103 protein-coding genes and 2 tRNA genes (2 of these 105 only partly in view) are annotated in these 113,890 nt (G+C 70.9%); 54 read left to right on the top strand and 51 right to left on the bottom strand.

The features are described 5' to 3' along the window. Positions 1–541 carry the 5' portion of a formate dehydrogenase accessory sulfurtransferase FdhD gene (gene fdhD / locus AC1PME_RS07770; RefSeq protein ID WP_481097793.1) on the bottom strand. Its footprint begins 299 nt before the window's first position, so 541 of the gene's 840 nt are visible here — the first part of the coding sequence; the start codon lies at positions 539–541; the stop codon falls past the left edge of the window. 15 nt (positions 542–556) lie between these two features. Further along, the gene (locus AC1PME_RS07765) at positions 557–2,239 is read right to left on the bottom strand and encodes an OFA family MFS transporter (RefSeq protein WP_481097792.1); all 1,683 of its coding nucleotides are present in this window, start codon (positions 2,237–2,239) and stop codon (positions 557–559) included. A gap of 308 nt (positions 2,240–2,547) precedes the next feature. Here AC1PME_RS07765 and AC1PME_RS07760 point away from each other — a divergent pair, with 308 nt between their 5' ends. Continuing rightward, entirely contained in the window at positions 2,548–3,138 is a 591-nt protein-coding gene (locus AC1PME_RS07760; RefSeq protein ID WP_254461039.1) for a hypothetical protein, read from the top strand. A 63-nt stretch (positions 3,139–3,201) separates the two neighbouring features. Here the strand turns inward: AC1PME_RS07760 and AC1PME_RS07755 are convergent, their stop codons facing one another. Genes AC1PME_RS07755 through AC1PME_RS07745 form a run of 3 tightly spaced genes read right to left on the bottom strand, consistent with a single transcriptional unit; the run spans position 3,202 to position 4,734 of the window. Next, a complete protein-coding gene (locus tag AC1PME_RS07755) occupies positions 3,202–3,801 on the bottom strand; it encodes a DNA-3-methyladenine glycosylase I (protein WP_481097791.1) in 600 nt (199 codons plus the stop codon). 31 nt (positions 3,802–3,832) lie between these two features. Then, positions 3,833–4,120, bottom strand: a complete 288-nt coding sequence (locus AC1PME_RS07750; RefSeq protein ID WP_017915756.1) for a YciI family protein — start codon at positions 4,118–4,120, stop codon at positions 3,833–3,835. A gap of 41 nt (positions 4,121–4,161) precedes the next feature. Then, positions 4,162–4,734: a TetR/AcrR family transcriptional regulator gene (locus AC1PME_RS07745; RefSeq protein ID WP_481097790.1), complete on the bottom strand. Its 573-nt coding sequence runs from the start codon at positions 4,732–4,734 to the stop codon at positions 4,162–4,164. Between the two features lie 384 nt (positions 4,735–5,118). Here AC1PME_RS07745 and AC1PME_RS07740 point away from each other — a divergent pair, with 384 nt between their 5' ends. Then, positions 5,119–5,616, top strand: a complete 498-nt coding sequence (locus AC1PME_RS07740) for a DUF1203 domain-containing protein (RefSeq protein WP_481097789.1) — start codon at positions 5,119–5,121, stop codon at positions 5,614–5,616. A gap of 160 nt (positions 5,617–5,776) precedes the next feature. Here AC1PME_RS07740 and AC1PME_RS07735 read toward each other — a convergent pair whose 3' ends face one another. Both AC1PME_RS07735 and AC1PME_RS07730 read right to left on the bottom strand, forming a co-directional pair. Continuing rightward, positions 5,777–7,279: an aldehyde dehydrogenase gene (locus tag AC1PME_RS07735; RefSeq protein WP_481097788.1), complete on the bottom strand. Its 1,503-nt coding sequence runs from the start codon at positions 7,277–7,279 to the stop codon at positions 5,777–5,779. A gap of 72 nt (positions 7,280–7,351) precedes the next feature. Beyond that, complete coding sequence (locus AC1PME_RS07730) at positions 7,352–7,900, bottom strand: cupin domain-containing protein (RefSeq protein WP_481097787.1); 549 nt, start codon at positions 7,898–7,900, stop codon at positions 7,352–7,354. A gap of 186 nt (positions 7,901–8,086) precedes the next feature. On the opposite strand from AC1PME_RS07730, the gene aptA reads away from it, so the two are divergent. From aptA to AC1PME_RS07695, 7 genes are all read left to right on the top strand, one after another. Then, positions 8,087–9,475: an omega-aminotransferase AptA gene (gene aptA / locus AC1PME_RS07725; protein ID WP_481097786.1), complete on the top strand. Its 1,389-nt coding sequence runs from the start codon at positions 8,087–8,089 to the stop codon at positions 9,473–9,475. 63 nt (positions 9,476–9,538) lie between these two features. After that, complete coding sequence (gene ald / locus AC1PME_RS07720; protein ID WP_481097785.1) at positions 9,539–10,651, top strand: alanine dehydrogenase; 1,113 nt, start codon at positions 9,539–9,541, stop codon at positions 10,649–10,651. A 257-nt stretch (positions 10,652–10,908) separates the two neighbouring features. After that, positions 10,909–11,223, top strand: a complete 315-nt coding sequence (locus AC1PME_RS07715; RefSeq protein ID WP_010343950.1) for an EthD family reductase — start codon at positions 10,909–10,911, stop codon at positions 11,221–11,223. Between the two features lie 163 nt (positions 11,224–11,386). Further along, positions 11,387–12,238, top strand: a complete 852-nt coding sequence (locus tag AC1PME_RS07710) for a ParB N-terminal domain-containing protein (RefSeq protein ID WP_481097784.1) — start codon at positions 11,387–11,389, stop codon at positions 12,236–12,238. Positions 12,239–12,502: 264 nt separating this feature from the next. Further along, positions 12,503–13,744: a DUF445 domain-containing protein gene (locus AC1PME_RS07705; protein ID WP_254461380.1), complete on the top strand. Its 1,242-nt coding sequence runs from the start codon at positions 12,503–12,505 to the stop codon at positions 13,742–13,744. Positions 13,745–14,040: 296 nt separating this feature from the next. Next, positions 14,041–18,114: a CHASE domain-containing hybrid sensor histidine kinase/response regulator gene (locus AC1PME_RS07700; RefSeq protein ID WP_481097783.1), complete on the top strand. Its 4,074-nt coding sequence runs from the start codon at positions 14,041–14,043 to the stop codon at positions 18,112–18,114. 45 nt (positions 18,115–18,159) lie between these two features. Next, a complete protein-coding gene (locus AC1PME_RS07695; protein WP_254461029.1) occupies positions 18,160–19,191 on the top strand; it encodes an HD domain-containing phosphohydrolase in 1,032 nt (343 codons plus the stop codon). Between the two features lie 38 nt (positions 19,192–19,229). Here the strand turns inward: AC1PME_RS07695 and rlmKL are convergent, their stop codons facing one another. Further along, positions 19,230–21,404: a bifunctional 23S rRNA (guanine(2069)-N(7))-methyltransferase RlmK/23S rRNA (guanine(2445)-N(2))-methyltransferase RlmL gene (rlmKL, locus tag AC1PME_RS07690; RefSeq protein WP_481097782.1), complete on the bottom strand. Its 2,175-nt coding sequence runs from the start codon at positions 21,402–21,404 to the stop codon at positions 19,230–19,232. Between the two features lie 339 nt (positions 21,405–21,743). Next, on the bottom strand, positions 21,744–22,673 hold the full coding sequence (locus AC1PME_RS07685; RefSeq protein WP_307549665.1) for an AraC family transcriptional regulator: 930 nt from the start codon (positions 22,671–22,673) through the stop codon (positions 21,744–21,746). A gap of 89 nt (positions 22,674–22,762) precedes the next feature. Between AC1PME_RS07685 and AC1PME_RS07680 the strand changes: the two genes are divergently transcribed. Then, positions 22,763–23,593 (top strand): oxidoreductase, encoded by an 831-nt coding sequence (locus AC1PME_RS07680; RefSeq protein ID WP_481097781.1) that lies wholly within the window; start codon positions 22,763–22,765, stop codon positions 23,591–23,593. Between the two features lie 177 nt (positions 23,594–23,770). Here the strand turns inward: AC1PME_RS07680 and AC1PME_RS07675 are convergent, their stop codons facing one another. The 4 genes from AC1PME_RS07675 to AC1PME_RS07660 all read right to left on the bottom strand — a co-directional run bounded on the left by AC1PME_RS07675 (position 23,771) and on the right by AC1PME_RS07660 (position 27,085). Continuing rightward, positions 23,771–25,384 carry an ATP-binding cassette domain-containing protein gene (locus AC1PME_RS07675; RefSeq protein WP_481097780.1) on the bottom strand — a complete coding sequence of 538 codons (1,614 nt, stop codon included), beginning with the start codon at positions 25,382–25,384 and terminating at the stop codon, positions 23,771–23,773. Positions 25,385–25,551: 167 nt separating this feature from the next. After that, the gene (locus AC1PME_RS07670; RefSeq protein WP_254461024.1) at positions 25,552–26,073 is read right to left on the bottom strand and encodes a GNAT family N-acetyltransferase; all 522 of its coding nucleotides are present in this window, start codon (positions 26,071–26,073) and stop codon (positions 25,552–25,554) included. Beyond that, positions 26,070–26,597, bottom strand: coding sequence for an alpha/beta hydrolase (locus tag AC1PME_RS07665; RefSeq protein ID WP_254461023.1), 528 nt, complete (start codon positions 26,595–26,597; stop codon positions 26,070–26,072). Before AC1PME_RS07665 ends, AC1PME_RS07670 begins: the two co-directional genes overlap by 4 nt. Then, positions 26,594–27,085, bottom strand: coding sequence for an MOSC domain-containing protein (locus AC1PME_RS07660; RefSeq protein ID WP_254461022.1), 492 nt, complete (start codon positions 27,083–27,085; stop codon positions 26,594–26,596). The genes AC1PME_RS07665 and AC1PME_RS07660 overlap by 4 nt, the downstream gene beginning before the upstream one ends. Before the next feature lie 22 nt (positions 27,086–27,107). Between AC1PME_RS07660 and AC1PME_RS07655 the strand changes: the two genes are divergently transcribed. Then, positions 27,108–27,683 (top strand): N-acetylmuramoyl-L-alanine amidase, encoded by a 576-nt coding sequence (locus AC1PME_RS07655; RefSeq protein ID WP_481097779.1) that lies wholly within the window; start codon positions 27,108–27,110, stop codon positions 27,681–27,683. Between the two features lie 105 nt (positions 27,684–27,788). Here AC1PME_RS07655 and AC1PME_RS07650 read toward each other — a convergent pair whose 3' ends face one another. The 4 genes from AC1PME_RS07650 to AC1PME_RS07635 all read right to left on the bottom strand — a co-directional run bounded on the left by AC1PME_RS07650 (position 27,789) and on the right by AC1PME_RS07635 (position 31,274). Further along, entirely contained in the window at positions 27,789–28,724 is a 936-nt protein-coding gene (locus AC1PME_RS07650) for a DUF1684 domain-containing protein (protein WP_481097778.1), read from the bottom strand. A gap of 56 nt (positions 28,725–28,780) precedes the next feature. After that, positions 28,781–29,662, bottom strand: coding sequence for a sulfurtransferase (locus tag AC1PME_RS07645; protein WP_481097777.1), 882 nt, complete (start codon positions 29,660–29,662; stop codon positions 28,781–28,783). Then, positions 29,659–30,459 (bottom strand): NUDIX hydrolase, encoded by an 801-nt coding sequence (locus tag AC1PME_RS07640; protein WP_481097776.1) that lies wholly within the window; start codon positions 30,457–30,459, stop codon positions 29,659–29,661. Before AC1PME_RS07640 ends, AC1PME_RS07645 begins: the two co-directional genes overlap by 4 nt. A gap of 113 nt (positions 30,460–30,572) precedes the next feature. Then, positions 30,573–31,274 (bottom strand): FKBP-type peptidyl-prolyl cis-trans isomerase N-terminal domain-containing protein, encoded by a 702-nt coding sequence (locus tag AC1PME_RS07635; protein WP_254461017.1) that lies wholly within the window; start codon positions 31,272–31,274, stop codon positions 30,573–30,575. 160 nt (positions 31,275–31,434) lie between these two features. Here AC1PME_RS07635 and AC1PME_RS07630 point away from each other — a divergent pair, with 160 nt between their 5' ends. The 3 genes from AC1PME_RS07630 to nth are packed head-to-tail and all read left to right on the top strand — an operon-like array spanning position 31,435 to position 33,295. Beyond that, a complete protein-coding gene (locus AC1PME_RS07630) occupies positions 31,435–32,217 on the top strand; it encodes an enoyl-CoA hydratase/isomerase family protein (RefSeq protein WP_481097775.1) in 783 nt (260 codons plus the stop codon). Positions 32,218–32,228: 11 nt separating this feature from the next. Then, positions 32,229–32,615, top strand: a complete 387-nt coding sequence (locus tag AC1PME_RS07625) for a hypothetical protein (protein ID WP_307549647.1) — start codon at positions 32,229–32,231, stop codon at positions 32,613–32,615. After that, the gene (gene nth, locus AC1PME_RS07620) at positions 32,612–33,295 is read left to right on the top strand and encodes an endonuclease III (protein WP_307549645.1); all 684 of its coding nucleotides are present in this window, start codon (positions 32,612–32,614) and stop codon (positions 33,293–33,295) included. The genes AC1PME_RS07625 and nth overlap by 4 nt, the downstream gene beginning before the upstream one ends. Before the next feature lie 515 nt (positions 33,296–33,810). Here the strand turns inward: nth and AC1PME_RS07615 are convergent. The 4 genes from AC1PME_RS07615 to AC1PME_RS07600 form a co-directional block, all read right to left on the bottom strand. After that, positions 33,811–35,373 (bottom strand): SulP family inorganic anion transporter, encoded by a 1,563-nt coding sequence (locus AC1PME_RS07615; RefSeq protein WP_481097774.1) that lies wholly within the window; start codon positions 35,371–35,373, stop codon positions 33,811–33,813. 10 nt (positions 35,374–35,383) lie between these two features. Continuing rightward, positions 35,384–36,073 (bottom strand): carbonic anhydrase, encoded by a 690-nt coding sequence (locus tag AC1PME_RS07610; protein ID WP_254461013.1) that lies wholly within the window; start codon positions 36,071–36,073, stop codon positions 35,384–35,386. A gap of 107 nt (positions 36,074–36,180) precedes the next feature. Next, positions 36,181–36,498, bottom strand: coding sequence for a hypothetical protein (locus tag AC1PME_RS07605; protein ID WP_481097773.1), 318 nt, complete (start codon positions 36,496–36,498; stop codon positions 36,181–36,183). 196 nt (positions 36,499–36,694) lie between these two features. Further along, complete coding sequence (locus tag AC1PME_RS07600; RefSeq protein WP_254461011.1) at positions 36,695–37,945, bottom strand: porin; 1,251 nt, start codon at positions 37,943–37,945, stop codon at positions 36,695–36,697. Between the two features lie 258 nt (positions 37,946–38,203). Between AC1PME_RS07600 and pstS (AC1PME_RS07595) the strand changes: the two genes are divergently transcribed. The 13 genes from pstS (AC1PME_RS07595) to AC1PME_RS07535 all read left to right on the top strand — a co-directional run bounded on the left by pstS (AC1PME_RS07595) (position 38,204) and on the right by AC1PME_RS07535 (position 48,705). Then, positions 38,204–39,217, top strand: coding sequence for a phosphate ABC transporter substrate-binding protein PstS (gene pstS / locus AC1PME_RS07595; protein ID WP_254461010.1), 1,014 nt, complete (start codon positions 38,204–38,206; stop codon positions 39,215–39,217). 281 nt (positions 39,218–39,498) lie between these two features. After that, a complete protein-coding gene (gene pstS / locus AC1PME_RS07590; protein ID WP_254461009.1) occupies positions 39,499–40,596 on the top strand; it encodes a phosphate ABC transporter substrate-binding protein PstS in 1,098 nt (365 codons plus the stop codon). Positions 40,597–40,834: 238 nt separating this feature from the next. Continuing rightward, positions 40,835–41,809: a phosphate ABC transporter permease subunit PstC gene (pstC, locus tag AC1PME_RS07585; RefSeq protein ID WP_254461008.1), complete on the top strand. Its 975-nt coding sequence runs from the start codon at positions 40,835–40,837 to the stop codon at positions 41,807–41,809. A gap of 1 nt (position 41,810) precedes the next feature. Further along, complete coding sequence (gene pstA / locus AC1PME_RS07580; RefSeq protein WP_254461007.1) at positions 41,811–42,677, top strand: phosphate ABC transporter permease PstA; 867 nt, start codon at positions 41,811–41,813, stop codon at positions 42,675–42,677. A gap of 19 nt (positions 42,678–42,696) precedes the next feature. Beyond that, complete coding sequence (gene pstB, locus AC1PME_RS07575; protein WP_254461006.1) at positions 42,697–43,524, top strand: phosphate ABC transporter ATP-binding protein PstB; 828 nt, start codon at positions 42,697–42,699, stop codon at positions 43,522–43,524. A gap of 130 nt (positions 43,525–43,654) precedes the next feature. After that, entirely contained in the window at positions 43,655–44,365 is a 711-nt protein-coding gene (phoU, locus tag AC1PME_RS07570; protein ID WP_254461005.1) for a phosphate signaling complex protein PhoU, read from the top strand. Positions 44,366–44,525: 160 nt separating this feature from the next. After that, on the top strand, positions 44,526–44,933 hold the full coding sequence (locus tag AC1PME_RS07565; RefSeq protein ID WP_481097772.1) for an HvfA family oxazolone/thioamide-modified RiPP metallophore: 408 nt from the start codon (positions 44,526–44,528) through the stop codon (positions 44,931–44,933). Then, a complete protein-coding gene (locus AC1PME_RS07560; protein WP_481097771.1) occupies positions 44,920–45,765 on the top strand; it encodes an HvfB family MNIO-type RiPP peptide maturase in 846 nt (281 codons plus the stop codon). Before AC1PME_RS07565 ends, AC1PME_RS07560 begins: the two co-directional genes overlap by 14 nt. Next, positions 45,762–46,508 carry an HvfC family RiPP maturation protein gene (locus AC1PME_RS07555; RefSeq protein WP_481097770.1) on the top strand — a complete coding sequence of 249 codons (747 nt, stop codon included), beginning with the start codon at positions 45,762–45,764 and terminating at the stop codon, positions 46,506–46,508. Before AC1PME_RS07560 ends, AC1PME_RS07555 begins: the two co-directional genes overlap by 4 nt. Positions 46,509–46,549: 41 nt before the next feature. After that, positions 46,550–47,203 (top strand): ribonuclease T, encoded by a 654-nt coding sequence (gene rnt / locus AC1PME_RS07550; RefSeq protein ID WP_017911007.1) that lies wholly within the window; start codon positions 46,550–46,552, stop codon positions 47,201–47,203. A gap of 105 nt (positions 47,204–47,308) precedes the next feature. Continuing rightward, complete coding sequence (locus tag AC1PME_RS07545) at positions 47,309–47,641, top strand: low molecular weight protein tyrosine phosphatase family protein (RefSeq protein ID WP_481097769.1); 333 nt, start codon at positions 47,309–47,311, stop codon at positions 47,639–47,641. Positions 47,642–47,660: 19 nt separating this feature from the next. Then, complete coding sequence (locus AC1PME_RS07540; protein WP_481097768.1) at positions 47,661–48,260, top strand: hypothetical protein; 600 nt, start codon at positions 47,661–47,663, stop codon at positions 48,258–48,260. Then, positions 48,247–48,705, top strand: coding sequence for a hypothetical protein (locus AC1PME_RS07535; RefSeq protein WP_481097767.1), 459 nt, complete (start codon positions 48,247–48,249; stop codon positions 48,703–48,705). The genes AC1PME_RS07540 and AC1PME_RS07535 overlap by 14 nt, the downstream gene beginning before the upstream one ends. Before the next feature lie 69 nt (positions 48,706–48,774). Here AC1PME_RS07535 and AC1PME_RS07530 read toward each other — a convergent pair whose 3' ends face one another. The 5 genes from AC1PME_RS07530 to AC1PME_RS07510 all read right to left on the bottom strand — a co-directional run bounded on the left by AC1PME_RS07530 (position 48,775) and on the right by AC1PME_RS07510 (position 56,388). Beyond that, positions 48,775–51,714 carry a diguanylate cyclase gene (locus AC1PME_RS07530; protein ID WP_481098086.1) on the bottom strand — a complete coding sequence of 980 codons (2,940 nt, stop codon included), beginning with the start codon at positions 51,712–51,714 and terminating at the stop codon, positions 48,775–48,777. Between the two features lie 406 nt (positions 51,715–52,120). Further along, complete coding sequence (rlmB, locus tag AC1PME_RS07525) at positions 52,121–52,867, bottom strand: 23S rRNA (guanosine(2251)-2'-O)-methyltransferase RlmB (protein WP_254460998.1); 747 nt, start codon at positions 52,865–52,867, stop codon at positions 52,121–52,123. Positions 52,868–53,160: 293 nt separating this feature from the next. Continuing rightward, positions 53,161–53,628, bottom strand: coding sequence for a GFA family protein (locus AC1PME_RS07520; protein WP_254460997.1), 468 nt, complete (start codon positions 53,626–53,628; stop codon positions 53,161–53,163). A gap of 108 nt (positions 53,629–53,736) precedes the next feature. Then, a complete protein-coding gene (rnr, locus tag AC1PME_RS07515; RefSeq protein WP_481097766.1) occupies positions 53,737–56,163 on the bottom strand; it encodes a ribonuclease R in 2,427 nt (808 codons plus the stop codon). Between the two features lie 140 nt (positions 56,164–56,303). After that, positions 56,304–56,388, bottom strand: a tRNA-Leu gene (locus AC1PME_RS07510). Between the two features lie 352 nt (positions 56,389–56,740). Here AC1PME_RS07510 and AC1PME_RS07505 point away from each other — a divergent pair. Continuing rightward, positions 56,741–57,196 (top strand): VirK family protein, encoded by a 456-nt coding sequence (locus AC1PME_RS07505; protein WP_481097765.1) that lies wholly within the window; start codon positions 56,741–56,743, stop codon positions 57,194–57,196. 96 nt (positions 57,197–57,292) lie between these two features. Continuing rightward, positions 57,293–57,377: transfer RNA gene (locus AC1PME_RS07500), tRNA-Leu, on the top strand. A 74-nt stretch (positions 57,378–57,451) separates the two neighbouring features. Here AC1PME_RS07500 and AC1PME_RS07495 read toward each other — a convergent pair. Then, positions 57,452–57,649 carry a hypothetical protein gene (locus tag AC1PME_RS07495; protein ID WP_254460993.1) on the bottom strand — a complete coding sequence of 66 codons (198 nt, stop codon included), beginning with the start codon at positions 57,647–57,649 and terminating at the stop codon, positions 57,452–57,454. A gap of 251 nt (positions 57,650–57,900) precedes the next feature. On the opposite strand from AC1PME_RS07495, the gene AC1PME_RS07490 reads away from it, so the two are divergent. Beyond that, the gene (locus AC1PME_RS07490; protein ID WP_254460992.1) at positions 57,901–58,248 is read left to right on the top strand and encodes a helix-turn-helix domain-containing protein; all 348 of its coding nucleotides are present in this window, start codon (positions 57,901–57,903) and stop codon (positions 58,246–58,248) included. A gap of 185 nt (positions 58,249–58,433) precedes the next feature. Here the strand turns inward: AC1PME_RS07490 and AC1PME_RS07485 are convergent, their stop codons facing one another. The 5 genes from AC1PME_RS07485 to AC1PME_RS07465 form a co-directional block, all read right to left on the bottom strand. After that, positions 58,434–59,966, bottom strand: coding sequence for a GDSL-type esterase/lipase family protein (locus tag AC1PME_RS07485; RefSeq protein WP_481097764.1), 1,533 nt, complete (start codon positions 59,964–59,966; stop codon positions 58,434–58,436). A gap of 240 nt (positions 59,967–60,206) precedes the next feature. Then, entirely contained in the window at positions 60,207–61,784 is a 1,578-nt protein-coding gene (locus AC1PME_RS07480; protein ID WP_254460990.1) for a DHA2 family efflux MFS transporter permease subunit, read from the bottom strand. 8 nt (positions 61,785–61,792) lie between these two features. Beyond that, positions 61,793–62,974: a multidrug transporter gene (locus AC1PME_RS07475; protein WP_481097763.1), complete on the bottom strand. Its 1,182-nt coding sequence runs from the start codon at positions 62,972–62,974 to the stop codon at positions 61,793–61,795. Positions 62,975–62,984: 10 nt separating this feature from the next. Next, complete coding sequence (locus AC1PME_RS07470; RefSeq protein WP_254460988.1) at positions 62,985–64,469, bottom strand: efflux transporter outer membrane subunit; 1,485 nt, start codon at positions 64,467–64,469, stop codon at positions 62,985–62,987. An 11-nt stretch (positions 64,470–64,480) separates the two neighbouring features. Next, on the bottom strand, positions 64,481–64,930 hold the full coding sequence (locus tag AC1PME_RS07465; protein WP_254460987.1) for a MarR family winged helix-turn-helix transcriptional regulator: 450 nt from the start codon (positions 64,928–64,930) through the stop codon (positions 64,481–64,483). A 142-nt stretch (positions 64,931–65,072) separates the two neighbouring features. On the opposite strand from AC1PME_RS07465, the gene AC1PME_RS07460 reads away from it, so the two are divergent. Both AC1PME_RS07460 and parC read left to right on the top strand, forming a co-directional pair. Beyond that, a complete protein-coding gene (locus tag AC1PME_RS07460; RefSeq protein WP_481097762.1) occupies positions 65,073–65,957 on the top strand; it encodes a helix-turn-helix domain-containing protein in 885 nt (294 codons plus the stop codon). 57 nt (positions 65,958–66,014) lie between these two features. Further along, entirely contained in the window at positions 66,015–68,258 is a 2,244-nt protein-coding gene (gene parC / locus AC1PME_RS07455) for a DNA topoisomerase IV subunit A (protein ID WP_481097761.1), read from the top strand. 312 nt (positions 68,259–68,570) lie between these two features. Here the strand turns inward: parC and AC1PME_RS07450 are convergent, their stop codons facing one another. The 10 genes from AC1PME_RS07450 to bfr form a co-directional block, all read right to left on the bottom strand. Further along, positions 68,571–69,242, bottom strand: a complete 672-nt coding sequence (locus tag AC1PME_RS07450) for a TetR/AcrR family transcriptional regulator (protein WP_307549601.1) — start codon at positions 69,240–69,242, stop codon at positions 68,571–68,573. Positions 69,243–69,416: 174 nt separating this feature from the next. After that, the gene (locus AC1PME_RS07445; protein WP_481097760.1) at positions 69,417–70,859 is read right to left on the bottom strand and encodes an aldehyde dehydrogenase family protein; all 1,443 of its coding nucleotides are present in this window, start codon (positions 70,857–70,859) and stop codon (positions 69,417–69,419) included. Positions 70,860–70,981: 122 nt separating this feature from the next. Beyond that, on the bottom strand, positions 70,982–72,133 hold the full coding sequence (locus AC1PME_RS07440) for an MFS transporter (RefSeq protein ID WP_481098085.1): 1,152 nt from the start codon (positions 72,131–72,133) through the stop codon (positions 70,982–70,984). A gap of 84 nt (positions 72,134–72,217) precedes the next feature. Then, positions 72,218–72,856, bottom strand: a complete 639-nt coding sequence (locus tag AC1PME_RS07435) for a hypothetical protein (protein ID WP_481097759.1) — start codon at positions 72,854–72,856, stop codon at positions 72,218–72,220. A 3-nt stretch (positions 72,857–72,859) separates the two neighbouring features. After that, positions 72,860–74,308, bottom strand: coding sequence for an aspartate aminotransferase family protein (locus AC1PME_RS07430; protein ID WP_481097758.1), 1,449 nt, complete (start codon positions 74,306–74,308; stop codon positions 72,860–72,862). A gap of 49 nt (positions 74,309–74,357) precedes the next feature. Further along, positions 74,358–74,999, bottom strand: a complete 642-nt coding sequence (locus tag AC1PME_RS07425; protein WP_481097757.1) for a class II aldolase/adducin family protein — start codon at positions 74,997–74,999, stop codon at positions 74,358–74,360. Continuing rightward, positions 74,986–76,629, bottom strand: a complete 1,644-nt coding sequence (locus AC1PME_RS07420) for a xylulokinase (RefSeq protein WP_481097756.1) — start codon at positions 76,627–76,629, stop codon at positions 74,986–74,988. Before AC1PME_RS07420 ends, AC1PME_RS07425 begins: the two co-directional genes overlap by 14 nt. 3 nt (positions 76,630–76,632) lie before the next feature. Continuing rightward, on the bottom strand, positions 76,633–77,526 hold the full coding sequence (locus AC1PME_RS07415; RefSeq protein WP_481097755.1) for a TorF family putative porin: 894 nt from the start codon (positions 77,524–77,526) through the stop codon (positions 76,633–76,635). 115 nt (positions 77,527–77,641) lie between these two features. Next, positions 77,642–78,085, bottom strand: coding sequence for a DUF2147 domain-containing protein (locus AC1PME_RS07410; protein WP_481097754.1), 444 nt, complete (start codon positions 78,083–78,085; stop codon positions 77,642–77,644). A gap of 543 nt (positions 78,086–78,628) precedes the next feature. Beyond that, on the bottom strand, positions 78,629–79,120 hold the full coding sequence (bfr, locus tag AC1PME_RS07405; RefSeq protein ID WP_026143459.1) for a bacterioferritin: 492 nt from the start codon (positions 79,118–79,120) through the stop codon (positions 78,629–78,631). A gap of 191 nt (positions 79,121–79,311) precedes the next feature. Here bfr and AC1PME_RS07400 point away from each other — a divergent pair, with 191 nt between their 5' ends. The 3 genes from AC1PME_RS07400 (at position 79,312) to AC1PME_RS07390 (ending at position 84,181) form a co-directional block, all read left to right on the top strand. Beyond that, positions 79,312–81,696, top strand: coding sequence for a penicillin acylase family protein (locus AC1PME_RS07400; RefSeq protein WP_481097753.1), 2,385 nt, complete (start codon positions 79,312–79,314; stop codon positions 81,694–81,696). Positions 81,697–81,785: 89 nt separating this feature from the next. Beyond that, positions 81,786–82,832 (top strand): right-handed parallel beta-helix repeat-containing protein, encoded by a 1,047-nt coding sequence (locus tag AC1PME_RS07395; protein ID WP_254460974.1) that lies wholly within the window; start codon positions 81,786–81,788, stop codon positions 82,830–82,832. A gap of 287 nt (positions 82,833–83,119) precedes the next feature. Then, positions 83,120–84,181: a GGDEF domain-containing protein gene (locus AC1PME_RS07390; RefSeq protein ID WP_481097752.1), complete on the top strand. Its 1,062-nt coding sequence runs from the start codon at positions 83,120–83,122 to the stop codon at positions 84,179–84,181. A gap of 134 nt (positions 84,182–84,315) precedes the next feature. Here AC1PME_RS07390 and AC1PME_RS07385 read toward each other — a convergent pair whose 3' ends face one another. The 6 genes from AC1PME_RS07385 to AC1PME_RS07360 form a co-directional block, all read right to left on the bottom strand. Then, on the bottom strand, positions 84,316–84,570 hold the full coding sequence (locus AC1PME_RS07385; RefSeq protein ID WP_481097751.1) for a LysE family transporter: 255 nt from the start codon (positions 84,568–84,570) through the stop codon (positions 84,316–84,318). A gap of 193 nt (positions 84,571–84,763) precedes the next feature. Beyond that, entirely contained in the window at positions 84,764–86,455 is a 1,692-nt protein-coding gene (asnB, locus tag AC1PME_RS07380; protein WP_254460972.1) for an asparagine synthase B, read from the bottom strand. 252 nt (positions 86,456–86,707) lie between these two features. Continuing rightward, complete coding sequence (gene dapE / locus AC1PME_RS07375; RefSeq protein WP_254460971.1) at positions 86,708–87,838, bottom strand: succinyl-diaminopimelate desuccinylase; 1,131 nt, start codon at positions 87,836–87,838, stop codon at positions 86,708–86,710. 189 nt (positions 87,839–88,027) lie between these two features. Next, positions 88,028–88,486 carry an N-acetyltransferase family protein gene (locus tag AC1PME_RS07370; RefSeq protein WP_481097750.1) on the bottom strand — a complete coding sequence of 153 codons (459 nt, stop codon included), beginning with the start codon at positions 88,484–88,486 and terminating at the stop codon, positions 88,028–88,030. Beyond that, on the bottom strand, positions 88,483–88,839 hold the full coding sequence (locus AC1PME_RS07365; RefSeq protein WP_242159347.1) for an arsenate reductase: 357 nt from the start codon (positions 88,837–88,839) through the stop codon (positions 88,483–88,485). The genes AC1PME_RS07370 and AC1PME_RS07365 overlap by 4 nt, the downstream gene beginning before the upstream one ends. Before the next feature lie 183 nt (positions 88,840–89,022). Then, positions 89,023–89,478: a hypothetical protein gene (locus AC1PME_RS07360; protein ID WP_481097749.1), complete on the bottom strand. Its 456-nt coding sequence runs from the start codon at positions 89,476–89,478 to the stop codon at positions 89,023–89,025. On the opposite strand from AC1PME_RS07360, the gene AC1PME_RS07355 reads away from it, so the two are divergent. Further along, positions 89,477–89,893: a hypothetical protein gene (locus AC1PME_RS07355; protein WP_307549573.1), complete on the top strand. Its 417-nt coding sequence runs from the start codon at positions 89,477–89,479 to the stop codon at positions 89,891–89,893. The genes AC1PME_RS07360 and AC1PME_RS07355 overlap by 2 nt on opposite strands. A 287-nt stretch (positions 89,894–90,180) precedes the next feature. Here the strand turns inward: AC1PME_RS07355 and dapD are convergent, their stop codons facing one another. From dapD to map, 3 genes are read right to left on the bottom strand one after another with little or no spacing between them, the layout of a single operon-like run. Beyond that, positions 90,181–91,164 carry a 2,3,4,5-tetrahydropyridine-2,6-dicarboxylate N-succinyltransferase gene (gene dapD / locus AC1PME_RS07350; RefSeq protein WP_481097748.1) on the bottom strand — a complete coding sequence of 328 codons (984 nt, stop codon included), beginning with the start codon at positions 91,162–91,164 and terminating at the stop codon, positions 90,181–90,183. Further along, a complete protein-coding gene (locus tag AC1PME_RS07345; protein WP_254461376.1) occupies positions 91,164–93,764 on the bottom strand; it encodes a [protein-PII] uridylyltransferase in 2,601 nt (866 codons plus the stop codon). Before AC1PME_RS07345 ends, dapD begins: the two co-directional genes overlap by 1 nt. Before the next feature lie 29 nt (positions 93,765–93,793). Then, positions 93,794–94,570, bottom strand: coding sequence for a type I methionyl aminopeptidase (map, locus tag AC1PME_RS07340; protein ID WP_429002528.1), 777 nt, complete (start codon positions 94,568–94,570; stop codon positions 93,794–93,796). A gap of 227 nt (positions 94,571–94,797) precedes the next feature. Between map and AC1PME_RS07335 the strand changes: the two genes are divergently transcribed. From AC1PME_RS07335 to fabZ, 18 genes are all read left to right on the top strand, one after another. Then, positions 94,798–95,301: a Csu type fimbrial protein gene (locus AC1PME_RS07335; protein WP_254460965.1), complete on the top strand. Its 504-nt coding sequence runs from the start codon at positions 94,798–94,800 to the stop codon at positions 95,299–95,301. Between the two features lie 14 nt (positions 95,302–95,315). Beyond that, a complete protein-coding gene (locus AC1PME_RS07330) occupies positions 95,316–96,056 on the top strand; it encodes a fimbrial biogenesis chaperone (protein ID WP_481097747.1) in 741 nt (246 codons plus the stop codon). Further along, positions 96,019–98,388 carry a fimbria/pilus outer membrane usher protein gene (locus AC1PME_RS07325; RefSeq protein ID WP_481097746.1) on the top strand — a complete coding sequence of 790 codons (2,370 nt, stop codon included), beginning with the start codon at positions 96,019–96,021 and terminating at the stop codon, positions 98,386–98,388. Before AC1PME_RS07330 ends, AC1PME_RS07325 begins: the two co-directional genes overlap by 38 nt. Continuing rightward, on the top strand, positions 98,385–99,407 hold the full coding sequence (locus AC1PME_RS07320) for a Csu type fimbrial protein (protein WP_481097745.1): 1,023 nt from the start codon (positions 98,385–98,387) through the stop codon (positions 99,405–99,407). Before AC1PME_RS07325 ends, AC1PME_RS07320 begins: the two co-directional genes overlap by 4 nt. Positions 99,408–99,488: 81 nt before the next feature. Continuing rightward, positions 99,489–99,809 carry a hypothetical protein gene (locus tag AC1PME_RS07315; RefSeq protein ID WP_307549564.1) on the top strand — a complete coding sequence of 107 codons (321 nt, stop codon included), beginning with the start codon at positions 99,489–99,491 and terminating at the stop codon, positions 99,807–99,809. A 17-nt stretch (positions 99,810–99,826) separates the two neighbouring features. Beyond that, positions 99,827–100,540, top strand: coding sequence for a fimbrial biogenesis chaperone (locus AC1PME_RS07310; protein ID WP_481097744.1), 714 nt, complete (start codon positions 99,827–99,829; stop codon positions 100,538–100,540). Positions 100,541–100,818: 278 nt separating this feature from the next. Next, complete coding sequence (gene rpsB / locus AC1PME_RS07305) at positions 100,819–101,616, top strand: 30S ribosomal protein S2 (protein ID WP_017908839.1); 798 nt, start codon at positions 100,819–100,821, stop codon at positions 101,614–101,616. Positions 101,617–101,767: 151 nt separating this feature from the next. Next, positions 101,768–102,646, top strand: coding sequence for a translation elongation factor Ts (gene tsf, locus AC1PME_RS07300; protein ID WP_307549559.1), 879 nt, complete (start codon positions 101,768–101,770; stop codon positions 102,644–102,646). Positions 102,647–102,761: 115 nt separating this feature from the next. After that, complete coding sequence (locus AC1PME_RS07295) at positions 102,762–104,258, top strand: GGDEF domain-containing protein (protein WP_254460958.1); 1,497 nt, start codon at positions 102,762–102,764, stop codon at positions 104,256–104,258. 82 nt (positions 104,259–104,340) lie between these two features. After that, positions 104,341–105,063, top strand: a complete 723-nt coding sequence (pyrH, locus tag AC1PME_RS07290) for a UMP kinase (RefSeq protein ID WP_160970848.1) — start codon at positions 104,341–104,343, stop codon at positions 105,061–105,063. A gap of 195 nt (positions 105,064–105,258) precedes the next feature. Next, a complete protein-coding gene (frr, locus tag AC1PME_RS07285; protein WP_254460957.1) occupies positions 105,259–105,816 on the top strand; it encodes a ribosome recycling factor in 558 nt (185 codons plus the stop codon). A gap of 38 nt (positions 105,817–105,854) precedes the next feature. After that, entirely contained in the window at positions 105,855–106,595 is a 741-nt protein-coding gene (gene uppS, locus AC1PME_RS07280; RefSeq protein ID WP_254460956.1) for a polyprenyl diphosphate synthase, read from the top strand. Next, positions 106,592–107,416 carry a phosphatidate cytidylyltransferase gene (locus tag AC1PME_RS07275; protein ID WP_254460955.1) on the top strand — a complete coding sequence of 275 codons (825 nt, stop codon included), beginning with the start codon at positions 106,592–106,594 and terminating at the stop codon, positions 107,414–107,416. The genes uppS and AC1PME_RS07275 overlap by 4 nt, the downstream gene beginning before the upstream one ends. A gap of 5 nt (positions 107,417–107,421) precedes the next feature. Beyond that, entirely contained in the window at positions 107,422–108,627 is a 1,206-nt protein-coding gene (locus tag AC1PME_RS07270; RefSeq protein WP_254460954.1) for a 1-deoxy-D-xylulose-5-phosphate reductoisomerase, read from the top strand. Between the two features lie 26 nt (positions 108,628–108,653). Then, positions 108,654–110,012 carry an RIP metalloprotease RseP gene (rseP, locus tag AC1PME_RS07265; RefSeq protein ID WP_481097743.1) on the top strand — a complete coding sequence of 453 codons (1,359 nt, stop codon included), beginning with the start codon at positions 108,654–108,656 and terminating at the stop codon, positions 110,010–110,012. Positions 110,013–110,092: 80 nt separating this feature from the next. Beyond that, positions 110,093–112,513: an outer membrane protein assembly factor BamA gene (bamA, locus tag AC1PME_RS07260; RefSeq protein ID WP_254460952.1), complete on the top strand. Its 2,421-nt coding sequence runs from the start codon at positions 110,093–110,095 to the stop codon at positions 112,511–112,513. A gap of 238 nt (positions 112,514–112,751) precedes the next feature. After that, positions 112,752–113,774 carry a UDP-3-O-(3-hydroxymyristoyl)glucosamine N-acyltransferase gene (lpxD, locus tag AC1PME_RS07255; RefSeq protein WP_481097742.1) on the top strand — a complete coding sequence of 341 codons (1,023 nt, stop codon included), beginning with the start codon at positions 112,752–112,754 and terminating at the stop codon, positions 113,772–113,774. Next, positions 113,771–113,890, top strand: the 5' end (the start) of a protein-coding gene (fabZ, locus tag AC1PME_RS07250) for a 3-hydroxyacyl-ACP dehydratase FabZ (protein WP_254460950.1). 336 nt of this gene lie beyond the right edge of the window; only the first 120 of its 456 coding nucleotides appear in the window; it begins with the start codon at positions 113,771–113,773; its stop codon lies off the right edge, out of view. Before lpxD ends, fabZ begins: the two co-directional genes overlap by 4 nt.

Below are 113,890 nucleotides of genomic sequence, written 5' to 3'. Positions count from 1 at the left end.
CGCGGATCAGTTGCAGATCGCCCTGCGCGTCGGCCCAGGCCGCGGCATGGGTGGCGCCGGTCAGCGCGTTGAGGGCCTGCTGCGCGCGCAAGGCGCGCAGGGCCCGGGCCAGCGCCGCCGGCGTGATCGGGGTGCCGGCCGGCACCGGCCGCGGTGCGCGCAGCACCGCCTCCAGCGACTCGCTGCCGCACACGCCACAACCGCTGCGCCCATCCAGGTTGCGGCGCCGCGCCTGTAGCGCGGCGGCCTGCGCCAGCGGGATCCGCAAGCGCAGCGAGATGCCTTCCAGGTAGGTCTCCACGGCCTCGATGCGCAACTGCGCCGGCGCCGCAACGATGCCCTCGCTGAGCGAGAAGCCCAGCGCGAAATCCTCCAGGTCCTCCGGCGTGGCCATCATCACCACGAACGGCGTGTCGTTGTAGGCGAACGCCACCGGCACCTCGGCCGCCACCAGGTCCTGCGCGACGGTCGTGCGCCCGTAGCGGTGGCGACGCACGCCGCGCGCGACCGCGCCTGGCCGGGATGACGCACCCGAATACATCGCAACCCTCCGGACTCAGTGGAACAGCACGAACGCTTTCTGCAGGGTGACCCAGATGCCCCACAGCATCGGCACGCCGACCGCCAGCCAGGCCAGCGCCAGCAGCAGCGGGTTGCCGCCGCGGCCCACCAGCGCCAACTGCGCCGCATCCGGCGCCGCCTGGCCGCCGCCGCCGACCTTCTCGTGGGCCAGTTGCTTCTCCGCGGCCAGCTCCTGCTCGGTCATGAAGTGCCTGGCCGCCACCGGCCGTACCAACAGGTTGCAGATCAGGCCCAGCACCAGCATCCCCGCCAGGATGTACATGGTCGTGTTGTACACCTGTGATGGCGGCACGCCCATGCCCAGCTGGTACTCGCGCATGTAGCCGACCACCACCGGACCGAGGATGCCGGCGGTAGCCCAGGCGGTGAGCAGGCGGCCGTGGATGGCGCCGACCATCTGCGTGCCGAACAGGTCGGCCAGGTAGGCCGGGATGGTGGCGAAGCCGCCGCCGTACATCGACACGATCACGCAGAAGATGCCGACGAACAGCGCGCTGCCGCCGACCTTGCCGGCCCACGGCGCGGCCGCGTACAGGGCGATGCCGAGCACGAAGAACAGCGAGTAGGTGTGCTTGCGGCCGAGCTTGTCGGACATGCTGGCCCAGAAGAAGCGGCCGCCGATGTTGAACAGGCTGAGCAGGCCGGTGAAGCCGGCGGCGATGGCGGCGATGGCGGCCAGTTGCGTGGGATCGAGGCTGCCGAAGTCGGCGTTCACCCCGATCAGGCGGCCGCCGAAGACCTCCTGCAACATCGGCGAGGCCATGCCGATCACGCCGATGCCGGCCGACACGTTCAGGCACAGCACGCCCCACAGCAGCCAGAACTGCGGGATGCCCCAGACCTTGCGCACGTGCACGTGGTGGGCGGTGATCATCGCGTTGGCGCTGCCCGCCGGCGCGGTCCAACCGGCCGGGGTCCAGCCGCTCGGCGGCACCCGGTAGCCGAACGCGCCGGCCATCATGAACACGAAGTACAGCGCGGCCATGACCAGGAAGGTTTCCTTCACCCCGACCGAGTGCGGGCCGGCGAAATGCCGCATCAGCATGTCGGCCAGCGGGCTGCCGATCATCGCGCCGCCACCGAAGCCCATGATCGCCATGCCGGTGGCCATGCCGCGGCGGTCCGGGAACCACTTGATCAGCGTCGATACCGGCGAGATGTAGCCCAACCCCAGGCCGATGCCGCCGATCACGCCCGAGCCCAGCCACAGCAGCCAGATCTGGTGCAGGTGGATGCCCAGCGCCGAGATCACCAGGCCGCCGCACCAGCACAGCGCCGCGACCACGCCGGCCTTGCGCGGGCCGGCGCGTTCCAGCCACCCGCCCCACAGCGCCGCCGAACAGCCCAGCAGGACGAAGAACAGCGTGTACATCCACTGCAGCTCGCTGATCTTCCAGTCGCAACTGGCCGAGACGATGCGCGCCAGGAACCCCATGTCGGCCGGACAGGCCACCGCCTCGGTGATGCCCAGCGCCTTGGACAGCGGCAGCCAGAACACGCTGAAGCCGTAGGCCATGCCGATGCACAGATGGATCGCCAGCGCCGCCGGCGGCACCAGCCAGCGGTTGAAGCCCGGCCGGGCGACGATGCGTTCCTTCGAGAGCAGGCCGGCGTGATCGGTCGGCACGGAGCCGGCAGCGCGGTGCGAGTCGTTCATATGGTGTCCCCCTGGGATGCGTCGGCACCGTAGGTGCGGATGACGCGCCTGCGGCGTCTCCACGATGCCGCCTGGCGAACGGCCTGCCGACGCGCGACCGCACGCGCCGAGCGTAGTACAAAACGCGCGGTGGCGCCGCGCGGTACGCCGGAACTGTGCGGCACGCCAACCCTTGTGCCGTGCACGAGGGCCGGGCGCGTCCCTGCCCGCCAGCGCACGCGACGCCTGGGCACCTCCAGGCCATGTGTGATTCCTCCGTTGCGCAACCGTCGGTTAGGCTTGCGCCCCCTCGCCTGCGAACGCGTTCCATGCCTGTCCCCTACCGCTTCGGCCTCGCCGCCACCCTCCTGCTCGGCAGCCAGCTCGCCCATGCCGCCGATCTTCCGGCGGACCTGCTGCGCCAGGTGCCGGCCGGCTACCAGCCGCTGGCGCAGTTGCAGGCCGACCTGGATGGCGACGGCCGCGCCGACTACCTGCTCGCACTGCAGCAACGCGGCGAGCAAGGGCGCACGCCGGCACCGGCACGGCCGCTGCTGATCTTCGTGCAGCAGGCCGACGGCCACTACCGGCTGGCAGCACGTAACGATCGGGTGATCCTCAAGCGCGACCAGGGCGGCCAGTGCGATCCGTTCACCGACGGCGACGACCCGTTCGCCGCCAAGGGCCGCTATTTCACCGTGCAGAACGGGGTGTCCTGCGGCCAGCACTGGACCGACTTCACCACCTTCCGCTACGACCCGCAGCGCAAGCAGTGGCTGTTCCACAAGCGCATCCAGCAGCGCTGGGAGATGAACCCGGATCCTGCGCCCGACGCCGAAGCGCTGGTCAAGGACGGCGAGCAGGTGCAATCGGCCGATCCGCGGCACCCGGTCGCCTTCGCCGATTACCTGCCGCGCTGAGGCGCGGACGCGCCGCCATCGCGGCCCGCCCGCCGCGATCGGCCGGGCCCGCGCATCCGCCGCTCACGGGCGGCGGAAACGCGCCCGCGCCCGTTCCACCTGCGCACGCACCACGCAGTCCTCGGCGTGATCGTTGACCAGGCCCATGGCCTGCATGAAGGCATACACCGTGGTCGGCCCGACGAACTTCCAGCCGCGCGCCTTCAGTTCCTTCGACAACGCCACCGATTCGGGCGAGGTCGCGCGCGTTTGCGCCGTGTCCGCCGCCGGCGCCTCGTAGCGCCAGACGAACGCCGCCAGCGAACCTTCCTGCCGCACCAGCGCCTGGGCCATGCGCGCATTGTGGATGGCCGCCTCGATCTTGCCGCGGTGGCGGACGATCCCGGGATCCTGCAGCAGCCGCGCCACGTCGCCGTCGTCGAATAAGGCAAGGCGGTGGTAATCGAAGTCGAGGAAGGCCGCGCGGAAGTTCTCGCGCTTGGCCAGGATGGTGCGCCAGCTCAACCCGGACTGGAATCCTTCCAGGCACAGCTTCTCGAACAGGCGGCGGTCGTCGTCGACCGGAAAGCCCCACTCGCTGTCGTGGTAGTGGAAGAACTCCGGCGCCGCCGCGCACCAGCGGCAACGCGGGCGACCGTCGGGGCCGGGAATGGTGGCGTTCATGCGCAGGTCCTGTCGATGCCGCGACGCCGGCTCATGCCAGCAGGAACTCGAGGCCAGGCGCGGCCTTGGCCGGCGCCACCTCGACGATCTCGCTGCGCACCACGCCGGCCGCGACGAACGGGTCCGCCTGCAGCCGGCGCTCGAGGTCGGCGCGGCTCAGGCCATGCGCCAGGATCGCGCCGCCGGCCTGCGGCGGCAGGCTGCCGGCCAGCGCGAACACGCCATCGTCGAAGCCCTGCTGCAACCACTGCACATGCGCCTGCAGCAACGGCCCGGCCTGGCTGCGATCGGCGGCAAAACGCAACAACACGATGAACATGAGCACGCTCCTGCGCGTGGGAAAGAGGAAACCAACGCCGATCACGTGGCTGCCGGCGCGGCGGCAACCGCGTCGAGCCAGGCCTGCATGCGCGCGACCTCGCGCTGGACGAAATCCGCATCGCCGAACGCCTGCGCCAGCACCGCCACGCCCTGGCTGAAGGCCAGCACGTGCATGGCCAGCGCATCGGCCTCGGCGCTGCGCCCAAGGCGTTCGAACTGCCGGCGCAGCCACTGGCGGAACAGGCCGAACAGCTGCGTGGCCTGCGCCTGCGCAGGATGCTCGAGCTTGGACAGCTCGCCGCACAAGCTTCCCACCGGGCAGCCATGGCGCATGATCGACGCCTGGTTGCGCACCACGATCTGGATGAATTGGCGAATGCCGTCGGCGGGCGCCGCCGCTGCGTCTTCCCAGCCCTGCAGCATCGCCCGGGTCCGTTCCAGGCGCAGCGCGATCACCGCATCCAGGATCGCGTCCTTGCTCTTGAAGTGGTGGTAGAAGTTGCCGCGGGAGATGCCGACCGCGTCGGCGACATCGGCGAACGAAGTCGCCCCATAGCCCTGCGCGTAGAACAGGCGGTCGGCCTCGGCGACGATGCGTGCGCGCGTGTCCATCCTCATTCCCCCGATCAGGCCGAGCCCCTTTAGGACAACCATCCTAATCCCGGCAATGCGACTAGGTCAATCGACCTAGAACGGCTGCCGGCCGCCAGTTGCCGTAACGCTGCCACCGATCCGCTTGGCACCGACGCGGACCGCCACGCACGCAAGGCCTGCGTGCTCGTGCGCGTAGCGTCGCTTCGGGCCGACGCGTAGGGCGACCCTCGCACGTACGTCGCGCCCGTCACACGCCACTTGCTGCGAACGCCGCCACCGCGACGCCAGGCGCCACCGCCCCCATGCCGGACGGCACGCATGACCAATACCGTGTCCGAATGCGGCCGGCACGACGGCACGACGACCGGCACGCTGCGCGCTCCATTCGTTCCCGGAGCGCCCATGTCCAGCTTCCGTTGCGTCGGCCTGCCGGCCGCCGCGTTCGCCCCGCTGTTCGATCTCGACGATGCGCAACTGCAGGCGCGCCACGCGCAGCGCCTGCGTGCCGACAGCGCGCTCGGCTATCCATGCCGGATCAGCCTGGAGGACGCGCAGCCCGGCGAGGAACTGCTGTTGCTGCACTACCTGCACCAGCCCGCGCAGACGCCGTACCGCGCCGCCGGGCCGATCTACGTGCGCCGCCATGTCGCCACCGCCGCGCCGGCGCCGGGCGCCGTGCCCGATGCCATCGTCCGCCGCCTGATCTCGCTGCGCGGCTACGACGCCCGCGACCTGCTGATCGCCGCCAACGTGCAGCCGGGCGAGCGCATCGCCACCGCGATCGCCTGCGCCTTCGCCGACCCGCAGGTGCGCTACCTGCATCTGCATCATGCGCGGCAGGGCTGTTTTGCGTGCCGGGTGGAGAGGGAGCCGCGAGTGGGGAGTCGGGATTGGCGATGAGTGGCTGCGCCGCGACCTGGAGCACCGTCTGCTGTGCAGGAGCGGCTTCAGCCGCGACAGGGTTTCCCGGGAACGCCCGTCGCGGCCGAAGCCGCGCCTACGACATGCCAACCGCGGTCGCGCGCTTGCCCCATCCCCGATCCCGACTCCCCACTCCCCGCTACTCAGCCAAATTGATCCAGGTCGCCTTCATCTCCGTGTACTTGTCGAAGGCGTGCAGCGACTTGTCGCGGCCGTTGCCCGATTGCTTGTAGCCGCCGAACGGCGCGGTCATGTCGCCGCCGTCCCAGTAGTTCACCCACACGCTGCCGGCGCGCAGCTTGCGCGCCACGCGGTGGGCGCGGCCGATGTCGCGGGTCCACACGCCGGCGGCCAGGCCGTAGTCGCTGTCGTTGGCCATGCGCAGGGCATGCGCCTCGTCGTCGAAGGCGATCACCGACAGCACCGGGCCGAAGATCTCCTCGCGGGCGATGGTGTGTTCGTGGCCGACCTCGTCGAAGACGGTCGGCTCCACGTAGCAACCGCCGGGCACCACCTCCACGCGCTTGCCGCCAAGCAGCAGGCGCGCGCCTTCGGCGTTGCCGCGGGCGATGTAGTCGAGCACGCGGTGGGTCTGGCGCTCGTCCACCAGCGCGCCCATCGCCGCGTCCTCGTCGAACGGATGCCGCGGCTGCAGCGCGCGGCCGGCGGCGACCACGCGCGCGACGAAGCTGTCCTTGATCGAACGCTCCACCAGCAGGCGCGAGGCCGCGGTGCAGACCTCGCCCTGGTTGTAGAAGATCGCCGCGGCCGCCGCCTGCGCCGCCTGCTCCAGGTCCGGCGCATCGGCGAACACCAGGTTCGGGCTCTTGCCGCCGCATTCCATGTACGCGCGTTTCATGTTCGACAGCCCGGCGCACTGCAGCAGGCGCCGGCCGACCGCGGTGGAGCCGGTGAACACCAGCCCGTCCACGTCCATGTGCAGCGCCAGCGGCTCGCCGGCGCCCTTGCCGAAGCCCGGCACCACGTTGAACACGCCATCGGGAATGCCCGCCTCGGCGACCAGCTCGGCCAGGCGCAGCGCGCTCAGTGGCGACTTTTCCGAGGGCTTGAGCACCACCGAATTGCCCGCGGCTAGCGCCGGGGCGATCTTCCACGCCGCCATCAGCAGCGGGAAGTTCCACGGCACGATCGCGCCGACCACGCCCAGCGGCTCGCGGGTGATCAGGCCCAGCTCGTCCTGCCCGGTCGGCGCCACTTCGCCGTACAGCTTGTCCACCGCCTCGGCCGTCCAGGACAGGCAGCGCACCGTCGCCGCCAGGTCGACCTGGCGCGCATCGCGCACCGGCTTGCCCATGTCCAGCGACTCCAGCAGCGCCAGTTCGTCGGCATGGCGTTCGACCAGGTGCGCCAGCGCCAGCAAGGTCTTCTTGCGCTGCGCCGGCTTGGCCTGCGACCAGTGGCCGGCCTCGAAGCTGCGCCGCGCCGCGGCCACCGCGCGGTCGATGTCCGCGGCCTCGCCCTCGGCGACATGGCCCAGCAGGCGGCCGTCGATCGGACTGATGCACTCGAAGGTCTTGCCGCTGGCGGCGTCGACGTAGCGGCCGTCGATGAACGCCTGGGTGCGCGGCTGCAGCGTGTCGGCCAGCGCCTGCCAGGCGTCGCGGGTGCGGGGTGCGGTCATCGGGAACTCCTGCTGCGGGAGGATGGATCGGAACGGCGCGGCGGCCAGCGCCAGCGCCGCGGCATGCGGCGCTCAGAAGGTGGCCGGGGTATTGGCGCTGACCAGCACCGCGGTCTCGCGGCCGACGTTGCGGAACCGGTGCGGCACCCGGCTCTCGAAATAGTAGCCCTCGCCGGCGCGCAGCACCCGCACCTGGCTGCCGACGGTGATCTCCACTTCGCCGGCCACCACCACCCCGCCCTCCTCGCCGTCGTGCACCAGCATCGCGCTGCCGGTGTCGCTGCCGGGCGGCATCACCTCGCGCAGGATGCACATCTGCCGCTGCGGGCGATGCTGGCCGACCAGGTAGTAGTGGATGCCGTCGCTGCCGACGTCGGGCAGTTCGTCGGCGCGGTAGAACGGCGCGTCGGCCGCGCCCATGTCCAGGTCCTGGGTGAAGAACTCGGCCAGCGAGATCGGGATGCCGTCCAGCACCTTCTTCAGCGAACTGACCGACGGGCTGACCTTGTTCTGCTCGATCAGCGAGATGGTGCTGTTGGTCACCCCGACCCGCTTGGCCAGCTCGCGCTGGCTCAGGCCATGGGCGGTGCGAACCCGGTGCAGGCGAGCGCCGATATCCATCGCGGGAGGAACGCCGGTGGCGGTGTTGCCGGATACTTTACACCCCCACCCCCGACGGTCAATGTCGCGCGCCGCGCCACTGCGGCAACGCGACCAGCAAATGCCTGTGCCATTCGCGCGGACGGCGCCGCGCCGCGTCATGCCCGGCGCGCCGGCTTGGTGTAAAGTTTTTTCAACATCCCTCGCGTGGAGCCTGCGATGCGCCCTCAGCCGCCCCTCTCGCCCCAGGCGCTGTCCGACCACTACGCCGCCCAGGCCACCCGGGCCCCGGAGACGCTGGACGCGTTCTGGATGCCGTTCACCGCCAACCGCCAGTTCAAGGCGCGGCCGCGGCTGCTGGCCTCGGCCGAGGGCATGTACTACCGCAGCGTGGACGGGCGCCGGATCCTCGACGGCACCGCCGGCCTGTGGTGCTGCAACGCCGGCCACGCGCGGCCGCGCATCGTCGAGGCGGTGGCGCGGCAGATCGCCACGCTGGATTTCGCGCCGACCTTCCAGATGGGCTCGCCGCTGCCGTTCGTGCTCGCAGAGCGGCTGGTGGAACTGGCGCCGCCGGGACTGGACCACGTGTTCTACACCAACTCCGGCTCCGAGTCGGTGGACACCGCGCTGAAGATCGCCCTGGCCTACCACCACGCCCGCGGCGAGGGCCAGCGTACCCGCTTCATCGGCCGCGAGAAGGGCTACCACGGCGTCGGCTTCGGCGGCATCTCGGTGGGCGGACTGCCGAACAACCGCAAGCGCTTCGGCCCGCTGTTGCCCGGCGTGGACCATCTGCGGCACACCCTGGACCTGGAGCGCAACGCGTTCTCGCGCGGCCTGCCCACGCATGGCGCGGAACTGGCCGAGGACCTGGAGCGGCTGGTGGCGCTGCACGACGCCTCCACCATCGCCGCGGTGATCATCGAACCGATCTCCGGCTCGGCCGGGGTGGTGCTGCCGCCGCACGGCTACCTGCAACGCATCCGCGAGCTGTGCGACAGGCACGGCATCCTGCTGATCTTCGACGAGGTGATCACCGGCTACGGCCGCGTCGGCCACGCCTTCGCCGCGCAGCGCTTCGGGGTGACCCCGGACATGATCACCACCGCCAAGGGGCTCACCAACGGCTGCGTGCCGATGGGCGCGGTGTTCGTGTCCCACGCCATCCACGAGGCGTTCGCGCACGGTCCGGCCGGCGCCATCGACCTGTTCCACGGCTATACCTACTCCGGCCATCCGCTGGCCTGCGCCGCCGCGCTGGCGACGCTGGACACCTACGCCGAAGAGCAGTTGTTCGACAAGGCGATCGAACTGGGGCCGGTGTGGGAGACGGCGATCCATGCGCTGCGCGATCTGCCGCACGTCATCGACATCCGCAACTTCGGCCTGATCGGCGCGATCGAGCTGGCGCCGCGCAAGGGCGCGCCCGGCGCGCGCGCCTACGAGATCTTCGAGCGCTGCTTCCACGAGGGCGACCTGCTGATCCGCGTCACCGGCGACACCATCGCGCTGTCGCCGCCGCTGATCGTGGAACCGGCGCACATCGAGCGCCTGTTCGCGGTGCTGGCGGACATGATCCGCAGCACGCCCTGATCCCGTCCTTACACACCCACCGCCCGCGCTCCCCACGCGCCGCGTCTGCCTGGAGATCCGCTCATGCTGGTCGGCGTTCCGAAAGAGATCAAGAACCATGAGTACCGGATCGGGCTGACCCCGTCCGGGGTGCGCGAACTGGTGCTGCACGGCCACGAGGTGCTGGTGCAGCGCGGCGGTGGCCAGGCCATCGGCCTGACCGATGCCGAGTACGAACGCGCCGGCGCGCGCATCGCCGAGGATGCGGCCAGCGTGTTCGCGCAGGCCGAGATGATCGTCAAGGTCAAGGAACCGCAGCCGGAGGAATGCGCGATGTTGCGCCCCGGGCAACTGCTGTTCACCTATCTGCATCTGGCGCCGGATCCGCAGCAGGCCGCGGCGCTGCAGCGCTCCGGCTGCACCGCCATCGCCTACGAGACCGTCACCGACGGCCATGGCGGCCTGCCGCTGCTGGCGCCGATGAGCGAGGTCGCCGGACGCATGGCGATCCAGGCCGGCGCGCATGCGCTGGAGAAGGCGCAAGGCGGCTCCGGCGTGCTGCTCGGCGGCGTGCCCGGGGTCACCCCGGCGCAGGTGCTGGTGATCGGCGGCGGCGTGGTCGGCATCAACGCCGCGCGCATGGCGATGGGCCTGCACGCGCGGGTGACGGTGCTGGACCGCTCGCTGGAGCGGCTCAAGTACCTGGACGAACTGTACGGCCAGCAGCTGACCACGCTGTACTCCACCCGCGACGCGATCGAGCGGTGCCTGCCGCAGACCGACCTGGTGATCGGCGCGGTGCTGATCCCCGGCGCCGCCGCGCCCAAGCTGGTGTCGCGCGCGCAGTTGGCGCTGCTGCGGCCCGGCTCGGTGCTGGTCGACGTGGCGATCGACCAGGGCGGCTGTTTCGAGACCAGCCATGCCACCACGCATCAGCAGCCGACCTACGAGGTCGACGGCATCGTCCATTACTGCGTGGCCAACATGCCCGGCGGCGTGGCCCGCACCTCCACCTTCGCCCTGACCAACGCCACCCTGCCGTTCGTGCTGCTGCTGGCCGAACACGGCCTGCAGGCGCTGCGCGACGACCAGGACCTGCGCAACGGCCTCAACGTGCACGCCGGCCGGCTCACCCACCGCGCGGTGGCGCAGGCACTGGGCCAGGATTTCGTGCGACCGCTGGACGCGCTGGGCTGACGGTTGCCTGTGAGGCCGGGAAGCCGGGAATGGAGAATCGGGAATAGGGAATCGAAAAGGCACTGCAGCGCGCGCATGGGGCAATCCGTCAGCCGCATCGCTTGCTCTTGCTCTTGCCATTCCCGATTCCCCACTCCCGATTCCCGGCGCACGCCCCACGACCCGCCGCAACGCAGCACGCGCCAGCGGAGGCCGGGTGTAGCCTTGCGCCACCCCGGCACCCGGCCGGGGTCCACCGCCGCCACAGGAGCCGCTCCATGATCAAGGTCAGCGTGATGTATCCGTACACGCCAGGCGCCCGTTTCGACCATGCCTACTACCGCGACACGCACATGCCGCTGCTGCAGGCACGCATGGGCGCCGCCTGCCTCCGCTACACCGTGGACAGGGGCCTGTCCGGCGGCACCCCCGGCAGCGATCCGACCTACGTCGGCATGTGCCACATCTTCAGCGACTCGGTAGAGGCCTTCCAGGCCGGCTTCGGCCCGCACGCGGAGGAAATCCTCGGCGACATCAAGAACTACACCGACCTGACGCCGGTGATGCAGATCAGCGAGGTGGTGGTGGGGTGATGCCGGGAATGGGGAAACGGGAAGAGGGAATCGGAAAGCGCTGCATGCGCGGACCACCCGCGCGATGCCTCCGCGGCACATGCTGTTGCCATTCCCGATTCCCCGCTCCCGATTCCCGGCCTCTACAATGCCGCCCCCCGAGCCACGCCGTGCCGCCCCATTGATGAACATCGTCGTCAAAGAAGACCTCAAGGCCTACATCGATCCGCTGACCCCCGACGAATACGCCGCCCTGGAACGCAGCCTGCTGGCCGAGGGCTGCCGCGACGCGCTGGTGCTGTGGGGCGACATCCTGGTCGACGGGCACAACCGCTACGGCATCTGTCAGAAGCACGGCCTGCCGTTCCAGACCGTGCAGAACACCCGCTTCCAGTCGCTGCAGGACGTGCACCTGTGGATGATCGACCAGCACCTGGGCCGGCGCAGCGTCTCCGATTTCCAGCGCGGCGTGCTGGCGCTGCGCAAGCGCGAGATCCTGGCCGAGCGGCGCGCCAGCGCGGCCGCCGCGGAAGCACCCGCGGCCGACGTCGCCGCCGCGGATGCCGCCGCCGAGGCCGCCCACGACACCGAGACGCCGCCGTGGGCCGACGCGCCGGCGCCGCTGAGCCGCGCCGAACTGGCGCGCGTGGCGCGGCTCAGCAACAGCCAGGTGGTGCAGATCGAGAAGATCCAGAAGCAGGCCGCCGCCGAGGTGGTGGAAGCGGTCAAGTCCGGCGCGATCTCGATCAATGCCGCCGCCGCGGTGGCCAGCCTGCCCGAGGAGGAACAGCGCGCCGCGGCCATGGCCGGCAAGGACGAACTGAAGCAGGCCGCCAAGCGCGCCCGCGAATCCAAGCGCAAGCCCAAGCCCGCGCCGGCGGACGCCGCCGACAGCGACGTCTCGGCACCGGCCCCCGCGCCGGACGCGGACGCCGACGCAACCGCCGCGCTCCACCGGCGCGTGGCCGAACTCGAAGCCGAGAACCAGGCGCTGCGCGAGGAAGTGGCGGCGCTGCGCGCGCAGTTGCCGGACTGATCCACGCCCGTGGCGCGGCCGATGCCGCGCACCGCCCTCAGACGTGCTGGGCCAGCGACAACACGTTCGGACGAAGACCACGGGCGGCCGTAGCACCGTGCCCGGCGCCGGCGCGCACGCCGGCGCGACGCCACGGACGGCCCGCCGCCGGGGCTGCCGTGTCCATGCAACCGCGCTCACCGCGCACTGCGTAGACTCGGCCGCATGAGCGTGCCCTCCTCCCCTACCCTGGCGCCGGATCCGCGCCGCGCGCAGCTGCGGCGGATGAAGCTGCTGGCGGTCCTGTTGCTGCTGGCGATGCTGTGCGGCTTCCTGCTCAGTCATGCGATGGGCCTGCACGGCGTGTGGGCCTGGGTCGGCGCCTTCTGCGAAGCGGCCACGGTCGGTGCGCTGGCCGACTGGTTCGCGGTGGTGGCGCTATTCCGGCATCCGCTGGGCCTGCCGATTCCGCACACGGCGATCATCCCCCACGGCAAGGCGCGCATCGCCGACAGCCTGGCGGTGTTCGTGCGCGATCAGTTCCTGGAACCGGGCGCGCTGCTGGCCAAGCTCAGCGCCTTCGATCCCGCGGCGCGGCTGGGCCAGTGGCTGGCCGAACCGGCGCAGTCGGCGCGGCTGGCCGACCTCGCCCGCGGCTGGGCGCTGCAGGCGCTGGACCTGCTGGACGAGGCGGCGGTACGGCGCCGCATCCATGGCTTCGTGGTGGCGCGGCTGCGCGACTGGGACGCCGCCGCCACCGCCGGCGAACTCCTCGGCCTGCTCACCGCCGACGGCCGCCACCAGGCGCTGCTCGACGAAGCGCTGACCCGGCTCGGCCGGCACCTGGACGATGCCGCGGTCAAGCAGCGGGTGTCGGCGATGATCGTCAAGTACGCGCGGCGCGAATGGCCCAAGCTGGTCGGCACCGTGGAATGGGTGAAGCCGGTCGAAGGCATCGCCGACACCCTCGCCGAGCGGTTGGCGCACGCGCTGCTGGAGGAACTGCAGGACGTGCTGTCGCAGCCGCAGCACCCCCTGCGCCAGGACTACGAGCGCTGGCTCGGCGGCTACGTGCAGCGGCTGCGCGCCGACCCGGCCACCGCGGCCAAGGTGCAGGCGCTGAAGCAACGGCTGATCGAGCACCCCGGCGTGCAGGAGTACGTGCAGGGCCTGTGGGACCAGATCCATGCTGCACTGCGCGAAGACCTGTCGCGGCAGGACGGCGCGCTGGTGCAGCACCTGCAGCGCGCCCTCGGCGCGCTCGGCCAGTCGCTGTCGCAGGATCCGGCCCTGCGCGAGGCGCTCAACCAGCACCTGCTCGGCGGTGCCGAGCGGCTGACCCAGCGCCTGCGCAGCGGCGTCACCGAACACATCGCGCAGACCGTGAAGGGCTGGGACGAACGCCACCTGGTCGAGCAACTGGAACTGAGCGTGGGCCGCGACCTGCAGTACATCCGCTTCAACGGCACCCTGGTCGGCGGACTGATCGGATTGGCGCTGCACGCTGCCGTCACGCTGCTTGGCTGAGCGTGCCTGGCAAGGATGCACTGCGCTGCGCGATGGCCGCTCAGGCGCCGACGCACGACGCGACGCGGACAGCCGGTGTCGCGCATCGCGCGCCACGGCGCACCGTGCCACCCACGCTGCAAGGTGTAGATGCGCCTCGGCGGTCCGGCCTGCAGGGCTGGCGCGGCCGTGCCGCCCGCGCTAGCGTTGCGGAACGACCCGCGGGACCTGCGCCACCGCTGTGAACGCCATCCCGCAACCGGTCAGGGGAAAGCCGATGCGCGTGCCGAACGCGCGGTGCCAGAGGAAGGGGGAGCATGTCGAAACATCGCCGGACACCCGCCGCCGGCCCTGTGCGGTTGGCGCGGCTCGCCGCCCTGGCCGTGCTGGCCATCGGCCTGATCGCCGCGCTGCTGATCGCGCGCGGCGTGCAGCAACGCAACCGCGCGCAGGCGCAGGTGCGCTTCGACCAACTGGCCTCGCACGTGGCCAGCGATCTGCGGCAACGCCTGGACATGTACGAGCACGGCCTGCGCGGCACGCGCGGCGCGGTGATCGCCGCCGGCGGCGAGCGCATCTCGCGCGAGCGCTTCGCCCGCTACAGCGCCTCGCGCGAGTACCTGCGCGAATTCCCCGGCGTACGCGGCTTCGGCTACATCCAGCGGGTACCGCGCGCCGACGAGGCAGCGTTCCTGCAGCAGGCCCGCGCCGATGGCGCGCCGTCGCTGCGGATCGGCGAGCTGGCCCCGCACGAGGGCGACCGCTTCGTCATCGTCTACATCCAGCCGGCACGGTCCAACGCGTCCGCAGAAGGCTTCGACATCGCCTCCGAGCCGGCGCGACGGACGGCGGCGATCGCCGCGGCGCGCTCGAGCGTGCCCACCATCACCGCGCCGATCCGCCTGGTACAGGCACCGGGACTGGGCCAGGGCGGTTTCCTGCTGCTGTTGCCGGTGTACCGCGAAGGCCTGCCGCTGCAGACCGCGGAACAACGCTGGCAGGCCACCAGCGGCTGGGCCTACGCACCGCTGAACATCGCCGAGGTGCTGGCCTCCTCCGACGACCACAGCAACGCGCTGCGCCTGCGCCTGGCCGACAGCCAGAACCCGGCACAGCCGTTCTACCGCGACGACGCCACGCCGATCCTGGCCGGCGGGCCGACCGCCGAACGCACCCTGCAGGTCTACGGCCGCCAGTGGCGGCTCGACGCGCAAGCCACGCCGGGCTTCGTGCGCTCGCTCGACCAGGTCTCGCCGCTGCTGGCCGGCGGGCTGTCCGCCGGCATCGCGTTGCTGCTCGCCGCGCTGCTGTACGTGTTCCTGACCAGCCGGCGCCGCCGCGACGCGATCCTGCGCGAACAGAGCCAACTGGCCGCCCTGGTCGCCAGCACCAGCGAGGCGATCGTCGCCGAAGACCTGCACGGCCGGGTGACCCACTGGAACCCCGCGGCCATGCGCATCTTCGGCTATACGCCAGAGCAGGCCATCGGCCAGCCGCTGCAGCAACTGCTGGGCGCGCAGATCCACGCTCCCGTCGACAGCGGCGACGGCGTGCGCGAGTTGCGCCACCGCGACGGCCACACGGTCAGCGTGCTCGCCAGCGTTTCGCCGATCGTCGGAATGGGCGGCGCCCCCCTCGGCCATTCGCACCTGCTGCACGACGTCACCGAACGGGTGCGCGCGCAGGCGCGGGTGCTGGAACTCAACGCCACGCTCGAACAGCAGGTGGCCGAGCGCACCAACGAACTGGTGACCTATTCGGCGCTGCAGCGCGCGATCCTGGCCAATGCCGGCTACGCGATCGTCGCCACCGACCCGGACGGCGTCATCACCCTGTTCAATCCCGCCGCCGAGACCCTGCTCGGCTACGCCGCGCACGAGTTGATCGGACGCAAGGCCACCGGGCTGTTCCTGGACCCGGAACAACTGAGCGCGCGCGCCGAGCGCATGGCCGCGCAGTCGGGCATGGCGGTGCAACCGGCGTTCGAATCGGTGGCGGCGCTGTCCACGCTGGGGCGCAGCGACACCCGCGAATGGACCTACCTGAGCAAGGACGGCCACGCCTTTCCGGTACTGCTCACGCTGAGCACGCTGCGCGACGACGACGAGCGGGTGATCGGCTATCTCGGCATCGCCGTCGACCTGACCGAGCAGAAGCGCCACGAGCGCGAGCTGCGCCTGGCGATCGACGCGGCCGAAACCGCCAACCAGTCCAAGAGCGATTTCCTGGCCAACATGAGCCACGAGATCCGCACGCCGATGAACGCGATCCTGGGCATGCTGTACCTGCTGCGGCACAGCGAGCTGTCGCAGGCGGCGCAGGACATGATCCAGAAGATCGAAGTGTCGGCGCGCGCGCTGCTGGAGATCATCAACGACATCCTCGACTTCTCCAAGATCGAGTCCGGGCGCATCGACCTGGAATCGGCGCCGTTCGACCTCAACCAGCTGCTGGAGAACATCGCCGCGCTGATGACCTCGGCGACCAGCGCCAAGCCGGTGGAGATGATCGTCGAGCCGCTGCCGCCGGGCTGCCGCTGGCTGCGCGGCGATGCGCTGCGCCTGAACCAGGTGCTGATCAACCTGGTCGGCAACGCCATCAAGTTCACCGAACAGGGCGAGGTGGCGCTGTCGGTGCGCGCCTTCCCCGGCGCCGACCCGGGCACGCTCAAGCTGCTGTTCTCGGTGCGCGACACCGGCATCGGCATCCCGCGCGAAAAGCAGAGCCTGATCTTCTCGCCGTTCCTGCAGGCCGACACCTCCACCAGCCGTCGCTACGGCGGCAGCGGTCTGGGCCTGACCATCAGCCGGCGCCTGGTGGAACTGATGGGCGGGCAACTGGAGGTGCAGAGCGCGCCCGGTCAGGGCAGCGATTTCTACTTCGTCATCGCCTTCGCGGTGGCGCCCGCGCCGGATGCCGACGCCGCGCCGGCGGAGGCGCGGCGGGTGCTGATCGCCGACGACCACGACCTGGTGCGGCGCAGCCTGGCCGACATCGCCAACGGCTTCGGCTGGCAGGTGGAAGCGGTCTCCGGCGGCAACGCGGCGCTGGCCGCGGCCGCGCCCGAGCGCGCCGAGTTCGACGTGATCCTGCTGGACTGGCGCATGCCCGACCTGGACGGGCTGAGCGTGGCCCAGCGCATCCGCGCGCAATCGGCGCCGGACCGGCAGCCGATCATCGTCATGGTCACCGCCTACGAGCGGCGCCTGCTCGAGGAACAGCAGGGCGGCGTGGCCGACGTGGACGCGGTGATGACCAAGCCGGTCACCGCCTCGGCGCTGCAGCGCACCATCGCGGCGCTGCTGGCACGGCGCCGCGGCGAGGCACCCGCGCTGCCGCTGGCCGGCGACGGCGGCGCGCGCCTGGCCGGGGCGCGGCTGCTGGTGGTGGACGACAGCGACATCAACCGCGAAGTCGCGCAACGCATCCTGGAAAGCGAAGGCGCGGTGGTCGAGCTCGCGCAGAACGGCGTGCAGGCGCTGCAGCGGCTGCGTCGCGACCCCGGTCGCTTCCACGTGGTGCTGATGGACGTGCAGATGCCGACCATGGACGGCTACGAGGCCACCCGCCAGCTGCGCGCCGACCCGGAACTGACCGCGGTGCCGGTGATCGCGCTCACCGCCGGCGCCTATCGCCAGCAGCAGGAGCTGGCCTTGACCAGCGGCATGAACGGCTTCATTGCCAAGCCGTTCCAGGTCGAGGAACTGATCGCGATCATCCGCCAGTTCCTGCCGCCCGGCCTGGCCGCGCTGCCGCTCGCCGCGCAGGTACCGGCGCTGCCGCCGGGCGACTGGCCGGCCACCGACCCCGCCCTGCTCGACACCGTGCAGGCGCTGCGCCTGTGGGGCGAGCGCGATCCGTACCGGCGCTATCTGCTCAAGCTGCTGCAGGAGCATCCCGATCCGGCCGCAAACGTGCGCCTGCTGCTCGAGCAGCAGCGGCCCGCCGAGGCCATCTCGCTGGTGCACAAGCTGCGCGGGTCGGCCGGATCGCTGGCGCTGCCGGCGCTGAGCGGCGCCAGCGCGGCGCTGGAGGAGCGCCTGAGCAGCACACCGGCGCAGGCCGAGGCGGAGATCGTCGCGCTGGCGGCGGCGATGGCCGCCACCGCCGCCGAGGTGCGGCACTTCGCCGAGGCCACCGCGTCGCTGGCGGCCCCCGTGGCCTCCGCCAGCGACGCGGCCCCCGACCCGACGGCGCTGCAGGCGTCCTGGCAGCAGGTGCTGCAGGTGCTGGACAGCGACGATGCGGACCGCATCGACCAGACGATGCGGCAACTGGCCCGGGCCCTGCCGGCAGCGCAGGCCACCGAACTGCAGCGGTTGCTGGAGAATTTTTCCTTTCGCGAGGCCGAGGCTAAAGTCAGGCGCTGGCTGGCCGATGCAGGCGTTTGAAAGTGCGCCGCCCGCGCGGCGGCGCGTGTCCGACGGAAACCCACCATGCCCCAGCCGTGCATCCTCTGCGTCGACGACGAACCCAGCAACCTGGCCCTGATCCGGCAGCTCCTGCGTGACGACTACACGCTGGTGTTCGCCAAGAACGGCGCCGAAGCCCTGCGTGGGGTGGCCAAGCACCGCCCGTCGCTGATCCTGCTCGATGTCGACCTGCCCGACGTCGACGGCTACACCCTCGCCCGCACCCTGAAGGACGATCAGCGCAGCGCGGCGATCCCGATCATCTTCGTCACCGCCAAGGACAAGGATACCGACGAGAGCATCGGCTTCGACGCCGGCGGCGTGGACTACATCACCAAGCCGTACTCGCCGAGCATCCTGCGCGCACGGGTGCGCACCCACCTGTCGCTGGTCAGCGCCACCAGCCTGGCCGACAGCCACCGCGACGCGATCGAGATGCTGGGCATGGCCGGCCACTACAGCGACTCGGACACCGGCACGCATATCTGGCGCATGGCCGCCTACGCCCGCACGCTGGCGCTGGCCGCCGGCTGGTCGCGCGAGGACGCCGACCTGCTGGAGCAGGCCGCGCCGATGCACGACACCGGCAAGATCGGCATCCCCGACGCGGTGCTGAAGAAGCCCGGTCCGCTGGACGCGGACGAATGGCAGGTGATGAAGCAGCACCCTCGGATCGGTTACGACATCCTCAGCCGCAGCGGCGCGCCGCTGTTCCGCCTCGCCGCCGAGGTCGCGCTGTACCACCACGAGCACTGGGACGGCGGCGGCTACCCGGCCGGACTGTCCGGCACGCAGATTCCCGAATCGGCACGGATCGTGGCGCTGGCCGACGTGTTCGACGCCCTCACCTCGCCGCGCCCGTACAAGGACCCGTGGCCGCTGGAACAGGCCTTGGCGCTGTTCCGCGACAAGTCCGGCAGCCAGTTCGAACCGCGCCTGGTGCAGTTGTTCGAGGCGATCCTGCCGCAGATCCTGCAGATCCAGGCGTACTGGAACGAACGCGAGGCGGACCAGGACCCGCCGCAACGCGGCAAGGCGCAGCACCGCGACGGCTGAGCCACGCTGTTCCTACGAGGCAACCGGCGCGACGCGCCTCAGCGCCGCTGCAACCGCCAGGCGCGGTGGATGCGCGGGTTGCGCTCGAAATCCGGATCGATGGTCTGCGCGCTGATCTCCTCGCATACGGCGAACTCGGCCAGCGCGTTCTCGTCGAGCTTGAAGCGGCGGAAGTTGTTGGAGAAGTACAGCACGCCTTCGGGCATCAGCCGCGCCACCGCCACGCGCAACAGCCGCACGTGCTCGCGCTGGATGTCGAAATCCTCGGCGCGCGCGGAGTTGGAGAAGGTCGGCGGGTCGCAGAAGATCACGTCGTAACGGTTCTTCTCCGCCTCCAGCCAGCTCAGCGCATCGGCCTGCACCAGCCGGTGCTGGGCGCCGCCCTTGCCGTTGAACGCCAGGTTGTCGGCGCACCACTGCAGGTAGGTGCCGGACAGGTCCACGCTGGTGGTGGAATCGGCGCCGGCCACCGCCGCCTGCACGCTGGCCACCCCGGTGTAGCAGAACAGGTTGAGGAAGCGCTTGCCGCGCGCCTGCCGCGCCATCGTCCCGCGCAGCGGACGGTGGTCGAGGAACAGCCCGGTGTCCAGGTAGTCGAACAGGTTCACCCGCAGCAGCGCCTCGTGCTCGCGCACCACCAGGAACTCGCCGCGCTGCTCGAAGCGGCCGTACTTGCTGCCGCCCTTGCCGCGTTCGCGGGTCTTCAGCGCCACCTGTTCGGCCGGCACCGCGAACACCTCGCGCGCGGCCGCCAGCAGTTCGTTGCGGCGGCGGCGCACGTCCGCATCGGGAATGCTGTCCGGTGCCGCGTACTCCTGCACGTGCAGGAAGGTGCGCGCCTGGCCGCCGTCTTCCTGGTACACGTCGATCGCCGCCGCGTACTCCGGCAGGTCGGCGTCGTAGGCGCGGTAGCAGCTGATCCGCTCGCGCGTGCGCCAGGTCTTGAACTTGCGCAGGTTCTTGCGCAGGCGGTTGGCGACCATCTGCGCGCCGTCGCTGAGCGCGCGCGGCGCCTCGGCGGCGCCCGCGCGCAGCGCGACCGCGATCGGGTCGCAGACGATCAACGGGCATTCCAGCGCGCCGTTGAACATCTGGTACTTCTTGGCCGCGCGCAGGCCGGTGGCATAGGCCAGTTCGTCGCTGCCGCACAGCAGGCTGGCGCGCCACTGCGGCACCGCGCGCTTGAGCGCATCGCCCAGGCGCCGGTACAGCGCCGCGTCGGCGGCCAGGCGCTCGTCGTAGGGGGGATTGCACACCACCGTGCCCAGCGCCTGCGCCGGCGCGCGCAGGTCGGCGACGTCGTGCACGGCGAAGGCGATCGCCTCGGCCACGCCGGCGGCCTGCGCGTTCTCGCGCGCCGCGCGCAGCGCGTGCGGGTCGATGTCGCTGCCGTACAGCACCGGCCGCAACGCCGCGCGACCGGCCTGGGCACGCGCCCGCGCCTCGGCCAGCAGCGTGCGCCAGGCCGCCAGGTCAAACCCCAGCCAGCGGCTCGGCGCGGCGTCGGCATCGGTGTCGCCGCGCTGCTGCGCCGCCAGCTCGCCGCGCAGCAGGCCCGGCGCGACATCGGCGGCCATCAGCGCGCCTTCGATCAGCAGCGTGCCGCTGCCGCACATCGGATCCAGCAGCCCGCCGCCCTGCGCGTACAGCGCCGGCCACTGCCCGCGCAGCAGCACCGCCGCGGCCAGGTTCTCCTTCAGCGGCGCCTCGTTCTGCGCCTGGCGCCAGCCGCGCCGGTGCAGCGAGCCGCCGCCCAGGTCCACCGACAGGGTGGCGCGGCCCTTGCGCAGCGACAGGTTCAGGCGCAGGTCCGGGTGCTCCACGTCCACCGACGGCCGCTCCAGGCCCTCGCCGCGCAGCGTGTCCACCACCGCGTCCTTGACCCGCTGCGCGGCGAAGCGCGCATGGGTGATGCCGGTGCCGGACACATGCGCGTCCACCGCCAGGGTGTGCTGCGGCGCCAGATGGTTGCGCCACGGCAGCGCCGCCACGCCTGCGTACAGCGCCGCCTCGTCGGGGCAGTCGAAGGACTGCAACGGCCACAGCACGCGGCTGGCCAGGCGCGACCACAGCACAGCGCGCTGCGCGTCCTGCAGGGTGCCTTCGGCATTGACCCCGGCGACGGTGGCGGTGGCCTGCGCCACGCCGAGCGCGAGCAGTTCATCGACAAGCAGGTATTCCAGGCCCTTGGCGCAGGAGACGAAGAATTTCACGGAAGGCGGACCAGGACGGACGGGAGGGAGGCACGGCGGACGCCGCGCGCGTGGCGCATCGCAGCGCCGGATCCGGCGTTGCCGCGGCCGCGGCCGCGGATCGGCGGTGAGCGCGCGAACGCACGGCACCGCAACGGCGCGCAGAATACCACAGGGTCCGTGCGCCCCTGCTTGCTGCGCGGTGCCATAGCGCAGTGTGCGCCGCGGCCGTCAGCGGCCTCGTGCACCTGGCGCAGCGCCCTCGCCCGCCGTCGCTCGCCTCGCGACCGATCCCGCGCCGCGATGGGACAGCTGACGCTGCAGACGCGCACTCCGTAGCCGTGGTGCGCACCGCATCGCTCAATGCGAGGCGACGAATGCCGCGCCGGCCATGGCCGGCGGCACCGCGAAGTCGGCGCGCATGCGCCGTGCCTCCGCCATCGGCGGCCGGCCGAACAGACGTTTGAACTCGCGGGTGAACTGCGACGCGCTCTCGTAGCCGACCGCGTGACCGGCGGCCGCGGCGGTCATGCCCTCGCGCGCCATCAGCAGCCGCGCCTGGTGCAGGCGGATCGATTTCAGGTACTGCATCGGCGCGACCTGGGTCACCGCCTTAAAATGCGCATGGAACGAGGGCGTGCTCATCCCCGCCTCGCGCGCCAGCTGCGCGACGTCTAGCCGCCGGGCATGATCGCGGTGGATGCGCTGCAGGGCACGACCGATGCGGCCGAAGTGGCCTTGCTGCGCCAAGGCCGCGCGCAGCCCGTGGCCTTGCGGCCCGGTCAGCACGCGGAAGTACAGCTCGCGCACGAGTGCGCGGCCGAGGATCGCCGCGTCCAGCGGGTGGCTCAGCGCCTGCAGCAGGCGCTGCACGGTCTGTCGCATGCTGTCGTCCATCGGGCTGGACAGCATGCTCGCCGGCGCCTGCGCCAGCGGCACAGGACCGGCCTGGTCGAGCTCGACCAGCAGCCCGGCCGCGAGCTGGAAGTCCAGGTGCAGGTACAGCGCCAGCAACGGACGCTCCGCGCTGCCGTCGGATTGCATGGTGAAGGGCACCGGGACGGCGACGGACAGATAGTGCTGCTCGTCGTAGACGAACACCGACTCTCCGAAATGGCCGCGCTTGGCGCCCTGGCAGACGATGACGATGCCCGGGTCGTACAGCACCGGCGTATCGGTCAGCGGCCGGTCCGAACGCAGCACCCGGACATCCGGCAATGCGGTCAGGTTGTAGCCCTCCTGCGGTGCCAGGGCACGCAGCAAGTCGACGGAACTGGCGACGGCAGTCATAGAAACAGGCAAGGATTGCAGAGATCGCGGCATCGGAGCGGCGCGTTGATCATCGCATCATTCGCCGCTCATCCCCTCAGGAGCGGGCCATGGCACCGCAAAAAACCTTGCTCATCACCGGCGTCAGCAGCGGCCTCGGCCGCGCGCTGGCTCAAGCGGCGCTGACGGCCGGACATCGCGTCGTCGGCACCGTGCGCAGCGCGCAGGCGCGGCAGGAGTTCGAGGCGCTCGGCGCCGGGGCGGTCGCCCGTGTGCTGGACGTCACCGACGTCGAGGCCATTCCCGGCATCGTCGCCGAGATCGAAGCCACGGTCGGGCCGCTGGACGTGCTGGTCAACAATGCCGGCTACGGCCACGAAGGGATCCTGGAGGAATCCCCGCTGGAGGCCCTGCGTCACCAACTCGACGTCAACGTGGTCGGCGCGGTGGCGATGATGAAGGCGGTGCTGCCCGCCATGCGTCAACGACGCCGCGGGCACATCGTCAACATCACCTCGATGGGCGGCTTCATCACCATGCCCGGCATCGCCTACTACTGCGGCAGCAAGTTCGCGCTGGAGGGCATTTCCGAAGCGTTGGGACAGGAGGTCGCCGCGCTGGGCATCCACGTGACGGCGGTGGCGCCGGGGTCGTTCCGCACCGACTGGGCGGGCCGTTCGATGGTCAGGACGCCGCGCAGCATCGCCGACTACGATCCGCTGTTCGATCCGATCCGCGACGCCCGCCAGGCCAAGAGCGGCCGCCAGCTCGGTGACCCGGCCAAGGCCGCCCAGGCCATGCTAGCGTTGATCGACGCGCCTGCACCGCCTGCACATCTGTTGTTGGGTAGCGACGCCCTGGGCCTGGTGCGTGACAAGCTCGACCGCCTGAAGGCGGACATCGCGGCTTGGGAGGCCGTGAGCCGTTCCACCGATGCCTGAGCGGCGGCCGTCGCGCCGCCCTGCGACGCACAACGTCGACCGCGGCACGGACCGATGCAGGCTGCAGGCTGCAGGCTGCGCAGATCATCGCGGCGAGGGCGCTGACGCTGTCAGTGCCCTCCCCAGCTCGCCGCGCAATGCCCGGCGGCCGACCCCGTCGACGGCAGCGCACGCCACTCACCATGGCGTCAGCCGCCACGCCTCGGGATCGGCCTGCAAGCGCTGCTGCAGGCCCAGCGTGTCGAGGAATGCCGCATCGTGCGACACCACCAGCAGCGCGCCGGGATACTGCAGCAACACCGCACGCAGCGCGTCGCGGGCCTCGCGGTCCAGGTGGTTGTCCGGCTCGTCCAGCAACAGCAGCTCCGCCGGCGGCGTGCGGTAGAGCGCGCAGGCCAGCGCGGTCTTCAGCCGTTCGCCGCCGCTGAGTCGGGCGCAGGGCACGCCGATGCGTTGCGCGTCCAGGCCGAGCAAGGCCAGCCGCGTGCGCAGGTCGGCCAGCGCGATGCCGGGCGCTGCGGCCTGCACCTGTGCCAGCGCGGTGGCGGCCGGATCGAGCAGCGTCAGCGACTGGTCCAGATAGGCGCTGGCCGCGCGCACCCGGCAACTGCCGGACAGTGCCTGCACGTGCCCGGCCAACGCGCGCAGCAGGGTCGACTTGCCGCTGCCGTTGGCCCCGACCACGCCGATCCGTGCGCCGCCCTGCACCACCAGATCCAGCGGCTGCCGCGTCGCCGGCGCGAACGGCAACCGCAGCGCCTGCAACTCGACCAGGCGCCGGGTCGCCGCATCGGCCGGCGGCGGCGCGAACAGCGCCACCGGCACGTCGGGCTGCACCTGGCGCGCCGCCGCGGCGATGCGCGCCAGGGTGCGCGCCTGCGTCGCCTGGTGGTCGCGCACGCGCTTGCCGGCACTCTCCTGGCTGCGCTGCTTCTGCCGGCCGAGCAGGACCGGCGCCTGGTTGGCCACGCCGGCCTGCTGCCGGCCGCGCGCGCTGCGCCGCTGCTGTCGCTCGTGCTGCGCCTGCCAGGCGGGGTTGTCGCGCGCATGCTGCAGCTTGTGCCGGGCCAGTTCGGCCTGCGCGACGTCGCGCTCGCGTGCCCGGCACTGCAGGTAGAACGCGTAGTCGCCGCCGTAGTCGCGCAGCCCGCCGGGCGACAGCTCCAGCGTGCGCTGCATGTCCTGCAGCAGCAACGGATCGTGACTGATCACCAGCAGGCCGCCCGGCCAGCGCTGCAGCGCTTCGCGCAGGCGCTGCCGCTGCGCCGCGTCCAGGTGCAGGGTCGGTTCGTCGAGGATCAGCGCATCGGCATCGGCCAGCCAGGCGCCGATCAACGCCACCCGCATCGCTTCGCCGCCGCTGAGCGTGGCGGCCAGGCGTTGCGGCGGCAACCCGCCCAGGCCGTGCGCGTGCAGCTGCGCCTGCAAGCGCTGGGCGAGGTCCCAACGCTCGCCGAGCGCATCGAAGTCGGCCGCGTCGCCGCTGCCCGCCTCGATCCGCGCCAGCGCCCGCAGCGCCGCGCCCACCCCGGCCAGGTCGGCGACGGTGGCATGCGCTGGCGGCGCGATCTGCTGCGGCACGTAGTGGAGGCGGCCGTGGCGCACGCAGCGCCCGGCGCTGGGCGTCAACTCGCCGGCCAGCAAGCGCGCGAACACGCTCTTGCCGACGCTATTGCACCCCACCAGGCCGGTGCGGCGCGCGTCGAGCGCGAAGTGCAGATCGGAAAACAGGATCCTGCCATCGGGCAGGACATGCGTCGCGCTGTCCAGCAAAAGCAGCGGATGCGTCATGGGAACCTCCATGGATGCCGGTCGTGCCCACCGATCGCTCGGCAGGTGGGACGAAGGCCGTCGCGAAGACGGCGGCATCAATGGCGCATCGGCGTGGATCCTCGAGGGGGGCGCGCGGCGATGCTAGCGCACCCCGCCCCTGACGGGCGACGTCGCGCCGCGATGGCTCAGGAAGCGGACAGGAACGCCGGGTGGTAGGTCACCTCGGCCATCGGCGGCAGGCGCTCGCCGAAGGCCAGCGCCTGGAACGCCTCGACCGGCACGCCCGGCAGGGTCAGCCCCGGCTCCGGACGGAAGCCGAAGCGCGCGTAGTACGCCGGCTCGCCCAGCACCACGCAGCCGGCCGCGCCCAGCGCCTGCAACTGCGCCAATGCCTCGCGCACCAGCCGCGCGCCCAGGCCCTGGCGCTGGTGGCCCGGCCCCACCGACAGCGGCCCCAGGCCGTACCAGCCGCGGCTGCCGTCGGACAGGCTCACCGGCGACACCGCGACATGGCCGACGACATAGCCCTCGTGCTCGATCACCAGCGACAGGGTCAGCGCGCCATCGGCGCGCAACCGTTCGATGATGTCCTGCTCGTCGTGGCGGCTGTGCGCGACGCGGAAGAACGCGACCAGGGTCAGCGCCTCGATCGCCGCCGCGTCGGCCGGCCGCGCGGCGCGCACCGACAACGCGTCGGACGCGCTCACAGGCGCTCCAGCAGCTCGGCGAAGGCCTGCGCCGAGGTCGCCACGTGCTCGCCCAGGCGATGCGTGTCGTCGACCAGCAGCAGCCGCGCGGCGCGCGCCTGCGCCCAGGCGATCACCTCGCCGGCGGGAATCAGTTCGTCGCGCCAGGCGTGCACCACCGAGGTCGGCACCGGTGCCGCGTCCAGCGCCGGTAGGTGGCCCATCCGCGTCGGCGGCACCATCAGGAACAGGCCGCGCACCGGCACGTGCAGCGACACCTGCGCGGCGATGTAGGCGCCGAGGCTGGAACCGGCCAGCACCAGCGGCCCGCGCTGCGCCGCGGCCTGCGCCAGCTCCAGCAAGCGCTGCAGGCGGGTCGGCACGTCGCCGAGCGGGCTGATGTCGCGGCGCGCGTCCAGGTCGGTGTAGTCCGGGCGCGAATGGCTCCAGCCCAGGCGCTGCGCGACCTCGGCCAGCGCGGTCACCTTGATCGCGTCCGGCCCGCTCTCGAAGCCGTGCGAGAGGATGCAGTGGCCGCGGCTCACAGCGCCACCACCGCATCGCCCAACCGCAGCGTGCCGCCCTGCACGATGCGTGCGCACAGGCCGCCGTGGCCGCGCATGGCGTTGTAGCCGCCCGGTCCCAGCGCCTGTTCCATGCGCGAGCACGGATCGCACGGCGCGACGCCTTCCAGCTCGACCTCGCCGATGCGGAAGCGGCGCCCCTTCAGGGCGATCAGCGGAATGCCCGAGACCACCACGTTGCGCCGCAGGGTCGCCGGCGCCACCGCCGCGTGACCGGCCAGCGCGGCGATCGCCGGCAGGTGCTCGGCCTGGATCAGGGTCACCCCGCGCTTGCCGTTGCGGCCGGCGTAGCGGTCGCCGTGCAGGCCGCCCCCGGTCTGCGCCGCGGCGGCGTCGACTGCGTGCATCGGCACGTCGCGCGCCGGGCGCAGGCCGATCCATTCCACGCGTCCGGCGCGCGGCAGTGTGGCCAGCAGGGTCGCCAGCGGGCTTTCGGAATTCAGGGTCATCGGCGAATGCTAGCATCCGCGCATGCCGCCCACCTCGCCGTTGCCGATCCACGATGCGCCCCTGCCCTACGTCGGACTGCTGGAGGAGCGCGCGCCGGAGAGCATCACCCTGGCGGTGATCCACTGCACCGAGCTGCCGGACCTGGCCAGCGCGCGCCTGTACGGCGAGCGCGTGCTGTATCCGTCAGGCACCGGCAACAGCGGCCATTTCTACATCGACCGCGACGGCAGCGTGCACCGCTACGTGCCGCTGCAGCGCGTCGCGCACCACGTGCGCGGCTACAACCGGCAGTCGCTGGGTATCGAACTGGTCAATCGCGGCCGTTATCCGCTGTGGCTGGATTCGCGCCACCAGGCGATGGCCGAGCCCTACCCGCCGGCGCAACTGCAGGCGCTGATCCGGCTGCTGCAGCAGCTGCGCGCGGAGTTGCCGCAACTGCGCCACATCGCCGGGCACGATGCGCTGGACCGCAGCCTGGAACCGGCCAGCGACGATCCGACGCGGCAGGTACAGCGCAAGCTGGATCCGGGGCCGCGCTTCCCGTGGCCGCAGGTGCTGGCGGCGGTGGCGCTGGCGCCGTATGCGCCACCGGCGTGATCGCGACCCGTCGCAGGAGCGGCTTCAGCCGCGACCGGGCGTCACCGATCGAATCGGGTCGCGGCTGATCCCGCAAAAGGGGACAAGAGCCGCTCCTACGAAATATCAGCGCGCGCCGACGTAGTTCTTCTCGCCGGCCGTCACCGCCACGTCCAGGCGATTGCCCACCGGCGCCAGCGCACACACCACGTGCGGGGTGAACGCGCACGGCGGGTTCTGCGCCAGGTTGAAATCCAGCACGATGCGGTCGCCCTGCGGCGGCGGCACGAACAGATAGCGGGCGCCGCCATAGCTCTCGCGGCCGCTGGTGCGGTCGGAGAACGGCAGGAACAGGCGCTGGCCGGCGCCGTCGCGCAGGACCTGCAGGCGATGGCGCCGCCCGTGCAGCACGAATTCGGCGCTGCCGACCAAGGCCAGCGGCTGCGGCGTGCCGATCGAGGTCAGCAGCACCATCGCCCGCGGCGCCGGCAGCGGATGCCAGTCGGCCACCACCCGCCACTGCGGATCGATCGGGAAATAGTCGATGCCGCGGAAGCGCGCGCGCGCCGGCGCCTGCGGATCGCGGAACCGCCAGCCGAACAGGTTGCCGGTGCGCACCACGTAGAACTCCTGCGCGCCCAGCATCAGGCGGGTCTGGGTGCCATGCGCCGTGTCGGTCTCCAGCCGGCCGCCGCGGAACGGCTGGCCGTTCACCTGCACCGTCGCGTCCGCCGCGGCCTGGAAATGCACGCCCTGCTGCGGATCCACCTGCAGCACGCCCAGATGCGCCGGGCCGGCCGGCAACTGCACGTCGTTGCCGGCGGCGCTGCCGACCTGGTGCACGCCGCCGTGCAGGCGGCCGGAGCCGGTGTAGCTCAACCAGCCCGACGGCGCGCGCAGCGTCGCCACGCGCTGCGCACGGCTGTGCAGCACCGCCTCACGATAGTGCGTGGCCGATTGCGCACGCGGCGAGGCATCGGCGCCATCGGTCGCCGCACGCCGGTCGCCGCAGGCAGCCAGGCCCAGCAGCATCGCCAGCCCGCAAGTCTCACGCCACCGCATGCGTCCGCCCCCTGTCGCCCACCATCGTGCCTGTCCGCCGTGTCGATGCCGCGCGCCTAGCCGGTGGCGCGCGGCCGCGCCGGATCGGCGATCCAGCCGCTCCAGGAGCCGGCATACACGCGCGCGCCGTGCAGGCCGGCATGCTCCAGCGCCAGCAGCAGATGGCAGGCGGTGACGCCGGAGCCGCACATCAGCACCACTTCGCGCGGATCGCGCCCCTGCAGCAGCGGTTGCAGCTCCGCGCGCAGTTCCTGCGCCGGGCGCAGGCGGCCGTCGCGCAGGTTCTGCGCCAGCGGCCGGTTGAGCGCGCCGGGGACGTGGCCGGGCAGCGGGTCGATCGGCTCCACTTCACCGCGAAAGCGTTCGCCGGCGCGCGCATCGAGCAGCCAGCCCGGCGCCTCGTGCAGGCGCGCGGCGACCTCCTCGGCCGAGACGATGCGCGCCGCGTCGAAGGTCTGCGGATACGGCGGCAACGGCGACGGCGCAGTGGCCGTGTCGGTTTCCGGCAGGCCGAGCCGGCGCCACTCGGCCAGGCCGCCGTCGAGCACGGCGACACGGCGATGGCCGAGCAGGCCCAGCATCCACCACAACCGCGCCGCGGCCATGCTGCCGTCGCCGGCGTCGTAGACCACCACCTGGTGCTGCGGGCCGATGCCCCACTGGCCCAGGGTGCGCGCGAACGCCGCGGCGTCCGGCAACGGATGCCGGCCCAGGCCGGGACGGCCGAGATCGGACAGATCGGTGTTCAGATCGGCGTAGACCGCGCCGGGCAGGTGCGACTGCAGATAGGCCTGGCGCGCCGCCGCCGCGGCGGCGGGGTCGAGCAGCGCCGCCGGCGCGAAGCGCGCATCCACCAGCCGCAGCGCGGGATCGCCGAGCGCGGCGGCCAACGCCGACGCCTCGACCAGGGTGTGCCATTCGAGAGACGCGGTGGTCATGCGGTTTGCTCCAGTCGGCGGCGCAGGTTGAGCAGGATCGCCGCGGTCGCGCCCCAGATCCGCTGGCCGGGCCAGCCGTACTCCAGCACGACCCGCGGGCGTCCGCGGTAATCGGTCTCGATGCTGCGCAGGTTGTCCGGCGCCATCAGGTAGGCCAGCGGCACCTCGAACACCTCCGCCACCTCGCCCGGATGCGGCTGCGGCACGAAGCGCGGATCGATCGCCGCGACCACCGGCATCACCCGGAAGCCGCTGATGGTGACGAACGGATCCAGGTAGCCCAGCGGCTCGGCCTGCGTCGCCGGCAACGCGATCTCTTCCTCGCTCTCGCGCAGCGCCGCAGCCACCGCGTCGGCGTCGCTGGCCTCGATGCGGCCGCCGGGAAAACTGACCTGGCCGCCGTGGTGGCGCAGGCTGTCGGTGCGCCGGGTCAGCAGCACGTGGGTGCCGTCGGCGCGCGGCACCAGGCCGGCCAGCACCGCGGCTTCCACCGGCGCGCCGTCCGGCAGCAGGTCCTGCAGTTCGTGGTGGTTCCAGCCCGGCCCCGCCGGCGGCCGCTGCAACGGGTACAGCGCGCGCAGCAGATGCGCGCGTTCGGCCAGACGCTGCGCCGGCGACGGCGACCAGCCGCGGCCCGGCAGCACCTCGTCCATGTAGCGGCGGCGTTCGGCGTCGCTCATGCCGCGCCAGCGTGCGATCTCGTCGCCGCTGCGCAGGCAGCCCACGCAATGGCCCTGCGCATCGAGACGGCAGACACCGATGCAGGGCGTGAGCGGGGCATGCGGAACGGGATCCATCGGATTCGACACCTTGCCAGCCTAGCGCGATTCGTCGGCGCCGTCGTGGCCCGCCCAAAAAAATTGCGCCGGCATCGCTGCCGGCGCAATCGTCGTGCACTGGAGCAGCGCGCTTACTTGACGCTGACCAGCTTGATCTCGAACTGCACCGCCACGTTCGGCGGGAACGGCGTACGCGGGTCGGCGCCGTAGGCCTTGTCCGGCGGCAGGGTCACTTCCCACTTGGAGCCGGCCGGCATCTGCAGCAGCGTGTCGCGCATGGCCTGCATCTCGACTTCGCTGACCTTGATCGCCGGGATCTGCTGCGCCGGGCGCGCCTGCGCCGGGCGCTGGCCGAACGGATACGGACCGGCCACTTCCAACTGCACCGTGCTGGCCTGGGTCGGCTTGGGGCCGGTACCGGCCTCGATCACGCGGTACTGCACGCCGCTGGGCAGCGTCTGCACGCCGGGCTTGGCCTTGTTCTGGGCCATGAACTGGTCGCTCTTGGTCTTGTTCTCGGCAGCGGCCTTCTCGTAGTCGGCCTTGGCCTGCTGGGCGCGGGCCTGCTCGCGCTTCTGGAACGCTTCCACCGCCGGCTTCAGCTGGTCGGCGCTGACCGCCGGCTGCTTCTTGGCGTAGGCGTCCTGCAAGCCCTTCACCACCGCATTGATATCGAGCTGCTCGCCGCGGCCGGTGAGTTCGGCAAGGTTGTTGCCGTAGTCGTAGCCGAAGTAATAGCTCAGCTTGCCCTTCTCGGACGAGGTGTCCTGGGCGAACGCATTGCCGCTCAGGGCGAGGGCCGCGACAGCGACCGCAATAGAACGCAACTTCATCAAACAATTCTCCAGGGTGGTGGCACAGGGCGGCCCGTGCCGCCTGAGATGACGCGTTAGGATAGCCGCCGCGACGCATAACCGCTACCGACGACGCTGCTCTGACTGCTGCGGCCCGCCCAGAGTTCCCATTACTTTTTTTTAACAACCAGGAATGCACATGTCCGGCACGCCGGTCCTCGCCGATACCCAGGGTGCGATCCGCATCCTCACCGTGAATCGAGCCGACAAGCTCAACGCCTTGAATCGCCAGGTATTGCAGGCGCTGGATGCGGCCTTCGCCACCGCCGCCGACGACCCGCAGATCCGCGTGGTGGTGCTGACCGGCGCCGGCGAGAAGGCCTTCGTGGCCGGCGCCGACATCGCCGAAATGAACGAACTGACACCGGTGCAGGGCCGCGACTTCTCGCAACTGGGCCAGCGCCTGATGCGCCGGATCGAGCGCATGCCCAAGCCGGTGCTGGCGATGGTCAACGGCTTCGCCCTCGGCGGCGGCCTGGAACTGGCGATGGCCTGCCACCTGCGCGTGGCCGCCGACGGCGCCCGCCTGGGCCAGCCGGAGATCAACCTCGGGCTGATCCCCGGCTTCGGCGGCACCCAGCGCCTGCTGCGGCTGGCCGGCCGCGCCGCGGCGCTGGAACTGTGCCTGCTCGGCGCGCCGATCGACGCGGCGCGCGCGTTGCAACTGGGCCTGGTCAACCGGGTGGTGGCCGCCGCCGAACTGCGCGCGACCACGCTGCAGCTGGCGCAGCAACTGGCCGAGGCCGCGCCGCTGGCGCTGCGCGGCATCCTCGACGCGATCCAGATCGGCGGCGAGAGCGCGATCGAACAGGGGCTGGAGTACGAGACCGCGCAGTTCGGCCTGCTGTTCTCCAGCGAGGACATGCGCGAAGGCACCCGCGCCTTCCTGGAGCGGCGCCGGCCGCACTTCCGCAACCGCTGAGCCCGCGCACGATGTCGCACGCCCCTACGCCCGCCACGCCGCTGCAGTTGCTGCGCTGGATCCTGGACGACGATCTGGACGCCGCGATCGACGGCGGCCTGATGGACTACCGCGGCGACGATCCCGGCGACGATCGCCTGGATCCGGCGCATCCGCAGCTGCGCGCGCAGTTGCGCGCCGCGCAGCAGCGCCTGCGCGAGGCCTGGGCCGCGCGGGCGCGCTACCGGGCGCGCGCCGCACGGCTGGAACGCCGCGCCGCGGCACGCCAGGCGCGCCGCGCCGGACCGGTGCCGGCCGCGGCGACAGCAACCGCGCCGAGCGCGCCGGCCCTGCCGGCGGCGGCCGCGGCGATCCTGGCCCGGGCCAAGGCCAAGGCCGCGCAGCGGGGTGGCCGATGAGCGCCACCGCCACCGCGCCAGCGCCAGCGCGGCGCGGACGCCTGCTGAGCAGGGACGAGATCCAGGAGCTGTTCTCGCGCCTGTCCGAACTCAATCCCAGCCCGACCACCGAGCTGGAGTACACCACCCCGTTCGAACTGCTGATCGCGGTGATCCTCTCGGCGCAGGCCACCGACGTCGGCGTCAACAAGGCCACCCGCCGCCTGTACCCGGTGGCGAACACCCCGGCCGCGATCCTGGCACTGGGCGAGGACGGGCTGAAGCGCTACATCTCCACCATCGGCCTGTTCAACGCCAAGGCCAAGAACGTCATCGCCACTTGCCGGATCCTGGTCGAGCAGCACGGCGGCGAGGTGCCGCATTCGCGCGCCGCGCTGGAGGCGCTGCCCGGGGTCGGCCGCAAGACCGCCAACGTGGTGCTCAACACCGCCTTCGGCGAACCGACCATGGCGGTGGACACGCACATCTTCCGCGTCGCCAACCGCACCGGGCTGGCGCCGGGCAAGGACGTGCGCGCGGTCGAGGATTCCCTGCTCAAGCGGGTGCCGGCGCAGTTCCTGCACGATGCCCACCACTGGCTGATCCTGCACGGCCGCTACGTGTGCAAGGCACGCAAGCCCGACTGTCCGCAGTGCGCGATCCGCGACCTGTGCCGGTACAAGGACAAGACGCCGGGCTGAGCGGCGCAGTCGCAGGCAGGCGCGCGCGTCATTGCCTGCACCACAGCCTTGAGCGCCGGTTGGTGCGGGACTGGGGACATCGGCTCCGGCAACCAGCGCGGCACGCGAGGTCCGCCGCTCCGCTCGTCGCGACTGAAGTCGCTCCCACAATGGCGTTCCGCAAGCCGGAACCTGCTGTTGTGGGAGGGGGGCTTCAGCCCCGACAGCAGCTAACACCCGGAGCCTATCGCTGCGCTCGTCGCGGTTGAAACCGCTCCTACAGTGCTTCCCAAGCCGTCGCCTGCGGCATTGCAGGAGCGGCTTCAGCCACGACAATCTCCGTCGCCGACATCGCCTGCCGCGCTCGCCACGGTCGAAACCGCTAGCGGAACGCCGCCTGATTGCACTGTAGGAGCGGCTTCAGCCGCGACAGTTTCCGTCGCTAGACGGCCTCGCCTGCCCGCATCGCGGTTGAAACCGCTCCTACAGGATGTTGTCGACTGGCCAGGCGGAAGCACTGCCGGCCACACCACAGACTACGCCGCACGTTGCCCTTCCACGCGCCGGTCCAGTTCCTTCCAGTCCACCACCAGAGCGCAGCCGCGGGCCGCGGCGTTGCGGCTCCAGTCGCGCAGCAGCTCCAGGCACGCGTGGTCGACGTGGCGCAGCCGCGCCACGTCCAGGTGCAGCTCGGTGTTGGGCGGCAGCCGCTCCAGGGTTCGCGCCATCGTCGGCACGCGCAGGAACGTGGCCGAGCCCTCCAGCGACAGGCGCAGCTTGCCGGCACCGGCGCCGGCACCGTCTTCGTGCGCATGCACCCCGACCGTCAGCCGCGACTGCTGCAGCGCCAGCCGCAGCAGCGACAACGCAAAGCCGATCAGCACGCCGGTCAGCAGGTCGGTGGCGACGATGGCGAAGGTGGTCGCCAGGTAGATCGCGGCGGTGCCGCGGCCGTAGGCGGCCAGTTCGCGCACCTGCCCGAACTTGACCATCTTCAGCCCGGTATAGACCAGGATGCCGGCCAGGCACGCCACCGGCGTCATCCGCAGCAGCCACGGCAGCAGCAACGCGAACACCAGCAGCCACGCCGCGTGCAGCATGGTGGACACGCGCGTCGCCGCGCCGGCCTGCACGTTGGCCGCACTGCGCACGATCACCCCGGTCATCGGCAACGCGCCGAGCAAACCGCACAGCATGTTGCCCACGCCCTGCGCGGCCAGTTCGCGGTCGTACTGGGTGCGCGGGCCCTGGTGCATGCGGTCCACCGCCGCCGCCGACAGCAAGGTCTCGGCGCTGGCGATGAAGGCGAAGGTGAACGCCGACAGCAGCAGCGTGGCGTCGAACACGCCGAGCATGTCGTCCAGGCTCGGCACCCGGACCGCCGAGAGCAGGTTGGCCGGCACGTCGACCTTGCGCACGTCCAATGCCTGCACCTGCACCAGCGCGGTCATCGCCACCACCGCCAGCAGCGCGCCGGGCACGAAACGCAAGCGCTGCGGACGCAGCCGCTCCCACGCCAGCATGATCGCGATGGTGCCCAGGCCGACCAGCAAGGCGGCGCGGCCCACGCCGGCGTCCAGCGCGCGCCACAGCGCCGCCGGCAACGCGGCGAAGTTCTCCAGGCCGCGGGCCTTCGGCGCCGCATCCAGCAACACGTGCGACTGCGAGGCGACGATCAGGATGCCGATGCCCGAGAGCATGCCGGCGACCACCGCCGGCGAGGTCATGCGGAACCACACGCCGGCCCGGCACACTCCGGCCACCAGTTGGATCACGCCGGCCAGCAGGATCACCGGCCCCAGCGCCGCCACGCCATGCGCGCGGACCAGTTCGAACACCAGCACCGCCAATCCCGCGGCCGGGCCGCTGACCTGCAGCGGCGAGCCGGCGATCAGCCCGACCACCAGGCCGCCGACGATGCCGGTGATCAACCCGGCGGCCGGCGGCATGCCCGAGGCGATCGCGATCCCCATGCACAGCGGCAACGCGACCAGGAAGACCACCACCGAGGCCAGCAGGTCGCGGCCGAAGGCGCCGCCGCGCAGGTAACGGGCCAGCGCGGAGGCGCCGGCCGGAGCGTGCTCTGTCATGGTGTGCATGGGCGGCTCCTCAGACGGCGACGTTGCGCAGGGCCGGGGCCAGGCGCGGCCGCGGCGTGGCATCGGGCGGACGCCGCCCGGCTTCCGGCAGCAGCGGCAGGAAACGCCCCTGCTCGACATCGAAGGCGCGGATCTCGCCATGGCCGATGTCGTAGATCCAGCCGTGCAGACGCAGCGTGCCGCGCGCCAGCCGCGCCGCCACCACCGGCTGCGTGCGCAGGTGGTCCAGCTGCGCCACCACGTTCTCCTCGGTCAGGCAGTGCAACGCGTCCTCGCCATGCGCGGCATGGCCGTGCTGCGCGGCGACGTGGCGTGCGCTGTCGGTGTGCTTGAGCCAGGCGGCCACGGTCGGCACGTCCTGCAGCGCGGCGGGATTGAGCACCGCCTTCATCGCGCCGCAATCGGTATGGCCGCAGATCACGATGTGCTCGACCTGCAGCACCGCCACCGCGTACTCGATCGCCGCGACCACGCCGCTGACGTGCTGCGAGTACGGCGGGACCACGTTGCCGATGTTGCGGTAGACGAACAGCTCGCCGGGCTGGGCGGCGAACATCAGTTCCGGCATCACCCGCGAATCGGCGCAGGTGATGAACAGCGTGTGCGGGGTCTGGCCGGCGGCGAGTTGCCGGAACAGTCCACGCTGGCGCGGATAGACCTCGTTGCGGAAGTGGCGGAAACCGTCGAGCAGACGTTGCATGGGGGGATCTCCAGGCACGGGGGGACAGAGGCCGCACCGCATTCGGTACGACGCAGACGCAAGCAGCAGCACAGCAGGATCGGCATCGCCAGCGGCGATGCGGGGCGTCAGGCGACGGCGGGAGGACGCAGCGCGGGGCGCCGATAGCCGCGGCAAGGCGCGGCCGCCGGCACCGGCAAGACAGGCCGGATCAGGGGCAGCGGCGGAAACAGCGCGGGCGCGACCGCGAGCGGCACGTCGTGCGGGTCTGCATCGGCGGCTGGCGCTTCCAGCTCGGGCGGGTCGAGGTCGATGTCAGCGTCGACTTCGCTGGCGCAGGCGCTCGCGCACAGCGCCACCGGTGCCGCCGCCGCGACCGATCCTGCACGGATCGTGGACAGCGCCAGCAACGCGGACAACACCAGCATGGACAGGCGAGCGAGCATGCCTCGACAGTAGGAAGGCGCCTCGGCGATGACAAGTGCTGCGCCGCACAATTTGCCGCATCGTCCACCGCTGTCGACGCGAACCGTGAAGGCCACCCCGAGCACTGTCGCGTCGCGTGTGCCTGCGTGATCGCGACGCAAAAAAGAAGGCGACGCAGTGCGTCGCCTTCGGGTACAGCGTGCGCGGTGGCGCCGATCAGAACGACAGGTCGCCCCAGACGCCGAATTCCTTGGTCTCCACGTCGGTCTTGGCGCTGGCGTTCTCCTGGTGCGTGTACTTGTACACGGTGGCCAGCTTCAGGTTCTTCAACACCGGGAACTCGACGCCGACGTTCCAGTACTTGTCGTTGAGGGTCGGGTCGATGGTCTTGCTCAGGTCGGTCTTGTCGTAGCGGGCGAAGGCGTTGATGCCGCCGTCGGTCAGCGCCACGCTGCCCCACACCGACCAGCCGCTGGACTTGTCGCTCGCCGCGGTCAGCACGTTGTTGAGGTTCTTGGCCTGGAAGTACTCGCCGCCCAGGCGGAAGTTGGAGTCGGCGTAGGCGACCATCGCGTCGGCGCGGGTGTAGTCGTGCTGCGCGTCGAGGATGTCGGTTTCCTTGCCCAGCTTGCCCGAGTAGGCGCCGACGGCGATGGCCAGGTTCTGCATCGGCATGTAGGCGACGCGGCCTTCCACGTCCATGCCCTTGCCGCGGGTCGGGTTCTTGTAGCCGGCGCCGTTGACCACCGACATCGCGTAGTTGACCTGCGAACCCAGGTCGCCGAAGGCATGCAGGCCCCAGTCGGAGGAGTTGGCGTACTTCAGGCGGTCGGTCAGGGTGTTCTCGACGTAGCGGTAGCCGTAGAACTTCTCGACGAACGGCACCCACGGCATGTCGGCGGCACCGATGCGCAGCGCGAAGGCGTCGTCGAACTTGCCCTGCACGTAGGCCTTCTTGACGAACAGCTGGGTGTTGGACAGCGCCGAGCTGTACTGGAAGTCGGTGGTCAGGTTGGCCGACCAGATCTCGTTGAAGCTGTGGTCGACGGTCAGGTAGAAACGCTTGACGTCCAGGCCGGTGCCGCTGGCGGCGGTCTTGGCGCCGCCGCTGGTGCGGTCGATGTTGGTCAGGTCGAAGAACATGCGGCCGCCGATCTTGTTGTCGTTGACCAGCTTGGCGAGCTTGTCGACCTTGGCGGCGCTGGCCTGCGCCGATTCGGTCGCCTGGGCCTGCACGACATTCACTTCCGACTGCGCGTCGGACTGCGCCTGCAAGGCCTCCGACTGCGCCTGCAGCTGCTGGACCTGGGTCTGCAGCGCTTCGATCTGCGCCTGCAGCTGTTGCAGCTGGGCAGCGCTGACGGCGGGCGGGTTGCTGCTGGCCTTGGCCTTCGCCGCGAACGCCTGCGGCGCCGACGCCAGGCCGAGGCTGGCGAGGATCGCCGTGGCGAGAAGATGAGAACGCATTGGGATGTCTCCGATGGGTGGTGGCAGGGTGGTATGGGTGCGGTGCGGCCCCAGTGCGATGGCCCGACCATTTGTAAAGATTCCGTCAAAGACATGACGTTTTTGAGTCAGCTTCGTGTCGGAACGAAGGCATCCCCGCCCGGCCTGGTTGTCACCGGACTGACATCCGGTTTTCTTCAGACGTTCATGAAAAAGTCTTGGAATGCAGCCGATGCCGGCAGGGGTGCCGACATCCCACCTATTTCAGGAGTTCTCCCGATGCGTTCCCTCAAGCTCCGACTGCTGGCAGCCGCCGCGGTCGCTTCGTTTTCGCTCGCGGCGCAAGCCACCGATGTCACTGGCGCAGGCTCCAGCTTCGTCTATCCGGTGCTGTCGAAGTGGTCGGCTGCCTATGCCGAGAAAAGCGGCAACCGCGTCAACTACCAGTCGATCGGTTCCGGCGGCGGCATCGCGCAGATCCAGGCGGCCACGGTCGATTTCGGCGCCTCCGACAAGCCGCTGAGCGGCGCGGAGCTGGACAAGTTCGGCCTGGGCCAGTTCCCGGTCGTGATCGGCGGCATCGTGCCGGTGTTCAACGTGGCGGGCGTGGCCCCGGGCGCGATGAAGCTCGACGGCACCACGCTGGCCAACATCTTCCTCGGCAAGATCAGCAAGTGGAACGACCCGGCGATCGCCGCGCTGAACCCGGGCCTGGCCCTGCCCGACCTGAAGATCACCATCGTGCACCGCTCCGACGGCTCGGGCACCAGCTTCAACTTCACCAACTACCTGTCCAAGGTCAGCCCGGAGTGGAAGAGCAAGGTCGGCGAAGGCACCGCCGTGCAGTGGCCGGCCGGCATCGGCGGCAAGGGCAACGAAGGCGTGGCCGCCTACGTCAAGCAGATCCGCGGTGGCATCGGCTACGTCGAGTACGCCTACGCGCTGCAGAACAAGCTCAGCTACGCCGGCATGAAGAACGCCGCCGGCCGTTTCGTGATGCCCGACGACAAGACCTTCTCCGCCGCCGCCGCCACCGCGGACTGGAAGTCGGCCAAGGACTTCAACCTGATCATGACCAACGCCCCGGGCCAGGACGCGTGGCCGATCACCGCCACCACCTGGGCCATCATGTACAAGAAGGCCAAGAAGCCGGTGTCGTCGAAGGCCGCGCTGGACTTCTTCAAGTGGTCGTTCGAGCAGGGCCAGGCGCAGGCCAAGGCGCTGGACTATGTGCCGCTGCCGGAGCCGCTGGTCAAGCAGATCGAAGCCTACTGGGCGCAGAACATGAAGTAAGCCGGCGTCCCGCCCGTGCCGGCGCACTCGCCCGGCACAGCGCGACACCCGCAGGCGCGGACCGCAGGGTCCGCGTCTTTTTTGTCCCCGATCGCGGGGCCTTGCCGGTCCGCCATCGGCACCCCCCAGCCGCATGGCATACGCCTGCGGAATGGCGCGCCCAGCGCATCCCGTGATGGCGTCCGCCAACCACCTCGCAAGTCATCTGGCTGTAACAAAAATATCATTTCATAGCGAGCATCCGCCGGATGTCCCGGCGCTCTTCGCTACGGAGTGACCCCATGAAACTGCAGCCGGCACGCATTGCCGTCCTGTCCCTCGCCCTGGCCTTCGCCGTCACCGCCTGCCAGCCCGGCAACGGCGACAAGCAGGGCGCCGCCGACGCGGCAGGCGGGACGCCCGCTGCTGCCCCGGCCGCTGGCGCCAAGACCACGGCGGAGATTTCCGGCGCCGGTGCCTCCTTCATCTATCCGCTGATCTCCAAGTGGTCGGCCGACTACAACGCGGCCACCGGCAACAAGATCAACTACCAGTCGATCGGCTCCGGCGGCGGCATCGCCCAGATCAAGGCCGGCACGGTCGATTTCGGCTCCTCCGACAAGCCGCTGGACAGCGCCGAACTGGCCGCGGCCGGCCTGGGCCAGTTCCCCTCGGCGATTGGGGGGGTGGTGCCGGTGGTCAACCTCGACGGCATGGACGCGGGCAAGCTGCGGCTGACCGGCCCGGTGCTGGCCGACATCTTCCTGGGCAAGATCAGCAAGTGGAACGACCCGGCGCTGACCGCGCTGAACCCGGGCGTGACCCTGCCCGACACCAAGATCAACCTGGTGCACCGCTCCGACGGCTCGGGCACCAGCTTCAACTTCACCAACTACCTGTCCAAGGTCAGCCCGGAGTGGAAGGGCAAGGTCGGCGAAGGCACCTCGGTGCAGTGGCCGGGCGGCGTCGGCGGCAAGGGCAACGAAGGCGTGGCCTCGTACGTGCAGCAGATCAAGGGCGCGATCGGCTACGTCGAACTGGCCTACGCGCTGCAGAACAAGATGCCGTACGCGTCGATGCAGAACGCCGCCGGCAACTGGGTGCAGCCCAACGCCGAGAGCTTCGCCGCGGCCGCCCAGTCGGCCGACTGGGCCAACGCCAAGGACTTCAACCTGGTCATCACCAACGCCACGGGCGCGCAGGCGTGGCCGATCACCGCCACCAACTTCATGCTGATGCACAAGCAGGCCAAGGACCCGGCGCGCAGCAAGGCGACCCTGGACTTCTTCAAGTGGGCCTTCGAGAAGGGCCAGCCGCAGGCCGACGCCCTGCACTACGTACCGCTGCCGCCGGCGCTGGTGCAGCAGATCGAAGCGTACTGGGCCAAGGAGTTCAAGTAAGCGCGACACCGCTTCCGCCCTTGTCGGCGGAAGCACGCGCGCGGACGCGTGAGGCGTCGCGCGCGCGCCGGCACCGGCGCTGCACCGTGCAGCGCCGGTCGCCGTCACGGCATCACGTACTTCGGACTTTCGGGTTCCCGCCTGTGCGGGAGCGACGCAGCCACCCACCGCGCGCGGCCACCCCCGCCGCGGCCACGATCGGATCGCGCCGCCGCGCGCTCCGACACATACCGAGCCCATGAACGCCACCGTCATTCCCGAAGCGATCACCGCGCCCCGCGGACGCGACCTGCGCGACGCCCGTGCCGACCGTCTGTTCCGCTGGATCCTCACCGCCACCGTCGTGTTCGTCCTCGTCGCCCTGGCCAGCGCGGCGCTGTCGATGCTGTGGGGCGGCCGCCACGCCCTGCAGCTGCAGGGCCTGAGCTTCTTCTATTCCAGCGAATGGAATCCGGTCGAGAACAAGTACGGCGCGCTGGCGCCGATCTACGGCACCCTGGTCACCGCGCTGATCGCGATGCTGATCGCGGTGCCGGTGAGCTACGGCATCGCATTCTTCCTCACCGAGGTATCGCCACGCTGGCTGCGCGGCCCGATCGGGACCGCGATCGAACTGCTGGCCGGCATTCCCTCGATCATCTACGGCATGTGGGGCCTGTTCGTGCTGGTACCGGTGATGACCGAGTACGGCACGCCGTGGCTCAACGACCACCTCGGCACGCTGCCGCTGATCGGCCCGATGTTCCAGGGCCCGCCACTGGGGATCGGCCTGCTCACCGCCGGTTTCGTGCTGGCGATCATGGTGATTCCGTTCATCTCCTCGGTGATGCGCGAAGTGTTCCTGACCGTGCCGACGCGGCTGAAGGAATCGGCCTACGCGCTGGGCTCGACCAGATGGGAAGTGAGTTGGGACATCGTGCTGCCCTACACCCGCTCGGCGGTGATCGGCGGCATCTTCCTGGGCCTGGGCCGCGCGCTCGGCGAGACCATGGCGGTGGCGTTCGTGGTCGGCAACACGGTGCGGCTGTCGCCGTCGCTGCTGGAGCCGGGCACCACCATCGCCGCGCTGATCGCCAACGACTTCGGCGAAGCCACCGAGACCTACCGCTCGGCGCTGCTGCTGCTCGGCTTCGTGCTGTTCATCGTGACCTTCATCGTGCTGGCGATCGCCCGCCTGATGCTGGCGCAACTGTCGCGCAAGGAGGGCAACTGAGATGGCCGCCGACGTCGCCCACCGCCTGTACAACCGCCGCCGCGTGGTCAACGTGTTCGCGCTGCTGCTGTCCTGCCTCACCGCACTGTTCGGGCTGGTGTTCCTGGGCTGGATCCTGTGGACGCTGCTGGCCAAGGGCATCGCCGGCATCAACCTCGACCTGTTCACCCGCATGACCCCGCCGCCGGGCGAAGAAGGCGGCCTGGCCAATGCGTTCTTCGGCAGCGCGGTGATGTGCGGCCTGGCGCTGCTGATCGGCACCCCGCTGGGCGTGGCCGCCGGTACCTGGCTGGCCGAATACGGCAACGCGCGCAAGACCGGCCAGGTGGTGCGCTTCGTCAACGACATCCTGCTGTCGGCGCCGTCGATCGTGCTCGGCCTGTTCGTGTACACGTTGTACGTGATGCAGACCGGCGGGCGCTTCTCGGCGCTGGCCGGTGCGCTGTCGCTGGCCTTCATCGTGCTGCCGGTGGTGGTGCGCACCACCGACGAGATGCTGCGCCTGGTACCGGCGCAGATGCGCGAAGCGGCGCTGTCCTTGGGCATTCCGCAATGGAAGGTGACCATCCAGGTGCTGTATCGCAGCGCCTCGGCCGGCATCGTCACCGGCGTGCTGCTGGCGCTGGCGCGGATCAGCGGCGAGACCGCGCCGCTGCTGTTCACCGCGTTCGGCAACCAGTACTGGAACAACAACATCATGCAGCCGATGGCGAGCGTCCCGGTGGTGATGAACTCCTTCGCCGGCAGCCCCTACCCCACCTGGCAGCAACTGGCCTGGTCGGGCGCCCTGGTGCTGACCGTGTTCGTGCTGCTGGTCAGCCTCGGCGCGCGCGGCATTCTGCGGCGCTACAAGACATCCAACGATTGAGCCCCCTATGGACCCGGCCATGAACGATCACCACAACGCCGCACCGATGCACCGCATCGCCATGCCCCATGGGCACACCGCACTGGCGCCGTCGCCGGTCAAGATCGCCGCGCGCGGCCTGGACTTCTACTACGACAAGTACCACGCGCTGAAGGGCATCAACCTGGAAGTGCCGGAGAAGCGCGTCACCGCGCTGATCGGCCCATCCGGCTGCGGCAAGTCCACCCTGCTGCGCATCTTCAACCGCATCTACGCGCTGTACCCGAAGCTGGAGGCGCGCGGCGAAGTGATGCTGGACGGCGAGAACATCCTGTCGCCGAAGTACCCGATGAACCGCCTGCGCAGCAAGGTCGGCATGGTGTTCCAGAAGCCGGTGCCGTTCCCGATGACCATCTTCGAGAACGTGGCCTACGGCATCCGCCACCACGAGAAGCTGTCCAAGGCGGACATGGCCGACCGGGTCGAGCACGCGCTGCGCCAGGGCGCGCTGTGGGACGAGGTCAAGGACAAGCTCGGGCAGAGCGCGCTGGGCCTGTCCGGCGGCCAGCAGCAGCGCCTGTGCATCGCCCGCGCGGTGGCGCTGCGCCCGGACGTGCTGCTGCTCGACGAGCCGACCTCGGCGCTGGACCCGATCTCGACCAGCCGCATCGAGCAATTGGTGGAAGAGCTGAAGAACGACTACACCATCGTCATCGTCACCCACAACATGCAGCAGGCCGCGCGCGTGTCCGACTACACCGCCTTCATGTACCTGGGCGACCTGATCGAGCACGACCGCACCGAAATCATCTTCTCGCAGCCGAACAAGCAGCAGACCGAAGACTACATCACCGGCCGTTTCGGCTGAGCCGCTGCGGCCGCCGCTGCCTCGCCGCAGCGGTCGCGCCCTTCCCGCGCGGGACGGGCGCACGGCGACGCCAGCACCGCACCGCCAGGCATGGCCGCGGCGACACCAACGCACTTATTGGACCTACCACATGAACACTCAGCCCAACGAGCACATCGTGAAGAGCTACGACGAAGAACAGCATCGCCTCGCCGCCGAGATCGTGCGCATGGGCGAGACCGCGGTGGCGCAGTTGGAAGCGGCACTGGACGTGGTCGAACGCCGCGACGACAACGCCGCGCTGCGTATCGTCGTCAACGACGAAGCGATCGACGCGCTCGAGCATTCCATCAGCCATGACGTGATGCGCCTGGCGCTGCGCGGGCCGATGGCGCGCGACCTGCGCGAGATCCTCGCCGGCCTGCGCATTCCCGCCGACGTCGAACGCATCGGCGACTACGCCGCCAACGTGGCCAAGCGCTCGATCGCGCTGAACATGTCGCCGCCGATGCCGCAGACCCTGGGCCTGCGCCAGCTCGGCAAGCTCGCCGCCGAACAGGTACGCGCGGCGCTGGCCGCCTACCAGCACAACGACGCCGACGCCGCGCTGCGGGTACGCCAGGGCGACGCGCAGCTCGATGCGCAGTACACCGCGCTGTTCCGCGAGCTGCTGACCTACATGATGGAAGACCCGCGCAACATCACCCCGTGCACGCACCTGCTGTTCATGGCCAAGAACCTGGAGCGGATCGGCGACCACGCCACCAACATCGCCGAGAACGTGTGGTTCCTGGTCCACGGCGACCAGCCGCTGCCGCCGCGCGACAAGCGCGACGAGACCAGTTCCACCAGCGGCATCTGATCCCGCCGCGCGGACCAGCCAGGCGCCGCTCCACCGTCGGGCGTCTCCGGCGCGCCGTGCGCGACGGGGCCTGTCGCGTCGTCGCGCACCGCCGCATGCAGCGCGCGGCGGCAACGGGTAGGCTTGGCGGACTCACCCGTCCATGGCCAGGAGCCCGCGCATGTCCACCACCTCTCGTCCGTCCTCCGTGCTCGCCGGTGCGGTCCTGCTGGGCGGGATCGGCCTGTCCGCTTCCGCCCTGGCCATGACCGACCTGGCCCAGGGCTATGCGCTGGGCGCGCAGGCCGCCGCCACGCCGCCGCAGGGCGCGCAGGCCAGCGCGCAGGCCGCGCCGACACCGGCGTCGCCGGCGCAGACCACCCAGGCCGCCGATCCGGCCAAGGCCAGCGAAGGCGGCTGCGGCGCCAAGGCCGGCGACGGCAGTTGCGGCGCGCACGCGCCGGCGGCGACACCGGCCAAGCCCGCGGCGGCGGCGGCCGCTGCCGCGGCCACGCCCCAGGCCAAGCACGACGACAAAGGCATGGCCGAAGGCAAGTGCGGCGAGGGCAAATGCGGTGGCAGCCTCTGAACCAAGGCCGCTGGCCGCGTCCAGTGCCGGCCTCGGGCTGCGTCGCGGCTTGCTGCAGGACTTGCTGCAGGCCCCAGCCGACGCGTTCGATTTCCTCGAATGCGCGCCGGACAACTGGATCGGCGTCGGCGGCCGTCCCGGGGAACTGCTGCAGACGCTGAGCGCGCGCCATCCGCTCAGTTGCCACGGCCTGTCGCTGTCGCTGGGCGGCGTGGCCGCGCTGGACACCACCCTGCTGCAGCAGACCCGGCAGTTCCTCGACCGGCATCGGGTCGCGCTGTACAGCGAACACCTCAGCTACAGCGCCGACGACGGCCAACTCTACGAACTGCTGCCGCTGCCGTTCACCGACGAGGCGGTGCGCCACGTCGGCGCACGCATCGCCCAGGTGCAGGACGCGCTGGGCCGCCGCATCGCGGTGGAAAACGTGTCCTATTACGCGGCGCCGGGACAGGCGATGAGCGAAGCCGCCTTCGTGACCGCAGTGCTCGCCGAGGCCGACTGCGACCTGCTGCTGGACGTCAACAACGTGCACGTCAACGCCTGCAACCACGGCGACGACGCGCTGGCCTTCCTCGCCGCCATGCCCAGCGCGCGCATCGCCTCGTACCACGTCGCCGGCCACCGCGACGACGCCGCCAGCGGGCTGAAGATCGACACCCATGCCGCGCCGGTGGCCGACCCGGTGTGGGCGCTGCTTGCCGCCGCCTACCGCCTGCACGGGGTGCGCCCGACCGTGCTGGAGCGCGACGGCCAGTTCCCGCCGCTGGGCGAGCTGCTGGACGAAGTGCAGCGCATCCGCGCCGCGCAGGCGCAGTCGCCTCACGCATGAGCGAGACCCTGCGCGCACAGCAGTTCGCACTGACCCTGCATTTGCGCGATCCGCAGCGGTACCCGCCGCCGGCGGACATCCCGCCGCGGCGGCTGGCGGTGTACCGCGCCCTGTTCTTCGACAACCTGGCGCAGCTGCTGGGCGGGCAGTTCCCGGTCCTGCGCGCCACCCTCGGGCAGGCCGACTGGACGGCGCTGCTGCGCGCGTTCTGCGCCGAGCACCGCGCTCGCACGCCGCTGTTCCCGCGCCTGGGCGAGGAACTGGTGGCGTTCCTGGAGCAGCGCCCGCCCGATCCGCAGCGTCCCTGGCTGGCCGAGCTGGCGCACTACGAAACCGTGGAACTGCAGGTGCAGATCGACGATGCCGCGCTGCCGCCGCACGATCCGCAGGGCGACCTGCTCGAGGGCATCCCGCAACTGTCGCCCTGGCTGCGCCTGCTGCGCTATCGCTGGCCGGTGCAGCGCATTGGCCCGTCCTGGCAGCCGGACACGGCGCCGGCGCAGCCGACCTGCCTGCTGGCGCGGCGCGAGGCCGACGGCCAGGTGCGCTTCGCCGAACTGGCGCCGCTGGCCTACGCCGTGCTGGCGGCGCTGCAGCCCGGCACGCGCAGCGGGCGGGCGCTGCTGCTGGACCTCGCCGCCGCGCACGGCCTCGCACCGGACGCCCTGCTGCACGAGGGCGCGGCCCTGCTGGAGCGGCTGCGCGCGCAGGGCAGCGTGCTCGGCACGCGTCTGCCGGGGTGACGCGGCGGCGGCCGCCCGCCGCGCTCTGCTAACCTTGGCGGATGAACGATTCGGTCGACAGCCCCTCGCAACCTTTGGTCATCACCCCGATGTCGCGGCGTTTCCGCGGCTATCTGCCGGTGGTGGTGGACGTGGAAACCGGCGGTTTCGACTGGAACAAGCATGCGCTGCTGGAGATCGCGGTGGTGCCGATCGAGATGGACGATTTCGGCCAGCTGTATCCGGGCGTCACCGCCAGCGCGCACGTGGTGCCGGCGCCCGGCACCCTGATCGACCCCAAGTCGCTGGAGGTCACCGGCATCGTCCTGGACCACCCGTTCCGCTTCGCCAAGCCCGAACGCGAGGCGCTGGACCACGTGTTCGCGCCGGTGCGCGCGGCGGTGAAGAAGTACGGCTGCCAGCGCGCCATCCTGGTCGGCCACAACGCCCATTTCGACCTCAACTTCCTCAACGCCACGGTCGCCCGCTGCGGCCACAAGCGCAATCCGTTCCATCCCTTCAGCGTGTTCGACACTGTCACCCTGGCCGGCATCGCCTACGGCCAGACCGTGCTGGCGCGCGCGGTGCAGGCCGCCGGCTTCGACTGGAACGCCGCCGACGCGCACAGCGCGGTCTACGACACCGAGCAGACCGCACGCCTGTTCTGCAAGATCGCCAACGCCTGGCCGGCGCCGCCGGTCGGTGCGGCGCCATAGCCGCGGCGTGTATTGCACGACGCGCGCGCCGCCGTCGCATTGGCCCGGGGGCATTGCGGCCGAACGACCCGTGGTAGCGCCGCGCGCTCGCGGGCAGCGGCTCGCATGACCCGCCACCTGCTGTTCGTCTGCAGCCGCAACCGGCTGCGCAGCCCCACCGCCGAACAGGTGTTCGCGACCTGGCCCGGCGTGGAAACCGCCTCGGCCGGCGTCCACCACGACGCGGACACCCCAATCACCCCGGAATTGCTGGCCTGGGCGGACATCGTCTTCGTCATGGAACCGGCACACCGCGCCAAGCTGTCGCGCCGTTTCAAGCGCCACCTCGGCCGCGCACGCATCGTCTGCCTCGACATCCCCGACGACTACGGCTACATGGATCCGGCGCTGGTGCAGGTGCTGACCGCGACGGTGTCGCGGCACCTGCCGGCGCGCTGATCCGGCGCTCGCCCGCTGCATGCAGCGCCGCGCAACCGGCATCGGCGCTCTGCGCGCGTGCTACGCTCGCCGCCGCGCCGGCATGGGCGCTTACAAGGACAACGGCATCATGCAAGCATGGAAGCGCCGCAGCATCGGCATTCTCGACATTGGCGGATCCGGCATCGGCATCCTTGCCATCCTCAGCCAGGTGCCGCACCTGCGGCAACCGGCCGACTGGATCATCTGTGCCGCATTCGCCGCGCTCTATGGCTGGGGTATCTACTGTGGCACACAGCTGCTGGAAGGCCGGCCGAACGCGGCCCGCGCCAATCGGGCGTTCTGGCTGGCGCAGGTGCCGGCCTTCAACAGTCCGTGGGCCAGCTACGTGTTCACCTGCGGCTTTCATCTCACCGCCGGCGTGGAGTTCGCCCCGCTCAAGTTTGGCGCGAACTTCATGCTCGGCAGCCGCTTCATGTTCACCCTGTTCCGGCCGGAGGGCGCGAGCTTCTTGGGGCTGAACCTGTTCGCGCTGGCGATCGCCCTGGTCCTGGCGCAGCAACTGCGCCGCCGCACAGATACCGGGACCGAAGCAGTCACTGCACCACCGCACGACAACGCGCCTCATGGCGAGCCGTGACACCGAACGTACCCCAGTGAACAAAACCAACGCCCTGACCTTGCTGCGCGCGCAGCAACCGCTGCCCGACGACGACAAGCTCACCCAGCACCTGATCGACGCCTATGAGGCGGCCAGACGGCTGTTTGTCGCCGATCCCGATCGCGCCGCGCTGCCGCTGTTCCTGCGCTCCTTCGGCACCGGCGATGGCTGGGGCGTCTATCCGTTGGTCGAGGACGTGTTCCATGCCTGCGACCGCAGCGACACCGTCGCCGCGATCCGGGAGGCGCTGGAAGATCCCACGCTGCCCGACGGCAGCCGCTACTGGGTCACGCAGTTGTCGGCGGCCTTTGCGGCTCCGGCTATGCGCGGAGGCCTGGCCCTGTCGTTGCGGTCGGACCATGCGGACACCCGCGAGGCCGCGCAGATGGCGCTAGAACTGCTGGACGACCCCGGCCCGCACTGAATAACGGTTTGTGGTGCCCAGGACGTGCAGCGCCTAACGACAGCGCCCGATCCGCAGCCGTCCGCGTTCTCAGCCCACGCACACCCGATCGCGCCCCATTCCCTTGGCCCGGTACAGGGCGCCGTCGGCGCGCTGCAGCCACTGGCTCGGCGTCTCGTCCGCGCGCAGCGCGACCAGGCCGCCGCTGAAGGTGACGCGCAGCGCCGGCGCCTCGGGCGCCCACTGCAGCCGCGCATGGAACAGGTCGCGCAGGCGCGCGGCCATGCGCTCGGCGTCGGCCAGCGTGGTGTCGCCGAGCAGCACCACGAACTCCTCGCCGCCCAGGCGCGCCGGCAGGTCGGAGGCGCGGCAGGCGTTCAGCAGCAGTTGCCCGACCTCGCGCAGCACCGCATCGCCGGTGGCATGCGAGTAGCCGTCGTTGATCTGCTTGAAGCGGTCGATGTCCATCACCAGCAGGCACAGCGGCGTGCCGCTGCGCTGCGCGCGCTGCATGCTGCGCACCAGCACCTCGTCGAAGTGACGCCGGTTCGGCAACGCGGTCAGCGCATCCTCGTGCGCCAGGCGCTCGAACGCGGCGGCCTGCCGCTGCAGTTCCGCCAGCAACTGGCTCTTTTCGGCATCGGCCTGCAACAGGCGCTCGGTCTGCAGGCGCAGCGCGCTGGTGCGCCGCTCCACCAGCCGTTCCAGGCGCAGGGCGCGACGCTTGTAGCGCGCGATCAGGTAGCGGTACAGCAGCACCAGCGCCAGCAGCAGCGCCGCCAAGGCTGCCGCCTGCACGCTGTGCCGCTGCCACCATAGCGGCGCGACGCTGAAGTGCCACACCGCCTCGCGGGTGCTCCAGACGCCGTCCGGATGCGCCGCGGCCACGTGCAGGGTGTAGTCGCCCGGCGGCAGGCCGACGAACTCCACGCTGCGCTGGTTGCCGCGCTCGACCCAATCGCTGTCCAGACCGTCGAGCCGGGTGCGGTAGCGGATGCGCTCGGGCAGCAGATAGCTCAGGCCGACATAGGACACGCTGATGCGCTTGGCGCCAGGCAGCTGCGACCTGCCCCGCCAGGGAAACGGCTGACCGTCCAGCAGCACGTTCTCGATCGCCGCCGGCGGCGGCAACCGATCGCGGAAGCGTGCCAGGCGCCGCGGATCGACCATGCTGACGCCGCCGGCGGTGACCAGCCACACGCTGCCGTCGTGGCGCACGATCATCGACGGCCCGGAGCTGCCGTTGCCCTGGGCGTTGGACATGCCGTCGATCTCGTCGTAGCGGCTCACCTGCAACCGCGCCTGGCGGCCGTCGGCGACCGCATCCAGCGCCGCCGCGGTGGTGCGCAGCACGCCGCGGTTGCTGCTGATCCAGACGTTGCCGAGGCGGTCGCGGACGAGCTGGAATACCGTATCCACCGGCATGCCCTGCTCCAGCCCGACCCGTGCCAGGCGGCCGTCGCGGTCGCGGTACAGGCCGCGGTCGGTGGAGATCCACATGTCCCGGCCCAGCGCCTGGAAGCCGAACACGGTGCGCGCGCCGCCCAGCGGTTCCAGCGCCAACTTCCGCACCTGCCCGTCGCGCAGCACCGCCGCGCCTTCGACCGAGCCGATCCACAGCGCACCGTCGACGCTGGCCAGGGCGGTGATCAGGCCGCGCGGCAGGCCGGGCACGTCCGGCACCGACAGCCGGTCGCCGTCGATGCGCCTCACTCCGCTGCGCGTGCCGATCCAGACCGTGCCGGCGGCATCGACGCTGAGCGCGCGCACCTGGCCGCTGGGCAGGCCGTCGCCCGGCCCGTAGTGGCGCACCACGCGGCCATCGCGCAAGCGGGATACGCCGTCGGCGTAGGTGCCCATCCACAGGTCGCCGTCGCTGCCGCGCGCCAGGCTCAGCACCGATGGCGCGTCGCGCAGCGCGACCGGGCTGATGCGGCCGTCCGGCGCCATCCGGTCCAGGCCGGCGGCGCTGCCGATCCACAGCGCGCCGTCCGGGGTCTCCAGCAGCGCGCGCACGTAGTCGCCACTGAGCCCGTCGCGGCGGGTGTAGCCGGCGAACAGGGTCTCGCGCAGGCGGAACAGGCCGCCGTTGGCGCCGATCCAGATGCTGCCCTCGGCATCCTGCAGCAGGCTGACGATGCGCCCGTTGGGCAGCACGTCGCCCGGCAGCATGCGCTCGATGCCGTGCGCACTGATCCGCAGCAGCCCCTGGTTCTCCGTACCCAGCCAGGTCGCGCCGTCGCGGTCGCGCAGCATCGAGGTGAAATGGCCATAGCCCGGCAGGTGCTGCACCAGCACCGCGCGCTCGCCCTGCAACCGGTACAGGTTCTCCCCGGCCACCAGCCACAGCGAGCCGTCCGGCGCCCGGTACGGCCAGGCCAGTCCCGGCGGCAGACCGAACGCGGCCGGCGCGCGCCGCAGCACGCCCTGCCGGTCGCGGTACAGCAGGCCATCGAGACTGCCGATCCAGACCCGCCCCTGGTCGTCGGCGGCCAGATGCGGGAAGCTCGCCGCCAACGGCAGGTCGCGCGGCGCCGGCTGGTAATCGAAGCGTCCGTCCGGCCACAGGCAGCCCAGGCCGTTGCCCTCGAACAGCAGCCACATGCGGCCGTCGCGGTCCTGGGTCATGGCGTGGATCAGCGCGCGCGGCCAGCCCGGCGGCTGCAGCCAGAAGCGCCAGCGGCCGGCCGCATCGTGGCGGCCGAGATTGCCGCGCGAGTCGCTGAGCCACAGCGCGCCGGCGCGATCCACGTACAGCGAACCGACGCCGTTGTCGGGCAGGCCCGGCCGGGTGCTGCGGTCGATGACGGTGAAGTCCAGGCCGTTGTAGCGCACCAGCCCTTCCCAGGTGGCGAACCACAGGCGACCGTCCGGGGTCTGCGCCAGATCGCGCAGGGAGTTGTGCGGCAGGCCGTTGCGCGAGGTCCAGGAATCGATCGCGTAGTCGCGCAGCGGCGGCACGCCGTCGGCGGTGCCTTCGGCGGCGGCGCGCCAGGCCACGCCCAGCGCCAGCAGCAGGATCAGCAGCAACGGCCAGGCGAACGGCCACGTGCGCCCGCGGTCACACGCGAGCACCGCCTCCCCCCTCCCCCTGGCAACGGTCACTGTCCCGACCCGATCCGGCGCAGGCGGGGCGCGACAGGACCCTGGCGCGGGGGGCCAGAGTCGAGGGGACGGGGGCGACGCAGACTCATTACAGGAACGGAACACGGGACGAGCGCCCATGGTAGGCAAAAAAGCGGCGCCGCGTGTGTAGGCGGTAGCAGAGCCCCGGCAAAGGGCATGTGAAGATTGCGCGGCGGTTAAGCCCGGGGCGGCTTGGTGTCCGCGAGGGGCTTCGCCCCCGTCCCCTCACCCCAACCCCTCTCTCGGGGGGAGAGGGGCTTTGTTTGCGCCCGGCAATGAGGGGCGCCGCCGACATCGCATGCCGCCGCGCTCAGCCCATGCGCTGGCGCACCGCCTCGAACAGGGTCACGCCGGCGGCGACCGAGACGTTGAGGCTCTCGATCTCGCCCGGCATCGGGATCCGCACCAGGCCGTCGCAATGCTCGCGGGTCAGCCGGCGCAGGCCGTCGGACTCGCCGCCCAGCACCAGCGCCACGTTGCCGCGCAGGTCCTGCGCGTACAGCGAGGTCTCGGCCTCGCCGGCCAGGCCGTAGATCCACACGCCCTGCTTCTGCAGGTCGCGCAGGCAGCGCGCCAGGTTGGTCACCGCCACGATCGGCAGGCGGTCGGCGGCGCCGGCCGAGGTCTTGCGCACGGTGGCGTTGACCGGGGCCGACTTGTCCTTGGGAATCACCACCGCGGTGACCCCGGCCGCGGCGGCGCTGCGCAGGCAGGCGCCGAGGTTGTGCGGGTCCTGCACGCCGTCCAGCACCAGCAGCAGGGCACGGCCCTCGGCGGCGCTGACCAGGCCTTCCAGTTCGCTCTCGGCCCAGGTGCGCGCCGCGGCGTAGCGCGCGGCCACGCCCTGGTGCCGCACCGCGCCGCCGACGCCGTCCAGCGCCTGGGTGTTCACCCGTCGCACGTCGATGCCCTTGCGCCGCGCGTTCTCCTCGATCTCCTGCAGGCGCGGATTCTTGCTGCCCGCCTCCACCAGCACCTCGCGCACGTTGTCCGCGTCGTTCTCGATCGACGAGGCCACGGCATTGACGCCGACGATCCACTGGTTCTGCTTGCTCATGAGGCGGGACTACGCGAAAGGAAAGCGGGCATGGTAGGGGTTGTGGCCGCTGGCGTCATGCCTGGGGGCCGGGATTGGGGATTGGCAAAAGCGGGGGGCTGCCGCCTCGATGCTTCGCGGTTGCTGTCTGGCGCCTACACGACAGCAGACATCCAACTGAGCAAATGTTGTGGGAGGGACTTCAGTCCCGACGACGGGCGGCCTGAATGCCTGCCCGCTTGCCGGCCGCCACCTGTCGCCTGCGACAGCATCGCCGCGGGCCGCGGCGGTGGCGGCAGACGCGCGCCTTCCTATCAGGCCGGCCAATGCTCGGTATCGTGGTCCGGATGCTGGCGCGAGACGATATCGGCCAGGAACGGCGCGGCGGCCAGATCGCCTTCGGTGCGGGTCGCCGACAGGCGATGCAGGGTGTCCACGAACGGCAGCTTCGCTTCGACGCCGTACTGGATGGTCGGCGGCAAGGCCTCCGGATGGTCGAAGGCGCCGGCCGCGATGGCGACGCCGTCCGGGGCCTCATAGGTCAGCGGCGTGCCGCAGTCGGCGCAGAAGCCGCGCTGCACCAGGTTGGACGAGGCGAAGCGCCTGGGCGCGCCGCGGGTCCAGGTCAGTTCCGCGCCGCGGGTGGAGACCAGCGGTGCGTAGTAGGCGCCGAACGCCTTCTGGCACATCCGGCAATGGCAGATCGAGGCGTCGTGCAGCCGTCCGCGCACCCGGAAACGCACCGCGCCGCATTGGCAACCGCCGCTGTACTCCTGCTCCATGTCTGCTCTCCGTTGCGAACCGCATCGCGCAGTCGGCGCCTCCCGCACCAGGGGCGGGGAGGCGCGAGCGCGGCGGCCCGCCAGGCGGTCCGCCGCGACGCTGCGCCGTCAGTACTTCTTTTTCTTGCGCTTGGCCGGCTGCCCGCGCGGCGGCGGCGGCGGCAACGCCTCGTGAGCCGACGAGCCCTCCTCGACCAGCCGGAAGTCGATCTTGCGTTCCTCCATGCTCGCCTTCAGCACCAGGATGCGCACGCGGTCGCCCAGGCGGAACTCGCGCCCGCGGCGCTCGCCGGTCAGGGTCTTGCGGGTGGCGTCGAACTGGTAATAGTCCTGCGGCAACTGGGTCACGTGGATCAGGCCGTTGACCTTGGACTGGTCCAGCTCGACGAACAGGCCGAAGCTGGTGACGCCGCTGACCACGCCGTCGAACTGCCCGCCGACGTGCTTCTCCATCCACGCCGCGCGGTAGCGCTCGTCGACCTCGCGCTCGGCCTCGTCGGCGCGGCGCTCGCGCTCGGAGCACTGCAACGCCAGCGCCGCCATCTCGCGCGGTGCATACAGGTACTTGTCCGGCGCGCCGCGGGTCAGCGCGTACTTGATCGCACGGTGCACCAGCAGATCCGGATAGCGGCGGATCGGCGAGGTGAAGTGCGCGTAAGCCTCCAGCGCCAGGCCGAAGTGGCCGGCGTTGTCGGGCGAGTACACCGCCATGCTCTGGCTGCGCAGCAGCACCGATTCCAGCAGCGCCGCGTCCGGGCGCTCGCGCACCTTCTTCAGCAGCTTGGTGTAGTCGCCCGGCACCACCTTGCTCCACGCCGGCAGGCTCAGCTTGAATTCCTTGAGGAACTCCAGCAGGTCGGCGTACTTGGATTCCGGCGGCCGCTCGTGCACGCGGAACGGCGCCGGCACGCGCGTCTCCAGCAGGTAGCGCGCCGCGGCCACGTTGGCGGCGATCATGCATTCCTCGATCAGCTTGTGCGCGTCGTTGCGCACCAGCATGCCGGCCTGGGTCACTTCGCCGGTGTTGTCCAGCACGAAGCGCACTTCCGAGGACTCGAACTCGATCGCGCCGCGGCGCGCACGCGCCTTGGCCAGGATCTGGTAGAGCTGATGCAGGCGCTCCAGCTGCGGCAGCACCGCCGCCACGTCCTTGCGCACCTGCTCGTCCTTCTCGCCTACCGCCTGCCACACCTGTTCGTAGGTGAGCCGCGCGTGCGAGTTCATCACCGCCTCGTAGAAGCGCGCGCCGCTCACCTCGCCCTGGCGGTCGATCTGCATGTCGCAGACGAAGCACATGCGGTCGACCTTGGGGTTGAGCGAGCAGATGCCGTTGGACAGCGTCTCCGGCAGCATCGGCACCACGAAGCCGGGGAAGTACACCGACGTCGCGCGCCTCGCCGCCTCGGTATCCAGCGGCGTGCCCGGACGCACGTAGTGCGACACGTCGGCGATCGCCACCACCAGGCGGAAACCGTCGGCGTTGGACTCGCAGAACACCGCGTCGTCGAAGTCCTTGGCGTCGGCGCCGTCGATAGTCACCAGCGGCGTCTGCCGCAGGTCCACGCGGCCCTTGATCGCCGCCGGCTCCACCGTCAGCGGCACCGCCGCGGCTTCGTCCAGCACCGCCTGCGGGAATTCATAGGGCAATTCGTGGCCGTGGATCGCCGCCTCCACCAACAGCGACGGGGTCAGCTTGTCGCCCAGCACCGCGATGATCTTGCCGATCGGCGGGCGCCGCGCATCCGGCGCGGAAGTGAGTTCGCACACCACCAGCTGCCCGTCGCGGGCCTCGCCGACGGCGTCGGCGGGGATCTGCACGTTGCGCTGGATGCGCTTGTCGTCCGGCACCACGAACGCGATGCCGGCTTCCAGGCTGAAACGGCCGATCAGCCGGGTCAGGCCACGCTCGAGCACGCGCGCGATGCTGCCCTCGCGACGGCCGCGGCGGTCGATGCCGGTGACGTTGGCCAGCGCACGGTCGCCATGCAGCACCTTGCGCATCTCGTAGGGCGGCAGGAACAGGTCGTCGCCGCCCTCGTCCGGGCGCAGGAAGCCGAAGCCGTCCGGGTTGGCGATCACCACGCCGGCGATCAGGTTGGTCTGCTGCAGCGGCGCGTAGCCGCCGCGACGGTTCTGCACCAGTTGCGCCTCGCGCAGCATCGCGCCCAGGCGCTTGCTCAGCGCTTCCTTGCGCGCCGGCTCGGTCAGGCCGAGCTGTTCGGCCAGTTCGTCCAGGGTCTGCGGGCCATCGCAGCGTTCGAGCAGTTGCAGGATCGCCTCGCGGCTGGCGATCGGTTCGGCGTAGCGCTCGGCCTCGCGCGCGGCATAGGGATCATGGATCGGCGCGGGCGTGCCGGCCGGTGCGGCGGGCGGCGGCGAGGTGGGGTGCAGGGGCTGCAGCGGCGGCTTGGGGCCGCGGCGCAGGAAACTGGGCATCCAGGCGGGCAGACGCGATTTCTTCGGCGTCTCGGCGGCGGGGGTGTCGTTGGACGGGGAGTTGCCGGGCTTGCCGGACTTGCTTTTGCGAGTTGTCATCCGGGCATGGTACTCCCATGCAGGTGGCCGCCACCGGAACCGGGCCGTGCCGCCGCCGCGAACGCGCACCCCAGAAACGACGAAGCCCGCGTCAGCGGGCCGGTCGGTGCGAGAGTTCAGCGCTCTCGCGATGTTGCCTGTGGTGCCCAGGAGAGGACTCGAACCTCCACGGTTTTACCCGCTAGTACCTGAAACTAGTGCGTCTACCAATTCCGCCACCTGGGCGCTGAAGGCCGCGAATTCTGCGGTGCCTGCGCGACCTTGTCAACGCCTATTTTGCGTGCGGCCGCGATCGCCTGCGTCGACGAAGGGATCCGCGCACGCCATGCGGCGGCGCCAAGCACGCACCGGCGCCGCGCGGCGGTGCACCCGCGTACGTTTGAGCGGCGCGCGGATTCGGCGGAAAACCGCATGCGCAGTGCCGATTCCGACACGGCGCTGTCACAAACGGACCTGCTTCGAAGATGCGCCGTGACGGCAACGGGAGTTCGCGATTTTGTCGGTTGACCCGGCGCGGCACCCCGCTAGTTTGCATCCGGCAATCCGTCGCCCTCCCCCACGCTCCGGAGCATCCCCCATGCACAGCCCGTCCGCCTCCCTGCTTGCCGCTGCCCTGTTCGCCAGCGCCACCAGCGCCTCCGCCGCCACGGCCGGCGCCGACGACGCCACGCTCGGCTCGCTCACCCAGATCCAACGCGCCCTGGACAGCGGCGCCTCGGTCGCCGTGGCGATCGACCTGAGCCAATGCACGCCCACCTCCGGCGGCGCCACGCCCAGCCAGACCCGCGGCGGCCTGCGCATCGGCGCCTACCGCGTCACCGCCGACGGCACCCTGTCCTTCGCCGACGAACACGTGACCGTCGGCCGCGACGGCAAGCCGATCCAGCAGTTCCTGCGCTACCAGGTGCATCCGGACAACACGGTGGACTTCACCATGTTCGTGTTCGCCCTGCCCAGCTACCAGCAGACCGGCAATACCCTGGGCTATCGCTGCGCGATCAACCAGGGCCTGCGCTTCAACGTCGGCTACTGAGGACGCGCGCGATGCGCACGCGACGGCGGTGCAACGCCGCTGTCGCAAAACGCTTGACAGCACTCGCCGCGGCGCGCAGAATTCTCGTTCTGAGTTGCCCAGGTGGCGGAATTGGTAGACGCACTAGTTTCAGGTACTAGCGGGTAAAACCGTGGAGGTTCGAGTCCTCTCCTGGGCACCACGACCGACAGGTCGAGAAAGATCTCAAAACCCGCTTCGGCGGGTTTTTTGTTGGCTGCGTGCAGGCCGCGGCGTTCAACGCTGCGGCGGACGCAATGGACCGATGTCCACGCGCACGCCCTTCACCCACACCTCCACCTTGTAGGCACGGTAGCCCGGGTTGTGGCGTTCGGCCGCCCGCGCGGCCAGGTAGGCATTGGCCGCATGCACCAGCACCTGCAAGGTCGGCTCCAGTTGCGCGACGCGCCGGAGTCTCACTTCGTAGGTGGCCATGCGCCCTCCCCCACGCACCGGCAGGCGCCGCGTCGTGCCGCTGCCGGCCAACGCATGGCGGCGGCGCAGCGCGGCGCCGACACCCTCCTCTTCATCACGTCCATGTCCCGCATGCGCCCCCTCGCGCGTCCGTGCGTTCCGCACCGCCTGAGTATTGAATTTCCGAACAATTGGAGTCAAGCGTGACTGTACGACAAGCCGGCGGATGCTCCATATCTTGGTAGGCCCGCCGTCCCCCAAGGCCCACCGCGATGAATAGCTTCGGCGACCGTTTGCGCGAAGCCAGAAAAGCCGCCGGGCTCACCCAGGAGCAGCTCGGCTTCGCGCTGGACGTGACCAAGTCGTCGGTGTCGGCCTGGGAGAACGACCGCGAAACGCCGAGCTTCCGCCTGCTGCCGACGCTGCGCAGCGTGCTGAACCGCTCGCTCGACGAACTGGTGTGCGGCGTGGGCCCGGGCAAGCGCGTGCAGGACCTGCCCTCCGACTATCCGTTGCTGGCCCAGGACGCGCAGGAACGCGCGCTGTTGGCGCGCTATCGCAACGCGCCGCCGGGCCACCGCGACGCCGTGCTGGAACTGCTCAAGCCCAGCAACGGCTGAGGTCGCGCCGGCGGCGGCTGGGGCTTTCCAGCACCGCTGGCAACGACGCAAACGCCATTCGCAGGAGCGGCTTCAGCCGCGACGAGCCGCTCCCTGTCATGCCTCGCAGCGGCTGAAGCCGCTCCTGCGAGGACACCAACGTCTCCCGCCGAGCCGCGGCAAAGCGCGTTGTTTGAAGCCGCCGTTTAGCCGCCGACGCCGATCTCGCGCAGGGCGTCGCCCCAGATGCGGTAGCCCGCCTCGCTGGGATGGGTGCCGTCGGGCATCAGCGTTGCCGGCAGCGTGCCGTCCGCTTGCAGGAAGCGCGCACCGATGTCCAGCCACTGCACCTGCGGGTCGTGGCCGAAGCGCGCGGCGAGCAGGCGGTTGGTCTGCAGGATCGGCGCGCGTTGCGGCGCATCGGCGGCCAAGCCGCGCGGGAAGATGCCCATCAGCACGATCCGGCTGTGCGGCAGGCGACGCCGGACCTCGGCGACCACCGCCGCCACGCCGTCGGCGGTCTCCTGCGGCGTATTGGTGCGCGCATGCTCGGTGCCGGCGAGATTGTTGGTGCCGAGGTTGATCACCACCCAACGCGGCGCCAGGCCATCGACCTCGCCCTGGCGCAGCCGCCACAGCACGTTCTGGGTGCGGTCCCAGCCGAAGCCCAGGTTCAGCACCGGCGCGGCGCCGAAGGTGCGCTGCCAGGCCTGCGGCCCGTTCACCCGGATGCCCTGCGGTTCGCCCGCCCAGAAATGGGTGATCGAATCGCCGAGCATCACCACCTGCGGCCGCAGCTGGCGTGCGGCCTCCAGCGCCGCATGGTGGCGGCCGTACCAGTCGTAGGAATCCTGCTCCAGCCAGGGCACCGCGATGCGTGCGGTGTCGACATCGGTCATCGCCTCCAGCGGCACGCGCGGCGCTTCATCGAGCAGCCGCGCCAGGGTCGGCTCGATCGCCTCGGCCATGCGCCGCTGCCCGCGCGTGTCCGGGTGCAGCGCGCCGCTGCCGGGCCGCTGCCGCGGATCGTAGAAGAGGTCCTGCTGCAGCGTGCCGTCCGCGCGCTGGAACGCCGTGCCGATGTCCAGGTAGGCCACGCGCGGGTTGTCGCCGTAGCGCACCGCCAGCGCGCGGTTGACCTCGGCATCGCGCGCGCGCTTCTGCGCCGACAGCGCACTGGGCAGCAGGCCCAGCAACAGGATACGCGTGCGCGGCAGGCGCTGCTCCAGCGTGGCGATCACCGCATCGATGCCGCGCACCGTGTCCGCCGCGCTCTGCCCTTCGTGGCCGGTGTTGTTGGTGCCGATCAGCAGGACCGCGACCTTGGGCCGCAGGCCGTCGACTTCGCCGTGCTGCAGGCGCCACAGCACGTGTTCGGTGGCGTCGCCGCTGAAACCGAGGTTGAGCGCGCCACGGCTGCCGTAGAAGGTCTGCCAGGTCGACTGGAAGTCCTGGTCCGGCGCCTGCGCCTTCGCGTAGTTCTGGGTGATCGAATCGCCGATCAGCAGCAACGGCGCATCCGGCTGCGCGCGCACCTGCGCCAGCACCTGCTGGTGGCGCGCGGCCCACCAGGCTTCGTGCAGGCGATCGGCCGGGGTCACCGCAACCGGCGAGGCCGCGGGCGGCGGCGCGGCCTGGACGTTGCCTGGATGCGCACCGAGGCACAGCAGTGCGAGGACGGCCGCACGCGGAAGCGACGCGGCGAAGCGGGCGCCGAGGGCGCGGAGAGAACACTGCATGTGCGGGGCTGCCGAAGCCTGCGAAGAGCCGCATTCTGGTGCGCGGGCCGCGGCAGCGGCAAGTGTCCCGGCGGCGGAGCGCGCCGCCGGGCACGCAGGCCGCACCGGCGGCGTTGGACGGCGTGCCGGACTCGCCCGCCACCGCATCCCAGGCCATCCGCGAGGCCAGCGCAGCAGCGGCGCGGACCCGGCGCCGATGGTCCGCGTCCGCGCCGGCCGGACGCCGCGTCGCCGCCTGGCTCAGTGGCCGCCGGCGGCCGCCGCGCCGCCACCGCCGCCGAACGGCGGCTTGGCCAGCCACAGGAAGAAGATGATCGCCAGGAAGGTCCAGCCCAGCAGGTAGAAGATGTCGTTGAAGCCCATCTGCGAGGCCTGGTGGTTGATGGTGTTGTTGAGCACCGCCGCGCCGTTCTGCAGGCTGCCGTTGCCCATCATCTGCACCTGTTCCTGCATGCCCGGCGTGTAGCTGGAGATATGCTCGGTCAGGTTCGCGTGGTGCAGCTGGGTGCGCTTGGCCCACAGGTAGGTGGTCAGCGAGGCGGCGAAGCTGCCGCCCAGCGTGCGCAGGAACGTGGCCAGGCCGGAGCCGGCGGCGATCTCGCGGCCGTCCAGGTCCGACAGCAAAATCTGCAGCACCGGCATGAAGAACAGCGCCACGCCCACGCCCATCAGCAACTGCACCCCGGCCACGTGCGGGAAATCCACCTGCAGGTTGAAGTCCGAGCGCATGAAGCTGGTGACGGCCATGAAGATGAAGGCGATGCTGGCCAGCAGCCGCAGATCGAAGCGCGAAGCGTACTTGCCGACGAACGGGGTCATGATCACCGGCAGGATGCCGATCGGCGCGGTGGCCAGGCCGGCCCAGATCGCGGTGTAGCCCATGTCGCGCTGCAGCCACTGCGGGATCAGCAGCGACACGCTGAAGAACGCCGCGTAGGCCACGATCAGCGCCATGGTGCCGGCGCGGAAGTTGCGGTGGCGGAACAGCCGCAGGTCGACGATCGGATCCTTGTCGGTCAGTTCCCAGATCAGGAACACCGCCAGCGCCACCGCCGAGATCGCGGCCAGCACCACGATCTTGGTCGAACTGAACCAGTCCTCGTCGTTGCCCAGGTCCAGCACCACCTGCAGGCAGCCCACGCCGATGATCAGGGTGATCAGGCCGACGTAATCCATGCGCGGACGTTCGATCGGCTCGGGACGGTCGCGCAGCTGCGAGCCGACCACGGTCGCGGCGATGATGCCCAGCGGCACGTTGATCAGGAAGATCCATTCCCAGCTGTAGTTGTCGGTGATCCAGCCGCCGAGGATCGGCCCGGCGATGGGCGCGACCACGGTGATCATCGCCAGCAGCGCCAGCGCCTGGCCGCGTTTCTCGCGCGGATAGATCGACACCAGCAGGCTCTGGGTGATCGGGTACATCGGGCCGCAGACGAAGCCCTGCAGCGCGCGCGAGACCACCAGCATGCCCATGCTCTGGGCCAGGCCGCACAGCAGCGAGGCCGCGGTGAAGGCCAGCGTGGCCCACACGAACAACTTGGTCTCGCCGAAGCGGCGGCTGAGGAAGCCGGTCAGCGGCAACGCGATGGCGTTGCTGACCGCGAACGAGGTGATCACCCAGGTCGCCTGCTGCGAACTGGCGCCGAGGTTGCCGGCGATGGTGGGCAGCGAGACGTTGGCGATGGTGGTGTCGAGCACCTGCATGAACGAGGCCAGCGCCAGGCCCACCGTGCACAGTGCCACACTGGCCGGGCGGAACCCGGCGGCCGGTGCGCCCGGGACCCCGGGCGCGGCAGGAGCGACAGCTTCGTTGGACATGACCGGGCTCAGTCCGCCTTGGCGGCGTCAGGCAGGTTGGCGTGGATGATCTGCTTCACGGCCGCATCGGCCTGCTGCAGCTGCTGGGCGTAGACATCGGTATCCAGCAGCACACCGCTGGCCGGCTTGCTCGGCAGCACCGAGCCGTTCTGGTCGTGCAGATTGACGTCGGCCTTCATCGACAGGCCGATGCGCAGCGGGTGCTGCTGCAACTGCTTGGCGTCGATGGCGATGCGCACCGGGACGCGCTGCACGATCTTGATCCAGTTGCCGCTGGCGTTCTGCGCCGGCAGCAGCGAGAACGCGCTGCCGGTGCCGATGCCCAGGCTCTGCACGGTGCCGTGGTAGGTCACCGCGCTGCCGTACAGATCCGACTCCAGTTCCACCGGCTGGCCCAGGCGCATGTGCTTGAGCTGGGTTTCCTTGAAGTTGGCGTCCACCCAGACCTGGTTCAGCGGCACCACCGCCATCAGCGCGGTGCCGGGCTGCACGCGCTGGCCGACCTGCACCGAGCGCCGCGCGACATAGCCGGACACCGGCGCGACGATGGCGCTGCGGGTGTTGTTGAGGAAGGCCTGGCGCATCTGCGCAGCGGCGGCCTTCACGTCGGGCTGGTCGGCCACGCCGCTCTCGTCGATCAGCGCGCGGTTGCGCGCCAGGGTCTCGCGCGAACCGCTGACCGCGGCCTCGGCGGCGGCCAACTGGTCGCGGGCGTGCGCCAGCTCTTCGGCGGAGATGGCGCCGGTGGCGACCAGGCTGGCGCGGCGGGCGACGTCGGCGCGGGCGCGCTGCAGGGTCACCTGCTGCGCGGCCAGCTCGGCCTGGGCGCCCTCGACCGAGCGGTACAGACCGCGCACCTGGCGCACGGTGCGCGCCAGATTGGCCTCGGCCTGCTGCAGCGCGACCTCGGTGTCGGCCGGGTCGAGCTTGACCAGCGGCTGGCCGCGTTCCACGCGCATGCCGTCGTCGGCGTCGATGCGTACCACGGTGCCGGCCACCATCGGCGTGATCTGCACCAGGTTGCCCTGCACGTAGGCGTCGTCGGTGTCCTCGTGCCAGCGGCCGACCAGGAAGTACCAGATCGCCAGCGCGATCAGCACCAGCACCACTACCACGGCCAGGCCGCGCAGCAGCTTGCCGCGCCGGCTGGGGGCGGGAGCGGAGGAAGCGGGGGTCGTTGTCTGATTCATTGCAGCGATCTCAGGAATGCGAAGGTGCGGAAGAAGAACTCGGCGCGTCGGCGGCGGAGGTGGCGTCGTAGCCGCCGCCCAGCGCCTGATTCAGGCGCACCGAGACCAGGAGCTGATTGGATTGCAGGGAGGCCAGGCGCTGCTGCGCCTCCAGCAACTGCTGCTGCGCGCTGAGCACGTCCAGGTAGTTGCCGATGCCGGCGCGATAGCGCTGCTGCGACAGGTCGAAGGCGGCCTGCGCGGTCTCCAGCGCCTGCGCCTGCTGCTGCACCTGCTGCGCCAGCGAGCGCGCCGCGTTGACCTGGTCGGCCACCTCGCGCAGCGCCGCCACCAGGGTCTGGTTGTAGTTGGCCACCGCCAGGTCGTACTGCGCATCGCGCTCGGCCAGCTGGCTGCGCAGCCGCCCGCTGTCGAACAGCGGCAGGCTCACGCCCGGGCTGAGCAGGCCGAGCACCGACGAACTCTTGAACAGGTCGCCCGGATTGGTGGCGGCGACGCCGCCCAGCAGGGTCAGGTTGATGCTGGGATAGAACTGCGCCTTGGCCGCATGGATGCCCTGCGAGGCGGCCTCGACCCGCCAGCGCGCGGCGACCACGTCGGGGCGGCGGCCGAGCAGGTCGCTGGGCAGCACCGACGGCACCCGCGCGGCCTGCGGATCCAACAGCCGCGGCCGCCCGATCTGCAGCCCGCGGTCCGGGCCGCGCCCGAGCAGGGCCGCCAGCGCGGTGCGCGCTTCGTCGATCTGCTGCTGCGCCGCGGCCTGCTGCTGGCGCGCCGCCGGGACCCGGGCCTCGGCCTGGCGCAGTTGCAGGTTGTTGTCGATGCCGGCATCGCGGCGCTGCCGCACCAGCGCCAGGCTGTTCTCCGAGCGCGCCAGTTCGGCGCCGGCCAGGTCGTACAGATGCCAGGCGTAGCCGAGCTGCGCGTAGGCGCTCGCCACCGCGGCCGACAGGTCCAGGCGCGCGGCCTGCGCATCGACCTCGGCCGCATGCGCCTGGTCCACCGCCGCTTCCCACGCGGCGCGCTTGCCGCCCCACAGGTCGAAGCCGTAGCTGAAGTTCAGCAGCGCCTGTTCGTTGTGGAGGTACTTGCCGCCGATCTCGTCGCCGGCCAGGCCCTTGGGCAGCTGCAGGCCGGTATAGCCGGCCGACAGCGACAGCTTGGCGCCGCGGTCCGCATCCGCGGCACCGGCCTGCGCCTGCGCCAGGCGCAGCCGCGCATCGGCGGCGTCGAGGCTGGGCGTGCCCTGCAGGGCCTCGGCGATCAGCGCGTCGAGCTGCGGATCGCCCAGCGCCTTCCACCAGTCCTGCTGCGGCCACGGCGCCGGCGCCAGCGCGTCGGCGGCCAGGGTCTTGCCGATGTGCAGTTGGCGGTCGGCGTCGAGCCGGCGCCCCTGCGGTTCCAGGCCACGGCTGCTGGCACAGGCCGCCAGCGCCAGGGTGAGGGCCGCGACCGCGAACGGACGCAGGCGGGAGAGTGCGGGAGACAGGTTCATGTGGGCGGGTTTCAGGGCGAATTGAGGGAGTCGCGGACGCGGGCCAACAGCGAAAACAGGTGCTCGCGCTCCTCGGCAGACAGATCGCGCAGCGCGTCGGCGATGGCGTCGTCGCCGCGCTGCTTGAGTTGCTGCCACAGCGCGCGGCCGTCGTCGGTGAGCACGATCTGCAGCGCGCGGCGGTCCTGCGCATGCGCCTCGCGGCGCACCCAGCCCAGGTCTTCCAGCTTGTCCAGCAGGCGCGTCACCGCGCTGGGGTTCTGGTCGAGGGCCTGGGCCAGTTCGTTGGCGGTGCACGGCGACATGTAGGCCAAGGCCTTCATGCCGAGGTAGTGGCTGAAGCACAGGTCCAGTTCCAACCCGGCCATGGCGTCGTCCAGGCGCCGCATCAAGCCGTCACGCACCTGGCGCAGGAGCAGGCCGAACGAGGGCGGACCGGGCAGATTGGGAGCGCAGTTCATGGGCGCCTATTATTTTCATCTAGAAATATATGTCAAGAAAATATCCCCAAGGAAAGTAGATGCTGCGTTGCAGCGAAGGAACACTGGCGACGGTGCGCACTCTAGCGGCCGCGGCGCGTGGCCCGGTATTACAATCAGGACAATGGATATCAAAATCGGGCCAACCGCACCCGCCCCTCCCTCCCCCGCCCTCGCCTCCGACAGCGCCCTGGACCCGCGCGCCCTGCACTGGTTCGAGCGCGCCGACGGCCCGCCCGCGCTGGCATTCATGGCGCACTCGTCGGTGTCGCTGCGGCGCGAGGTGGACTGGCACCGCCACGTGCGCGGCCAGCTGATCTACGTCGAGGAGGGCGTGCTCGGCACCTGTACCGCGCACGGCCAGTGGTCGCTGCCGCCGGGCTGCGCCGGCTGGATGCCGCCGCAGGAACTGCACACCGTGCAAGTGTCCGGGCGGGTGCGCAGCTACCTGGTGCTGATCCGCCCCGACGTCTGCGCCGACCTGCCGCCGCGGACCTGCGTGATCGGCATGAACGGCCTGTTCCGGGAACTGCTGCGGCGCATGACCCAATGGGGCGTGCCGGCGGCGCTGGACGCCGAACAGCAGCGCCTGTGTGGCGTGCTGTTGGACGAGGTGCGCAACGCTCCGGTCGAGCATCTGCACCTGCCGATGCCGCGCGACCGGCGCCTGCTGCGCATCGCCACCCAGTTGCTGGAGACCCCCGCCGACGACCGCTCGCTGGCGCAATGGGCCGATTGGGCCGGCCTGTCCTCGCGCAGCCTGAGCCGGCACTTCCGCGACGAGACCGGCTTCGGCTTCGCCGGCTGGCGCCAGCAGGCGCGGCTGGCCGAAGCCCTGCGCCGCCTGAGCGACGGCGCCAGCGTCGCCGACACCGCCTATCAACTCGGCTACAGCAGCTCCAGCGCCTTCGTCACCGCCTTCCGCGGCCGCTTCGGTCATCCTCCGGCTCGCTACCTGGCCAGCGCCGGCGGCACGCGCGGCTTGGCATCGCCGGCCGCATCCGGATAATCGACCGGCTGACCTGCGGCGCCTGGCGCCGCGTTCCCCTATAGGTGTTCCCTGCGCATGACCGATCTCGCCCGCCCCGCCTTCCATGGCTTCGAACAGCTGCCGCTGCGCGAATACGCCGAACGCGCCTACCTCGACTACTCCATGTACGTGGTGCTGGACCGCGCCCTGCCGTTCCTCGGCGATGGGCTCAAGCCGGTGCAGCGGCGCATCATCTACGCGATGAGCGAGCTGGGGCTCAATGCCGCGGCCAAGCCGAAGAAGTCCGCGCGCACCGTCGGCGACGTGATCGGCAAGTACCATCCGCACGGCGACAGCGCCTGCTACGAAGCGCTGGTGCTGATGGCGCAGCCGTTCTCCTACCGCTATCCGCTGATCGAGGGCCAGGGCAACTTCGGCTCCACCGACGACCCGAAGTCGTTCGCGGCGATGCGCTACACCGAGTCCAAGCTGACCCCGATCGCCGAAGTGCTGCTGGGCGAACTGGGCCAGGGCACGGTGGACTGGTCGCCGAACTTCGACGGCACCCTGGACGAGCCGACCTGGATGCCGGCGCGGCTGCCGCACCTGCTGCTCAACGGCACCACCGGCATCGCCGTGGGCATGGCCACCGACGTGCCGCCGCACAACCTCAACGAGATCGTCAGCGCGCTGATCCGCCTGCTCGACGACCCCGATGCGAGCGTCGCCGACCTGTGCGAGCACGTGCGCGGCCCGGACTACCCGACCACCGCCGAGATCATCACCCCGGCCGCCGACCTGCGCACCATTTACGAAACCGGCCATGGCAGCGTGCGCGCCCGCGCCACCTACCAGAAGGAAAACACCAACATCGTGGTCACGGCGCTGCCCTACCAGGTGTCGCCGTCCAAGGTGATCGAGCAGATCGCGCAGCAGATGCGCGCCAAGAAGCTGCCGTGGCTGGAAGACATCCGCGACGAGTCCGACCACGCCAACCCGGTGCGGGTGGTGCTGGTGCCGCGCTCCAACCGGGTCGACGCCGAGCAGCTGATGGGCCACCTGTTCGCCACCACCGACCTGGAGCGCAGCTACCGGGTCAACCTCAACGTGATCGGCCTGGACGGCCGCCCGCAGGTCAAGAACCTCAAGACCCTGCTGGAGGAATGGCTGCGCTTCCGCAGCGACACCGTGGTGCGCCGCCTCAACCATCGGCTGGAGAAGGTCGAGCGCCGCCTGCACCTGTTGGAAGGCCTGCTGACCGCGTTCCTCAACCTGGATGAAGTGATCCGCATCATCCGTACCGAGGACGAGCCGAAGCCGGCGCTGATCGCGCGCTTCGCGCTCAGCGAGGAACAGGCCGACTACATCCTGGAGACCCGCCTGCGCCAGCTGGCGCGGCTGGAAGAGATGAAGATCCGCGGCGAGCAGGACGCGCTGGCCAAGGAACGCGAGCAGTTGCAGGCGGTGCTGGCCAGCAAGACCAAGCTGAAGAAGCTGATCAAGGACGAGCTGATGGCCGACGCCAAGAAGTTCGGCGATGCGCGGCGTTCGCCGCTGGTGCAGCGCGACGCGGCCCAGGCCATCGACGAGACCGAGCTGGTGCCGAGCGAGCCGATGACCGTGGTGATGTCGGAGAAGGGCTGGATCCGCGCGGCCAAGGGCCACGACGTGGACCCGGCGGCGCTGTCCTATCGCGACGGCGACAGCCTGCTGGCGGCGGTGCGCGGGCGCAGCACCCAGCAGGTGGCGTTCCTGGATTCGGAAGGCCGCGCCTACTCGACCCTGATCCACACCCTGCCCTCGGCGCGCGGCAATGGCGAGCCGCTGACCGGACGCTTCTCGCCCGCGGCCGGCGCGTCGTTCCAGGCCCTGGCTAGCGGCGACAACGACGCGCGCCTGGTGCTGGCGTCCTCGCACGGCTACGGCTTCGTCACCCGCTTCGAGAACCTGACCAGCCGCAACAAGGCCGGCAAGGCCATGCTCAACCTGACCCCGAACGCCAAGGTGCTGCCGCCGGCGCCGGTGAGCGGCGCCGGCAGCGACCGCATCGTCGCGGTCACCAGCGCCGGCCACCTGCTGGCGTTCCCGGTCGCCGACCTGCCCGAGCTGGACAAGGGCAAGGGCAACAAGATCATCGACATCCCCAAGGCCAAGCTCAGCACCGAACGGGTGGTGGCGATCGCTGCGGTGGCGCCGGGCAACACCCTGCTGGTGAAGAGCGGCCAGCGCACCATGTCGCTGTCGTTCAAGGACCTGGACGCCTACCTCGGCGCCCGCGCCAGCCGCGGCGGGCTGCTGCCGCGCGGGTGGCAGAAGGTCGACGATCTGGCGGTGGAGTAAGCGCTTGGCGCTTGGCGCCAAGCGCGGGATTGGGGTTTCGCGCCGGTGCAGCGTTTACGTACGGCGCGGAACCCCGCTCTCGTAGGAGCGGCTTCAGCCGCGAGGCCTTACCGCTGAAGCATCGCGGTTGAAGCGTAAAAATACACAAGCGCTGCACGCGCATCGCGCTCGAAGCCAAGCTTCCCGAAAGCCTCCCCATCACGAGGTTTTTTGTGGGAGGGGCTTCAGCCCCGACGCGCATCACCTGCAGCGCGTCGGGGCTGAAGCCCCTCCCACACCAGAGCCGCCCGAGCGGCCGAGTCCAGGTCTCGCTTAGCCCGCCATTGCCCCATCACGCAGCTGTTCGATATGGCTGGCGATCATCGCCGCCACGGTATCGGCCACCGCACGGGCGCTCAGGCGGGTGTCGAACAGCAGTTCCACGGTCGCGTAGATCAGGTCGACCACGATGCGGCTGACCAGCCGCAGCTGGCGCGGATCGGCGTCGGGGAAGGCCTCGCTGAGGAAGCGCACCTGGCCCTTGGTGACCTGCGCGTGCGACTCCAGCCGCACCTGCTGCAGCGCCGGCACCGCACGTAGCGCGCGCAGCACCCACACCCCGCCCTCGGTTGCCTTGGTGACGCGGTAGGTGTCCAGCACCAGCCCGGCCAGCGCGCGCTGCAATTCGTCGCGCGTGCCGCTCATGGCCTGAAGGGTGATCCACTTGGGGATGAGCTGGTTCTGCCGCTCCATCAGCCGCCGCCCCAGTTCCGACAGCAGCGCGTACTTGTTGGGGAAATAGCGGTACAGCGCCGGCGGCGTCAGCCCCGCACGCGCGCACACCAGGTTGGTCGACAGCCGCTCCACGCCGACGTCGCCGAGCAATTGCGCGGTGACCGAGAGGATCTGTTCGTAGGTCTCGGTGGCGCGATGCTGGGCCGGCACCTTGTTCCCGGTCAGGCGCGGGCGGTGCGGTGCGGGGGAACGCGGCGTGTCGGCGGGCATGGGATCTCGATGGTGGTGAAGCGGCGCGCGCAGCGCGTGGCCGGCAGGCGCCGCGGTGGCGGCACGGCGGCACGCATCGCCACGGCGAGGGTTGCGCGGACTGCGCCGCGCCGTCGCGGCACGCGCCGACATCACATCTTACCGCGCCCGCACAGGGCATATCGGCGGCGACGCTCAGCGCCGCGCCAGCCAACTGCTGAGGCCGGCCGCCAGACGTTGCTGCAAGGCGGTGTACGGAGGAAAGAACGCCTTGACGATCGGCAGGCGCCCGCCCTGCAGCAACGCGCGTTCGTGCGAGAAGGTGCGAAACCCGTGCATGCCGTGCGCGCTGCCGAAGCCCGAAGCGCCGACCCCGCCAAACGGCAGGCCGCTGTGCACGAACTGCTGCAGGCAGTGGTTGACCACCGCGCTGCCGGAACTGGTACGTGCCAGCACCCGCGCCACGCCGGCACGGTCGCGGCTCCACAGGTACAGCGCCAGCGGCTTGGGCGCGGCATCGAGCCGATCCAGCACCTCGTCCAGGCGCGCGAACTCGACCACCGGCAGCACCGGGCCGAAGATCTCTTCCTGCGCGATCCGCGCCTGCGCCGGCACCTGGCCCAGCAGCGTCGGCGCCACGTAGCGCCGCGCCGCGTCGTGCTCGCCACCGGCCAGCAGCTGCGCGCCGCCGGCGCGCGCCTCGTCGATCAGGACGGCCACGCGCGCGGCATGCGCCGGGTGGATCATCCGCGCCAGGTGCGGGCTGGCGGCGACCGCCTGCGCGTCGGCCCCGTAGCGCTGCGCCAGCAGTGCGCGGCAGTGGTCGAGCAGACGCGCGCTGACGTCGCGATGCACGAACAAGGTATCCGGGGCGATGCAGGTCTGTCCGGCATTGACCAGCTTGGCCCAGACGATCACCTCGGCGGCGCAGCGCAGGTCGGCGCTGCGGTCGACGATGACCGGCGACTTGCCGCCCAGCTCCAGCGTCACCGGGGTCAACTGCCGCGCCGCCGCGGCCATCACCTGCCGGCCCACCGACGCCGAGCCGGTGAAGAACACATGGTCGAACGGACACGCCAGCAAGGCCTGCGCGGTCGCCGCGCCGCCCTGCACCAGCGCCACCTCCTCCGGCGCGAACGCTTCCTCCAGCACCGCCTGCAGCACCGCGTTGACCTGCGGCGTGAATTCGGACGGCTTGATCAGCGCGGTGTTGCCGGCGGCCAGCGCCGACACCAGCGGCCCCAGCACGGTGGCCACCGGGTAGTTCCAGGGCCCGATGATCAGGCAGCGGCCCTTGGGTTGGAACGCGATGCGCGCGCGCGTGCCCAGGGCCAGCAGGGTCGGCGCGACCTTGCGCGGACGCATCCAGCGCGGCAGCTGCGCGATGGCGGTGGCGATCTCGTCGACCACCGGCAGCAGCTCGGTCAGTTCCACTTCCAGTGCGGGCTTGGCGAAATCGGCGGCGAAGGCGGCGATCAACGCCTGCCGCCGCGCCAGCAACGCATCGCGCAACGCACGCAGATGTGCGCGCCGCGCGTTCGCCGAGGAGCCGCGCCAGGCCAGCGCGGTGGCCTGCTGCGCGGCGAACAGCGCCGCGATCGTCTCCGGCGCAGAGTCCTGCACGGGCTCAGGCGACATCGCACTTCTCCTGCGTGTGGAGCGTCGGCCGCCCGCCTGCGTGTGGCAGTGCCCTGCCCTGCGCCACGCGGCGCAGGCCGCCCTGCGCCGCGGCGGCGACCAGCGCGCAGGAGCGGCCGCCATTACCCGGCATGCGAGCCCGCCTGCACGACGGCCGGGCGGCGCTGCCGCCGGCCGATCCACAGCGCCAGCAAGGCCGCGGCCAGCGCGAAGCCCAGCCCGACCAGCGGCACCGGCGCCGGATCGTCGGCGTGCAGCAGCAGCGACGCCAGCAACGGTCCGCACGCCGATCCGATCAACTGCGCGGCCGGCACCAGCACCGCCACCCGCCCCTGCGCATCGGCGCGCAGCGCCAGGCCGACATGGAACGGCATCAGGAACATCCAAGCGAAGCCGAACGCCACGCACACCGCCGCGAAACCCGGTGCCGGATGCCCGGGAACCCGGTACATCGCCGTGGCCACCAGGCACAGCGCCACGCTGCCCAGGGTCAGCGTCGCCGTCACCGACAACCGACGCACCCAGTAGATCGCCGCCAGCCCGCCGACGATCTGCATGCCCAGCACCCACGAGGTCTGCAGCTGCGCCGCATGCGCATCCAGCCCGGCGCGCAGCGCCAGCGGCTCCAGGTAGGCCCACAGCGCGCCGATCGCCGCCATCTGCAGGAACGCCACCAGCAGCGGCGCCAGCGTCGCCGGCGACCAGCGCAGCCGGGCGGTGGCGCTCGCCGCGCACGGGACGCCGGCCGCCGCGGCCAGGCTTGCCGGCGCCGGCAGGGCCGCCGCCAGCGGCAACACCAGCAGGCAGGTCGCGGCCATGGCGACGAAGCCGCCCTTCCAGCCGGCCGCCGGCAACACCCACAGCGCCAGCGCCGCCGCCAGCGCGATCTGCGCCAGCGCCTGCAACACCATGAACACCGCGGTGATCCGGTCCGGGGCGGCCGCGCGCACGATGCTGACCGTGGCCACCCACACCAGCAGGCCCTCGGCCAGGCCGGCGGCCGCGCGCAGCGCGACGAAGGCCGCATCGCCCTGCGTCTGCAGCGTGGCCAGGTTCAGCAGCGCGGCCAGCAGCGCCGCCACGATCGCGGTGCGTCGCTGCCAGGACACCGGCAGCAGCGCATCGCCCAGCGCCACGCCGATGCCCAGGGCGATGATCTCGCCCATCGCCACCACGCCCACCCCGGGCAGGGTGATCAGGCGCTGCTCGACCAGCGCGCCGAGCACGATCGGCTGCACGCCGAGGATCAGCAGCGCGATCGCGCCGATCGACAAGGCCGCGGCGAGCGGACGCGCCGCCTGCACGGCCGCCGGCGGCATGGACGATGGGGACGGCATGGCGGTCATCGCAGCGCTTCCTCAATACCCGGTACTTTCGGCCGGCAGTTCGCCTGCGGCAAACGCCGCGGCGGCCCGCCTCTGGTCCTTGCGCAAGCGCCCGTTGGCGATGCGCCGGACCCACCATGGCAGTTCCCGCACCTGCCCGCCGGTGGCCGCGGCAAGCACATAGGCCTTGGCGCATTTTTCGAACAGTTCCAGGTTCAGCGCCAGCCGCTGCGCACTGCTCCCCAGGCACAGCGGGCGCCCGCCCAGCAGCAGGGCGTTGCCGATCTGCGGCGGCCCGCTGGTCAACCGGTCCGCAGCCGCCAGCGGCGCCGGCATCGGCCCGATGTGCCGGGCCTGCTCGTCGAACACCTGCGGCAGCACGCCGCCGACATCGGCCAGGCGATGGCCGAACGCGCCCGCCGACCAGGCGCTGGCGCCGACATCGGCACGCCGCAGGTACACCTGCGCGTGCACCTGCGCCGACGCCGGCAGCGCCGGGTCGCGCCAGTCCAGCCACTGCGGCCGCTCCGCATCGAGCGCACCGCAGCACATCGCCGTGCTGCCCGGACAGCGCAGCGCCAGCGCTGCCGCGTCGTCGCCGAGCAGGCGCCTGGCCATGAGCCGCTCGCGGGTGTGCAGCCACAGCGCTTCGATGTGCGCGACGGTGGGCATGCGCTACACCAGCTTGAACACGTCGTCGAAGCGGTTAAGCGCCTCGTCGACCACCGCATCGGTATCGGCGCGGCTGGTGTAGAGGCGGCTGCCGGCCAGGGTGATCAGCCCGTGCGCGGAATACGCCGCGCCCATCTCCTCCATCATGTGCTTGCGCTGCTTGGCCTCGTTGCGCACGCGCCACAGCTTGTACAGGTTGCCGGTGTCCAGCAGCAGCACGCCGGAGGTCTGCAGGTGCACGATCGAGCCCATGTTGTAGACCACGTACGGCAGGCCGAGACGGCGGATGATCGCCTCCAGCCCCTGCCGCAGGCGATCGCCGGCGCGGCCGGCCTGGCCGGCGGCATCGCTGCGCTGCGCCTCCAGCAAGGCGTGGTAGCCGGCCACGCAGGACAGCGGATTGGCCGACAGCGTGCCGCCGACGAAGGCGCGCCGCGCGGTGGTGCCGATGCCGCCGACCAGGCTCATCATCACCTCGCGGCGGCCGCCGATCGCCCCAGCCATCGGATAGCCGCCGGCCAGGCATTTGCCGAGCACGGTGATGTCCGGCATCACCCCGAAGTAGCCCTGCGCACCGCCCGGGCCGAGCCGGAAGCCGGTGACCACTTCGTCGAAGATCAGCAGCGCGCCGAACTCGTCGCACAGCGTGCGCACCTGCCGGTTGTAGTCATAGTGGACCGGCCGCGTGCCGCTCTCCGGCCCCAGCGGTTCCAGCAGCACCGCCGCGGTGCCGCCGCGCAGGCGGTTGAGCTGCAGCTTGCGGCGCAGCGCGTCCAGATCGTTGGGATGGCATTCCTGGGTATAGGCGGTGGCACCGCGCGGGATGCCGATCGCCTCCATGCGCCCGGTGCCCGGCAGGCGCATGCCGTACACCAACTGGTCGCTCCAGCCGTGGTAGGCGCCGCCGATCTTGATGATCCATTTCTTGCGGGTGTGGGTGCGGGCCAGGCGCACCGCGCCCATCACCGCCTCGGTGCCGGAGCCGAGCAAGCGCAGCATCTCCACCGCCGGCATGCTGGCGCAGACCAGTTCGGCCAGCTTGACCTCGTACTCGTGCAGCAGGCCGGTCACCGGACCGCACTGGTCCAGCACCGCCTGCACGTGCTCGCGCAGTTCCGGCGGATTGGACCCGAGCAGGGTCGGGCCGCCGGCCTGCAGGAAGTCGATATAGCCGTTGCCGTCCACGTCGGTCAGGTAAGCGCCCTCGGCGCTGTGCATCGCCAGCGGGAACGGATGGTTGAACGCCAGGTTGTGCTGCACGCCGCCGGGGATCACCTGCTTGGCCGCCTCGCCCAGGCGCCTGGAACCCTGGCAGCGCTCGTCGAAGTAGCGCATCACCTTGGCCATGCCGGCGGCGCCGATCGGCCGCATCGGCTGGTTCACCAGCGCATGGAAGCGTGCGTACAACTGGTCCACATCGGGCCATTGCGAAATGGCGGGGGTCTGGCTCATGGTCGGTGCCGGGCTCGGGGGAACTGAAACGGAAAGGGCGTGCATGCGCTCAGGCCTCCAGGGCAGTGAGAACGGCGCGCAACGGCGCGGCCAGGCCGGTGTCGTGCAGGGCGCGGCGGCGGATGCGGCGTGTCAGGTGTTCGCGCGCCACCTGCTCCAGCGCATCGACCGCCGCCACCGCCTGCTCCAGGCTGCGGCCGCAGCACAGCACGCCGTGGTTGCGCATCAGATAGGCATTGCGCGATGGGCGCAGTTGCCGCGCCAGCAGCCAGGCCAACAGCCCGGTGCCGGACGGGAAGTAGCCGACCATCGGCACGCTGTGGCCGATCGCCACCTGCAACGCCGGGTCCTCCACCGGCAGCGCCGCACCGAGCAGCGCGCAGGCGCTGGCCACCGGCTGATGGGTGTGGATGCTGCAGGCCACGTCGGGCCGGCGGCGCAGCACCTGCGCATGTAGCCCGGTCTCCACCGACGGCGTGGCGGCGCCATCCAGTTGCCGCAGGTCGGCCAGGCGCACCACGCAGATGTCTCCGGCGCGCATCGCCAGGTAGTCGGTGGCCGACGGCGTCACCACGAAGCGATCGGCGTCCAGGCGCAAGGCGACGTTGCCGCCGGTGCCGGCCAGGTAGCCGCGCCGCGACAGTTCAACGCACAGCGCGACCACGCGTGCGCGTTGTTCATGGGCAAACATGCTGGGAAACCTCCGGCACGCACTCGGGAAGGGGATTCATGCGCCGGTAGATCGGCGCCAGGGTGCGCTGCAACTCGCGGAACGTCGCATAGCGGTCGTCGTACAGCGCGCGCGTGGCCGCAGACGGTTCGTACACCCGGCGCGCACGTTGCAGCGCCGGCAGGTCGGCGAAGCGCAGCCGGCCCAGGCCCACACCGGCGATGAAGGTGGCGCCGATCGCATTGGCCTGGATCGGGTTGTGCAGTTGCCGGATCGGCTGGCCGCTGACATCGGCGATGATCTGGCACCACAGGTCCGACTGCGCGCCGCCGCCGACCGCGGCGATCACGCCGGGATCGCGGCCGAGCAGGCGCGCGAACGGCTCCATCATCCAGCGCGTGTTCAAGGCCACGCCTTCCATGAAGGCACGGATGATGTCCTCGCGGGTGTGCATCAACGACAGGTTGACCAGCCCGGCGCGCAGGCTGTGGTCCTCCACCGGGGTGCGCTCGCCGAACAGCCACGGCATGTACAGCAGGCCGTTGGCGCCCGCCGGCACCCGCGCGGCGATCACGTTGAGCACCTCGTACACGTCCGGGCGCTCCTCGTCGCGAAGCAGTTCGTCCGGATGGAACAGGATGCGGTCGCGCAGGAACGACAGGTTGGCGCCGGCGGTGGACTGCAGCGCGGTGGCCAGATAGCGCCCGCTCACCGCGCACGGCACCGCGGCGATGTTGCTGAACACGTCGGTCTTCATCCGCGGCACGTGCGCGCCCAGCCACGACGAGGTGCCCAGGTACAGATGCGCGGCGTAGTCCTCGACCGCCGCGGCCACCGCCACCGCCGAGTTGTCGATGGCGCCGGCGACCACCCGGGTCTGCGGCGGCAGACCCAGCTGCGCCGCCACCTGCGGCAGCAGCGGCCCCAGCACCTCGGTGGAGGCCACCAGGTCCGGCAGCTTGTCGCGTTCGATGCCGAGCAGGCGCAGCAAGCCGTCGTCGTAGCGGATCCGCATCGGGTCGCGGTTGTCGGTGACCCAGGTGGTGAGCACCGAATCGGCAGTGGCGCAGAAGCGCCCGGTCAGGCGCAGGTTGAGATAGTCCAGCGCGTTGAGGAACTTGTGCGTGCGCTGGTAGCGCTGCGGTTCGTGGTCGCGCAGGTAGGCGATGTGGCCGGCGCAATCCTTGCCGCTGCCGGCCGGCGCACCGCCGCTCAGGCGCAGCCAGCGCAGCAACTTCAGTGGCGCATAGCCGCGCAGGTTGAGCCAGCGTCCGCGCAGGCGCCGCGCGATCGCCGCCTGCCCGCGCATGTCCAGCCACAGCATCGCGTTGCCCAGCGCGCGGCCGTCGCGGTCCACGCACACGGTGCACTCGCCCTGGGTCGAACAGCACACCGCGGTCACCCGCCGGCGTAGCGCCTCGCCGCCCTGCAGCACCGCCGCGGCGGTGACCAGCAGCGCGTTCCACCAGTCACGCGGGTCCTGCTCGGCGCAGACCCCGTGCACGTGCAGCGGCACCGGCTCGAACGCCCAGGCGATCACCTGGCCGTCCAGGGTGACCAGCGCGCACTTGCAGCCGGAGGTGCCCAGGTCCACCGCCAGCACCAGCGGCTGGTCGCCGCCACGGTCGGCATCGAGCAGTTCGCTACGCATGGCTCAGAACGTGTAGCCGACCGAGGCCACCAGGGTGTCGCCGTCGGTCTTGCGGATGCGCGCACCGTCCTGCACCCAGTACAGTTCGTGCGCGTTGACCCGGGTGCTGACCCAGTCCAGGTTCCAGTCCAGGCCCCAGTGCTTGTGGGTGACGCCGATCTGGTAGTCGGCGAAGCTGCCCTCGCTGAAGTTGCGCAGCTTCTGGTAGCCGGCGTGCAGGCGCAGCGTGGTCGATGGCAGCAGCGACGGCAACAGCGGGGTCTGGTAATTGAGATCGCCCAGCAAGGTGCCGCGCGAGTCGTGGTCGCCGCGGGCGAAGCAGCGCAGCGCCGCGCTCGGGTCGGCGGCGAACTGCAGGATCTGCGCGCACACCCCGCCGGTATCGGCACCGCGGTAGGTCTTGGAGAACACGTACAGCAAGCGGCCCTCGACCGCGCCGTAGCCGAGTTCGAGCACGCCGAAATTGCTGTCGTAGTCGGTGCGGCGGATGTCCTCCGGCGTGCCGGTCTGCAGGTCGATCCGGTGCGGGGCCAGGAAGCTGGCGCCGGGGAAGCGTTCGGTGGCCAGGCCGACGCCGGCATGCCAGGCATCGGGATTGCCGAAGCGGTAGCCGGCCGCGGCGGTGATGCCCAGGCCGTCGCCGTCGAGGAACTGCTTCTTGCTGACCTTGGCCACCTCCAGCAGCGCGACGAAGCCGCTGGCGTGCACGAACTGGGTGGTCCACTTCAGCGACGGGCGCATCAGCGAGTCGGACACGCCGCGCGTGCGCTGCTCGCTCATCAGCTTGAGCTGGTTCTGGAACTGGTAGTCGACCGTGCCATCGGTGTCGGCCTGCTGGGCGTGGGCCTGGGCGCAGCACGCGCCGTGCAGGGCCAGTGCGCCCGCGAGGGTCGCCATGAAGCGGACTGCAGTCATCTCGATCTCCCCTGGTTCGCTGAGGAAGGTGGGACGCGCGGCGGCCGGCGGCGGCCCCGCGCATCGATGGCGCCGGCGCATTGCGCGCGGCGGGTGACTACTTGGCGCAGACCGGCGTGCTGGGCAGCGCCTGCACGCGGGTGAAGCGTTCGGTCTCGCCGAGCACCTCCACGCCGACGAAGGCGCGCAGGTCCAGCGCCTTGCCGCTGGCGCGCAGCGTGGCCTTGTAGCGCTTGCCGCTGCGCGGATCGAAGGCCCAGCCGTCGCGCCAGGTGTCGCCGTCCTCGCGCGCCAGGCGCGCGATCTGCACGCCGCAGGTATCGCTGGCGGTACCGGCGTCCTTGTCCCAGACGATGCGCCCGCACAAGGCGGTGGCCGCATCCGTGCACGGTGCGAACGCCACCACCGCGTCCTTGGCCGCGGTCAGCCACAGCCCCTGCGCCGAGGCCGGTGCGGCGCATGCCGTGGCCGGCACCAGCGTCGCTCCCGCGACGAGCACACCCACCGCGCCGTACCGCTTGATTCCCGGACTCGCCTGCATCGAATGCCCCCTCGCCATCGCGCAATCAGGTAGTGAAAACTACCGTATAGCGATCGCTACCGTTTTGCAAGCGCCGCGTACATGTCGCGCATGGCGTGCCTCGCCAGGCGCGCAAGCATCTGGATTCGAAGGAATTTCGCGAATAGCGCAGTGCGCGTACCGGCCGATCTCCGCGGCATCGCAGCAGCCGCTGGCGAGCACGGCGATCGGCATTGGCTCGCTGCGCAGCGATGGCAGCGCGCCGCAGAGGCGCCAATACCTCAGCCGCACCATCCAGCGCTGCCGCCACGCGCGCGCGGCCGAACGCGGTCGGCTATGTCAGGAAGAAGGAACAACGGTTCGGCATCCGCTGCCGCCGGGAGGCGGCGGCCTCGATGACAGGCAGCGCCGCGCGCGAGGGGCGGCCGTGCCGATGCGGTCAGGCGAAAAATGCGGCGACAGGCGCGTACGCCCTGTCGCCCACGGCCGGCAATGCGCAGCCGCGGTGGCGGGGACACCCCCGCCCAGCGATGACGCCTCCCGCCTGCGCGGGAGGCGCGCGGATCAGGCGTCCTTGCCGGACACGTGCCCGTCGATCTTCGAGGTCTGGTACAGCGCCATGCCGATGCGCTTGATCAGGCCGAGCTGCTGTTCCAGCCACCAGGCATGGTCTTCCTCGGTGTCGCGCAACTGCGCCAGCAGCACGTCGCGGCTGACGTAGTCGCCATGCTGTTCGCACAGCTTCATGCCTGCGGCCAGATTGGCGCGCACTTCGTACTCGACCTTCAGATCCTTCTCCAGCATCTCCTCGACCGTGCGCCCGGGCTCGAACGCATGCGGGCGCATGTCCGGGTCGCCTTCCAGGAACAGGATGCGCCGCAGCAGCGCATCGGCGTGCTCGGTTTCCTCTTCCATTTCGTGGTTGATGCGTTCGTACAGCGCCAGCAGGCCCTGGTCCTCGTAACGCCGCGAGTGGATGAAATACTGGTCGCGCGCGGCCAGTTCGCCGCGCAACAGTTCCTTGAGGCATTGCACAACGTCGGGGTGTCCCTTCATGGGGCGGGCTCCGTGGGGTCGACTGAGGGCGCCATAGTGCCCGATGCCGCCGCGCCGCGTTCCAATCGGAATCATTCACATCCCGAGTCGCAGGTGCGCGATGCGTGACCCCGCGCACAGCGCATCGCACCCACACGGGAACGACACGCAGTCGCGTCTAGAATCGGGAACGTACCCACCGGAGAGAGACGATGCGCAGTCGATGGAAACGCCTGCTGCTGGGCACGCTGCTGCTGGCGGTGGCCTTGGCGCTGGGCGTCTGGCTGCTGCTGCGCGGCAGCCTGGCCGCGCTCGACGGCAATGCCCCGCTGCAAGGCCTGCGGGCGCCAGTGAGCATCCAGCGCGACGCGCTGGGCGTGGTCACCATCGAGGCCGCCGACGAGGCCGATGCGATGCGCGCGCTCGGCTACGTACATGCGCAGGAGCGCTTCTTCGAAATGGACCTGCTGCGCCGCGCCGCCGCCGGCGAACTGTCCGAGCTGGTCGGCCCGCACGCGCTGGGCGTGGACAAGGCGCGGCGTGCGCATCGCCTGCGCGCCCGCAGCAGCGCGCAGCTGGCCGCCTTCGCCGGTCCGCACGCGGCGACGCTGCAAGCCTACAGCGCCGGCGTCAACCAGGGCCTGCACGCGCTGCGGGTGCGGCCGTGGCCGTATCTGCTGCTGTTCGCCACGCCGCGCGACTGGCAGCCGGTGGATTCGGCGCTGGCCGGCCAGGCGATGTACTTCGACCTGCAGGGCCAGCAGCTCGAGCGCAAGCTGGCGCTGTACCGCCTGCAGCAGCGCTTGCCGGCGCCGCTGTACGCGCTGCTGCGCCACGAGGGCAGCAGTTGGGACGCGGCCCTGGACGGCAGCGTGCGCGGCGACGCGGCGCTGCCCGCTGCCGCCCAGGTCGATCTACGGCGTCTGACGGACGCGCCCGCGCGCGCCGCTGCGGACGCGGTGGCCGCCACCGCGCCCGGCAGCAACAACTGGGCCATCGCCGGCAGCCGCACCGCCGACGGCCGCGCCATCGTCGCCAACGACATGCACCTGGCGCTGCGCGCGCCCAGCCTGTGGTTCCGGGTGCGCCTGCGCTATGCCGATGCGCAGGCCCCCGGCGGCCGCGTGGACGTGTCCGGCTTCTCGCTGCCGGGCCTGCCGGCGGTGATCGTCGGCAGCAACGGTCACATCGCCTGGGGCTTCACCAACAGCTATGCCGATACCGCCGACTGGTACCGGCTCACGCCCTGCGCGGCGACGCCGCAGCCCGGCTGCACGCCGGTGAGCGTGCACCGCGAACGGATCCGGGTCTCTGGCGCCGCCGACACCGTGCTGCGGGTGGAGGACACCGCCTACGGCCCGATCCTGCAGCACCAGGCGGACGGCAGCGCGCTGGCGCTGCGCTGGGCCGCGCAATTGCCGGGCGCGCTGAACCTGGGCCTGGCCGACTTCGCCCGCACCGACACGCTGGGCAGCGCCTTCGCCCGCGCGCAAGGCATCGCCACGCCGGCGCAGAACCTGGTGTTGGCCGACCGCGACGGCCACATCGGCTGGCGCGTGCTCGGCCCGCTGCCGCTGCGCGGCCCGCATTGCGCGGCCGACGCGGTGATGCACGACGTGCGCGCGACGGTGCCGGCGGATGTCCGCTGCGCGCCGTGGCCGCTGTCCACCACCCGATCGCCGCAGCGCATCGATCCCGCCGACGGGCAACTGTGGACCGCCAACGCCCGCGTGGTCGGCGGCGCCGAGCTGGCGCCGATCGGCGACGGCGGCTACGCGCTGGGCGCGCGCGCGCAGCAGATCCGCGACGACCTGCGCCTGCACCCGCGCTTGAACGAACAGCAGCTGCTGGCGATCCAGTTGGACGACCGCGCGCTGTTCCTGCAGCGCTGGTGGGCGCTGCTGCAGCAACGCGACGCCGGCGCGGCCACGCCAGCGCTGCACGCGGTGGCGCAGGCAGCCGCGCATTGGGAAGGCCGCGCCAGCACCGACTCGGTGAGCTATACCCTGGTGCGGGCATGGCGCCTGGCGGTGCTGACCCGGATCCGCGACGGGCTGATCGCACCGGCCCGTGCCGAATCCAGCAGCGACACCGCGCTACCGCCGCTGCCGCAACTGGAAGGCGTGGCCTGGCCGCTGCTGCAGCAACAGCCGCTGCACCTGTTGCCGCGCCGCTACGGCAGCTGGCAGGCGCTGCTGGAAGACGCCGCCGCCGAGGTGCGCACACGACTGCAGGCCGATGGCCCGCTGGACACACGCCGCTGGGGCCTGGAAAACCGCGCGGCGATCTGCCATCCGCTGGCGCAGGGCCTGCCGGAGCCGCTGCGCGGCTGGCTGTGCATGCCGGCCACGCCGCTGCCCGGCGACGACGACATGCCGCGGGTGCAGCGCCCGGCCTTCGGCGCCTCCGAACGCATGGTGGTGGCGCCGGGCCACGAGGCCGACGGCATCGTGCACATGCCCGGCGGCCAGAGCGGCCACCCGCTGTCGCCGTTCTGGGGCGCCGGCCACGCCGACTGGGTGCAGGGGCGCGCCACAAAGTTCCTGCCCGGCCCGACCCGGTACACGCTGACATTAAGGCCGCCCGCACCACAATGACCTGGTCCCGGTCCCGTGCCGGCGCCTGTCTCCATGCTGCGCCGGCCGGCTCCGCCTCCCCCCTCCCCCACAGCCGAGTCCGCCTACCGATGAAGCGCCCTCCCCTGCTCACCCTGTTGCTGCCGCTCGCCGCGGCCGTGTCGTTCTCCGCCTGTGCCACGCCGGCCGCCAACGCACCCGCTGCCGCTTCCGACTGCAGCGTACGCGCCGAACCCGGCGACGATCTGCAGGCCGCGATCGACCGTGTCCCCAACGACGGCAAGCCCGCCACCGTGTGCCTGAGCGCCGGCGAATTCCAGGTCGGCAAGCTGCTGTCGATCCAGCGCGACGGCCTGCGCCTGCGCGGCCAGGGCGACAGCACGGTGCTGCGCATGCGCGACCACGTGCAGCAACCCACCATCGTCATCGGCGACTACCAGAACGAGCGCCCGATACGGCCGATCCGCGACGTGCGCGTGGAGCAGTTGCAGATCATCGGCGGCACCATCGACAAGGAGTTCATGCCCGAGCGTCCGTACCTGAGCAACAGCCTGGTGGTGGTGCGCAACGGCCAGAACATCCAGCTGACCCACCTGCGGGTGAGCAAGTGCCGCAGCGCCTGCCTGCTCAGCGAATTCGACAGCCGCGACCTGCTGATCGCGCACAACGACGTTTCCGGCGCGATCTGGGACGGGGTGTCGTTCAACCGCACCGCCAAGGTCAAGCTGATCGACAACGTGATCCACGACAACGTCGCCGCCGGCATCACCACCGAGCACCTGGAAGACAGCGAGATCCGCGACAACCGCCTGGAGCGCAACGGCAGCCAGGGCGTGTACCTGGCCGACGCGCGGCGCAACCTGTTCGCCGGCAACCAGTTCATCGACAACAAGGGCGCCGGGATCTACCTGACCTGCTCGATCCGCCAGCGCACGCCGCAGATCCTGTGCTGGGACAACAGCATGAGCCAGGACAACACCTTCGAGAACAACACCTTCCGCGGCAATCCCTACACCTACACCATCGGCGTGGACAGCGCGGCCAACTGCACCGGCAAGGACTTCCGCCCCAACCTGTGGCGCAAGAACAACCAGGCCGATGCCTCGGGCATCGACATCCAGCCCGAACGCTACGGCCACTGCGTGCGCTTCGAGTAAGCGCACGGCACTGCGCGCGTCCGGCCGCCGCGCCGTCCCGGACGCGCGGCGATGGACGCCAGGCCAACCCTGCACGGCCCCGCGGCACGCTTCCGCCCCGGGGCGTAGCGATGCATCCGGGTCCTGCGCGCGGCGCCGCCGACCACCCGTCCCCCTGTCGGACGCGCTAAAGCTCCGCCTGCAGCGGCCGCTAATCGGTGACGACGCCCCAGCGACCGACGGATATCGCGCTGGGCCACCGCACCGGCCGTGCCACGCAGACGCCGCAGCGCTCCAAGGGAACGCAGATGACCTACCAAAACCACATCCGCCGCGTGCTTCGCCGGCCGATCCTGGCGCTGCAAGGCCTGGTGATGCTGGCGTGGCCATTATCGTTGCTGTGCAACCCGTGGCTGCAAGCGCCATTGGACCTGCGCTACGCGCTTGTCTTCGCCGCCCTGCTCGGCACCAGCGCGGTCATGAGCCTGACCAAGCGCTTCTGGCAGTGGCGGCTGTTCGGCTTCCTGTTCATGCTCGCAACCTGCGCGGCGCTGCGGCTCGAGTTGCACGACATGGGCGCCGCCAGTCTGGACTGGACGCTGCCGGTCGCGGTGACCCTGTGCCTTGGACAGAGCATCGTGTTCAGCTACTCCCGCGACTATCTGCTGGCAATGGCCGCCACCTGGACGATCCTGCTCGGCTGGCAGGACGCACTGGTGACCTCGTCCGCCGACCTGCCACTGCTGGTCATCCTGGTGGCGGCGGTGACCATGATCGGCTTTACCCTCAACCGTACCTTCGTCACCGCCATGCGCACCACGCATGCGCTCAAGGAAGGTTACCGGCGTCTTGCCGAGACCGATGCGCTGACCGGCATTCCCAACCGGCGCGCGCTGATGGCCGACCTGCAGACCGCGGCGAGCACGCCGCAACTGCTGCAGTTCGCCATGCTGGACATCGACGACTTCAAGCAGATCAACGACCGGCATGGCCATCATGTCGGCGATGCGGTGCTGCAGGCGCTGGCGACGGAACTGCTGCGGCTGGATCCGCGCTGCCGTGTCGGCCGCCTCGGCGGCGAGGAATTCGGCCTGCTGTTCGAAGGCCTGTCGCAGGCCAAGGCCAACGAACTGCTGCAGCGGCTGCTGCAGCGGGTCCGCGGTTTGGAGGTGGTCGGCGTGCGCTTCGCATTCAGTGCCGGCCTGGCGTCGCTGCCGCCAGGTGGCGAGGTGTCCGACCTGCTCGCGCGCGCCGACCGCGCGCTGTACGCGGCCAAGGGCAGCGGCAAGAGCGCGATCCGGCTCGACACGGCGCCCGCACCGGCACCCGCCGCCGGCGATGCCGCGATCCCGTCGACGAGCGCAGGATGAGCCGTGCGGGCCGCTACAGCAGACGCAGACCCGGCCCGCTCATCAGCACCGCACTGAACCGGTGCAGCGACCGCCGCGCGCGCATCCACCAGCGCCGCGCGCCGGGTGGACAGCACCCCGGCCACCAGCGCGAATCAGGCCGCGTCGACGGCGAAGGCCAGCAGCGGCAGCGCCGCATCATCGGCCGGCCCACGCTGCGCCGGCAGCAGCGCGGCGAACAGGCCAGCGAACACCAACGCGGTCTGCGGGTTGCCGAGCTGGGTCGACAGGCCCATGACCAATGCCGAGCGCAGGGCCGGCACCTCCTGTGCCAGCTCGACGGCCGGCGTCGGCGTCCGCCACACCCGCCACGCCAGCCACAGCAGAGAGGCGGCACCGGCGACCGACAACGCGCGATGCAGCGCCGGTACCCTGCAGGCCGAACAACGCCGCCAACGCGAACAGTGCGCACCCCACGCGCCGCGGCGAATCCGGCCGCGCGCGAACCTCCGGCGGCCAGCCGCGCCACCGGCTAGAAGCTCGCGCCGGGACTGATCGCCCCCAGCGTCAGCATCCCGGCGATCGCCAGCAGGCTGGCGCCGGTCATGCCAACGCTTGCGCGTGCACCCCGGCCACCGCGCGGCCGGAGGGATCGGCCATCGCCGCGAAGCTGGCGTCCCAGGCGATCGCCGCCGGCGAGGAGCAGGCGATCGACTTGCCGCCGGGCACGGTCTCGGCCGCGGCCGGGGTCGGGAACGCGCGCTCGAACAGGCTGCGGTAGTAATAGGCTTCCTTGGTCTGCGGCGGGTTCACCGGGAAACGCTTGTCGGCCGCGGCCAGTTCGCGGTCGCTGACCTGCGCTTCGGCATGCGCCTTCAGTCCGTCGATCCAGCCGTAGCCGACGCCATCGCTGAACTGCTCCTTCTGCCGCCACAGGATCGACTCGGGCAGGTAGCCCTCGAAGGCTTCGCGCAGCACCGCCTTCTCGATGCGCTTGCTGCCGTCGGCGCGGGTGCCGGCCATCTTGTACTGGGCGTCCATACGCATGGCCACGTCCAGGAACTCCACGTCCAGGAACGGCACGCGCGGCTCCACGCCCCAGGCCATCATCGACTTGTTGGCGCGCAGGCAATCGTAGTTGTAGAGGGCGTCGAGCTTGCGGATCAGCTCCTCGTGGAATTCGCGCGCGTTCGGCGCCTTGTGGAAGTACAGGTAGCCGCCGAAGATCTCGTCGCTGCCTTCGCCGGAGAGCACCATCTTCACCCCCATCGCCTTGATCCGCCGCGCCAGCAGGAACATCGGCGTGGAGGCGCGGATGGTGGTGACGTCGTAGGTCTCGATGTGCCGGATCACCTCCGGCAGCGCGTCCAGGCCTTCCTCGAAGGTGTATTCGAAACCGTGGTGCACGGTGCCCAGCGCCTCGGCCGCGATCGCCGCGGCGGCCAGGTCCGGCGAGCCCTTCAGGCCGATCGCGAACGAGTGCAGGCGCGGCCACCAGGCCTCGGCCTCGTCGTTCTCCTCGATGCGCTTGCGCGCGAAGCGCGCCGCCACCGCCGCCACCAGCGACGAATCCAGCCCGCCGGAGAGCAGCACGCCGTACGGCACGTCGGTCATCAGTTGGCGATGCACGGCGCGCTCGAAGGCCTCGCGCAGTTCCTGCTTGCTCACCTCCACGCCCTGCACCGCCGCGTAGTCGCGCCATGGCTTGCGGTAGTACTGCACGAGCTCGCCGCTGGCGCTGTCGTAGTAATGGCCGGGCGGGAACTGGGCGACGTCGGCGCAGCTGTCGGCCAGCGATTTCATCTCCGAGGCCACGCGCAGCCGGCCCTGCGTGTCATGCCCCCAGTACAGCGGGCACACGCCCATCGGATCGCGCGCGATCAGCACGCGGCCGGCGGCCTTGTCCCACAGCGCGAAGGCGAAGATGCCGTTGAGCCGGTTCAGCAGCGCGTCCGGCGTGGTTTCGCGGTACAGCGCGTTGATCACCTCGCAGTCCGAGCCGGTCTGGAAGGCGTAGGGCTGGGCGAGTTGCTTCTTCAGTTCGCGGTGGTTGTAGATCTCGCCGTTGACCGCCAGCGCCAGTTGCCCATCGTCCGACAGCAGCGGCTGCGAACCGCCGGCCGGATCGACGATGGCCAGGCGCTCGTGCACCAGGATCGCGCCGTCGTCGACATACACGCCGCTCCAGTCCGGGCCGCGGTGGCGCTGCCGCTGCGAGCAGTCCAGCGCCTGCCGTCGCAGGGCCTGCAGGTCGTCGCCCGGTTGCAGGCCGAAGATGCCGAAGATCGAACACATGGGAAAGCTCCTGATCGTGGGGTGGTGATGGCGAAGGGGGCACGCACGCAGCCACAAAAAAACCCGCATCGGCCGATGCGGGTTTTCTGGTGGCTGGGCGTGGTGGTTCTGGTAGCGCCTAGTCGCAGACCCGCATCGGCCGCGCACGATTATTCGCCAGCGCATGATTGCGGCCGTTGGCGGTGGTCGAGCGGAGGGCGGACAGCGAGTGCATGGAGCGAACGTAACCCGGCGCGCGGGCCGGCGCAACTGTTACCGCAGCAACCGTTCGATCAGGCGCAGGTACAGGTCCGGCAGCGCCTCCAGGTCGGCCACGCGCACATGTTCGTCGACCTGGTGGATGCTGGCGTTGACCGGGCCGACCTCGATGCACTGCGCGCCCAGCGGGGCGATGAAACGCGCATCGGAGGTGCCGCCGCCGGTGCTCTCCTCCGGCGGCGCACCGGCGACCTCGCCCAGCACCTCGCGCGCCACCCGCCGCAGCGTGCCTTCCGGGGTGTAGAACGGCTCGCCGCTGCGGTGCCAGCGCAGCTCGTAGTCCAGGCCATGGCGATCGAACAGCGCGGCGATCTCCGCCTCCAGCCGCGGCGCATCCCAGTGCGGGGTGTAGCGCAGGTTGAAGGCGACCTGCAGTTCGCCGGGGATCACGTTGTTGGCGCCGGTGCCGGCGTGCACGTTGGAGATCTGCAGGCTGGTCGGCGGGAAGCTTTCGTAACCGTCGTCCCAGTGCCGCGCGACCAGCTCGGCCAGCGCCGGCGCGGCCAGGTGGATCGGGTTGCGCGCCTTGTGCGGATAGGCCACATGGCCCTGCACGCCGCGCACGCGCAGCGCGCCGGAAAGGCTGCCGCGACGGCCGACCCGCAGCAGGTCGCCGAGCCGTTCGGTGGACGAGGGTTCGCCGGTGAGGCACCAGTCGATGCGCTCGCCGCGCTCGGCGAACATGCGCGCCACGTGGCGCACGCCATCGATCGCATCGCCCTCCTCGTCGCTGGTCAGCAACACCGCCAGCGTGCCAGGGTGCTGCGGATGCGCCGCCACGAACCGCTCGGCGGCGACCACGAAGGCGGCCACGCTGCCCTTCATGTCGGCCGCGCCACGCCCGTACAGCACGCCGTCGCGAACCTGCGGCGCGAACGGATCGCTGGCCCAGGCTTCGCGCGGCCCCGGCGGCACCACGTCGGTATGGCCGAGCAGGGCCAGCACCGGGCCGTCGCCGCCGCGGTGGGTGGCCCAGAGATTGTCGACCTGGCCGCAGCGCAGCCGCTCGATGGCGAAACCGGCGCGCGCCAGCCGCTGCGCGATCAGCTCCTGGCAACCGGCATCGTCGGGGGTGACCGACGGGCGGGCGATCAGGTCGCAGGCGAGTTCAAGGACATCGGACATGCAGGGACACCGTTTGGAAGGCGGAAGACGCAATGCTGCGGACGCTGCGCCGTGGCCTGCAGACCGCGCGAGCGGTGGCCACGTGCACGCTGACGGCGCAGCGGGAACCGCAGTGTACGAGGGCGGGATAGCGATGCCGAGCACCCTGCCTGCCCGCCTGGCCGGACGCAGGCGGGCCGCGGACCGCGCTCAGCCCGCGCGCGCCGGCCAGCGCATGCACTGCACGCGCACCGCGAACGCCTCGTTGCCTGGCATGCGCCCATGCTGCATGCCGGTTTCGACGAAGCCACAGGCGCGGTAGAACGCCAGCGCCGCGGCATTGCCCTCCAGCAATTCCAGCGTCAGGCCCGCCGGGCTGGCCTCCTGCACCGCGGCCACCAGCGCCTGGCCGACGCCGCGCCGGCGTGCGGACGGATCCACGTACAGCCAGGCCAGTTCCTCGCCATCGTCGGCGACGAAGCCGAGCACCTGTCCCTGCCATTCGGCGACCTGCACGCGGTAATCGAACAGGCCTTCGCGCGCGGCCGCGATCGGCAGCGGCAGGAACGCATCGGCCAGCCCCGCCGCCTGCAGTTCCTCCAGGCGCGCGGCGTCGTGGATGGCGCACAGGCGCGCCCAGTCCTCGGCCCGGTACGGGCGGATGGTCACGCCACCCCGAAGCGCTGCTTGAAGCCGTTGTCGGAAAAGCCCTGGCTGAGCCGGCCGTCGTCGGTCACCACCACCGGCCGCCGGATCAGCTGCGGATACTCGCGCAGCAGCAGCTTCCACTCGGCATCGGAGCCGGGGGTCTTCTTGTTGTCGGGCAGTTGCCGCCAGGTGGTCGAGGACTTGTTGACCAGCGCATCGAAGCCGCCGGCCTGGCCGGCCCAGTCCAGCAGGGTGTCCGGCGTCGGCTTGTGCTCGCGGTAATCGACGAAGGTATAGGCCACGCCGAAGCGGTCCAGCCACTTTGTCGCTTTCTTGCAGGTGTCGCAGTTCTTCAATCCGTACAACGTCGTCATCGAAACCATCCCTTCAAGCGAGGAAGCCCCTCTTCCACCGGCGACCGTAGGGAGTCCCCGTGGGGGAGAGGGGTTGGGGTGAGGGTCGGCACGCCGCGTGGCAGCGTGGCGCGCGTGATCTTACCCGGCGCGCGCCGTCGGGTCCCCTGCGCAGCAGGACACCGCGATCGGCCGGACCGCTCCTCATTGCGCCGGCATTTCCTTGAGCTGCGCCGAGTCGATCCGCCAGCGCAACTGCGCGGCCGCGGCGCCGTCCACACCGTTGACGCGGCGCAGGACGTAGTCGCCGCGGAAGCGTTGCCGCGTGCCGTCGGCCAGCGTCGCCTCCACGGTGACCGGCACGGGCTGGTACACCGAGCCGGCGGCACCTTCGCCGGCGCCCAGCGCGCCGATCGTCACCTGCACCGCGCGGGTCCGGGCGAAGCCGGCCTCGAACGCAGCGTAGGACTGCCCCGGGCGCCCGTCCTCGCCCCACTGCTGCCAGGCCGTGGCGTAGTCGCGCGCATTGATCGCCGCGTAGTAGCGCCGCACCACCGCGGCCGCCGCCTGCGGGCTGTCGGCGGCCGGGCCGCAACCGGCGGCGGCCGCCGCGTCGCGGCCGAGCAGCGCGCAGCTGCGGGCGATCTCGTTGTCGATCATGGCGCAGCTGTTGGCGGCATTGCAGGGCGGATGGGTGGCCGGCGACACCGCGCGGCAGGTGGCCACGCGCGCCGCCGCGGCGTCGGCGCCGATCTCTGCGGCGCAGGACAGCGGCTCGCTTGCCGCGCTCGCATCCGCCGTCGCGGTCGCTGCCTGCGGTGGTGCGGACGCCGCTGGCACCGTCGACGCGGAGGCCGGCGCAGCGGCCGCCGCCGCGTGCGTGTCGGCATCCTTGAGCGCCGCCGGCGCCGGCGCGCCCTCACGGCCGCATCCGGACAGCGCCAACGCTGCCGTCATCCAGCAAGCCCATGTGATCTTTCGCATCGGTGTCTCCTGTCGGCGCAGCGGCAGCACCCGACGACGGTCTGCGCCGGGCATCGTCGGGTCCGATACGCACCGCCGAGGCAGCGCCTGAACCCGTGTGTGGCAGCGTATCCGGCCACCGATGTACGTCGGGTATGCGCCCTGCCCCCGGCGCGAGATTGCGAATCTGCGCGGACCAGGCGACCGCCTTGCGCCCGCGCGACCACCACCATGGGCTGTCCTGCCCGCCCGCAGACAAGACGGCGGTACGGGATTCGCAAAAGGCTGCATGCCGGCGACAGACGGAAGCTGCCGCGTGCTTGCCGCTCCGGCCGACCACGACGTCGACGGGGAGCGGCGTGCCAGCGCGAGACCGGGCCAGGCCCGGTCTCGCCATGCTCAGTCGGCCAGCCCGCGCAGCAGATCGTTGACGCTGGTCTTGCTGCGGGTCTTGGCGTCGACCTGCTTGACGATCACCGCGCAGTACAGCGAGTGCGAGCCGTCCTTGGACGGCAACTGCCCGGACACCACCACGCTGTACGGCGGCACGTAGCCGTAGGAGATTTCGCCGGTGGCGCGGTTGTAGATGCGCGTGCTCTGACCCAGGAACACGCCCATGCCGATCACGCTGTGGTGGCCGACCACCACGCCCTCCACCACCTCCGAGCGCGCGCCGATGAAGCAGTGGTCTTCGATGATGGTGGGGCTGGCCTGCAGCGGCTCGAGCACGCCGCCGATGCCGGCGCCGCCGGACAGGTGGCAGTGCTTGCCGATCTGCGCGCAGGAACCGACCGTGGCCCAGGTATCGACCATGGTGCCCTCGCCGACGTACGCGCCGATGTTGGTGAAGCTCGGCATCAGCACCACGTCCTTGCCGAAATAGCTGCCGCGACGCGCGACCGCCCCCGGCACCACGCGCACCCCGGCCTTGCGAAACTCGGCCTCGTGGTAGCCGGCGAAGCGCGCTTCCACCTTGTCCCAGAACGGCGCCGGCTGCGCTTCCACCACGGCCATCTCGTTGACCCGGAAGTACAGCAGCACCGCCTTCTTCAGCCACTCGTTGACCTTCCAGCCGCCGTGCCCGTCCGGCTCGGCGACGCGGAACTCGCCGCTTTCCAGGCCATCGATGACGCGGTTGACCACCGGCCGGGTCGATCCCTCGATCTCGTCCAGGGTCAGGGTGGCGCGGCGCTCGAAGGCGCTGTCGATGGTGAACTTCAGTTCGTCGGCGCTGGGCACGGCAACCGGCTTGGCGCGCGGCGGCTTCGGCGCGGGCTTGGCGGCCGGCTTGGCCGCCGCGGTCGGCGCCGCGCGCTTGGCGGCGGCGGGCTTGGCCGGCGTCTTGGTGGCGGTCTTCTTGGCGGCGGGCTTCTTGGTGGCCATCAGCGGGGGTCTCCAGGCGGGGAATCGGGGTCCAGGCAGGCCTGCAGCGCGGCCTGCAGCGCCTGGCGGGCGGCGTCGGGCAACGGCAGGTTGTGCTCGTCGGTGATGTGGAACTGGTCCTCGGCGCGCTCGCCGAAGGTGGCGATGCGCGCATCGTGCACGCGCAAATGCTGCCGGCGCAGCACCTGGGCCACGTCCGACAGCAGCCCGGGGCGGTCCGGCGCGACCAGGCTGAGCCGGGTCCGGCGGCCATCGAGGCTTTCGCGGAACTCGATGCGCGGGGCGAAGCGGAAATGCCGCAACTGCCGCGGCACCACCCGCCGCGCCGGACGCAGCCGCGCCAGGTCGCCGGCCAGCGCCTCGCGCAGCGCCGCCTGCAGTTGCGCCAGGTCGCCGCTGGCGAAGGCATCGGCGGGCATGACCTCGAAGGTGTCGAAGATCGCCTCGTGCGGCGCATCGAGCACGCGTGCGCGGTGGATGCCGTAGCCGAGCCGGTCCAGGGTCATCACGATCGCGGCGAACAGGCCGTCGCGGTCCGGCGAGTACACGAACACTTCCAGCGCCGCATCGTCGGGGGTGACCGGGCGCACCTTGACCAGGGTGCCGCCCAGTTCCACCTCCATCAGCGACGTCGCCTGCCAGGCCAGTTGCTCGGGGCGGAAGCGCAGGAAGCTCTCGTCCGGCATGCCGGCGAACTGGCGGTCGATGGTGACGTCGTCGTGGCCCTGGATGCGCATCAGCGCGCGGGTGGCCTCGCGCGCCTCCTGCAGGCGCTCGGCCACCGGCAGCGGATGCTCCAGGCCTTCGCGCAGGGCGCGCCGCGCGGCGAAATACAGGTCGGCCAGCAGCCGGTCCTTCCACGCGTTCCACAGCTTGGGGCTGGTGCCGGCGATGTCGGCGCAGGTCAGCAGATACAGATAATCCAGGCGCTCGCGGTCGCCGGCCAGGCTGGCGAAGCGGTGGATCACCTCCGGATCGGCGATGTCCTGCTTCTGCGCGGTCACCGACATGCGCAGGTGCTGCTCGACCAGCCAGGCGACCAGGTCGGTATCGGCGGCGCTGAGCGCATGCGCGGCGCAGAACGCGCGCGCATCCACCGCCCCCAGCTCCGAATGGTCGCCGCCGCGGCCCTTGGCGATGTCGTGGAACAGGCCGGCCAGCAGCAGCAGTTCTGGCTTGCGCAGCCGCGGCCAGACTTCATGGGCGATGGAGAAGCGCTCGTCGGCGCGCGCCTTGGCGAACACCGCCATGTTCTTCAGCACCATCAGCGTGTGCTGGTCGACCGTGTACACATGGAACAGGTCGAACTGCATGCGCCCGGACACCTGCGCGAACGCCGGGATCCACTGCCCGAGCACGCCCAGCCGCGCCATCCGGGTCAGCGTCTGCACCGCGCGCGGGCCGCGCAGCAGGCCCAGGAAGCGCTCGCGCGCGGTGGCGCTGGCGCTGGCGTAGTCCGGCAGCTGCGGCAGCGCCTCGGCCAGCGCGCGCGCAGTCAGCGAGTGCAGGCCGCGGATCTCGCCGTGCGCGGCCCAGGTGGCGAACAGCGCGAACACCTGCACCGGGTCGGCCTGCGGCCAGCGCTCGGCGTCGGCGGCCAGGTAGCCGCGGCGCAGCGAGAAGCCGCCATCCAGCGGCTGCGGCTGCGCCTCGCCGTCGAACTGTTCCTCGAAGCGCTGCAGCAGGCGGTCGCTGAGCCGGCGCACAATCGCCGCGCTGCGGTAGAAGCGCTGCATCATCTTCTCGACCCCGAGGCTCTCGGGGTCGTCGGAGAAGCCCAGGCGCTGCGCCAGGGTCTTCTGGTAGTCGAAGCGCAGCCGCTCTTCGGGGCGATTGGCGACCAGGTGCAGCCCGTAGCGCAAGCGCGCCAGTTCGCGGCGCTCGCGGCGCAGCGCGGCGGCCTCGTCGCCGCCGACGTGGCCCAGCCCGATCAGCGGCTCCAGGTCGCGCACGCCGAATGCGCGCAGCGCCATCCAGCCCAGCGTGTGCAGGTCGCGCAAACCGCCGGGGCCGTCCTTGATGTCCGGCTCCAGGTTGTCGGCGGTGTCGCCGAAGCGCTGGTGGCGGGCCTGCAGTTCCTCGCGCTTGGCCATGAAGAATGCGCGCGGCGGCCACACCCGCTGCGGCGCGATGGCCGCCGCCAGCGCCGCCTTGGCGGCGGCGTCGGCCTGCAGCGGGCGCGCCTCGATCAACGCGGTCAGCACGGTCTGGTCGGCGCAGGCGGCGGTGCACTGCGCGGCCGAGCGCACCGCGTGGCTGACCGGCACGCCGGCATCCCACAGCAGCGGGAACAGCCGCGCCAGCGCCGGTTCGTGCGCGGGATCGAGTTCGCCGAACACCAGCAGGTCGATGTCCGAACGCGGGAACAATTCGCCGCGGCCATAGCCGCCGACCGCGAACAGGGCCAGCCCGGCCTCGCGCGGCACGCAACGGCTCCAGGCGTGACGGATCAGCTGGTCCAGCGCGCGCGCGCGCAGCGCCAGCAGGCGGTCGATGTCGTCGCCCTGGTCGAAGCGCTTGCTCAGCCGCGCATCGGTCTGCGCCAGCAGTTGCCGGACCGCCGCCGCCCAGCCGGCGTCGTCGACGCCGGCGTCGGGCATGCCGGCATCGGCACCGGCCGGCAGCAGGCTCACGGTTCGCCGAGGCCGCCGGGCGACAGGGTCAGCACCTCCACCCCATCGTCGGTGACGGCGACCATGTGCTCCCATTGCGCCGAGAGCTTGCGGTCCTTGGTCACCACGGTCCAGCCGTCCGGCAGGACCCGGGTGTAGCGCGTGCCCTCGTTGATCATGGGCTCGATGGTGAAAGTCATGCCCGGCTGCAGCACCAGGCCATCGCCCGGCCGGCCGTAGTGCAGCACCTGCGGTTCGTCGTGGTAGACCTTGCCGATGCCGTGGCCGCAGTACTCGCGCACCACGCTGAAGCGCTCGCTCTCGGCGTACTGCTGGATCGCATGGCCGACGTCGCCGAGCGTGGCGCCGGGCTTCACCGCACGGATGCCGCGCCACATCGCCTCGTAGGTGGCCTCGATCAGGCGCCGCGCCATCACCGAGGGGGTGCCCACGCAGTACATGCGGCTGGTGTCGCCATGCCAGCCGTCCTTGATCACGGTCACGTCGATGTTGACGATGTCGCCGTCCTTCAGGACCTTGCTGTCGCTGGGAATGCCGTGGCAGATGACGTTGTTCACCGACGTGCACACGGTCTTCGGATAGCCGCGGTAGCCGACGTTGGCCGGCACCGCCTGCTGCACCTTGACGATGTGGTCGTGGCAGATGCGGTCCAGCTCGGCGGTGGTGACGCCGGGCTTCACGTACGGGCCGATCAGGTCCAGTACCTCGGCGGCCAGGCGGCCGGCCACGCGCATCTTCTCGATGTCCTGCGGAGTTTTCAGATTGACGGTCATAGCCGTCATTATCGCTCATCCCGGCGCTGGCTGAACGCGCCAGGCGCGTTGGCGGCTTTTTGGCGCGTCGGCCAGGCCGTCGCCACCTTCATCGCACTGAACGTGGCGTCCTGCGGTCGCTGTCTCATGTGAAAACTGGATGACGATCCATAAAAGTGTGAATTGGCTCGCATTTTGCACTGGCAGTGGCACCGGCGGTCGTCCGCCATTTCCGAAGAAACCCTGCCATGTACCTCTTCCACCGCGTTCTCGCCTTCCTCGTGCTGTTCGCCGCCGGGACCGGCCTGGCCTGGGCCCAGTCCGACTCGCGCACCTTCAACGTCAAGATCCAGATCACCAGCGTCTGCGACATCCAGACCGCGCCCACCGACGTCGATTTCGGCAGCGTCAATTCCAACCAGAGCGCGATCAACAGCACCGGCACCTTGAACGTGCGCTGCACCTCCGGCACCCCGTACAACATCGCGCTCAACGCCGGCTCCGGTTCCGGCGCCACGGTGACCACGCGCACCATGGGCAGCGCCGACGCCGGCAATACCGCGCGCGTGCCCTACGCGCTGTACCGCAATGCCGCGCGCACCCAGAACTGGGGCTCGACCATCGGCACCGACACCCAGGCCGGCACCGGCAATGGTGCAGTGCAGCCGATCACCGTCTACGGCCAGGTCGCCAGCACCAACTACCCTGCGGGTTCGTACAGCGACGTGGTCACCGCCACCGTCACCTGGTAACCGGAGCCGCTTGCATGTGTCCGCGCCCGCATTCCTTCCTGCGCCTGCCGGCGATTGCCGCACTGTGGCTGGCGGCAGCCGGCGCCGCCCTGGGCGCGAGCCTGCAGGTGGCGCCGACCTCGGTGTCGCTGCGCGCCGAGGAGACCGCCCAAGGCCTCTGGCTCAGCAACAGCGGCGACGTGCCGCTGCGTGCGCAGGTGCGCGCGTTCCGCTGGCAGCAGCGCGATGGCGAGGATGTGCTCGACCCCAGCGACCGCATCGCGCTCAGCCCGCCGATGCTGGAGCTGGCGCCGCACGCGCGGCAACTGGTGCGGGTGATCCGCCTGGACGCCGCGCCCGGCGCAGGCGAGGACGCCTATCGCATCCTGGTCGACGAACTGCCCAGCCAGGACGCCGGCGGCAACGCCAGCGCCGGGCTGCAGTTCGTGCTGCGCTACTCGGTGCCGGTGTTCCTGCAGCCGGCCGTGGCCACCGCACCGGCGCTGCGCGCGCGGCGCGTCCACGACGGATCCGGCGCGGCGCTGGAAGTGCGCAACCAGGGCAACGGCCACGCGCAACTGGTGGACCTGCACTTCGTCGCCGGCGACGGCCGCCGCCGCGCCATCGCCGAGGGCCTGGCCGGCTACGTGCTGCCGGGCCAGCGCAAGCGCTGGCCGCTGCCGGCGGAACTGGCGCAAACCCCGGGCACGTTCGAGGCAAGGATCAATGGCGAGCCGCGTGCGCAGTCGCTGGTCGTGGACACCGCGGCGCCTTGAACTGCTGCTGGCACTGTGGGCCGGCCCCGCCGCGCTCGCCATCGCCCAGCCGCAGGCCCCGACCCAGCCCCAGGCGGCCGCACCGGCGCAGGAGACCCTGTACCTGGAGGTCACCGTGAACCAGACCCGGCAGCCCGGCCTGTTCCGATTCGAGCGCGCTGGCGAGCAACTGCGCGCCAGCGCCGCGACCCTGCGCCAGCTCGGTCTGCGCGTGGACGGCGGCGACGCCACTGCGGCGATCGCCCTGAGCGACCTGGACGGCGTGCGCTTGCGCTACGACGCCAGCCTGCAGCAGTTGACCATCGACGCACCGGTGGCCCTGCTCGACGTCGCCACCACCCGCATCGACGCCCGTGGCGATGAACCGTCGCTGCCGGCGACCAGCTCCCCCGGCGCCCTGCTCGACTACGACCTGTACGCCAGCCGCCAGGGCGGTGCCAGCAATCTCACCGCCAGCGGCGAACTGCGCGTGTTCGGCCTGGGCGACGGCCTGCTGCGGCAGTCCTTCGTCGGCCGGCTGTACCGCGAACCGCAACGCGACTGGCGCGCCCAGGCGATCCGCCTGGACACGCAATGGCAATGGTCGCTGCCCGAGCGCATGACCAGCGTGGTGCTGGGCGATACCTTCAGCAGCGGCACCAGTTGGAGCCGCACCCTGCGCCTGGGCGGAGTCCGGGTGGGCAGCGACTTCGGGCTGCAGCCGTACCGCGCGCTCGCCCCGCTGCCGGAATTCCTCGGCGAGGTGGCGGTGCCGTCCAGCGTGGACCTGTACGTCAACGGCATCCGCCAGTACGGCGCGCAGCTGCCGGCCGGGCCGTTCCAGCTGTCCGCCGCACCGGGCGTGGACGGCGCCGGCAACGCCCAGGTGGTGATCACCGACGCGTACGGCCGGACGCGTTCGCTGGCCTTTCCGTTCTATGCGACCCAGGATCTGCTGGCCAGCGGCCTGACCGACTGGTCGCTGGCACTGGGCCGGGTACGCGAGGACTATGGCGTCGCCGACTTCGCCTATGCCGGGGATACCGTCGGCAGCGCCAGCTGGCGGCGCGGCGTCAGCCCGCGCTTCACCGCCGAGGCGCATGCCGAGGCCGGCGCCGGCGTCCGCAACGCCGGTGCCGGCGGGCAGTGGCTGCTGCCGCGCGCCGGCGTGTTCGGCGCTTCGCTGGCGCACGGCAGCGCGGCCGGCCGGCAAGGCCTGCAGTACGCGCTCAGCTACCGCTGGAACAACGGCCGCTTCAACCTGGCGATGGATACCCAGCGCGCGCAATCCGGCTACCGCGACGTGGCCGCGCGCTACGGCGCCGCGCCGCCGCGGATCAGCGAGCGCGCCCTGTTCGGCAGCACCTGGGACGGCGTCGGCAACATCGCCTTGAGCTATGTGCGCCTGGCCTACCCCGACAGCGGCGAGCAGCGCTACGCCGGCCTGTTCTGGACCCGCACCCTGCCGCGGCAGTCGTCGTTGAACCTGAGCATCAACCAGAACCTGGACCAGGCCCGCGACCGCAGCGTGTACCTGGGCTGGTCGATCGCGCTGGACGGCCGCCGCCAGGCCGGCGTCGCCGTGCAGCGCATCGGCACGCGCACCGGCGCGACGGCCGACCTCAGCCAAGCGGCCGCCGCCGACGGCGGCAGCGGCTGGCGGCTGCAGGCGCGCTTCGGCCAGGACGGCGGCGGCGGCCTGGCCGAAGCCAGCTGGCGCGGCGCCAGCGCCCGCTACGCCGGCGGCATCGCCAGCGCCGGCGCCGGCGCCGGCGGCCAACGCTACGGCTATGCCGAAGCCTCGGGCGGCCTGGCCTGGATCGGCGGCGGCTGGTTCCGTGGCCGCGACCTCGACCAGGCCTTCGCCCTGGTCTCCACCGGCGGCATCGCCGACGTGCCGGTGCTGCTGGAGAACCGGCCGATCGGCCGCACCGATGCGCGCGGCTTCCTGCTGGTCACGCCGCTGCTGGCCTGGCAGCACAACCGCCTGTCGATCGATCCGATGCGCCTGCCGCCGGAGCTGCGGCCGGAGCAGGTCGACCAGATCGTGGTACCGCGCGACCGCGCCGGCGTGGTGGTGGCGTTCCCGATCCGCCGCAGCGACGGCGTGCTGGTGCGACTGCACGATGCCGCCGACGCGCCGCTGCCGGTCGGCAGCCGGGTGCATGGAGCGGGCGTCGACACGGTGGTCGGCTACGATGGCCAGGCCTATGTGGAAGGGCTTCAGCCCGGCCGCAACGACCTGGAGGTGGAGATGCAAGGGCGCCGTTGCCGGTTCCGGATCGAGCGCCCGGCACAGGCGCCGCCGACCCGGCTGGGCCCGCTGCGCTGCGCCCCGGAGACGGCGCCATGAGCGCGCGCGCCTGGCCGATGGCGCTGACGGCGCTGCTCCTGGCGGCCGCGGCGCTGCTGCCGCAGCGCGCCGCGGCCACCACCACCTGCGCCGCGCAGGCTACGGCGGTGAGCTTCGGCACCCTTTCCGACACCGCCGCCACCGACGCCACCGCGCAGATCGTGGTGACCTGCCAGACCGGCGCGATCAGCGTACTGGGCACGATCTACGTGCGCATGTGCCTGAACATCGGCGAGGGCTTGCAGGGCGGCGGCTTCGGCATCACCCCGCGGCGCATGCTCAACCCGCTCAACGACAGCCTCGGCTTCCAGCTCTACCGCGACAGCGCGCGCAGCCTGATCTGGGGCAGCGCCCTGAGCGGCTCCACGCCGCTGCAGGTAGATCTGACCTACTCGTCGCTGCTGACCGGCGGCAGCGGCACCGCCACCTACACCGTCTATGCGCGGGTGCCGTTGCAGAGCGGCATCGCCACCGGGCTGTACCAGAACACCTTCAGCGGCGTGTCCACCAACCTGCAGTACCGCTACGACGAGCCGCTGGTGGGCAACCCCGCGGCGGTACCCGCCTCCTGTACCACCGGCGGCAAGGGCGGCGGGACCTCGGTGCAGTTCCCGTTCGTGGTCAGCGCCAGCGCCGCGCCGACCTGCTCCATCGCCAGCATCGCCGACCTGGATTTCGGCACCCAGTCGGGCCTGATCGACAAGGCGCTGAACTACACCACCGTACTCAGCATGAACTGCCGCTACCGCACCGCCTGGCAGGTGAGCCTGGACAACGGCCAGAACGCCAGCGGCAACGTGCGCCGCATGCGCAGCGCCAGCGGCCAGTACCTGACCTACGAGCTGTACCGCGACGCCGCACGTACCCAGCGCTGGGGCAGCACCCTGAACAGCGATACCCAGACCGGCACCGGGACCGGCAGCGCACAGTCGCTGACCCTGTACGGCCAGGTCCCGGCCCGGCAGACGCCTGCACCGGGCAGCTACAGCGACGTGGTCAAGGTCACCGTCACCTACTGAGGTCTGAACGGCGCCGTCGCGCCGATCAAGTTGCCGCGGCGCGGGCCGCTATCTGCTGTGTCCGCCTCGGAGTCCCGCTTGATGACCGTGCCGTTCCTGCGACCGCTGCTGCTGGCGAGCCTGTGCGCGGCCGGCGTCGACGCGGCGGCGCAGCCGGGCGTCGGCAACGGCGGCGCCATGCTGCGGATCGGCATCCGCATCGAACGCAGTTGCGAGATCGGCGTCCCGGCCCGCGCGCAGCCCGGGGGGCTGCCGACGGTCGCCTGCAACCGCCCGCTCGCCTACCAGGTCAGCGTCGACGGCGCGCCCGCGCCCGACGCCGGCACCGCATTGGCGTTGAGCCTGCCCGCGGCCGCCGCCACGCCCCGCGCGCCGGCGCGCTACGCCACGGTCGCGTTCTAGTGGGCCGCGCCCGCAGCGTGCGCAGGCGCCTGCTGCCGACGCTGCTGCTGGCGCTGGCCGGCAGCGCCGCCGCGGCCGGGGTACGGATCAGCCCGACCCTGGTGCAACTGGCGCCCGGCGAAACCAGCACCGAGATCTGGCTGAGCAACACCCAGGATCGCCCCTGGCAGGCGCAGGTCCAGGTGTACCGCTGGCAGCAGACCGACGGAATGGAAGTACTGGAGAGCACCGACGAGGTCCGGCCCAGCCCGCAATCGATCGCCATCCCCGCACAGGGGCGGCAACTGCTGCGGCTGGTGCGCCTGGCTCCCGCCGCCGCCACCGAGCGCGCCTACCGCCTGGTGCTGGAGGAACGCGCCACCCCGCCCGACCCGGCCGCGCCCATGCCCGCCGCGCAAGCCGCGCCCCTGCTGCTGCGCTATTCCACGCCGGTGTTCCTGCCCCCCACCGACCCCGCGGCCGCGCCGCGCCTCAGCGCCCACCTGCTCGCCGGCGCGCATGGGCCGGAACTGGTGGTGCACAACCGCGGCAGCGTCCACGCCCGGCTCAGCGACCTGAGCTTCATCGGCGCCGACGGCCGCACCCTGCCCCTGTTCCCCAGCCTCGCCGGCTACGTCCTGGCCGGCGCCTACAAGCGCTGGCCGCTGCCGCCCGGCGCGGCCGCGCCGGGCGGCCGCTTCGCGGCCAGGCTCGACGACCAGGCCCCGCTGCAGCCGCTACCGACCGAGTGAACCGCCCGGCGCATTGCGCCACCGGCCTCCGCCAGGTATAGTGCGCGGCTTCGTCGTGCCTGTCATCGGCCGATGGACCGTCCACGCCGGACGCACCGGCGAATTCACACCTGCCGCCATCGCCCGTGCCGGGGTGCTCCGCAAGGAGTTCGGCCACGGAGGCGGCAGGGAGGCCCAACCCCGGAATCGTCGTGCGGACCCGCAAGGCCGCACCGTCATGCGCGCGCTTCACCCATTCCTGCCCGCGCACGGCCGGTTCCCCATCAGGAGTCACTGCAATGCCCCAGGTCACCATGCGTCAGATGCTGGAAGCCGGCGTCCACTTCGGCCACCAGACCCGCTACTGGAACCCCAAGATGGCGCCGTACATCTTCGGCGCGCGCGGCAAGATCCACATCATCAACCTCGAGAAGACGGTTCCGCTGTTCAACGACGCGATGAACTTCATCTCCAGCGTCGCGCAGAAGCGCGGCACCATCCTGTTCCTGGGCACCAAGCGCAGCGCCCGCGACGCGGTGAAGGAAGAAGCCGAGCGTTGCGGCCAGCCGTTCATGACCCAGCGCTGGCTGGGCGGCACGCTGACCAACTTCCGCACCGTCAAGCAGTCGGTGGCGCGCCTGAAGGAGCTGGAAGCGGCCGAGACCGACGGCACCTTCGACAAGCTGGTCAAGCACGAAGTGCTGACCCTGCGCCGCGAGCGCGACAAGCTGGAAGCCTCGCTGGGCGGCATCAAGGAAATGAACCGCCTGCCGGACGCGCTGTTCGTCATCGACATCGGCCATGAAGACATCGCCATCAAGGAAGCCAAGAAGCTCGGCATCCCGGTGATCGCGGTGGTCGACACCAACTACAACCCGGACCTGGTCGACTACGCCATCCCGGGCAACGACGACGCCATCCGCGCCGTGCAGCTGTACGCCCGTGCCGCCGCCGACGCCGTGCTGGAAGGCAAGGCCGCTGCGCCGAACGCCGCCAGCGTGCGCGAGGAAGAGTTCGCCGAGGGCGGCGACGACAAGGGCCGCGGCCCGCGCAAGAACGGCAAGAAGGCCGAAGAGACCGCTCCCGCCGCCGAGTAACCGGCGCGCCATGCGGCTGCGCGATCATGCGCAGCCGCCACCCGGCGCGTTCGACGCGCCCGGCTCCGCGAGCGCCGCCTGCGGCGCCCGCTTCCCAGATTTACCGGCCGGCCGCAAGCCGGCCTTTTCCCACCTTTCGTGAGGACATCCCGTGGAAATCACTGCTTCCCTGGTCAAGGAACTGCGCGAGCGCACCGGCGCCGGCATGATGGAGTGCAAGAAGGCACTCACCGAGAACGCCGGCAACATCGACAACGCCGCCGAGTGGCTGCGCAAGTCGGGCCTGGCCAAGGCCGACAAGAAGGCCGACCGCGTCGCCGCCGAAGGCCGCATCGCGATGGCCCAGGACGGCGGCAAGGCGGTCCTGGTCGAAATCAACTCCGAGACCGACTTCGTCGCCAAGGACAACAACTTCCTGGCCTTCACCGACGCCGTCGTCCAGGCCGCCCTGGCCTCCGGCGCCGCCGACGTCGAAGCGCTGAAGAGCGCCAAGCTGCCCAGCGGCGAGACCGTCGAGGAAGCCCGCGCCGCGGTCATCGCCAAGGTCGGCGAGAACGTGCAGGTGCGCCGCCTGGTGCGCATCGACAGCGCCAACAACGTCGCCGCCTACGTGCACGGCGGCCGCATCGGCGTGCTGGTCGAGGTCAAGGGCGGCGACGCCGACCTGGCCCGCGGCATCGCCATGCACGTCGCGGCGATGAACCCGCCGCACGTCAAGGCGTCCGACGTGCCGGCCGAGTTCGTGGCCAAGGAAAAGGAAATCGAGCTGGCTAAGATGTCGGAGAAGGACAAGGCCAAGCCGGCCGACATCCTCGAGAAGATCATCAGCGGCAAGATCGCCAAGATCGTCAACGAAGTCACCCTGTACGGCCAGCCGTACGTGCTGAACACCGACCAGAGCGTGGAGCAGGCGGTGAAGGCCGCCGGCGCCGACGTGGTCGGCTTCCAGCGCCTGGCGGTGGGCGAAGGCATCGAGAAGGTGGTGGAAGACTACGCCGCCGAAGTGATGAAGCAGGCCGGCCTGGCCTGATCCCGCACCCGGGAAGAAAAGAGCCGCGCATTGTCGCGGCTTTTTTTTTGCGGGTGTACGCTGCGCGGGCTGGGACAGGCCGCTGCCCGCCCTCACCACACTGCATCGGACGTGCATGCATCCTGAACTCGAAGCGATCCTGAGTCATTCCCGCGACCTACCCTCGCCGCCCGGCGTCGCCTTGCGCATCATCGAACTGGCGCAGGATGCGGACGTGGACCTGGCCGCTACCGCCGACGCCATCGCCATGGACATGGCGCTGAGCGCGCGCATGCTGCGCATCGCCAACTCCCCGCTGTACGCCAGCCGACGCCGCGTCGACAACCTCGGCCAGGCCCTGACCATGCTCGGCCTGAACGCCGCGCTGAGCCTGGCGCTGGGCTTCTCGATGGTGCAGAGCCTGCGCGGCGGCAACGGCGAGCCGCAGGAACGGCTGTGGCGGCGCAGCGTGCTGGCGGCGCTGGCCAGCCGCCTGCTCGGCCAGGCCGCCGGGCTGCGCAAGCACGAGGAACTGATGCTGGCCGGCCTGCTGCAGGACATGGGCGCGCTGGCCCTGCTGCACGTCTGCCACGACCGCTACGCCGCCCTGCTGCACGAGGCCGCCGGCGATCCGCAGCGGCTGAGCGCGCTGGAGCGCGAGCACCTGGGCGCCGACCGCGCCGAGGTCGGCGCCTGGCTGGCGCAGAAATGGAAGCTGCCCGCCTACCTGCAACGCAGCATCGGCAGCAGTGGCAACAGCGGCCCCGCGACCGAGCCCTTCGACATCTGCGTGCAGCTGTCCGGCCCCATCGCCGACATCTGGCTCGGCGACGACCCCGAAGCCGCGCGCACCTACGCCATGCAGCGCGCCTTTCGCGAGCTGCAGCTGGACAGCCGCCGCTTCGACGAGGTGGTGAGCCACATCGCCGAGGCGCTGCCGGCGGTCAGCCCGATCTTCGACGTGCGCATCGCGCAGCCGGAGCGGGTCGACGCGATCATCAGCCACGCCCGCGAGCTGATGGTGCTGCGCAACCTGCGCGAGGTGCAGGAGGCCAACCGCGTGCGCCAGCGCGCCGACGAATACGAACAGCGCGCGCGGCGCCTGGCCGAACAGGCCAGCCGCGACGCCCTCACCGGCGTGTTCAACCGGCACCAGCTGGACACCCTGCTCACGCAGCAGTTCGAACTGGCCAACCGCCACGACTGGCCGCTGTCGGTGGCCTTCATCGACCTGGACGACTTCAAGAAGATCAACGACGCCCACGGCCACCTGGTCGGCGACCAGGTGCTGCGCGCGTTCGCGCAGACCCTGCTGCCGCTGCTGCGCAACAGCGACACCGTGGCGCGCTTCGGCGGCGAGGAATTCCTGGTGCTGCTGCCCAATACCGGCGAGGACGCCGCGCTCGGGGTGATGCGGCGCATCCTCACCGAGATCGCGCAGCGGCCGATGGCCGAGACCAAGCAGGGGCCGCTGCACATCAGCTTCTCCGCCGGCGTGGCCACCCAGGGCGGACGCGAGCGCTTCAACAGCGCGCAGGAACTGCTGCAGGCGGCCGACGACATGCTGTACAGCGCCAAGCACGGCGGCCGCAACCGCGTCACCGCGCGGTCGTGCGGCGATCCGCAACGCTGAGGCGCCAGCGGCGGCGCAGACGCGCTGGCGCGCATCGGCTAAAATCGCGTGGTTTGCCCGTCACCCCCCCAACGAGGTCGCCATGTCCCAGCTCGCCTATCGCCGCATCCTGTTGAAACTTTCCGGCGAAGCGCTGATGGGGGACGGGGACTACGGCATCGACCCCAAGATCATCAACCGCCTCGCCCATGAGGTGATCGAAGCGCAGCAGGCCGGCGCGGAAGTGGCCCTGGTGATCGGCGGCGGCAACATCTTCCGCGGCGCCGGCCTGGCCGCCGGCGGCATGGACCGGGTCACCGGCGACCACATGGGCATGCTCGCCACCGTGATCAACGCGCTGGCGATGCAGGACGCGCTGGAAAAGCTCGGCGCCAAGGTGCGGGTGATGAGCGCGATCAAGATCAACGACGTGTGCGAGGACTTCATCCGCCGCCGCGCGATCCGCCACCTGGAAAAGGGCCGCATCGCGATCTTCGCCGCCGGCACCGGCAACCCCTTCTTCACCACCGACTCCGGCGCCGCGCTGCGCGCGATCGAGATCGGCGCCGACCTGCTGCTGAAGGCGACCAAGGTCGACGGCGTCTACGACAAGGACCCGAAGAAGCACGCCGACGCGGTGCGCTTCGACAGCCTGACCTACGACGAGGTCATCGCCCGCAACCTGGAAGTGATGGACACCGCCGCCTTCGCCCTGGCCCGCGACAGCGACCTGCCGCTGCGCATCTTCAACATGGGCCAGCCCGGCGAACTGCTGAAGATCCTGCGCGGCGCCGAGATCGGCACCCTGGTGAAGGGTCGGGGCTGAAACGCCGGGAGTGGGGAATCGGGAGTGGGGAATCGCAACAGCGTTGCGCGCTGCAGCATTGGCGCCAGCCCCGATTCTCGCGACATTCGCGTTCAGTTAGGCGCGCCGGGATCCGCCTTTGCCGTTCCCCATTCCCGATTCCCCACTCCCAGCAGGCTATAATCGTCCGATTCAGATTCAGCACGGACACCGGCGATGCTCAACGAAATCAAGCAAGACGCACAGACCCGCATGGCCAAGAGCATCGACGCGCTGCGTCATACGCTCATCAAGGTGCGCACCGGGCGCGCGTCGACCGCGCTGGTCGAGCACCTGAGGGTCAACTACTACGGGTCGGACATGCCGCTGAGCCAGGTCGCCAGCGTCGCCGTCGCCGACGCCCGCTCGCTGACCATCACCCCGTGGGAAAAGCAGATGGTCGGCGCGGTGGAGAAGGCGATCCTGGCCTCGGACCTGGGCCTGACCCCGAACACCGCCGGCACCACCATCCGCCTCAACCTGCCCGCGCTCACCGAGGAGCGCCGCCGCGAGCTGTCCAAGGTCGTGCACGGCGAAGGCGAGGACACCAAGGTCGCGATCCGCAACATCCGCCGCGACGCCAACCAGCAGGTCAAGGATCTGCTGAAGGACAAGAAGGTCACCGAGGACGAGGCCCGCGCCAGCGAGGACGACATCCAGAAGCTGACCGACAAGGCGATCAAGGACGTGGACGAAGTGGTCAAGGGCAAGGAACAGGAACTGATGGCGGTCTGAGCCTGCGCCTGCCGGCCATGCCATCCGACCCCGTCCCCATGTCCCTGCCCCGCCACCTGGCCATCATCATGGATGGCAACGGCCGCTGGGCGCAGCGCCGCCGCCGGCCGCGCGTGATCGGCCACCGCGCCGGCGCCCGCGCGGTCAACCGCACCATCGACTTCTGCCTGGAGCGCGGCATCGCCGCGCTGACCCTGTTCGCCTTTTCCAGCGAGAACTGGGGGCGCCCGCAGGAGGAAGTGGACGCGCTGATGAAGCTGTTCCTGCACGCGCTCGACCGCGAGGTCGACGAGCTGCAGCGGCGTGGCGTGCGCGTGCGCTTCATCGGCGACCGCTCGCGCTTCGCGCCATCGCTGTGCGAGCGCATGGCCCAGGCCGAGGCCCGCACCCGCGACAACCAGGCCCTGCACCTGTCGATCGCCGCCAGCTACGGCGGGCGCCAGGACATCGCCCTGGCCGCGCGCGCGCTGGCCGAGGACGTCGCCGCCGGGCGCCTGCGCCCGGAGCAGATCGACGAGGACGCGCTGTCGGCGCGCATGGCGCTGGCCGACCTGCCGCCGCCGGACCTGTTCATCCGCACCGGCGGCGACCTGCGCATCAGCAACTTCCTGCTGTGGCAGCTGGCCTACACCGAACTGTGGTTCACCGAGACCCTCTGGCCCGAGTTCGGCCCCGAGGTGCTGCAACAAGCCCTGGACGACTACGCCCGCCGCGAGCGGCGTTTCGGCCTCACCAGCGCGCAGGTCGCCGAAGCGGCGACGGAGAACGTTTCCGCATGACCCGTACCCGCGTCATCGCCGCGCTGATCATGGCCCCGCTGGCCATCTGCGCCATCCTGCTGCTGCCGACCCAGTGGCTGGTCGCGCTGGCCGCGTTGATCTTCCTGATCGGCCTGTGGGAATGGCTGAAGCTGGCCGAGGTCGACGACACCCTGCCGCGCACCATCCTGCTGATGCTCAACCTGCTGCTGATGGTGCTGCTGGTGTGGGCCTCGGCCGGCTCGCTGGTGCTGTTCCAGCTCACCACCCTGATCGGCGTCGGCTGGTGGTGCGTGGCCCTGCTGTGGCTGGGCTTCTACCGTTTCGGCTCCGACCATGCCACCTACGCGCGGGTGTTCAAGCTCGCCGCCGGCACCCTGGCGATCGTCCCGGCCTGGGCCGCGCTGGGCCTGATCCACGCCAGCGAGCCGAACGGCCACCGCTGGCTGCTGACCGCCCTGGCCACGGTGTGGGCCGCCGATTCCGGCGCCTATTTCGCCGGCCGCCAGTTCGGCAAGCACAAGCTGGCGCCGCGGATCAGCCCCAACAAGACCGTGGAAGGCCTGGTCGGCGGGCTGCTGGCCGGCCTGGCCGTGGCCGCCGGCTTCGGCTGGCTGGCCGGGGTGACCCTGCCGCACCTGCCCGGACTGCTGATCGTGGCCGCGGTCAGCGTGCTGGCCTCGGTGGTCGGCGACCTGTTCGAGAGCCTGCTCAAGCGCCACGTCGGCGCCAAGGACTCGGGCAACGTGATTCCCGGCCATGGCGGCGTGCTGGACCGGATCGACGGCGTGCTGGCGGCGCTGCCGATCTTCGCGCTGGGCAAGGACATCTTCGGGTTCTGAAGCCAGTGAACACGCAACGCAGCAAGGCCGCCACGGTCCGCACCATCGCCGTGCTCGGCGCCACCGGCTCGATCGGCGCCTCGGCGCTGGACGTGATCGCGCGCCATCCGCAGCGCCTGCGCGCCGGCGTGCTGGCGGCCGGACGCAACGTCGAGGCGCTGCTGGCGCTGTGCGCCACGCACCGCCCCGCCCATGCGGTGATCGCCGACCCGGCCCTGTACCCGGCGCTGCGCGACGGCCTGCGCGCGGCCGGACTGTCGACCCAGGCGCATGCCGGCGATGCCGCGCTGGACCAGCTGGTGGCCAGCGACGCCTGCGACAGCGTGGTCGCCGCCATCGTCGGCGCCGCCGGCCTGGCCTCGACGCTTGCCGCCGCCCGCGCCGGCAAGCGCCTGCTGCTGGCCAACAAGGAAGCGCTGGTGCTGGCCGGCGAACTGGTCACCGCCGCGGCGGCCGCGGCCGGCGCCGAGATCATCCCGATCGACAGCGAGCACAACGCCATCTTCCAGTGCCTGCGCTCGCGCCAGCCCGGCGCCGAGGTGCGGCGGGTGCTGCTGACCGCCTCCGGCGGCCCGTTCCGCGGCTGGGACCGCGCCCGTCTGCAGACGGTGACCCCGGCGCAGGCGGTGGCGCACCCAAAGTGGTCGATGGGGCCGAAGATCTCGGTCGATTCGGCGACGTTGATGAACAAGGGCCTGGAAGTGATCGAGGCCCACCACCTGTTCGCGCTGGCGCCCGAGCGCATCGAGGTGCTGGTGCACCCGCAGAGCCTGGTGCATTCGCTGGTCGAATTCATCGACGGTTCGACCCTGGCGCAGATGGGCCTGCCGGACATGCGCACCACCCTGGCGGTGGGCCTGGGCTGGCCGGACCGCATCGCCTCCGGGGTCGCCGGGCTGGACCTGCTGGCGCAGGGGCGGCTGGACTTCGAGGCGCCGGACCTGGACGCCTTCCCCTGCCTGGCCCTGGCCTGGCGCGCAATGCAGGCCGGCGGCAGCGCCCCGGCGATCCTGAATGCGGCCAACGAAGTGGCCGTTTCAGCCTTTCTTCAGGGCCGGATCGGTTTCCTAGCGATTCCTGCGCTGGTCGAGAACGCCCTGACCGAGCTGCCCGTGGTCGCGGCCGATTCCCTGGACGCATTGCTGGCGGCGGATGCGCACTCGCGCAAGATCACCGAACTCGCCATTGCCCGCCACTTCGCCCATGCTTGACGCCCACGCCGCCATGAGCCACGCGCATGGGTAATGTCATTGGCTCCGTCTGGTGGATGCTGGTCAGCCTGGGCATCCTGGTGACCTTCCACGAGTTCGGCCATTTCTGGGTCGCCCGCCGCTGCGGGGTCAAGGTGTTGCGCTTCTCGGTGGGCTTCGGCAAGCCGCTGTGGTCGCGCTACGACCGCCATGACACCGAATTCGCGATCGCCGCGATCCCGCTCGGCGGCTACGTGAAGATGCTCGACGAGCGCGAGGGCGAAGTGGACCCGGCCGAGCGTGCCCAGGCCTTCAACAACAAGAGCGTATGGCAGCGCATCGCCATCGTCGCCGCCGGCCCCATCGCCAACCTGATCCTGTGCGTGGCCCTGCTGTGGGCGATGTTCGTGATCGGCAAGCAGGACTACGCGCCCATCGTCGGCCGCGCCGAGGGCCTGGCGCAGCAGGCCGGGTTCCAGCCCGGCGAGCGCATCGTCCGCGTCGGCGACCGCGACGTCGCCACCTGGAGCGAGGCGGCCATGCAGCTGACCGTCGCCGCCATGGACCGCGAGGACGTGCGGGTGGAGACCGAGGACGCGCAGGACGGCGTCAGCCGCACGCATACCCTGCGCCTGTCGCAGCTGCCGGTCGGCTTCGACGAGCAGCAGGTGCCGGCCCTGGCCGGCCTGACCTGGCGCTTCACCCTGCAGCCGGCGGTCATCGCCAACGTCACCCCCGGCTCGGCCGCCGACGGCGTGTTGCGCCCGGGCGACCGCGTGCTGGCGGTGGACGGCACCCCGATCACCAGCGCCGACCAGGTCGCGCCCCAGGTGCAGGCCCTGGGCCGCGACGGCGGCAGCGGCCTGATCGAGGTCGAGCGCAACGGCGAGCGGCTGGCCCTGGAGGTCCATCTCAAGCAGGCCGCCGGCCCCGGCGCGCCGACCTGGAAGCTGGGCGTGGCCATCGGCGAGCAGCGCCGCCCCGCCTACGACGCCACCCTGCGCTACGGCCCGCTGGCGGCGATCCCGGTCGCCTTCCGTGAAACCGGCCAACTGGCCGGCGACACCCTCGGCATCCTGCGCCGCATGCTGACCGGCGAGGCCTCGCTGAAGAACGTGTCCGGCCCCATCACCATCGCCAAGGTCGCCAACGGCTCGGCCAAGCAGGGCCTGGACGGGTTCCTGAATTTCCTGGCGCTGCTGTCGCTGAGCCTGGCGATCATGAACCTGCTGCCGATCCCGATCTTGGACGGCGGGCACTTGCTGTATTACCTTATCGAGTTGGTCAAGGGCAGCCCGCTGAGCGAGCGCGCCATGGCGGCAGGGCAGTTCGTGGGCCTGACGTTGCTGGCAGGACTGATGGGGTTGGCGTTCTACAACGACCTTTTCAGTCAGGCAGTGCGATGACCTGCGCCGATTCACTCGACCCGCTGTCGTCTTGCGCCGGCGCCCATGCAACAACGATATCGACCTCTACCGGACGTGACATGACGAGATTTCCCACTCGCCGCCTGCTAGCCCTCGCCCTCGCCGCCAGCCTCAGCCTGCCGGCCCTGGCCCAGGTAGCGGAGCCCTTCACCGCCAGCGACATCCGCGTCGACGGGCTGCAACGCATTTCGTCCGGCACCGTCTTCACCTACCTGCCGGTGGAACGCGGCGACACCGTCGACGAGGCCAAGGTCGCCGAGGCGATCCGTGCGCTGTACCGCACCGGCTTCTTCGAGGACGTGCGCGTCGATCGCCAGGGCAACATCCTGGTGGTCACGGTCAAGGAACGTCCGGCGATCAACAAGCTGACCGTCACCGGCAACAAGGACATCAAGAGCGAGGAACTGCTCAAGGGTCTGTCGGACATCGGCCTCAGCGAAGGCGGCACCTTCGACCGGCTGAGCCTGGACCGGGTGACCCAGGAGCTGACCCGCCAGTACAACAACCGCGGCAAGTACAACGTCGAGATCACCACGACGGTGAGCCCGCTGGACCGCAACCGCGTCGACGTGGCCATCGCGATCAAGGAAGGCAAGGCGGCCAAGATCCGCCACGTCAACCTGATCGGCACCGAGAAGTTCCTCAACAAGGACATCATGGAGAACTGGGAGTCGCGCGAGCACAACTGGCTGTCCTGGTACCGCCGCGACGACCAGTACTCCAAGGAAAAGCTGTCCGGCGACCTGGAAAAGCTCAACTCCTGGTATCTGGACCGCGGCTACGTCGACTTCAGCGTCGACTCCACCCAGGTCGCGATCAGCCCCGACAAGCGCGACATGTACCTGACCGCCGGCATCACCGAAGGCGAGCAGTACAAGATCTCCGACATCAAGGTCACCGGCGACACCATCCTGCCGCAGGAAGAGATCGAGAAGCTGGTGATTCCCAAGCCGGGCGACACCTTCTCGCGCGCGCTGCTGGAGTACAGCTCCGACGCGATCACCAACACCCTGAGCAACATCGGCTACGCCTTCGCCAAGGTCACCCCGATCCCCACCACCGACCGCGAGAAGCGCACGGTGGCGGTGAACCTGCAGGTGACGCCGGGCCCGCGCGTGTCGGTGCGGCGCATCGTGTTCCGCGGCAACACCCGCACCTCCGACGAAGTGCTGCGCCGCGAAATGCGCCAGTTCGAGGACACCTGGTACTCGCAGGCGGCGATCGACCGTTCCAAGGTCCGCCTGCAGCGCCTGGGCTACTTCGAGTCGGTCGACGTGGAAACGCCGCCGGTGCCGGGCAGCAACGATCAGGTCGACGTGGTCTACAACGTCAAGGAGACCACCTCGGGCAGCTTCACCTTCGGCCTGGGCTACTCGCAGACCTACGGCGTCACCACCTCGGTGCAGCTGTCGCAGAACAATTTCCTCGGCGGCGGCAACCGGGTCGCGGTCGACGCCTCGCGCAGCAGCTACCAGGAGCGCTACGCGTTCTCCTACACCAATCCGTTCTTCACCGACGACGGCGTGTCGCTGGGCTACAACCTGTCGTGGCGCAAGCTGGACTACTCCGACTTCGGCACCGCGCAATACAACAGCACCAACGGCGCGGCGCAGGTGATCTTCGGCGTGCCGATCACCGAGACCGACAGCGTCTCGCTGATGTTCGGCGTCGACAGCAACCAGATCACCACCTACCCCGGCTTCACCCCGCAGGCGATCATCAACTACATCGACGCGATGGGGACCAAGACCTTCCACGCCTGGCGCAGCGAACTGGGCTGGGCGCGCGACACCCGTAACGACTACTTCATGCCGACCGCCGGCATGTATCAGCGCGTGGGCCTGGAAGCCACCCTGCCCGGCTCGACCGTGGAATACTGGAAGCTCAACTACCAGATCTCCAAGTACTGGCCGATCTCGCCAGCGCTGGTGCTCAATACGCGCGCCGAGTTCGGCTATGGCGACAGCTACGGCAGCGACGTGTCGCGCGATATCTGCGGCACCTACACCAGCGATGCGCAAGGCACCACGGTCTATAACCCGCAGGCCTGCGACGGTTCCAACCTGATCCGCCGCGTCACCGCCTCTGGCCTGCCGTTCTACGAGAACTTCTACGCCGGCGGCACCAACTCGGTCCGCGGCTTCGAGGACAACACCCTCGGCCCGCGCTCGGAGGCCACCACCTCGTACCGCCGCGGCCAGCCGCTGGGCGGTTCGTTCAAGACCGTGGGTTCGGCGGAAATGTACTTCCCGAAGCTGTTCGACAGCCCGTCGGCGCGCATTTCGGCGTTCGTGGACGTCGGCAACGTGTTCAACGGCGTGGACAACTTCAAGTCCAACGAACTCCGCGCTTCGACCGGTATCGCGTTGCTGTGGCGCGCACCGGTCGGCCCGATCTCGATCAGCTATGCGATTCCGCTGAAGAAGGAAGACAACGACGAGATCGAGCGGCTGCAGTTCACCTTTGGCGGGCAGTTCTAAAAGAACTGCCCACCCGCTGCCAGGGCTGCGCCCTGGCAGCCAGGTTTTCGCGGCGCGAAAACCTGCTGGGGCTTGGCCTGCCTAATCCCCGCGCCTTCGGCGCGCCCCCTTTAACAAAAGGGGGCTTTACTCCAGCCCGTTGATCGCTATCTGCTCGCAGCTAAGCTTGGGCAGGGTCCGTCGCGCCCTACGCGGCCGTACGTATGACCGTGCTAGTGGCACACGGTAGAATCCCCCGGTGAATACTTCGACCTATACCGCTGACGAGATCGCCGAGCGTTTCGGCCTGCAGGTGCATGGCGACGGCAGCGTCGCGGTGCATGGCGTGGCCACGCTGGCGCAGGCAGGCCCGGGACAGCTCAGCTTCCTGGCCAATCCCCGCTATCGCGCACAACTGGCCGACAGCACCGCGGCGATCGTGGTGCTGCGTGCCGACGACGCCGAGGCGGCGCCGGGTACCGCACTGATCGCGCGCGACCCGTACGTCGCCTTCGCCAAGATCGCCGCGTTGTTCGACGTGGCGCCGGCGCGCCCGCCCGGCATCCATCCCAGCGCCAGCATCGACCCCAGCGCGCAGGTCGCGGCCAGCGCGCATATCGGCGCGTTCGTCAGCATCGGCGCGCGCAGCGTGGTCGGCGAGGGTTGCGTGATCGGCCCCGGCTGCGTGATCGGCGAGGACTGCCAGGTCGGCGCCGGCAGCGAACTGATCGCCCGCGTCACCCTGGTCACCCGGGTGCGCCTGGGCCAGCGCGTGCGCGTGCATCCCGGCGCGGTGCTCGGCGCCGACGGTTTCGGCCTGGCGATGGACGCGGGCCGATGGATCAAGGTGCCGCAGCTGGGCGGCGTGAGCATCGGCGACGATTGCGAGATCGGCGCCAACACCTGCGTGGACCGCGGCGCGCTGGAAGACACCACCCTCGAGGAAGACGTGCGCCTGGACAACCTGGTGCAGGTCGCGCACAACGTGCACATCGGCGCGCACAGCGCCATCGCCGGCTGCACCGGCATCGCCGGCAGCGCCAAGCTCGGCCGCTACGTGATGCTCGGCGGCGCGGTCGGCGTGGTCGGCCACCTGGAGATCTGCGACAAGGTCGTGGTCACCGGCAAGTCGGTCGTGCGCAACTCCATCCACGAGCCGGGCGAGTACTCGTCCGGCACCCCATTGACCGACAACCGCACGTGGCGCAAGAACGCCGCGCGCTTCAAACAGCTCGATGCCCTGGCCCGTCGCATCCTGTCTGTCAGCAAGGAGAAGGAATGAGCCACGATCAGCCCCTGCCGGACATCGCCCAGATCCGCGCACTGCTCCCGCACCGCTACCCGTTCCTGCTGGTGGACAAGGTGGTTTCGCTGGACTTCGAGAACCGCAAGATCGTC

The organism is Xanthomonas sp. NCPPB 901, from assembly GCF_056725085.1.
The sequence above is the reverse complement of the archived record's forward strand: the minus strand, read 5'-3'. Positions and strand labels throughout refer to the sequence as shown.

Bases quoted from the DNA above. Each gene is read 5' to 3' on its own strand.
- AC1PME_RS07765 (WP_481097792.1), bottom strand. From the start codon at position 2,239: ATGAACGACTCGCACCGCGCTGCCGGCTCCGTGCCGACCGATCACGCC.
- AC1PME_RS07760 (WP_254461039.1), top strand. From the start codon at position 2,548: ATGCCTGTCCCCTACCGCTTCGGCCTCGCCGCCACCCTCCTGCTCGGC.
- AC1PME_RS07755 (WP_481097791.1), bottom strand. From the start codon at position 3,801: ATGAACGCCACCATTCCCGGCCCCGACGGTCGCCCGCGTTGCCGCTGG.
- AC1PME_RS07750 (WP_017915756.1), bottom strand. From the start codon at position 4,120: ATGTTCATCGTGTTGTTGCGTTTTGCCGCCGATCGCAGCCAGGCCGGG.
- AC1PME_RS07745 (WP_481097790.1), bottom strand. From the start codon at position 4,734: ATGGACACGCGCGCACGCATCGTCGCCGAGGCCGACCGCCTGTTCTAC.
- AC1PME_RS07740 (WP_481097789.1), top strand. From the start codon at position 5,119: ATGTCCAGCTTCCGTTGCGTCGGCCTGCCGGCCGCCGCGTTCGCCCCG.
- AC1PME_RS07735 (WP_481097788.1), bottom strand. From the start codon at position 7,279: ATGACCGCACCCCGCACCCGCGACGCCTGGCAGGCGCTGGCCGACACG.
- AC1PME_RS07730 (WP_481097787.1), bottom strand. From the start codon at position 7,900: ATGGATATCGGCGCTCGCCTGCACCGGGTTCGCACCGCCCATGGCCTG.
- ald (WP_481097785.1), top strand. From the start codon at position 9,539: ATGCTGGTCGGCGTTCCGAAAGAGATCAAGAACCATGAGTACCGGATC.
- AC1PME_RS07715 (WP_010343950.1), top strand. From the start codon at position 10,909: ATGATCAAGGTCAGCGTGATGTATCCGTACACGCCAGGCGCCCGTTTC.
- AC1PME_RS07710 (WP_481097784.1), top strand. From the start codon at position 11,387: ATGAACATCGTCGTCAAAGAAGACCTCAAGGCCTACATCGATCCGCTG.
- AC1PME_RS07705 (WP_254461380.1), top strand. From the start codon at position 12,503: ATGAAGCTGCTGGCGGTCCTGTTGCTGCTGGCGATGCTGTGCGGCTTC.
- AC1PME_RS07700 (WP_481097783.1), top strand. From the start codon at position 14,041: ATGTCGAAACATCGCCGGACACCCGCCGCCGGCCCTGTGCGGTTGGCG.
- AC1PME_RS07695 (WP_254461029.1), top strand. From the start codon at position 18,160: ATGCCCCAGCCGTGCATCCTCTGCGTCGACGACGAACCCAGCAACCTG.
- AC1PME_RS07685 (WP_307549665.1), bottom strand. From the start codon at position 22,673: ATGACTGCCGTCGCCAGTTCCGTCGACTTGCTGCGTGCCCTGGCACCG.
- AC1PME_RS07680 (WP_481097781.1), top strand. From the start codon at position 22,763: ATGGCACCGCAAAAAACCTTGCTCATCACCGGCGTCAGCAGCGGCCTC.
- AC1PME_RS07675 (WP_481097780.1), bottom strand. From the start codon at position 25,384: ATGACGCATCCGCTGCTTTTGCTGGACAGCGCGACGCATGTCCTGCCC.
- AC1PME_RS07660 (WP_254461022.1), bottom strand. From the start codon at position 27,085: ATGACCCTGAATTCCGAAAGCCCGCTGGCGACCCTGCTGGCCACACTG.
- AC1PME_RS07655 (WP_481097779.1), top strand. From the start codon at position 27,108: ATGCCGCCCACCTCGCCGTTGCCGATCCACGATGCGCCCCTGCCCTAC.
- AC1PME_RS07650 (WP_481097778.1), bottom strand. From the start codon at position 28,724: ATGCGGTGGCGTGAGACTTGCGGGCTGGCGATGCTGCTGGGCCTGGCT.
- AC1PME_RS07645 (WP_481097777.1), bottom strand. From the start codon at position 29,662: ATGACCACCGCGTCTCTCGAATGGCACACCCTGGTCGAGGCGTCGGCG.
- AC1PME_RS07640 (WP_481097776.1), bottom strand. From the start codon at position 30,459: ATGGATCCCGTTCCGCATGCCCCGCTCACGCCCTGCATCGGTGTCTGC.
- AC1PME_RS07635 (WP_254461017.1), bottom strand. From the start codon at position 31,274: ATGAAGTTGCGTTCTATTGCGGTCGCTGTCGCGGCCCTCGCCCTGAGC.
- AC1PME_RS07630 (WP_481097775.1), top strand. From the start codon at position 31,435: ATGTCCGGCACGCCGGTCCTCGCCGATACCCAGGGTGCGATCCGCATC.
- AC1PME_RS07625 (WP_307549647.1), top strand. From the start codon at position 32,229: ATGTCGCACGCCCCTACGCCCGCCACGCCGCTGCAGTTGCTGCGCTGG.
- nth (WP_307549645.1), top strand. From the start codon at position 32,612: ATGAGCGCCACCGCCACCGCGCCAGCGCCAGCGCGGCGCGGACGCCTG.
- AC1PME_RS07615 (WP_481097774.1), bottom strand. From the start codon at position 35,373: ATGCACACCATGACAGAGCACGCTCCGGCCGGCGCCTCCGCGCTGGCC.
- AC1PME_RS07610 (WP_254461013.1), bottom strand. From the start codon at position 36,073: ATGCAACGTCTGCTCGACGGTTTCCGCCACTTCCGCAACGAGGTCTAT.
- AC1PME_RS07605 (WP_481097773.1), bottom strand. From the start codon at position 36,498: ATGCTCGCTCGCCTGTCCATGCTGGTGTTGTCCGCGTTGCTGGCGCTG.
- AC1PME_RS07600 (WP_254461011.1), bottom strand. From the start codon at position 37,945: ATGCGTTCTCATCTTCTCGCCACGGCGATCCTCGCCAGCCTCGGCCTG.
- pstS (WP_254461010.1), top strand. From the start codon at position 38,204: ATGCGTTCCCTCAAGCTCCGACTGCTGGCAGCCGCCGCGGTCGCTTCG.
- pstS (WP_254461009.1), top strand. From the start codon at position 39,499: ATGAAACTGCAGCCGGCACGCATTGCCGTCCTGTCCCTCGCCCTGGCC.
- pstC (WP_254461008.1), top strand. From the start codon at position 40,835: ATGAACGCCACCGTCATTCCCGAAGCGATCACCGCGCCCCGCGGACGC.
- pstA (WP_254461007.1), top strand. From the start codon at position 41,811: ATGGCCGCCGACGTCGCCCACCGCCTGTACAACCGCCGCCGCGTGGTC.
- pstB (WP_254461006.1), top strand. From the start codon at position 42,697: ATGAACGATCACCACAACGCCGCACCGATGCACCGCATCGCCATGCCC.
- phoU (WP_254461005.1), top strand. From the start codon at position 43,655: ATGAACACTCAGCCCAACGAGCACATCGTGAAGAGCTACGACGAAGAA.
- AC1PME_RS07565 (WP_481097772.1), top strand. From the start codon at position 44,526: ATGTCCACCACCTCTCGTCCGTCCTCCGTGCTCGCCGGTGCGGTCCTG.
- AC1PME_RS07555 (WP_481097770.1), top strand. From the start codon at position 45,762: ATGAGCGAGACCCTGCGCGCACAGCAGTTCGCACTGACCCTGCATTTG.
- rnt (WP_017911007.1), top strand. From the start codon at position 46,550: ATGAACGATTCGGTCGACAGCCCCTCGCAACCTTTGGTCATCACCCCG.
- AC1PME_RS07545 (WP_481097769.1), top strand. From the start codon at position 47,309: ATGACCCGCCACCTGCTGTTCGTCTGCAGCCGCAACCGGCTGCGCAGC.
- AC1PME_RS07540 (WP_481097768.1), top strand. From the start codon at position 47,661: ATGCAGCGCCGCGCAACCGGCATCGGCGCTCTGCGCGCGTGCTACGCT.
- AC1PME_RS07535 (WP_481097767.1), top strand. From the start codon at position 48,247: ATGGCGAGCCGTGACACCGAACGTACCCCAGTGAACAAAACCAACGCC.
- rlmB (WP_254460998.1), bottom strand. From the start codon at position 52,867: ATGAGCAAGCAGAACCAGTGGATCGTCGGCGTCAATGCCGTGGCCTCG.
- AC1PME_RS07520 (WP_254460997.1), bottom strand. From the start codon at position 53,628: ATGGAGCAGGAGTACAGCGGCGGTTGCCAATGCGGCGCGGTGCGTTTC.
- rnr (WP_481097766.1), bottom strand. From the start codon at position 56,163: ATGACAACTCGCAAAAGCAAGTCCGGCAAGCCCGGCAACTCCCCGTCC.
- AC1PME_RS07505 (WP_481097765.1), top strand. From the start codon at position 56,741: ATGCACAGCCCGTCCGCCTCCCTGCTTGCCGCTGCCCTGTTCGCCAGC.
- AC1PME_RS07495 (WP_254460993.1), bottom strand. From the start codon at position 57,649: ATGGCCACCTACGAAGTGAGACTCCGGCGCGTCGCGCAACTGGAGCCG.
- AC1PME_RS07490 (WP_254460992.1), top strand. From the start codon at position 57,901: ATGAATAGCTTCGGCGACCGTTTGCGCGAAGCCAGAAAAGCCGCCGGG.
- AC1PME_RS07485 (WP_481097764.1), bottom strand. From the start codon at position 59,966: ATGCAGTGTTCTCTCCGCGCCCTCGGCGCCCGCTTCGCCGCGTCGCTT.
- AC1PME_RS07480 (WP_254460990.1), bottom strand. From the start codon at position 61,784: ATGTCCAACGAAGCTGTCGCTCCTGCCGCGCCCGGGGTCCCGGGCGCA.
- AC1PME_RS07475 (WP_481097763.1), bottom strand. From the start codon at position 62,974: ATGAATCAGACAACGACCCCCGCTTCCTCCGCTCCCGCCCCCAGCCGG.
- AC1PME_RS07470 (WP_254460988.1), bottom strand. From the start codon at position 64,469: ATGAACCTGTCTCCCGCACTCTCCCGCCTGCGTCCGTTCGCGGTCGCG.
- AC1PME_RS07465 (WP_254460987.1), bottom strand. From the start codon at position 64,930: ATGAACTGCGCTCCCAATCTGCCCGGTCCGCCCTCGTTCGGCCTGCTC.
- AC1PME_RS07460 (WP_481097762.1), top strand. From the start codon at position 65,073: ATGGATATCAAAATCGGGCCAACCGCACCCGCCCCTCCCTCCCCCGCC.
- parC (WP_481097761.1), top strand. From the start codon at position 66,015: ATGACCGATCTCGCCCGCCCCGCCTTCCATGGCTTCGAACAGCTGCCG.
- AC1PME_RS07450 (WP_307549601.1), bottom strand. From the start codon at position 69,242: ATGCCCGCCGACACGCCGCGTTCCCCCGCACCGCACCGCCCGCGCCTG.
- AC1PME_RS07445 (WP_481097760.1), bottom strand. From the start codon at position 70,859: ATGTCGCCTGAGCCCGTGCAGGACTCTGCGCCGGAGACGATCGCGGCG.
- AC1PME_RS07435 (WP_481097759.1), bottom strand. From the start codon at position 72,856: ATGCCCACCGTCGCGCACATCGAAGCGCTGTGGCTGCACACCCGCGAG.
- AC1PME_RS07430 (WP_481097758.1), bottom strand. From the start codon at position 74,308: ATGAGCCAGACCCCCGCCATTTCGCAATGGCCCGATGTGGACCAGTTG.
- AC1PME_RS07425 (WP_481097757.1), bottom strand. From the start codon at position 74,999: ATGTTTGCCCATGAACAACGCGCACGCGTGGTCGCGCTGTGCGTTGAA.
- AC1PME_RS07420 (WP_481097756.1), bottom strand. From the start codon at position 76,629: ATGCGTAGCGAACTGCTCGATGCCGACCGTGGCGGCGACCAGCCGCTG.
- AC1PME_RS07415 (WP_481097755.1), bottom strand. From the start codon at position 77,526: ATGGCGACCCTCGCGGGCGCACTGGCCCTGCACGGCGCGTGCTGCGCC.
- AC1PME_RS07410 (WP_481097754.1), bottom strand. From the start codon at position 78,085: ATGCAGGCGAGTCCGGGAATCAAGCGGTACGGCGCGGTGGGTGTGCTC.
- bfr (WP_026143459.1), bottom strand. From the start codon at position 79,120: ATGAAGGGACACCCCGACGTTGTGCAATGCCTCAAGGAACTGTTGCGC.
- AC1PME_RS07400 (WP_481097753.1), top strand. From the start codon at position 79,312: ATGCGCAGTCGATGGAAACGCCTGCTGCTGGGCACGCTGCTGCTGGCG.
- AC1PME_RS07395 (WP_254460974.1), top strand. From the start codon at position 81,786: ATGAAGCGCCCTCCCCTGCTCACCCTGTTGCTGCCGCTCGCCGCGGCC.
- AC1PME_RS07390 (WP_481097752.1), top strand. From the start codon at position 83,120: ATGACCTACCAAAACCACATCCGCCGCGTGCTTCGCCGGCCGATCCTG.
- asnB (WP_254460972.1), bottom strand. From the start codon at position 86,455: ATGTGTTCGATCTTCGGCATCTTCGGCCTGCAACCGGGCGACGACCTG.
- dapE (WP_254460971.1), bottom strand. From the start codon at position 87,838: ATGTCCGATGTCCTTGAACTCGCCTGCGACCTGATCGCCCGCCCGTCG.
- AC1PME_RS07365 (WP_242159347.1), bottom strand. From the start codon at position 88,839: ATGACGACGTTGTACGGATTGAAGAACTGCGACACCTGCAAGAAAGCG.
- AC1PME_RS07355 (WP_307549573.1), top strand. From the start codon at position 89,477: ATGGCGCAGCTGTTGGCGGCATTGCAGGGCGGATGGGTGGCCGGCGAC.
- AC1PME_RS07360 (WP_481097749.1), bottom strand. From the start codon at position 89,478: ATGATCGACAACGAGATCGCCCGCAGCTGCGCGCTGCTCGGCCGCGAC.
- dapD (WP_481097748.1), bottom strand. From the start codon at position 91,164: ATGGCCACCAAGAAGCCCGCCGCCAAGAAGACCGCCACCAAGACGCCG.
- AC1PME_RS07345 (WP_254461376.1), bottom strand. From the start codon at position 93,764: ATGCCCGACGCCGGCGTCGACGACGCCGGCTGGGCGGCGGCGGTCCGG.
- map (WP_429002528.1), bottom strand. From the start codon at position 94,570: ATGACCGTCAATCTGAAAACTCCGCAGGACATCGAGAAGATGCGCGTG.
- AC1PME_RS07335 (WP_254460965.1), top strand. From the start codon at position 94,798: ATGTACCTCTTCCACCGCGTTCTCGCCTTCCTCGTGCTGTTCGCCGCC.
- AC1PME_RS07330 (WP_481097747.1), top strand. From the start codon at position 95,316: ATGTGTCCGCGCCCGCATTCCTTCCTGCGCCTGCCGGCGATTGCCGCA.
- AC1PME_RS07320 (WP_481097745.1), top strand. From the start codon at position 98,385: ATGAGCGCGCGCGCCTGGCCGATGGCGCTGACGGCGCTGCTCCTGGCG.
- AC1PME_RS07315 (WP_307549564.1), top strand. From the start codon at position 99,489: ATGACCGTGCCGTTCCTGCGACCGCTGCTGCTGGCGAGCCTGTGCGCG.
- rpsB (WP_017908839.1), top strand. From the start codon at position 100,819: ATGCCCCAGGTCACCATGCGTCAGATGCTGGAAGCCGGCGTCCACTTC.
- AC1PME_RS07295 (WP_254460958.1), top strand. From the start codon at position 102,762: ATGCATCCTGAACTCGAAGCGATCCTGAGTCATTCCCGCGACCTACCC.
- pyrH (WP_160970848.1), top strand. From the start codon at position 104,341: ATGTCCCAGCTCGCCTATCGCCGCATCCTGTTGAAACTTTCCGGCGAA.
- frr (WP_254460957.1), top strand. From the start codon at position 105,259: ATGCTCAACGAAATCAAGCAAGACGCACAGACCCGCATGGCCAAGAGC.
- uppS (WP_254460956.1), top strand. From the start codon at position 105,855: ATGTCCCTGCCCCGCCACCTGGCCATCATCATGGATGGCAACGGCCGC.
- AC1PME_RS07275 (WP_254460955.1), top strand. From the start codon at position 106,592: ATGACCCGTACCCGCGTCATCGCCGCGCTGATCATGGCCCCGCTGGCC.
- rseP (WP_481097743.1), top strand. From the start codon at position 108,654: ATGGGTAATGTCATTGGCTCCGTCTGGTGGATGCTGGTCAGCCTGGGC.
- bamA (WP_254460952.1), top strand. From the start codon at position 110,093: ATGACGAGATTTCCCACTCGCCGCCTGCTAGCCCTCGCCCTCGCCGCC.